This is a genomic window from Deinococcus peraridilitoris DSM 19664, assembly GCF_000317835.1.
GTDB classification, from domain to species: domain Bacteria; phylum Deinococcota; class Deinococci; order Deinococcales; family Deinococcaceae; genus Deinococcus_A; species Deinococcus_A peraridilitoris.
Genome location: NC_019793.1, coordinates 1 through 115,343, shown reverse-complemented (window position 1 = coordinate 115,343; position 115,343 = coordinate 1). Strand labels below are relative to the sequence as shown.

88 protein-coding genes, 1 tRNA gene, 1 pseudogene and 1 riboswitch (1 of these 91 running past the window's edge) are annotated in these 115,343 nt (G+C 64.2%); of the genes and pseudogenes, 37 read left to right on the top strand and 53 right to left on the bottom strand.

Annotated features, from left to right (window positions below; translation table 11 throughout):
* The 12 genes from DEIPE_RS00440 to DEIPE_RS00385 form a co-directional block, all read right to left on the bottom strand.
* Nucleotides 1-357 carry the beginning of a dipeptide/oligopeptide/nickel ABC transporter permease/ATP-binding protein gene (locus DEIPE_RS00440; RefSeq protein ID WP_015234010.1) on the bottom strand. The gene continues 1,557 nt to the left of window position 1, outside the view, so only the first 357 of its 1,914 coding nucleotides appear in the window; the start codon lies at nucleotides 355-357; the stop codon falls past the left edge of the window.
* The gene (locus tag DEIPE_RS00435) at nucleotides 354-1,340 is read right to left on the bottom strand and encodes an ABC transporter permease (RefSeq protein ID WP_015234009.1); all 987 of its coding nucleotides are present in this window, start codon (nucleotides 1,338-1,340) and stop codon (nucleotides 354-356) included. Before DEIPE_RS00435 ends, DEIPE_RS00440 begins: the two co-directional genes overlap by 4 nt.
* A gap of 55 nt (nucleotides 1,341-1,395) precedes the next feature.
* Complete coding sequence (locus tag DEIPE_RS00430; RefSeq protein ID WP_015234008.1) at nucleotides 1,396-3,036, bottom strand: ABC transporter substrate-binding protein; 1,641 nt, start codon at nucleotides 3,034-3,036, stop codon at nucleotides 1,396-1,398.
* Between the two features lie 148 nt (nucleotides 3,037-3,184).
* Nucleotides 3,185-4,147, bottom strand: coding sequence for a LacI family DNA-binding transcriptional regulator (locus DEIPE_RS00425; RefSeq protein ID WP_157448714.1), 963 nt, complete (start codon nucleotides 4,145-4,147; stop codon nucleotides 3,185-3,187).
* A 282-nt stretch (nucleotides 4,148-4,429) separates the two neighbouring features.
* Nucleotides 4,430-5,242: an AIM24 family protein gene (locus DEIPE_RS00420; protein WP_015234006.1), complete on the bottom strand. Its 813-nt coding sequence runs from the start codon at nucleotides 5,240-5,242 to the stop codon at nucleotides 4,430-4,432.
* A 135-nt stretch (nucleotides 5,243-5,377) separates the two neighbouring features.
* On the bottom strand, nucleotides 5,378-6,526 hold the full coding sequence (locus tag DEIPE_RS00415; protein ID WP_015234005.1) for a BMP family ABC transporter substrate-binding protein: 1,149 nt from the start codon (nucleotides 6,524-6,526) through the stop codon (nucleotides 5,378-5,380).
* A 70-nt stretch (nucleotides 6,527-6,596) separates the two neighbouring features.
* Nucleotides 6,597-7,463: an ABC transporter permease gene (locus DEIPE_RS00410; protein ID WP_015234004.1), complete on the bottom strand. Its 867-nt coding sequence runs from the start codon at nucleotides 7,461-7,463 to the stop codon at nucleotides 6,597-6,599.
* A 10-nt stretch (nucleotides 7,464-7,473) separates the two neighbouring features.
* Nucleotides 7,474-8,532 carry an ABC transporter permease gene (locus DEIPE_RS00405; RefSeq protein WP_015234003.1) on the bottom strand — a complete coding sequence of 353 codons (1,059 nt, stop codon included), beginning with the start codon at nucleotides 8,530-8,532 and terminating at the stop codon, nucleotides 7,474-7,476.
* Nucleotides 8,532-10,067: an ABC transporter ATP-binding protein gene (locus DEIPE_RS00400; RefSeq protein WP_015234002.1), complete on the bottom strand. Its 1,536-nt coding sequence runs from the start codon at nucleotides 10,065-10,067 to the stop codon at nucleotides 8,532-8,534. Before DEIPE_RS00400 ends, DEIPE_RS00405 begins: the two co-directional genes overlap by 1 nt.
* Nucleotides 10,060-10,887 carry a xanthine dehydrogenase accessory protein XdhC gene (gene xdhC, locus DEIPE_RS00395; protein WP_015234001.1) on the bottom strand — a complete coding sequence of 276 codons (828 nt, stop codon included), beginning with the start codon at nucleotides 10,885-10,887 and terminating at the stop codon, nucleotides 10,060-10,062. The genes DEIPE_RS00400 and xdhC overlap by 8 nt, the downstream gene beginning before the upstream one ends.
* 1 nt (nucleotide 10,888) lies before the next feature.
* The gene (gene xdhB, locus DEIPE_RS00390) at nucleotides 10,889-13,213 is read right to left on the bottom strand and encodes a xanthine dehydrogenase molybdopterin binding subunit (protein ID WP_015234000.1); all 2,325 of its coding nucleotides are present in this window, start codon (nucleotides 13,211-13,213) and stop codon (nucleotides 10,889-10,891) included.
* Complete coding sequence (locus DEIPE_RS00385; RefSeq protein ID WP_015233999.1) at nucleotides 13,210-14,616, bottom strand: xanthine dehydrogenase small subunit; 1,407 nt, start codon at nucleotides 14,614-14,616, stop codon at nucleotides 13,210-13,212. Before DEIPE_RS00385 ends, xdhB begins: the two co-directional genes overlap by 4 nt.
* Nucleotides 14,617-14,753: 137 nt before the next feature.
* Here DEIPE_RS00385 and uraD point away from each other — a divergent pair, with 137 nt between their 5' ends.
* The 3 genes from uraD to uraH are packed head-to-tail and all read left to right on the top strand — an operon-like array spanning nucleotide 14,754 to nucleotide 16,524.
* Entirely contained in the window at nucleotides 14,754-15,290 is a 537-nt protein-coding gene (gene uraD / locus DEIPE_RS24790) for a 2-oxo-4-hydroxy-4-carboxy-5-ureidoimidazoline decarboxylase (protein WP_015233998.1), read from the top strand.
* Nucleotides 15,287-16,159: a factor-independent urate hydroxylase gene (gene pucL / locus DEIPE_RS24785; protein ID WP_015233997.1), complete on the top strand. Its 873-nt coding sequence runs from the start codon at nucleotides 15,287-15,289 to the stop codon at nucleotides 16,157-16,159. Before uraD ends, pucL begins: the two co-directional genes overlap by 4 nt.
* A gap of 26 nt (nucleotides 16,160-16,185) precedes the next feature.
* A complete protein-coding gene (gene uraH, locus DEIPE_RS00370) occupies nucleotides 16,186-16,524 on the top strand; it encodes a hydroxyisourate hydrolase (protein WP_245557569.1) in 339 nt (112 codons plus the stop codon).
* A gap of 51 nt (nucleotides 16,525-16,575) precedes the next feature.
* Here uraH and DEIPE_RS00365 read toward each other — a convergent pair whose 3' ends face one another.
* Nucleotides 16,576-16,902, bottom strand: a complete 327-nt coding sequence (locus tag DEIPE_RS00365; protein ID WP_015233995.1) for a PadR family transcriptional regulator — start codon at nucleotides 16,900-16,902, stop codon at nucleotides 16,576-16,578.
* Between the two features lie 9 nt (nucleotides 16,903-16,911).
* Nucleotides 16,912-16,986, bottom strand: a riboswitch (cyclic di-GMP riboswitch).
* 569 nt (nucleotides 16,987-17,555) lie between these two features.
* Between DEIPE_RS00365 and DEIPE_RS00360 the strand changes: the two genes are divergently transcribed.
* Nucleotides 17,556-18,641 carry a type IV pilus twitching motility protein PilT gene (locus tag DEIPE_RS00360; RefSeq protein ID WP_015233994.1) on the top strand — a complete coding sequence of 362 codons (1,086 nt, stop codon included), beginning with the start codon at nucleotides 17,556-17,558 and terminating at the stop codon, nucleotides 18,639-18,641.
* Between the two features lie 127 nt (nucleotides 18,642-18,768).
* Here the strand turns inward: DEIPE_RS00360 and DEIPE_RS00355 are convergent, their stop codons facing one another.
* The 3 genes from DEIPE_RS00355 to DEIPE_RS00345 form a co-directional block, all read right to left on the bottom strand.
* On the bottom strand, nucleotides 18,769-19,764 hold the full coding sequence (locus DEIPE_RS00355; protein WP_015233993.1) for a Gfo/Idh/MocA family protein: 996 nt from the start codon (nucleotides 19,762-19,764) through the stop codon (nucleotides 18,769-18,771).
* A gap of 139 nt (nucleotides 19,765-19,903) precedes the next feature.
* Nucleotides 19,904-21,370 (bottom strand): glutamate synthase subunit beta, encoded by a 1,467-nt coding sequence (locus DEIPE_RS00350; protein WP_015233992.1) that lies wholly within the window; start codon nucleotides 21,368-21,370, stop codon nucleotides 19,904-19,906.
* A gap of 38 nt (nucleotides 21,371-21,408) precedes the next feature.
* Nucleotides 21,409-26,136 (bottom strand): glutamate synthase-related protein, encoded by a 4,728-nt coding sequence (locus DEIPE_RS00345; protein WP_015233991.1) that lies wholly within the window; start codon nucleotides 26,134-26,136, stop codon nucleotides 21,409-21,411.
* 896 nt (nucleotides 26,137-27,032) lie between these two features.
* Between DEIPE_RS00345 and DEIPE_RS00340 the strand changes: the two genes are divergently transcribed.
* Nucleotides 27,033-27,359 (top strand): hypothetical protein, encoded by a 327-nt coding sequence (locus DEIPE_RS00340; RefSeq protein ID WP_015233990.1) that lies wholly within the window; start codon nucleotides 27,033-27,035, stop codon nucleotides 27,357-27,359.
* Between the two features lie 14 nt (nucleotides 27,360-27,373).
* Here the strand turns inward: DEIPE_RS00340 and DEIPE_RS00335 are convergent, their stop codons facing one another.
* Both DEIPE_RS00335 and DEIPE_RS00330 read right to left on the bottom strand, forming a co-directional pair.
* Nucleotides 27,374-27,715, bottom strand: coding sequence for a P-loop NTPase family protein (locus DEIPE_RS00335; RefSeq protein WP_157448713.1), 342 nt, complete (start codon nucleotides 27,713-27,715; stop codon nucleotides 27,374-27,376).
* A complete protein-coding gene (locus DEIPE_RS00330) occupies nucleotides 27,712-28,176 on the bottom strand; it encodes a response regulator (RefSeq protein WP_015233988.1) in 465 nt (154 codons plus the stop codon). Before DEIPE_RS00330 ends, DEIPE_RS00335 begins: the two co-directional genes overlap by 4 nt.
* 180 nt (nucleotides 28,177-28,356) lie before the next feature.
* Here DEIPE_RS00330 and DEIPE_RS00325 point away from each other — a divergent pair, with 180 nt between their 5' ends.
* Nucleotides 28,357-28,785 carry a response regulator gene (locus DEIPE_RS00325; RefSeq protein WP_015233987.1) on the top strand — a complete coding sequence of 143 codons (429 nt, stop codon included), beginning with the start codon at nucleotides 28,357-28,359 and terminating at the stop codon, nucleotides 28,783-28,785.
* A gap of 235 nt (nucleotides 28,786-29,020) precedes the next feature.
* Nucleotides 29,021-29,971, top strand: coding sequence for a DUF808 domain-containing protein (locus DEIPE_RS00320; protein WP_015233986.1), 951 nt, complete (start codon nucleotides 29,021-29,023; stop codon nucleotides 29,969-29,971).
* Nucleotides 29,972-29,993: 22 nt separating this feature from the next.
* Here DEIPE_RS00320 and otnC read toward each other — a convergent pair whose 3' ends face one another.
* The 3 genes from otnC to DEIPE_RS00305 all read right to left on the bottom strand — a co-directional run bounded on the left by otnC (nucleotide 29,994) and on the right by DEIPE_RS00305 (nucleotide 34,545).
* On the bottom strand, nucleotides 29,994-30,650 hold the full coding sequence (otnC, locus tag DEIPE_RS00315) for a 3-oxo-tetronate 4-phosphate decarboxylase (RefSeq protein ID WP_015233985.1): 657 nt from the start codon (nucleotides 30,648-30,650) through the stop codon (nucleotides 29,994-29,996).
* Complete coding sequence (gene otnK, locus DEIPE_RS00310) at nucleotides 30,647-31,900, bottom strand: 3-oxo-tetronate kinase (RefSeq protein ID WP_015233984.1); 1,254 nt, start codon at nucleotides 31,898-31,900, stop codon at nucleotides 30,647-30,649. Before otnK ends, otnC begins: the two co-directional genes overlap by 4 nt.
* A 74-nt stretch (nucleotides 31,901-31,974) precedes the next feature.
* A complete protein-coding gene (locus tag DEIPE_RS00305; RefSeq protein ID WP_015233983.1) occupies nucleotides 31,975-34,545 on the bottom strand; it encodes an alpha-mannosidase in 2,571 nt (856 codons plus the stop codon).
* Between the two features lie 152 nt (nucleotides 34,546-34,697).
* On the opposite strand from DEIPE_RS00305, the gene DEIPE_RS00300 reads away from it, so the two are divergent.
* The 5 genes from DEIPE_RS00300 (at nucleotide 34,698) to DEIPE_RS00280 (ending at nucleotide 43,814) form a co-directional block, all read left to right on the top strand.
* A complete protein-coding gene (locus DEIPE_RS00300) occupies nucleotides 34,698-37,235 on the top strand; it encodes a glycoside hydrolase family 2 protein (protein WP_015233982.1) in 2,538 nt (845 codons plus the stop codon).
* On the top strand, nucleotides 37,228-39,258 hold the full coding sequence (locus DEIPE_RS00295; protein ID WP_015233981.1) for a YyaL domain-containing protein: 2,031 nt from the start codon (nucleotides 37,228-37,230) through the stop codon (nucleotides 39,256-39,258). Before DEIPE_RS00300 ends, DEIPE_RS00295 begins: the two co-directional genes overlap by 8 nt.
* Before the next feature lie 638 nt (nucleotides 39,259-39,896).
* Nucleotides 39,897-41,930 (top strand): PAS domain-containing sensor histidine kinase, encoded by a 2,034-nt coding sequence (locus DEIPE_RS21815; protein WP_015233980.1) that lies wholly within the window; start codon nucleotides 39,897-39,899, stop codon nucleotides 41,928-41,930.
* Nucleotides 41,923-42,411, top strand: coding sequence for a response regulator (locus DEIPE_RS00285; protein ID WP_015233979.1), 489 nt, complete (start codon nucleotides 41,923-41,925; stop codon nucleotides 42,409-42,411). The genes DEIPE_RS21815 and DEIPE_RS00285 overlap by 8 nt, the downstream gene beginning before the upstream one ends.
* Nucleotides 42,412-42,413: 2 nt before the next feature.
* On the top strand, nucleotides 42,414-43,814 hold the full coding sequence (locus tag DEIPE_RS00280) for a diguanylate cyclase domain-containing protein (protein WP_015233978.1): 1,401 nt from the start codon (nucleotides 42,414-42,416) through the stop codon (nucleotides 43,812-43,814).
* A 139-nt stretch (nucleotides 43,815-43,953) separates the two neighbouring features.
* Here DEIPE_RS00280 and betC read toward each other — a convergent pair whose 3' ends face one another.
* Nucleotides 43,954-45,414, bottom strand: a complete 1,461-nt coding sequence (gene betC, locus DEIPE_RS00275) for a choline-sulfatase (RefSeq protein ID WP_015233977.1) — start codon at nucleotides 45,412-45,414, stop codon at nucleotides 43,954-43,956.
* Nucleotides 45,415-45,665: 251 nt separating this feature from the next.
* Between betC and nagA the strand changes: the two genes are divergently transcribed.
* Nucleotides 45,666-46,853, top strand: coding sequence for an N-acetylglucosamine-6-phosphate deacetylase (nagA, locus tag DEIPE_RS00270; protein WP_052326599.1), 1,188 nt, complete (start codon nucleotides 45,666-45,668; stop codon nucleotides 46,851-46,853).
* A gap of 166 nt (nucleotides 46,854-47,019) precedes the next feature.
* Nucleotides 47,020-47,571 carry an SMI1/KNR4 family protein gene (locus tag DEIPE_RS23670; RefSeq protein WP_015233974.1) on the top strand — a complete coding sequence of 184 codons (552 nt, stop codon included), beginning with the start codon at nucleotides 47,020-47,022 and terminating at the stop codon, nucleotides 47,569-47,571.
* Between the two features lie 233 nt (nucleotides 47,572-47,804).
* On the opposite strand, the gene DEIPE_RS00265 is transcribed toward DEIPE_RS23670, so the two are convergent.
* From DEIPE_RS00265 to DEIPE_RS00255, 3 genes are all read right to left on the bottom strand, one after another.
* Nucleotides 47,805-49,289: a sulfatase family protein gene (locus DEIPE_RS00265; RefSeq protein ID WP_015233973.1), complete on the bottom strand. Its 1,485-nt coding sequence runs from the start codon at nucleotides 49,287-49,289 to the stop codon at nucleotides 47,805-47,807.
* A 100-nt stretch (nucleotides 49,290-49,389) separates the two neighbouring features.
* Entirely contained in the window at nucleotides 49,390-50,901 is a 1,512-nt protein-coding gene (locus DEIPE_RS00260; protein WP_015233972.1) for a sulfatase, read from the bottom strand.
* 81 nt (nucleotides 50,902-50,982) lie between these two features.
* Nucleotides 50,983-52,251 carry an ABC transporter substrate-binding protein gene (locus DEIPE_RS00255; RefSeq protein ID WP_015233971.1) on the bottom strand — a complete coding sequence of 423 codons (1,269 nt, stop codon included), beginning with the start codon at nucleotides 52,249-52,251 and terminating at the stop codon, nucleotides 50,983-50,985.
* Nucleotides 52,252-52,591: 340 nt separating this feature from the next.
* On the opposite strand from DEIPE_RS00255, the gene DEIPE_RS00250 reads away from it, so the two are divergent.
* Nucleotides 52,592-53,551, top strand: a complete 960-nt coding sequence (locus DEIPE_RS00250) for a glycosyltransferase (protein ID WP_015233970.1) — start codon at nucleotides 52,592-52,594, stop codon at nucleotides 53,549-53,551.
* Nucleotides 53,552-53,638: 87 nt separating this feature from the next.
* Here the strand turns inward: DEIPE_RS00250 and DEIPE_RS00245 are convergent, their stop codons facing one another.
* Genes DEIPE_RS00245 through DEIPE_RS00230 form a run of 4 tightly spaced genes read right to left on the bottom strand, consistent with a single transcriptional unit; the run spans nucleotide 53,639 to nucleotide 58,926 of the window.
* Nucleotides 53,639-54,898 carry an MFS transporter gene (locus tag DEIPE_RS00245; protein ID WP_245557568.1) on the bottom strand — a complete coding sequence of 420 codons (1,260 nt, stop codon included), beginning with the start codon at nucleotides 54,896-54,898 and terminating at the stop codon, nucleotides 53,639-53,641.
* Nucleotides 54,899-54,920: 22 nt separating this feature from the next.
* On the bottom strand, nucleotides 54,921-57,359 hold the full coding sequence (locus tag DEIPE_RS00240; protein ID WP_015233968.1) for an alpha-mannosidase: 2,439 nt from the start codon (nucleotides 57,357-57,359) through the stop codon (nucleotides 54,921-54,923).
* On the bottom strand, nucleotides 57,356-57,940 hold the full coding sequence (gene gmhA / locus DEIPE_RS00235) for a D-sedoheptulose 7-phosphate isomerase (RefSeq protein ID WP_015233967.1): 585 nt from the start codon (nucleotides 57,938-57,940) through the stop codon (nucleotides 57,356-57,358). Before gmhA ends, DEIPE_RS00240 begins: the two co-directional genes overlap by 4 nt.
* Nucleotides 57,937-58,926 carry an ROK family protein gene (locus DEIPE_RS00230; RefSeq protein ID WP_015233966.1) on the bottom strand — a complete coding sequence of 330 codons (990 nt, stop codon included), beginning with the start codon at nucleotides 58,924-58,926 and terminating at the stop codon, nucleotides 57,937-57,939. Before DEIPE_RS00230 ends, gmhA begins: the two co-directional genes overlap by 4 nt.
* Before the next feature lie 222 nt (nucleotides 58,927-59,148).
* Here DEIPE_RS00230 and DEIPE_RS00225 point away from each other — a divergent pair, with 222 nt between their 5' ends.
* A complete protein-coding gene (locus DEIPE_RS00225; protein ID WP_015233965.1) occupies nucleotides 59,149-60,060 on the top strand; it encodes a carbohydrate ABC transporter permease in 912 nt (303 codons plus the stop codon).
* Complete coding sequence (locus DEIPE_RS00220) at nucleotides 60,060-60,962, top strand: carbohydrate ABC transporter permease (protein WP_015233964.1); 903 nt, start codon at nucleotides 60,060-60,062, stop codon at nucleotides 60,960-60,962. Before DEIPE_RS00225 ends, DEIPE_RS00220 begins: the two co-directional genes overlap by 1 nt.
* Before the next feature lie 88 nt (nucleotides 60,963-61,050).
* On the opposite strand, the gene DEIPE_RS00215 is transcribed toward DEIPE_RS00220, so the two are convergent.
* The 3 genes from DEIPE_RS00215 to DEIPE_RS00205 form a co-directional block, all read right to left on the bottom strand.
* Nucleotides 61,051-62,292: an ROK family protein gene (locus tag DEIPE_RS00215; RefSeq protein WP_015233963.1), complete on the bottom strand. Its 1,242-nt coding sequence runs from the start codon at nucleotides 62,290-62,292 to the stop codon at nucleotides 61,051-61,053.
* A gap of 85 nt (nucleotides 62,293-62,377) precedes the next feature.
* Nucleotides 62,378-63,730, bottom strand: coding sequence for a family 4 glycosyl hydrolase (locus DEIPE_RS00210; protein ID WP_041231005.1), 1,353 nt, complete (start codon nucleotides 63,728-63,730; stop codon nucleotides 62,378-62,380).
* A 36-nt stretch (nucleotides 63,731-63,766) separates the two neighbouring features.
* A complete protein-coding gene (locus DEIPE_RS00205; RefSeq protein WP_015233961.1) occupies nucleotides 63,767-66,274 on the bottom strand; it encodes an alpha-mannosidase in 2,508 nt (835 codons plus the stop codon).
* A gap of 80 nt (nucleotides 66,275-66,354) precedes the next feature.
* On the opposite strand from DEIPE_RS00205, the gene DEIPE_RS00200 reads away from it, so the two are divergent.
* The 15 genes from DEIPE_RS00200 (at nucleotide 66,355) to DEIPE_RS00130 (ending at nucleotide 87,006) form a co-directional block, all read left to right on the top strand.
* Complete coding sequence (locus DEIPE_RS00200; RefSeq protein ID WP_015233960.1) at nucleotides 66,355-68,169, top strand: alpha-amylase family protein; 1,815 nt, start codon at nucleotides 66,355-66,357, stop codon at nucleotides 68,167-68,169.
* A complete protein-coding gene (locus DEIPE_RS00195) occupies nucleotides 68,166-71,030 on the top strand; it encodes an alpha-mannosidase (RefSeq protein WP_015233959.1) in 2,865 nt (954 codons plus the stop codon). Before DEIPE_RS00200 ends, DEIPE_RS00195 begins: the two co-directional genes overlap by 4 nt.
* Complete coding sequence (locus DEIPE_RS00190) at nucleotides 71,027-71,677, top strand: aspartate/glutamate racemase family protein (RefSeq protein ID WP_015233958.1); 651 nt, start codon at nucleotides 71,027-71,029, stop codon at nucleotides 71,675-71,677. The genes DEIPE_RS00195 and DEIPE_RS00190 overlap by 4 nt, the downstream gene beginning before the upstream one ends.
* Nucleotides 71,674-72,594 (top strand): class II fructose-bisphosphate aldolase, encoded by a 921-nt coding sequence (locus DEIPE_RS00185; RefSeq protein ID WP_015233957.1) that lies wholly within the window; start codon nucleotides 71,674-71,676, stop codon nucleotides 72,592-72,594. Before DEIPE_RS00190 ends, DEIPE_RS00185 begins: the two co-directional genes overlap by 4 nt.
* Nucleotides 72,595-72,598: 4 nt before the next feature.
* Nucleotides 72,599-75,130, top strand: a complete 2,532-nt coding sequence (locus DEIPE_RS00180; RefSeq protein WP_015233956.1) for a beta-mannosidase — start codon at nucleotides 72,599-72,601, stop codon at nucleotides 75,128-75,130.
* Nucleotides 75,127-75,768, top strand: coding sequence for a YesL family protein (locus DEIPE_RS00175; RefSeq protein WP_015233955.1), 642 nt, complete (start codon nucleotides 75,127-75,129; stop codon nucleotides 75,766-75,768). The genes DEIPE_RS00180 and DEIPE_RS00175 overlap by 4 nt, the downstream gene beginning before the upstream one ends.
* Before the next feature lie 60 nt (nucleotides 75,769-75,828).
* The gene (locus tag DEIPE_RS00170) at nucleotides 75,829-79,236 is read left to right on the top strand and encodes a glycoside hydrolase family 38 N-terminal domain-containing protein (protein WP_015233954.1); all 3,408 of its coding nucleotides are present in this window, start codon (nucleotides 75,829-75,831) and stop codon (nucleotides 79,234-79,236) included.
* A gap of 53 nt (nucleotides 79,237-79,289) precedes the next feature.
* A complete protein-coding gene (locus DEIPE_RS00165; RefSeq protein WP_157448712.1) occupies nucleotides 79,290-81,035 on the top strand; it encodes an MBL fold metallo-hydrolase in 1,746 nt (581 codons plus the stop codon).
* The gene (locus DEIPE_RS00160; RefSeq protein ID WP_015233952.1) at nucleotides 81,032-82,405 is read left to right on the top strand and encodes a beta-N-acetylglucosaminidase domain-containing protein; all 1,374 of its coding nucleotides are present in this window, start codon (nucleotides 81,032-81,034) and stop codon (nucleotides 82,403-82,405) included. Before DEIPE_RS00165 ends, DEIPE_RS00160 begins: the two co-directional genes overlap by 4 nt.
* Nucleotides 82,402-83,718, top strand: coding sequence for an amylo-alpha-1,6-glucosidase (locus DEIPE_RS00155; protein WP_015233951.1), 1,317 nt, complete (start codon nucleotides 82,402-82,404; stop codon nucleotides 83,716-83,718). The genes DEIPE_RS00160 and DEIPE_RS00155 overlap by 4 nt, the downstream gene beginning before the upstream one ends.
* 118 nt (nucleotides 83,719-83,836) lie before the next feature.
* Complete coding sequence (locus tag DEIPE_RS00150; protein WP_015233950.1) at nucleotides 83,837-84,745, top strand: carbohydrate kinase family protein; 909 nt, start codon at nucleotides 83,837-83,839, stop codon at nucleotides 84,743-84,745.
* The gene (locus DEIPE_RS00145; protein WP_015233949.1) at nucleotides 84,742-85,407 is read left to right on the top strand and encodes a ThuA domain-containing protein; all 666 of its coding nucleotides are present in this window, start codon (nucleotides 84,742-84,744) and stop codon (nucleotides 85,405-85,407) included. The genes DEIPE_RS00150 and DEIPE_RS00145 overlap by 4 nt, the downstream gene beginning before the upstream one ends.
* A 240-nt stretch (nucleotides 85,408-85,647) precedes the next feature.
* The gene (locus tag DEIPE_RS00140; RefSeq protein ID WP_083865678.1) at nucleotides 85,648-86,355 is read left to right on the top strand and encodes a Gfo/Idh/MocA family protein; all 708 of its coding nucleotides are present in this window, start codon (nucleotides 85,648-85,650) and stop codon (nucleotides 86,353-86,355) included.
* Nucleotides 86,356-86,390: 35 nt separating this feature from the next.
* Nucleotides 86,391-86,633 (top strand): hypothetical protein, encoded by a 243-nt coding sequence (locus tag DEIPE_RS00135; protein ID WP_041230602.1) that lies wholly within the window; start codon nucleotides 86,391-86,393, stop codon nucleotides 86,631-86,633.
* A gap of 112 nt (nucleotides 86,634-86,745) precedes the next feature.
* Entirely contained in the window at nucleotides 86,746-87,006 is a 261-nt protein-coding gene (locus DEIPE_RS00130; RefSeq protein ID WP_015233947.1) for a hypothetical protein, read from the top strand.
* Nucleotides 87,007-87,101: 95 nt separating this feature from the next.
* On the opposite strand, the gene DEIPE_RS21810 is transcribed toward DEIPE_RS00130, so the two are convergent.
* Entirely contained in the window at nucleotides 87,102-88,439 is a 1,338-nt protein-coding gene (locus tag DEIPE_RS21810) for a beta-N-acetylglucosaminidase domain-containing protein (RefSeq protein ID WP_015233946.1), read from the bottom strand.
* A 197-nt stretch (nucleotides 88,440-88,636) separates the two neighbouring features.
* Here DEIPE_RS21810 and DEIPE_RS00120 point away from each other — a divergent pair, with 197 nt between their 5' ends.
* Complete coding sequence (locus DEIPE_RS00120; protein ID WP_015233945.1) at nucleotides 88,637-89,584, top strand: glycoside hydrolase family 43 protein; 948 nt, start codon at nucleotides 88,637-88,639, stop codon at nucleotides 89,582-89,584.
* Nucleotides 89,585-89,884: 300 nt separating this feature from the next.
* Here the strand turns inward: DEIPE_RS00120 and DEIPE_RS00115 are convergent.
* Nucleotides 89,885-89,959, bottom strand: a tRNA-Ala gene (locus DEIPE_RS00115).
* Nucleotides 89,960-90,091: 132 nt separating this feature from the next.
* Here DEIPE_RS00115 and DEIPE_RS00110 point away from each other — a divergent pair.
* Together DEIPE_RS00110 and DEIPE_RS00105 are read left to right on the top strand one after the other, a co-directional pair.
* Nucleotides 90,092-91,399 carry a tRNA nucleotidyltransferase/poly(A) polymerase-related protein gene (locus tag DEIPE_RS00110; protein WP_015233944.1) on the top strand — a complete coding sequence of 436 codons (1,308 nt, stop codon included), beginning with the start codon at nucleotides 90,092-90,094 and terminating at the stop codon, nucleotides 91,397-91,399.
* A 28-nt stretch (nucleotides 91,400-91,427) separates the two neighbouring features.
* Entirely contained in the window at nucleotides 91,428-92,918 is a 1,491-nt protein-coding gene (locus DEIPE_RS00105; RefSeq protein WP_015233943.1) for a glycoside hydrolase family 13 protein, read from the top strand.
* A 13-nt stretch (nucleotides 92,919-92,931) separates the two neighbouring features.
* Here the strand turns inward: DEIPE_RS00105 and DEIPE_RS24780 are convergent, their stop codons facing one another.
* The 17 genes and pseudogenes from DEIPE_RS24780 to DEIPE_RS00030 form a co-directional block, all read right to left on the bottom strand.
* On the bottom strand, nucleotides 92,932-93,372 hold the full coding sequence (locus DEIPE_RS24780) for a hypothetical protein (RefSeq protein WP_245557654.1): 441 nt from the start codon (nucleotides 93,370-93,372) through the stop codon (nucleotides 92,932-92,934).
* Nucleotides 93,373-93,398: 26 nt separating this feature from the next.
* Nucleotides 93,399-93,608, bottom strand: a pseudogene (locus tag DEIPE_RS24775) (class I SAM-dependent methyltransferase); the annotation flags it as partial.
* Nucleotides 93,572-93,697: a hypothetical protein gene (locus DEIPE_RS25235; RefSeq protein WP_281167996.1), complete on the bottom strand. Its 126-nt coding sequence runs from the start codon at nucleotides 93,695-93,697 to the stop codon at nucleotides 93,572-93,574. The pseudogene DEIPE_RS24775 and the gene DEIPE_RS25235, both read right to left, overlap by 37 nt.
* Before the next feature lie 105 nt (nucleotides 93,698-93,802).
* A complete protein-coding gene (gene ilvD / locus DEIPE_RS00095; RefSeq protein ID WP_015233942.1) occupies nucleotides 93,803-95,494 on the bottom strand; it encodes a dihydroxy-acid dehydratase in 1,692 nt (563 codons plus the stop codon).
* Between the two features lie 21 nt (nucleotides 95,495-95,515).
* On the bottom strand, nucleotides 95,516-96,238 hold the full coding sequence (locus tag DEIPE_RS00090) for a metallophosphoesterase family protein (protein WP_015233941.1): 723 nt from the start codon (nucleotides 96,236-96,238) through the stop codon (nucleotides 95,516-95,518).
* A 1-nt stretch (nucleotide 96,239) separates the two neighbouring features.
* A complete protein-coding gene (locus DEIPE_RS00085; protein ID WP_015233940.1) occupies nucleotides 96,240-96,527 on the bottom strand; it encodes an antibiotic biosynthesis monooxygenase family protein in 288 nt (95 codons plus the stop codon).
* Nucleotides 96,524-98,086, bottom strand: a complete 1,563-nt coding sequence (locus DEIPE_RS00080; RefSeq protein ID WP_015233939.1) for a 2-isopropylmalate synthase — start codon at nucleotides 98,084-98,086, stop codon at nucleotides 96,524-96,526. The genes DEIPE_RS00085 and DEIPE_RS00080 overlap by 4 nt, the downstream gene beginning before the upstream one ends.
* A 124-nt stretch (nucleotides 98,087-98,210) precedes the next feature.
* Nucleotides 98,211-99,221 (bottom strand): ketol-acid reductoisomerase, encoded by a 1,011-nt coding sequence (ilvC, locus tag DEIPE_RS00075; RefSeq protein WP_015233938.1) that lies wholly within the window; start codon nucleotides 99,219-99,221, stop codon nucleotides 98,211-98,213.
* A gap of 88 nt (nucleotides 99,222-99,309) precedes the next feature.
* A complete protein-coding gene (ilvN, locus tag DEIPE_RS00070; RefSeq protein ID WP_015233937.1) occupies nucleotides 99,310-99,876 on the bottom strand; it encodes an acetolactate synthase small subunit in 567 nt (188 codons plus the stop codon).
* Entirely contained in the window at nucleotides 99,873-101,531 is a 1,659-nt protein-coding gene (gene ilvB, locus DEIPE_RS00065; RefSeq protein WP_015233936.1) for a biosynthetic-type acetolactate synthase large subunit, read from the bottom strand. The genes ilvN and ilvB overlap by 4 nt, the downstream gene beginning before the upstream one ends.
* A gap of 315 nt (nucleotides 101,532-101,846) precedes the next feature.
* On the bottom strand, nucleotides 101,847-102,908 hold the full coding sequence (gene leuB / locus DEIPE_RS00060; protein WP_015233935.1) for a 3-isopropylmalate dehydrogenase: 1,062 nt from the start codon (nucleotides 102,906-102,908) through the stop codon (nucleotides 101,847-101,849).
* Nucleotides 102,905-103,417: a 3-isopropylmalate dehydratase small subunit gene (locus tag DEIPE_RS00055; RefSeq protein ID WP_015233934.1), complete on the bottom strand. Its 513-nt coding sequence runs from the start codon at nucleotides 103,415-103,417 to the stop codon at nucleotides 102,905-102,907. Before DEIPE_RS00055 ends, leuB begins: the two co-directional genes overlap by 4 nt.
* A gap of 77 nt (nucleotides 103,418-103,494) precedes the next feature.
* The gene (locus tag DEIPE_RS00050) at nucleotides 103,495-104,778 is read right to left on the bottom strand and encodes a 3-isopropylmalate dehydratase large subunit (protein ID WP_015233933.1); all 1,284 of its coding nucleotides are present in this window, start codon (nucleotides 104,776-104,778) and stop codon (nucleotides 103,495-103,497) included.
* Between the two features lie 244 nt (nucleotides 104,779-105,022).
* Complete coding sequence (locus DEIPE_RS00045; protein ID WP_015233932.1) at nucleotides 105,023-106,804, bottom strand: M3 family oligoendopeptidase; 1,782 nt, start codon at nucleotides 106,802-106,804, stop codon at nucleotides 105,023-105,025.
* Nucleotides 106,805-106,845: 41 nt separating this feature from the next.
* A complete protein-coding gene (locus DEIPE_RS00040; RefSeq protein ID WP_015233931.1) occupies nucleotides 106,846-107,877 on the bottom strand; it encodes a PIN/TRAM domain-containing protein in 1,032 nt (343 codons plus the stop codon).
* Nucleotides 107,878-107,935: 58 nt separating this feature from the next.
* Entirely contained in the window at nucleotides 107,936-109,273 is a 1,338-nt protein-coding gene (gene radA / locus DEIPE_RS00035) for a DNA repair protein RadA (RefSeq protein WP_015233930.1), read from the bottom strand.
* A 131-nt stretch (nucleotides 109,274-109,404) separates the two neighbouring features.
* Nucleotides 109,405-111,636, bottom strand: a complete 2,232-nt coding sequence (locus DEIPE_RS00030; protein WP_015233929.1) for an ATP-dependent Clp protease ATP-binding subunit — start codon at nucleotides 111,634-111,636, stop codon at nucleotides 109,405-109,407.
* Between the two features lie 637 nt (nucleotides 111,637-112,273).
* Here DEIPE_RS00030 and DEIPE_RS00025 point away from each other — a divergent pair.
* Nucleotides 112,274-112,525 carry an NAD(P)H-dependent oxidoreductase subunit E gene (locus DEIPE_RS00025; RefSeq protein WP_041230600.1) on the top strand — a complete coding sequence of 84 codons (252 nt, stop codon included), beginning with the start codon at nucleotides 112,274-112,276 and terminating at the stop codon, nucleotides 112,523-112,525.
* 343 nt (nucleotides 112,526-112,868) lie between these two features.
* Here the strand turns inward: DEIPE_RS00025 and DEIPE_RS00020 are convergent, their stop codons facing one another.
* Nucleotides 112,869-113,426, bottom strand: coding sequence for an NUDIX hydrolase (locus DEIPE_RS00020; RefSeq protein WP_015233928.1), 558 nt, complete (start codon nucleotides 113,424-113,426; stop codon nucleotides 112,869-112,871).
* Entirely contained in the window at nucleotides 113,423-114,034 is a 612-nt protein-coding gene (locus DEIPE_RS00015; RefSeq protein ID WP_015233927.1) for a MazG family protein, read from the bottom strand. The genes DEIPE_RS00020 and DEIPE_RS00015 overlap by 4 nt, the downstream gene beginning before the upstream one ends.
* 106 nt (nucleotides 114,035-114,140) lie before the next feature.
* Between DEIPE_RS00015 and DEIPE_RS00010 the strand changes: the two genes are divergently transcribed.
* On the top strand, nucleotides 114,141-114,875 hold the full coding sequence (locus tag DEIPE_RS00010; RefSeq protein WP_015233926.1) for an SDR family oxidoreductase: 735 nt from the start codon (nucleotides 114,141-114,143) through the stop codon (nucleotides 114,873-114,875).
* Nucleotides 114,876-115,343 lie beyond the last annotated feature (468 nt).

Below are 115,343 nucleotides of genomic sequence, written 5' to 3'. Positions count from 1 at the left end.
CAGCACCAGAAACACGTTCAGCAGCACGTTGATGGCTTCGTCAGTTTTGCCGCCGAAATAGGCAGCGGCCAGGCCCATGGCGGTCGCAATGGCGGTGGCGACCAGACCGACAGCGAAACCGATCAGCAGCGTCAGCCGCGCGCCGTACAGCAACTGTGCCCAGATGTCTTGTCCCAGCGCGGTGGTGCCCAGCAGGTGTGCGCCGCCCGGCTTCAGCCAGGTGCCGTATGCCTGTGAGGTGGGGCTGTGCGCTGTGAAGGCGGGCGCCAGCAAGGCCAGCAGCACCAGGGTGACCAGGATGCCCAGGCCCAGCGAGGCGCGTGGTGAACGCCTCAGAATCGTGATGACGCCGTTCATGCCGTCTTTCCATCACGCACGCGCGGATCAAGCACCGCGTACAAGGCGTCCACGAAGAAGTTGGCGATCAATACCGCCAGTGCGATGAATAGAAAAATCGCCTGCATCAAGGGATAGTCGAGCGTGGTGACGGCGTTGAACAATTGCAAGCCCAATCCGGGGTAGGAAAACACCACCTCGGTGAGAATCGAGCCGCCCACCACAAAACCGAGCGCCATGCCGAAGGCCGTGAAGCTGGGCAGCAAGGCGTTGCGCAGGACGTAACGGTTCAGCAGCCTGCTCTCGCTGAGCCCCTTGGCCCGCGCAAAGGCGATGTAGTCCTCGCTCATCACGCTCATCACGTTGTTGCGCATGGTGATCAGCCAGCCCCCCGCTGCCGTCACGATGATGGTGAGCGCCGGCAGCACCGCGTGGCGCAGCAGCGAGGACCACCACTCGGCGCTGTACGGCGTCAGAAAGGGATCGAGACTGCCGCTGAGGGGAAAGAAGCTGTACTTGAAGGCCAGCAGGTACAGCAGCAGCAGTGCAAACCAGAAGTAGGGCATGCTGTTCAGAAACAGCGCGAGCGGCGGTAGGGCGTCAGCCAGCCTGCTGCCCCGGCGCCAGGCGCTGTAGAGCCCCAGGGCGCTGCCCAGCAAAAAGGACAGCACCGTGCAGACCCCGATCAGTCCGATGGTCCAGGGTGCTGCCTGCGCCACGATGTCCCACACCGGCGTGGGGAACTGCCCGATAGAGCGCCCGAAGTCGCCGCGCACGGTCTTGCCCAGGTACGTGAAGTACTGGCTGACCACGCTGCCCTGGTCGTTGAGGCCGTAGGCGATCTTGAGGGCGTCCACGGCGCTGGGATCGAGCCTGCCCTGATACTTGGCGAGCATGGCACCGATCGGGTCGCCGGGCACCAGGCGCGGCAGAATGAAATTGAGGGTCACCGCCACCCACAGGGTAAACAGCAGAATCCCGAACTTGCGTAGAAGGTAGGGCATGATCACTCCAATACGTGGGGGAGAGCTCCGTCAGGAGCTCTCCCCCACGCAGGTATTACTGCTTGGGCTTGACGTTGAGGTACATCAGGCGTGCAGCGGCCACGTCGTCGGCCTCACCGGCGGTGTAGGGATTTTGCTTGGTGGGCATGCCGGTGAACTTCGCGGTGTTGTACAGCGAGAAGTTGAAGCGGTCGGTCAGCGGCAGCCAGGGCATGTCCTGCATGACCGTGGTGATGACGGTGCCCATCAGCTTCTTCTGCTGGGCGGTGTCGCTGGTGCCCTTGAACGCCGTGAGCGCCTTGGTGACGGCGGGATTGGTGTAGCGCGAGAGGTTCGAAGCCGCCGTTTTGCCGACCGGCGCGCTGTACTCGGGCGCGAAGGTCTGGTTGTACAGGTAATACGGGTTAGGACCGCCGCCCCAACCCCAGCTGATGCCCATGTCGTACGTGCCGGTCTGCAGACCACCCGCGTACGAGCTCCACGCTTGCTGGTCGATCTGGGTGTTCACGCCGACCTTCTTGAGGTCTTCACCGATGACCTGCGCCATGGTGATGAAGTCGGTCCAGCCGGCACCCACCAGGATCTTGAAGGAAGGCAGCACCTTGCCGTCCTTGCCCAGGCGGCGGCCCTGAGCGTTCTTCTTGTAGCCCGCCTTGGTGAGGGCAGTGTCGGCGGCTACGGCGTCGAACTTCACTTCCAGATTCTTGGCGCTGGCGGGCAGCCACTGCTGTTGCTGCGCCGGGATGACCCCGCTGCTGTGGGCCGCGTCGGCCACACCCGCGTAGGCTTTCTCGGCCACGTTCTTGGTATTGATGGCCTGGGAGATGGCGCGGCGGAAGGCGGGATCGTTGAAGGGTGCCTTGGCGGTGTTGAAGTACAGGTAGTTGTCCCCCGTCACCGGCCAGTAGTAGCTGAGGTTCTCGCCTTTCTTGGCGTACTGGCCTTCGGGGTCGGACACGCCCACGTAGCCGTAGTCCGCTTCGCCCTTGAGCAGTTTGAGCAGCGCCGCGTCGTTGCCGTTGGTGGCGTACCACACGACGGCGTCCACATAGGGCTGTCCCTTCATCCAGTAGTTGGGATTCTTGAGGACACGCAGCGCCTGCTGGCTGTAGCTGTCGAAGGTGAAGGGACCGGTGGCGACGGGCTTGGTATTGGTCTCGGTCACCGGATCCTTGATTGCGCTCCACACGTGCTCGGGCACGATCATCTGCCCGGCCAGGTACTGGAAGATGGGCGTGTTGGGCTTGTCGAAGGCGAAGGTGAGGGTGTTGCTACCCGTGGCCTTCACGCTGGTGAGGCCATTCTTCCAGATGCCCGAGGTGTCCAGGGCCGGGAACTGCTTGAGGTAATTGAAGGTGAAGGCCGCGTCGCCCGCGCTGAAGGGCTTGCCGTCGTTCCATTTCACGCCGTCGCGGGTGGTGATGGTGAGGGTCTTGTTGTCCTTGCTCCAGTTGTACTTGGTGCCCAGGACCGGCGTGGCCTTGCCGTCAAGCGGGTTGACATAAAATAGCGACTCGTAGATGGCGCTGTTGGTGGGCGGCAGGTGCTGGTCGCCGGGCGCGAAGGGATTGAGGTTCTGGGCGCCCCACTGGCTGGAGCGAACGACAGTGAAGACGTTCTTGGGTTGCTGCGCGACAGCCGTGGCGGTCAGGGTGGCGGTCAGCAGGGTCATGACGGACAAAGCGGTTCGTTTCATGGGTTTACCTCTGAAAGTCCGGCGCTTGCCGGAGCGGATGCTGCGCGTTGGCCGGCGCGGGCTTCTTGCGTAAGCAAGACGCACCGTCGTGTGGGCCGAGGTGGACAGTACGGGCGAGTTACTGGGTTGGGCCGACCGGCCGCGGGATTCAGGGGCTCACGCGGACCTCCTGGTGCGCTCTGGGCACGGCCGTCGATTGACGGACGACCAGGCTGGCAGGGAAGAGGACGTGCTGTTCGACGCCGGTTTCGCCGCGCATCAAATCGATCAGTACGCGAGCGGCTTTTTCCCCCATCTGCTGCAGGGGCTGACGCACGGTGGTGAGCGGTGGATCGGTGTAGGCCGCAGCATGAATATCATCGAAACCAACGACCGAAAGGTCGTGCGGAACCCGTAATCCCAGCTGTGCGGCGGCCTCCATCACCCCGATGGCCGAGCGGTCATTGGCCGCGAAGATGGCCGTAGGTGCGTCCGGCAGGGTCAGCAGGGCGTGAGCAGCACGCCGGCCGCCTTCTTCGGAGAACTCGCCGTCCTGCAGGTAGCCCGGGAGAACGTCCAGTCCAGCTTCCTCAAGCGCGCTGACAAAGCCTTGTTCGCGTTCTGCAGCGTCGCGCAAATCGTTGTGCTGTCCGTGGACGTGAGCGATGCGGGTGTGGCCGAGCTCGATCAGGTGCCGCACGGCCAGACGGGCTCCTTCGAAGTTGTCGACCTTGACGGTACGCTCGCCGTACGCGCCGAGTGTCACGACAGGCACGACATTGCCGAACACCTGATGTTCGTCGGCGGAAGGAATGACCAGCAGCACGCCGTCTGCGAGCGTCCGCAGCAACATGGCCCGTTCGCGCTCCAGGGTCGGGTTGGAAGCGGTGGTGAAAATCGCCAGGTTGAGCCCCTCGGCTTCGGCGACGGTGCTGGCGCTCTGGAGAATTTCGGTGACGAACGGCCAGTTGAGGCGCGGGGTCAGAACCCCGATCATGTTGGCGCGCTTGCCGGTCAGCAGGCGCGCCGCAGCATTCGACACGTACCCGGTGGCTTCGATGGCACGCTGCACCCGAAGGCGGGTTTCTTCGGACATGCCGGGTTTGTTGTTGATGACATTGGACACGGTCATTTTTGAGACACCCGCGCTGCGGGCGACGTCAGCCAGAGTCACCGGGGTAGGAAGGCTCGTCACAGGGAATCCTTTCAGCGGGTACTTTAGCGGTAAATGTATTTACCGCTAAAGTACCCGCTGCAGGAGCATTCTGTCAAGAGTGGCGCACGACGATCCTCGACCCATTCGGTGCCGGGACTACGCCGGGCGTTATTGTCTGGCGTACATCAGCATGAGGATGGCGCAATCGGTATCGGGCCGGTGCAAGTAGGAGAAGGTGCCGCACGAAGGGCCGAAGGCTCAGCGGGTGGTCGGATTGGTCACGAAGACATTCTGAACGGGACTTTCGAAGCGCTGGGCCAGTCCCATGGTCGGCATGACCCAGACCTGTCCGGTGCCACGGAACACGTGGACCAGGCCTTCTCCGCTGCGGTGCGTGTTGAGCACGCCACGCTGGGATTTTTCGATGCGGAATTCCAGTGATGCGCTGAAGGCAAGGGCCAGGTCGCCGTCGAGAATCAGCTGGTCGTTGTGCAGATCGATGATGTCAAGTTCGCTTGCTGGAACTGGACTTTCCAGCACGAACGCTCCCTGCCCACTGATTTTCGGCTGAATCAGGCCTTCGCCGCCGAGCATTCCCTGCGCGATGTTGCGGTTGACGTGCGCTTCGACCTTGATGCTGTCCTCAGCGGCGTAGAAAGCGCGGTCGTCGAGCAGCAGGGCGTCGGCGGGGCTGTCCAGCGTGGCCACCACCAGGTGCTGAAAGGTCGGCTCGGTCCAGATCGTTCCGTGCCCGCTGAAACGGTTGCGAAACGAGCTTTCACCGGTTCCGGCGCTGGTGACTGCCCGCCGCAGGAATCCACCCACGCCGCCTCCACCGCCCACGGTTTCCATCTGAACCGCACCCCTGACGTATTGCATGGCGCCGGGCTGCAACTGCACTGCACCTCCCGAGAGCTCAATGGCCAGCTGGTACAGAACCATGCCCGTTTCGCGGGCGTAGTGCACGTTTTTTGCGCCGCCCAGGGTGTTGGCGGCGATGCGCTCGTAGGCGTACACATCAAACTGCATTCCCTGCCCTGGCTGCGACTGATCAAGCTTTCTGAATTCCATGTGAACCCATCGTGCCACAGCGCACCGAGTTTGCCGCGCCAAGTGCGCGGGCCGGGCCGTTCGCCGTTGGAAAGACAGAAAAGACCTTCGCGTCAGGCGCGAAGGTCTTTGGAGGAAGCTGAATTCCTGATTCTGTTATTTGGGTTCGTCGGCCACCTGGCCGGTCACGCCCGGTACGACCCACTGCATGTTGTTCAGTTCGGCCGGAGTCATCACCTTGCCGGCAGGGACGCGGGTAACGCCGTTGCGGTCCTTGATCGGACCGGTGAACGGATCAAAGGTGGGTTTGGCGCTCGTGAGGTTCTTGCTCAGTTCCATCACGTGGTCGTAGACGCTGACGGTCTTGCCGTTCACCTTCATCTTTGCGGCCTTGAGTTGCGGTACCCACTTGGGGTTGATGGCCATGCCGTTTTGCGTTCCGAGCTCCACGGCGCCTTCCTTCATCAGCCACCAGTAGTCGACGTTCTGCAGATTTTTGGTGGTGTACTCACCGCTCTTGACCTTTTTCAGGAAGTCCACGTAGATCTTGTCCCAATGGACCAGTTGGCCTGAGACGACGTAGTCGGGGGCAAATTTGTACATGGGCGAGTAGTGCGCGAAGCTGGGCACCTTGCGCCGCGCCGCTGTCTGGACCACCGTGGCGGTGTCTTCAGTGAAGGCCAGCACGTCGTTCTTCTGCGCGATGAGCGCTTCGCTTGCTTCACGCGCCTTGGCCGGGTCGAACCAGGCGTTGATCCATTTGACGTTGACCTTGGCGTTGGGGTTCGCGGCGCGTGCGCCGAGGGCGAACGCGCTGATGTGGCGCTTGAGTTCGGGAATGGGGAAGGCGGCGACGTAACCGATGTTGCCGGTCTTGGTGAGGGCGCCGGCCATCAGGCCGTTGAGGTAGTACACCTGGTAAAAGTCGGCCATGTACGTGGCCATGTTCGGCGCGCGTTTGAAGCCCGACGCGTGCGCGAAAATAACGTTCGGATATTTCTTGGCTGCTTCGAGGGTCTGGTCCATGAAGCCGAAGCTGGTCGTGAAGATGACCTTGCAGTTCTCGGCGACCAGGCGGTCGATGACCGGTGTGGCGTTGCCTTCCGGAACGGATTCCACGTATTTGGTTTCGAGCCAGGGAAGCTGTTTCTCGGCAGCGCGGCGCGCTTCGTCGTGCGCGTATGTCCAGCCGATGTCGCCGACGGGCCCAACGTAGATGAAGCAGGCTTTGAGCTTGTCGCTCTGTGCGCCGGCCATGCTCGCGGTAAGCGCCAGCGTCGTGGCCAACCAGGTCATTTTCTTCATAGCTTCCTCCTGCACTGCTATCAGAAAGATAAAGGATTTGATAAGGCCGTGGTGAAGTCCTGTATGTGTATTACCGCTCGCCACGGGTGTAGGGTCGCCCCAGCGCTTCGGGCGCTGCTCCCTGCTGTCCGCGCAGTCCGGCAAAGGCCAGCACCACCACCACCAGGACGTACGGCATGGCCGCGAACACCTCGGTCGGAATGGGCGAGTTGCCCTGCAGGCTGAATTGCAGGTAGAAGAGCAGCCCGAAGAACACCGCGCCGAACACGGCGCGCAGCGGATTCCATCCGACAAAGATCACCAGCGCCACCGCGATCCAGCCGAGCCCGGCGGACATGTTGTCGGTCCAGGTCTGCCGGTAGACCAGTGACAGGTACGCGCCGCCCATGCCGGCGAGCGCGCCGCCAAACGCCACGGCGAGGTAGCGGACCCGGGCGACACTCAAGCCCAGCACGTCGGCCGAGGCCGGATTTTCGCCCACCGAACGCAGCACCAGCCCTGGGCGGGTCATGTGCAAAAACACCGACAGCAGCACGGCAAGCGCGATGGCGAACAGCGTAAAGGGCCACTCGCGCGGCTCGGGATCCAGAAAGAGCGGCATGCCCTCGAACCGTTTTCCCAGCAGTCCGGCCATGCCGACTCCCACCATGGTGAGCGCCAGCCCCGAAACGAACTGGTTGGCGCGCAAGGTGATCGTCACGAAGGCGTGGAGCAGGGACGCCAGCGCGCCCGCCAGCATCCCGGCGCCCACCGCGGTCCAGAGATTGGCACCGTCGTACGCCACGGCGAATCCGGCCAGCGCGCCCAGCGCGAGCATGCCTTCGACGCCGAGGTTCACGACGCCCGCACGCTCGTTGATGACCGCGCCCAGGCTGGCGAGCAGCAGGGGAGTGCCAAACGACAAGGCACGCAGCAGCGCGCCGAGAATTTCTTCCACTATTTCCCCCTCACGACTTGCCCCACCGGACGCGGTGACGCACGAAGATTTCCGACGCGATCAGGCAGAACAGCATCACGCCGCTGAAGACATCCACGATCCGGAAGGGCAGGTTCAGGCTGATCTTCAGGACGTCGCCACCTGCCAGGATGATGCCCATCAGGGGCGCCGTCACGAGACACAGTGCGGGATTTCCCCGCGCCAGCCAGGCCACGATGACTGCCGTGAAGCCGTATCCCAGGCTGATCTGCGCGGGTTCCAGCAGGCGGTGGTGGATGCCGGCCACCTCGCCCGCGCCCGCGAGCCCGGCCGCACCCCCGGTGATCAGGGCCATCAGCAGCACTGTCTTCGTCACGCTGATTCCCGCGTAGCGTGCCGCGCCGGGGTTCTCGCCAACCACACGCAATTCGAATCCGCGCGTCGAGCGTGTCAGCAGAAACTGCAGTGCGACTGCTGCCGCCACTCCCAGCAGCAGGGTCGGCCAGTGCACCAGGGTGCCGGGCAGGACCGCCGTCGACGCTGCCGGGGGAAACGTGTCGGTGTAGATGAAGCCCCGCACATCCCGGCCCTTCCACGGACCGGCGATCAGGTAGATCAGCATGTACGCCGCGACGTAGTTGAGCATCAAGGTGCTGAGAATTTCGTTGACGCTGAGCCGCAGGCGCAGCCAGCCTGCCAGCAGCGCCCACAGGCCGCCTCCCAGCGCCCCGGCCAGAAACATCGTGGGCAGCAGCAGTGGGCCGGGAATCGGCACGAACAGTGCCACGCCGCCCGCGAAGATCGCGCCGATCAACAGTTGCCCTTCTGCGCCGATGTTGAAGAACTGCGCCCGGAATGCCAAAGTCAGGCCCACGCCGATCAGCAGCAGCGGAATGGTGCGCCTGAGCACTTCGGCCCAGCCGCGCGCGTCGGTGATGGTTCCGCGCAGCATCGTGCCGTACGCTTCAAGCGGATTCACACCGGAAAACGCGATCACCACGCCGCTGATGAGGAGTGCCAGCAGAACCGCCGCAAGCGTCACCAGGACCGTCCGGGCAGGAGCGGGGGCCAGCAGCGGAACAAAGCGCATCACACGTGGCTCCTGCTTGGAACGTGCGGAGGTTCACTCAGGGTTCCTCCGGCCATCAGCAGACCAAGCTCTTCCCGGGTAACCGAGCGGGCGTCGAATGGCCCACGCAATTCTCCGTGGTAAAGCACGGCAATGCGGTCCGAGAGCGACATCAGCTCATCGAGGTCCTCACTGACGAGCAGCACGGCGGCGCCCCCGTAGGTGCGCTGCAACAAGACGTTGTGCACCTGCTCCGTCGCGCCGATGTCCAGCCCGTAGGTGGGATGCGAGGCCAGAATCAATCGGGCATTTTCGGACAGTTCGCGGGCCAGGATCACCTTCTGAATGTTTCCGCCTGACAGCAGCCGCGAGGGTGTATCCACACCCGGCGTGGCGATCTGGAAGGTGCTGATCATCTCACGTGCACGCTGCCCGTACGCACTGACGTTACGAACGAAGCCGCGGGCCAGTGGCGTCTTTTCATATTCGCGCAAGGCGAGATTCTCGGAGACACTCATGCTCGGGACGGTGCCCATGTGAATGCGGTCTTCGGGAATGTGCGCAACCCCGGCCTCAAAGAGGCGCTTGGGGCCGCCGCTCAGGGGCCGCCCGGCCAGCGTGATTTCGCCACCCTCAGCCGGACGCAAGCCGGACAGCACCTCGACCAGCTCACTCTGCCCGTTGCCCGCGACGCCCGCAATTCCCATGACCTCGCCGGCGCGCAACTGCACGCTGACGCTCCTCAGGGCCGGCAGTCCACGGCTTGACCGGGCGCTCAGGTTGCGAACGTCCAGCAGGACCTCGCCCAGCCTTGGTTCCTGACGTTTGCGGGTGAACGAGACGGCGCGTCCCACCATCATCTCTGCCAGGCTCGCCTTCGACACCTCGGCAATGGGTGCCTCGCCGACCATTTTTCCTTTGCGCAGCACCGCCACGCGGTTGCTGATGGCCAGCACCTCGTCGAGCTTGTGGGAAATGAAGATCAGCGATTTTCCGTCCACACGCAGCTCACGCATCACCTCAAACAGCGACTCGGCTTCCTGCGGGGTGAGGACGCTGGTCGGTTCATCGAGAATCAGAATGTTCGCGCCGCGCATGAGGGCACGCACGATCTCCACCCGCTGCTTTTCGCCGGGCGAGAGGGTGTTCACCCGCGCGTTCGGGTCGAGGGCCAGGCCGTACCGGCGTTCGGTGTCGCGAATCACGTGTGATACCCGCCGCGCCGGCTGCAGAAAGCTCGAAGCGCCCAGGGCCAGGTTCTCGGCGACCGTGTGCCGACCTACCAGCACCGGGTGCTGCGGCACCAGGCCGATGCCGAGTTTCAGGGCGTGCGCGGGCGAGGCAATGGCGACACGCCGACCTTGCAGGCGCACTTCGCCATCGTCGGGTTGGTACAGGCCGTACAGAATGCTGATCAGGGTGCTTTTTCCGGCGCCGTTTTCGCCCAGCAGTGCCAGGACTTCGCCGGGGTAGACGTCGAGGTTCACGTCATCGTTCGCCGTGACTCCTGGGAATCGTTTGGTGATGTGCAGTAACTGCAACGCGGGCTCAGGCATGGGTGACCTCTTGAAGACTTGGTTGCGCTTCGAGCAGCTGCAGAAGCTGGGCTGCCACGGCAATGGCGATCACCTCGGGTGACTTTCCACGAATTCCGGGAACGCCGATCGGCGAAGTCACCCTGCTGAGGCTTTCTTCCGTGTGCCCCGCCGTCCGAAGTTGCTGCTGAAAACGCAACCACTTCACTTTAGAGCCGATCAGGCCGATGTATCCCAGGTCCGCCCGGTACAGCGCGGCGTCCATCAGCATCAGGTCTTCGGCATGGTCGTGCGTCATGACCAGCACCAGGGAATTGGCAGGCAATCCGCGCAGCACCACCTCGGGAAGAGGGGCATGGTGAAGCGTGAGGCGTGCGTTCTCACCCTGGAGGTATTCGAAGCGCGCGTCCTCGGCGTGCGCCGCGCGCGAATCGACCAGGTGCAGATTGACCGGCAGGGGCGCGAGCGCCCGCGCGATGGCGGCGCCGACGTGACCCAAGCCGAAGATGGCGATGGTACGCTGCTGCGGATAGAACGGTTCGAGCAGCAGCGTGATTTCACCGCCGCAACACTGACGCGCGAACTCGACCGGCGCGCTGTCGGTCAGGCGCAGTTCCAGCAGGGCCGCTTCAGGTTCGCGCCGTTCCAGGATCGTGCGGGCGCGCCGGATGGCGGTGATCTCCAGGTTGCCGCCGCCGACCGAGCCAGACGTGCCTTGTGCGGTCACGATCATCTTGGCGCCTGGTTCGCGGGGCGCGTGCCCCCGGACGCGCAGCAGCGTCACGACCACCGCGGGCACACCCTGTTCGGTGAGCCGCTGCAGTTCGGAAAGCCAGCGCATGTCAATCGGCGGCCACCGGCGCGGGCGTGCGGGCGCGCTCGATGGCCCAGAAGACGGCCTCCGGGGTGGCGGGTGAAGCGAGGAGCGTCACGCCGTTGGCCTGCCCAAAGGCCCGCACGGCGTCACGCAACGCTTCGCGGGCGCTGATCGCCAGCATCAGCGGCGGTTCGCCGACGGCCTTGCTGCCGTAAATCACGCCCGTTTCGGTGGCTTTTTTCATCAAGCGGACATTGAAGACGTCGGGCATCTCCGAGAAACTGGGCAGCTTGTACGTCGAGGCGCTGCGCGTGGCCAGCCGCCCCTGAACGTCCCACCGCAGGTCCTCGAGCGTCAGCCACCCCAGGCCCTGCACGAAGCCACCTTCGATCTGCCCGATGTCGATCAAGGGTGAGAGCGAGTCTCCCACGTCATGCAGGATGTCGACCCGTGGAAAGCGGTAGGCGCCCGTGAAACCGTCCACTTCCACTTCCGTCACGGCCGCGCCGTACGAGAAGTACTTGAAGGGCTCGCCCTGCATGCGCTCGCGGTCCCAGTGGAGGCCCGGGGTGCGGTAAAAGCCGCTGGCCCACAAGGCGGTGCGGGCGTGGTAGGCGTCGTGGACGAGCTCCTGAAATGAGATGCCGCGCTCGGCGTGACCGATGGGAAACACCCGGCCTGCCTCGAAGCGCACGTCGTCCGGGTGAAGGTTGCTGCCGAAGCGACCGGCGGCCACCGCAGCGAGGCGCGCCTTGATCTGGTCGCAGGCGTCCTTGATCGCGGCGCCGTTGAGGTCCGCGCCACTCGATGCGGCAGTGGCCGACGTGTTGGGGACCTTGTCGGTGCGGGTGGGTGCGAGACGGACACAGCCCAGCGGAACGCCGAGCGCTGAGGCGGCCACCTGCAGCATCTTGGTGTGCAGTCCCTGGCCCATCTCGGTGCCCCCGTGGTTGACCAGCACCGAGCCGTCCCGGTAGACGTGCACCAGGGCGCCTGCCTGGTTGTAGGCGGTGAAGTTGAATGAGATACCGAACTTCACGGGCGTGATGGCCAGCCCGCGTTTGGTGTGGCGTTGCGCGGCGTTGAAGGCGGCCACTTCAGCCCGGCGGGCGTGAAAGTCACTGTGGGCCAGCAGGTCCGCCCAGATCTGCCCGATGCGTCCGGCATCCTTGACGCCCTGGCCATACGGCGTGCTCTGCCCAGACTGGTAGAAATTCCGGGCGCGCAGTTCCTCGGGAGTGAGGCCCAACAAAGGTGCGACACGGCCCAGGATGTCCTCGATCACCAGCATCCCCTGGGGTCCACCGAAGCCGCGAAAGGCCGTCTGGGAAGTCTTGTTGGTCTTGCACACCCGGCCCATCACGTCTACGTGAGGAATATGGTAGGCGTTGTCGATGTGGCACAGGGCGCGCGCCATGACCGGCTCGCTGAGGTCAAGGCTCCAGCCACCGTCCGAGTACAGTTCGGCAGCCAGCGCGCACAGGGTGCCGTCGTGGTGAAAGCCGACTTTCCAGCGGGCCAGGAAGGGATGGCGCTTGCCGGTAATGGTCATGTCCTGCGTGCGGTTCAGCCGCAGCCTGACCGGACGTCCGGTCAGGGTCGCCCCGAGGGCCGCGACTGCCGCGAAGCCATGCGGCTGCATTTCCTTGCCTCCGAAGGCGCCGCCCATGCGCAGGCTCTGCACGGTCACCTGATGACTCGCGATACCCAGCACGTGCGCGACGATCTCCTGGGTTTCGGTGGGGTGCTGGGTGCTCGACTGCACGAACAGCTGACCGCCCTCGTCGATGTACGCCAACGAGACGTGCGTTTCGAGGTAGAAGTGTTCCTGACCGCCCATCTCCAGCTCACCCTCGAAAACATGGGCCGCTTCCATGAATGCCGCCTGCACGTCACCGCGTCTGAGGTGCAGCGCCGTGCCCTGAAAGGACTGTTGCTCGACTGCATCCTGCAGCGTCAGCACCGCGCCCAACGCTTCGTATTCGACCCGCACCAGGTTCGCGCCGTGCCGCGCCGCGTCAAGGGTTTCACCCAGCACCCAGCAGACCGGGTGGCCCCAGTACTGCACTTCATCCGGAAAGAGCGGCTCGTCGTGCTTGACTCCCGCGTCGTTTACGCCCGGCACGTCCTGCGCGCTCAGCACCCGCACCACGCCGGGCACCTCATAAGCGGGCGTCGGATCAAGCCGCACGATACGCGCGCGTGCATACAGCGACTGCACCGGCCAGGCGTGCAGGGTTCCCGCGTGCCGGATGCCGAGGTCATCGGTGTAGAGTGCCTGCCCGGTAACGTGCAGCTCGGCGCTTTCGTGCACCAGTGCCGCCCCGACGCCACTCGGCCTGCCGCTCACCCCTCCACCTCCACCCGTTGATCGGTCGTCTGCTCGTAGAATTTCAGCAGAAGCTGCTCCAACATGGCTTTGCGGTATGCCTCGCTGGCCCGCAGGTCTCCCAGCGGGGTGCCTTCGCAGCTCATCAGACGCGCGGCGTCACGGACCGTCTGCTCGTTCCAGGGTTGGCCGTTCAGGAAAGCTTCGGTGGCTGCCGCGCGCAGCGGTGTGGCTGCCACGCCGCCCAAACCGATCCGGATGCGGCGCACCGCCCCGCCGTCGAGGTCGAGCGCGAAGGCCGCCGCGACGCTGCTGATGTCGTCGAGCCGCCGCTTGGTGACTTTGTAGAACCGCGCGTGCATCGGGTGGGGAAGGGGAACGCGCACCGCGCGAATCAGCTCACCGTGTTGCAGCACCGTCTCGCGGTAGCGCACGAAGAAGTCCTTCAGCGCCACCGTGCGTTCTCGCGCAGCACTCTGCAGGACCACCGAGGCGTTCAGGGCCAGCAGCACCGGAGCGCTGTCTCCGATGGGGGAGGCCGTACCCAGATTGCCGCCCAGGGTGGCTCGGTTTCGAATCAGGCGCGAGGCGAACTGCGGTGTCCAGTCGTGCAGCAGGGGAAGCCTGCCGTTCAGCTGGCTTTCGATTTCTGAGAGCGTCAGGGCTGCTCCGATCTCGACGTACTCTGGAGTCCAGTGCACGGCCCGCAGTTCCTCGTGGTGGTCGATCGCCAGGGTCAGCGGAGCGCGCGCGTGGCGCAGGTTGACATCGACACTCCAGTCGGTTCCTCCGGCGAGCAGTTTCGCGCTTGGGTTCTCGGCCAGCACGGCGAGGGTCTGCGGCAACGTCTCACAGCGGCGCAGTTCACCGTGTTCGCTTGTCAGCACCGTGGGACACGTGAGAGGAGCGCCTTGTGCCAACCGGAGGGACCATTGGTCGTGCTCGTCAGGCTGGCCCAGCGCCCGTGCCGCGTCGCGGATGGGCCGGTAGCCGGTGCAGCGGCACAGGTTGCCGCTCAGTGCCTCCAGATCGAAGGCTGAGCGCTCATCACGGTAGTACTCGGCAGCCATGCTCATGACAAAACCCGGGGTGCAGTAGCCGCACTGCGAGCCGCCCCGCTCAGCGAGGCTCTTCTGTACCGGGTGCAGCCTTCCTGGAGTGCCCAAGCCCTCGACGGTGACGACTTCCTGCCCGTTCAAGGCGCCGACGAGCAGCAGGCAGCTGTTGGTCGCCACGTACTGTGCCTGGCCCCGAGCGTCCGCGCGGACCAGCAGCACGGCACACGCGCCGCACTCGCCTTCCGCGCAGCCTTCCTTGCTGCCGGTAAGTCCTTCCAGGCGCAACCATTCGAGTAGGGTGGTGTGTGCGTGAACCTGGCCCACCTCGCGGTGCTGGCCGTTCAGGGTGAGGGTAAGTCTTTCCACGTCGTCCTCCCGCAGGTATCGAGCGCAACCGTGTCTGGCCGGTTTTGTGGTCCTGATACTCTACAGTCAAGTGCTTTCCATGTGCGAACGCAAGTCCACCCACCGTGGGCACTTCAGTTCAGAACGGAGCTTCGTCGATGCAGCTGCCTGACCTCAATGCCCTGGACCGCGCCGAGTTTGTGGCGTATTTCGGTCGCGTACTCGAACATTCCCCGCGCTACGCCGAGCGTGTCTGGCAGGCGCGGCCTTTCCATAGGCTGGAGTCTTTGCAAGACGCCTTCAAAGAGGCCATCGTGCAAAGTGACCCTGGTGAGCAGCTGGCCCTGATCCGCGCGCACCCGGACCTGGCCGGCAAGGTCGCCCTGGCCGGTCAATTGACTGCAGAATCGAGCCGCGAGCAATCTTCGGTCGGGCTCGACCGGCTCACACCCGAGGAGTACGCGCGCTTCGAGCGCGTCAACACGGCGTATCACGAGAAGTTCGCGATGCCCTTTGTCATCTGCGTGCGCGAGCACACCAAGGAGTCGATTCTCGACGCGGCCGAGCGGCGGCTGCATCACCTGCCTCACGAGGAAATCGCAGAGGCCCTCGTCGAAATTTCCAAGATTGCCGGCTTGCGACTGGCAGATCTCGTTCAGGCCACGGCGGAAGTCACCGTGGGGAGGAAAGTGTGACCGAGTCAAGCACCGGCGTCAGAACCAGAATCGTTTTGGGACAGAACAATTACGGCAAGTCCGACGTGCGGCTCTTCAAGGTTTTTCGGGAAGGTGAGCGGCACGACATCCGGGACGTTCGTGTGGACGTCGCGCTTACCGGCGACTTCGAAGCGGCGCACACGCGCGGGGATAACAGTGCGCTGCTGGCGACGGACACCATGCGAAATACGGTCTACGCCCTGGCAAAAGAGCAGTTGACGGGCAGCGTCGAGGAGTTTGGAAAGCGTTTGGTTCGTCATTTCGTCAAGGCGGGTCCGACCGTTGCTTCTGCCCGCATCACCTTCACCCAGCATTGCTGGGAGCGCATCAAGGTGCAGGGGCAGGAGCACGGCCACGCGTTCTCACGACAGGTCCCCAAGCACACGGCGGTCGTCGAGGGAGATGGACGGCAGTTCAAGGTCACCTCGGGTATCGATGAGCTGTACGTGCTGAAAACCACCCGTTCCGGCTGGGAAGGTTTTCTGCGCGAGCAGTTCACGGCACTGCCCGAAACGAACGACCGCATCATGGCGACCGTGGTCACTGCCCGGTGGGAATACAACACCGACGAGCTTGATTACGACGCCGTGTGGAGCGAAGTCTATCAGCAGATTCTGGAGACCTTCACCGATCATTACAGCCCGTCCGTGCAGTTCACGCTGCACCAGATGGGACAGGCAGTACTGACGCGCTGCCCGGTCATCGAGCGCATCCATTTTTCTTTTCCCAACAAACACCACGTCCCGTACAACCTCGAACGCTTCGGAATACAGAATGACAACGAGATCTTTCACGTGGATCCCGAGCCTTACGGCCTCATCGAGGGCTGGGTGGAGCGCGCACGGTGAGCGGAGCGGGCAGACTCACCACCCACGTGCTCGATACTGCCCGGGGCGTGCCGGCCGCTGGGGTCAAAATCGAACTGTATGCCGTGATCGATGAGCAGCGTTCCTGGCTCAAAACCGTCGTGACCAATGCGGACGGCCGCACCGACGAACCGCTGATTTTCGGGGGATCGCTGGAAACGGGACAGTACGAACTGGTGTTTCACGTGGGCGACTATTTTGGTGAACAGGGCGGGTTGGCCGGTCGCACCACGGTGCCCTTTCTGAATCAGGTGCCGGTGCGTTTTGGCGTCGCTGACCAGTCGGGGCATTACCACGTACCGCTTCTCGTCTCACCCTGGTCGTACAGCACCTACCGGGGAAGCTGAGCGCGTCGCTCCGCTGCACGAAGCAGGATCACCGATCCTGCCGGGACCAATTCAGGCACTCTCGAGGGCGAGTTTTCCTTGGTGGGTCAGGTGGTACTTCGCCCGTTCGATGCCGCCTGGCAGACGGCAGACACGCTTCAGGATCAGCCCGGCGTCGACCATTGCGCACAGGATGGGGAACAGGTCCCCGCGTTTGAACCTGAACTGGGGGCCAAGCTGGCGTTGCAGGTACTCGATGCTGGTCAGCAGCTCGAGCCCGGTCAGGGCGTCGTGACCGAGCAACTCCAGGACGGCGAACTCGACGTCCCCTATGACCACTGTGGTTCCAGTGTGCACAGCAGGAATGACCGGCGTGACAGGAGCAGGGTAGTGGAACATGCTTATCCTTTCGGCGGCCCAGCCAGCCACGTGGGCTCTGGAGCTTTGCGTCACCACTTCACAGTGGTTTTGCCATGGTCGATCTGAGACAGCGCTTGTCCGAGCCTGAGCGTACATGAAGTTGTATGTGAGTGCGATTAAATTCTTCACGGTGTCACGGGCCGTTGCTTATGACGGGCCGACAGAATTCTGTAAGGGCCGGTGTGGCAGCGTGACGCATGGCACTGACCAACGAAGAGCGACGGAAAGTCCGCGAGCTGGTGTGGCTTCTGGCCCACGAGGGCCGCTTGACAGACGGCAGGCTTTTCCGGTGCAGGCCGGCCACAGAGCAGTCGAGGTCTGCTCACAATGCTGCTGCGTACGCGCGTTCTTCAGCACCTCGCATCTGCAACTGACGCGCGTTAAGTCAATGACACCCGAGGTCGGGAAGCCATCGGGTGCAGCGCCATGAACGCGTCCGGGTGGCCGTAAGACTTCTGTGAGGTGCGTTGCGCTAGCAAAGAGAAGCCGCGCGGCGTGCCGGACATCAAGGTTTCACTTTTCGCGGTCGGCGCAAAGAGCAGCGGTTGAGGCTCTGTATCGCTCCGGAGCCCGGCCACCACCGTTCGGCACTATCATCCCTGTTTCGCGAGCCCTTCGCCCGGAGATCTTACATGGCCAGTTTCGACGATCTGCTCACTTACTTTGTCAACATCAAAGCCAGCGACATCCACCTGCGGGCGGGCGCGCCGCCCATGGGCCGCATCAACGGTGAAATCAAACGCATCGGCAGCAAAATGCTGTCTCCGGCCGACCTCGAAAAAATGTGCCGTGCCATCATGAAACGCCCCGGAATGTTCGAGGAATTTGCTGCGCGACGCGAAGCTGACTTCGCATATGGCCTGCCCGAAGTGGCCCGCTTTCGGGTCAATGCCATGTACCAGCGTGACTCGATTGCACTGATCATGCGAATTCAGGAACACCGGCCCAATCTGCCCACCTTTGAAGACCTCGGCCTGCCCAGTGGGATTTTCGGAGAGCTTTCCAGCAAGGAGCGGGGTCTGATCCTCGTAACAGGGCCGACGGGCAGCGGAAAGACGACGACGCTCGCTTCGATGCTCGACCATATCAACGCCACTTCGGCCAGTACGGTCGTCACCATCGAAGATCCCATCGAGATTCTTCACAAGGACAAGCAGGCGACCTTTTACCAGCGTGAGATTGGCACGGACACCCTGGACTTCAAGTTGGCCTTGCGCGCCGCGATGCGCCAGGATCCGGATGTCATTTTGATCGGTGAGATGCGCGACAAGGAAACCGTCGAGGCGGCCCTCAGTGCCGCGCAGACCGGTCACCTGGTGTTTTCGACCCTGCACACGCTGGACGCGCCGCGCACCGTGACGCGAATCCTGGATTTTTTCGCACCGCACGAGCGCGACCAGATTCGCAAGGGCCTCTCGGAATCACTGGTGGGCGTCATTAGCCAGCGGCTGCTGCCACGCAAAGGGGGAGGCCGCGTGCTGGGCCTGGAACTCATGATCGGCACCGCCACCGTGCGTGACTGCATTGCCGACGAGGACAAGTTCGCCAACCTCAAGGAAGCCATTCAGGACGGCTTTGAACAGTACGGTATGCACACCTTCGACCAGCACCTCGCCCGCCTGGTCAAAGAGGACGCGATGACCCCTGAAGACGCCATTCAGGCCGCGACCACCCCCACGGATCTCAAGATGATGCTGATGCGAAACGCCGTGTACTGAGCGCCCAGTGCGCGTGGGGCGCCGACGTCGATACGACGTCGGCGCTTTTGCTGTTTTCGGCGGCTCAGTCGGGTGGACCTCTGCCTGGTGGACTGAGCGCGCACTGACTTGACCGCGGCGAGCGGGTTTACTCCGGACCGACCACGATCCAGCTGCCTGTGGCAGAAGCCTGCTCCCAGGCTTCCTGCAGGCACTGCAAGCGCAGGCCCACCCCGAACCCGGGAAGGTCGGCTTCGCGGCCATGAATGGCCGCCGCCAGGTGATCGAGCAGCTTGCCCTGGGTCGTGTCGGCTTCGAGGGCCAGCGCCTTCGGGATGTCCTGGTCCGCCGAGTACACCGGCTGGGTCCAGCGTTCCAGGCCCAGCGTGCCGTTGGCTCCGTACACCGTCAGTGCCACGGTCTCGGGCCGCTGAACATGACACAGCAAACTCACGCCTACCCGCAGTCCCGATTCGAGCTCCAGCACGCCGTGCGCGCTTTCCTCGCTGCTCACGCCGTCGACGGGGTAGACCACGTCGGCACGCAGACGCGCGACCCGCCCGAGGCTGCGTTCGATCACCTCGAACAGGTGGGGCGTGCACTCACGGATCGGGCCGCCCTGCTCGCGCCGACCGATCCAGGGATTCATCTGCCATGCGCGAGGCCATTCGGGAAACACCAGGGTGAGGTCCGCGCGGCGCAGATCACCGAGGGTGCCGCTGTGCAGACGCTCGGCGAAGACGCGCACGCCGGGCGAATGGTAGAGCGGAAGCTGCATGGCGTGCACCCTGCCTGCCGCGCGCGCTGCGCCCAGCATGGCCCGCGCTTCCTCGGTGCTCACCGCCAGCGGCTTTTCGCACAGCACGTGCTTGCCGCTTTTCAGGGCGGCCAGGGTCAGGTCGAAGTGCGCGCTCGGCGGTACGGCGATGTACACCAGATCGACGTCTGAGGCGAGCAGCTCCGTCGAAGTCGCGCAGGCCACCGCGCCTGTCTCGCGCGCTGCTTCCTCGCTTCGTGCGGCGTCCGAGTCGTGCAGGTGCGTGACCTGAAAAGCGTCATGAGCCTGAAATTCGCGCAACAGGCGCCCGCCGATGGCGCCGAGTCCGATGATGCCAACGCGAATAGTAGAGTCAGTGTGGTTCATGTACTCCGCACAATACCGGACGCCCGCACCAAGACGCGGATACGTCTTTGTCGTACGGAAGCGTCAGGCTGTCCGCCGCTTCCCCAAGAGAAAGGGGAGACCAGCGGTCTCCCCCGAAAACGCCTGCCCCAGGCCGTCTTCAGTTCGGCAGCTGGCTCGCGCCCAGCAAAAAGGTGTCGATGGCCCGCGCGGCCTGCCGACCCTCGCGGATCGCCCACACCACCAGTGACTGCCCCCGGCGCACGTCACCCGCCGCAAACACCCGTGGGTTGCTCGTGCGGTAACCGTCGGTCACGTCAGTGCTTGCTCGCGCGTTGCCCCGCGAGTCCTTTTCCACCTTGAAGGCGTCGAGCAGCGCGGCGATGGGGCTCACGAAGCCCATCGCCAGCAGCACCAGATCGGCTTTCATGATCTGCTCGCTGCCGGGGACCTCGGTCATGGTGCCGCCCTGCCACTCCAGACGCACCGTCTTGATGGCCGTGACCCTGCCGCTTTCGCCCAGGAATTCCTTGGTGCCAATGGCAAACTCGCGCTCGGCGCCTTCCTCGTGGCTGGTGGAGGTGCGCAGCTTGTGCGGCCAGTAAGGCCAGACGAGCGGCTTGTTCTCCTGCTCGGGCGGCATGGGAAGCAGCTCGAACTGGTGTACGCTCGCAGCGCCGTGGCGGTTGCTGGTGCCCACGCAGTCGGAACCGGTGTCGCCCCCACCGATGACGATCACGTGCTTGCCGTCGGCGCGCAGCTGGTCTTTGACCTGATCGCCCGCGTTGACTCGGTTCTGCTGGGGCAGAAACTCCATCGCGAAGTGCACGCCACGCAGGTCGCGCCCGGGAACGGGCAGGTCACGCGGCTGCTCGGCCCCGCCGGCCAGCAGCACCGCGTCGAAGTCTTCCATCAGCTTCTCGGCGGAGAGGGTTTCCCGCGACAGGTTGGTTACCTTCGATCCACGCGGCAGCTTGCCGATCAGGACGCCTGTACGGAAGGTCACCCCCTCGGCTTCCATCTGCTGCACCCGGCGGTCGATCAGGTGCTTTTCCATCTTGAAGTCGGGAATGCCGTAGCGCAGCAGACCGCCCACCCGATCGTTTTTCTCGAACACCGTGACGTCATGGCCCGCGCGGGCCAGCTGCTGCGCGGCAGCCAGACCCGCCGGACCGGAGCCCACGACGGCGACCCGTTTACCGCTCTTGTGCGTGGGCGGTTGGGGCGCGACCCAGCCTTCTTTCCAGGCCCGGTCGATGATGGCGCGTTCGATGGACTTGATCCCCACGGCCTCATCGGTGAGGTTGAGGGTGCAGGCCGCTTCGCAGGGCGCGGGACAGATGCGGCCCGTGAACTCGGGGAAATTGTTGGTCGCGTGCAGTACGTCAATCGCGGCACGCCACTCGTTGTTGTAGATCAGGTCGTTGAAGTCGGGAATGATGTTGTTGACCGGGCAGCCGTTGTTGCAGAAGGGAACGCCGCAGTCCATGCAGCGCGCGGCCTGAACCTGCGCCTGCTCGACCTTGAGTTCGACCACGAACTCCTTGTAGTGCCTGAGGCGCGCGTCGATCGGCTCAGCGCTTTCTTTGACGCGCTGATACTCCAGGAAACCGGTGACTTTACCCATGTTGACTCCGTAGAACCTGTGGTGATGACTGTTGAAGATCAGCGGCCATGCGTGGCTCCCTTGAGTTCTCGCTCGGCGGCAACGCTGTTTCGCTTGCCGTTCAGTTCACCCAGGGCGCGCTCGTACTCGCGCGGGAACACCTTGACGAACTTCGGCAGCGAGGCCGCCCAGTTATCGAGAATTTCGCGTGCGCGCAGCGAGCCGGTCCACTGGTGGTGATCCTCGATGAGCTTGCGCAGCAGCTCCTCGTCACGCTGACCCTGATGCCAGTAGGCCTTGTCGGTGATGGCTTCCTGCTCGCCTGCCGTCAGCACCCGGTCGAGGGTGACCATGGCGGTGTTGCAACGGCGCGCGAACTGGCCGTCCTCGTCGTACACGTAGGCGATGCCGCCCGACATACCGGCGGCAAAATTACGCCCCGTCTGTCCGAGCACTACTACCGTGCCGCCGGTCATGTACTCGCAGCCGTGATCCCCGGTGCCCTCCACCACTGCCGTGGCCCCCGACAGGCGCACGCCGAAGCGCTCGCCCGCCACCCCGCGGAAAAAGGCCTCACCTTCGGTCGCGCCGTACAGCACGGTGTTGCCGACGATGATGTTCTTGGTCGAGTCGCCGCGGAAGTCGATGCTGGGCCGCACGACTACCCTCCCGCCTGATAGGCCCTTGCCGGTGTAGTCGTTGGCGTCGCCGATCAGGTAGAGCGTGATGCCTTTGGCCAGAAAGGCGCCGAAGCTCTGACCGCCCGTGCCTTCCATCTGAATGAAGATGGTCTGGTCGGGCAGACCCTCGGGGCGCTGCTTGACCAGCTCGCCCGAGAGCATCGCACCGACGCTGCGGTTGACGTTGCGCGCCACTTCGAGCAGTTTGACCTTCTTGCCGCGTTCGATGGCGGGCAGGCACTTGGCGATCAGCTCGACGTCGAGCGCGTTCTGAAGCCCGTGGTCCTGGGCATTGACGTGCGAGCGCGCCAGGCCCTGCTGGGCCACCTGGTAAAAGACCCGGCTGAAGTCCAGCCCGCGGGCCTTCCAGTGCTCGACACCCGCGCGGGTGTCGAGCAGGTCGCTGCGGCCGATCAGTTCCTCGAAGGTGCGCAGGCCCAGCTGGGCCATCAGCTCGCGCACTTCCTCGGCAACAAAGAAAAAGTAGTTGATGACGTGCTCGGGCTTGCCCTGGAATTTGGCGCGCAGCTCGGGGTCCTGGGTGGCCACGCCCACCGGGCAGGTGTTCAGGTGGCACTTGCGCATCATAATGCAGCCCTCCGCCACCAGGGGCGCGGTCGCGAAGCCGAACTCGTCGGCGCCCAGCAGCGCGCCGATGACCACGTCACGCCCGGTCTTCATCTGACCGTCGGCCTGCACCCGGATGCGGTCACGCAGGCGGTTGAGCACCAGGGTCTGCTGTGTTTCGGCGAGACCCAGTTCCCAGGGGGTGCCCGCGTGCTTGATCGAAGACCAGGGCGAGGCGCCCGTGCCGCCGTCGTGCCCGGCGATGACCACGTGATCGGCCTTGGCCTTGGCCACACCCGCCGCGATGGTGCCGACGCCCACTTCCGAGACCAGCTTGACCGAGACATCGGCGGCCGGGTTGACGTTCTTGAGGTCGTGAATCAGCTGTGCCAGGTCCTCGATCGAGTAGATGTCGTGGTGCGGTGGGGGAGAGATCAGGCCCACGCCCGGCACCGAGTGGCGGAGCATGCCGATGTACTCCGAGACCTTGCTGCCGGGGAGTTGCCCGCCCTCGCCGGGCTTGGCGCCCTGGGCCATCTTGATCTGAATCTGGTCCGCGGACACCAGGTACTCGGTGGTGACCCCGAAGCGACCTGAGGCGACCTGCTTGATCTTCGAGCGCAGGCTGTCGTTCTCGGCGAGCTCGTAGTCGGCGGCGATGCGGCCCGACCCCAGAATGTCGCTGAGTTTCGTTCCGGCCTTGACGCTGACACCGCGCAGCTCGTCCCGGTAACGCGCCGGGTCCTCGCCGCCCTCGCCGGTATTGGACTTGCCGCCAATACGGTTCATGGCGAGCGCCAGGGTGGTGTGCGCCTCGGTGCTGATCGACCCGAGCGACATGGCCCCCGTCGCAAAGCGTTTGACGATCTCGGCGGCGCTCTCGACTTCCTCGAGCGCAATGGCTTTTTCAGGATCGATCTTGAAGTCGAACAGACCACGCAGGGTCATGTGGCGCCGCGACTGGTCGTTGATGATCTGCGCGTACTCCCGGTACGTCTCGATACGCCCGGAGCGGGCCGCGTGCTGCAGCTTGGCAATGGCGTCGGGCGTCCACATGTGCTCCTCGCCGCGCGCACGCCAGGCGTACTCGCCGCCGGTTTCGAGCATGTTCAGCAGCAGGAGATCCTCGCTGAAGGCCGCGCGGTGCGTGCGGATGGCTTCCTCGGCCACCTCGAACACGCCGATGCCGCCCACCTGGGTGGAGGTGCCGCGAAAGTACTTCTCGATGATCTCGGCGTTCAGGCCGATCGCCTCGAAGATCTGGGCGCCGCAGTACGACATGTAGGTGCTGATGCCCATCTTGGACATGATCTTCGAGAGACCCTTGCCGATTCCCTTGACGTAGTTGTAGATGGCCTTCTCGGGCGTCACGTTGCCGGGGCGGACCCGGTGCAGTTCCGCGATGGTCTCCATGGCGAGGTAGGGGTGAATCGCTTCGGCGCCGTAACCGGCCAGCACCGCGAAGTGGTGTACCTCGCGCGCCGAGCCCGTCTCGACGACCAGCCCGGCCGTGGTGCGCAGGCCACGCTGGACCAGATGTTGGTGGATGGCCGAGAGGGCCAGCAACGCCGGAATCGCGACCCGGTCACGGTCCACACAGCGGTCGCTGATGATCAGGATGTTGTGACCGCTCTTGATGGCGTCCACGGCCTCGGCGCGCAGTGACGCGAGGCGCGCCTCGACGCCCTCGCTGCCCCACTCCAGGGGGTAGCAGATGTCGATCTCGTAGGGCTTGAACTTGCCGCCGGTGTGCTGCTCGATCGCGCGCAGCCGGGCCATGTCGTCGAAATCCAGAATCGGCTGGCTGACCTCGAGGCGCATGGGTGGGTTCACCGCGTTGATATCGAGCAGGTTGGGCTTGGGACCGATAAAGGACGCCAGCGACATCACGATCGATTCCCGGATCGGGTCGATGGGCGGGTTGGTGACCTGCGCGAACAGCTGGCGGAAGTAGTTGTACAGCGGCTTGTTCTTGTTGGACAGCACCGCGAGCGGCGAGTCGTTGCCCATCGAGCCGATGGCTTCCTCGCCCGCAGCGGCCATGGGGCTCAGCAGGAACTTGACGTCTTCCTGCGTGAAGCCAAACGCCTGCTGGCGGTCGAGCAGCGACTCGCGGTACGTCTGGGGCTGCGCCTCTACCTTGACGGCGTCGAGCCGGATGCGGACGTTCTCGATCCACTGGCGGTACGGCTTGGCAAAGGCCACCTGTGCCTTGAGTTCCTCGTCGTTCACGATCCGGCCCTGGTCGAGGTCGATCAGGAACATGCGCCCGGGCTGCAGGCGCCACTTCTTGACGATCCGGTTCTCGGGAATGGGCAGCACACCTGTCTCGGAGGCCATGACCACCAGGTCGTCGTTGGTGACGATGTAGCGCGCCGGGCGCAAACCGTTGCGGTCAAGGGTCGCGCCGATCTGGCGCCCGTCGGTGAAGACCATCGCAGCGGGACCGTCCCAGGGTTCCATCATCGCGGCGTGATACTCGTAAAAGGCGCCCCGGCGGTCATCCATCATGCTGTGCTGTTCCCAGGCTTCCGGGATCAGCATCATCGCGGCGTGCGCGAGCGGATAGCCGGCCATGGTGAGCAGTTCGAGCGCGTTGTCGAAGGTGGCCGTGTCCGACTGGCCCTCGAAGCTGATGGGGTAGAGCTTGGGCAGGTCGTCGCCCAGCACAGGAGACTTCATGACGCCTTCGCGGGCGCGCATCCAGTTGAAGTTGCCCTTGACGGTGTTGATCTCGCCGTTGTGCGCGACCATCCGGTAAGGGTGCGCGAGCGGCCACTCCGGAAAGGTGTTGGTCGAAAAGCGCTGGTGAACGAGGGCGAGCGCCGACACCAGACGGGGGTCCTGGAGATCCTTGTAGTAGGTGCCCACCTGGGTCGCGAGCAGCAGCCCCTTGTAGATCACCGTGCGGCACGACATGCTGGGCACGTAATACTCGCCGCTGTGCGTGAGCTTGAGGGCCTGGATGGCGCTCGACGCGGTCTTGCGGATCACGTAGAGCTTGCGCTCCAGCGCGTCTGGCACGATCAGGTCCGGTCCGCGGCCGATGAAGACCTGACGGATGACCGGTTCCTTGGCGCGGACCGCGGGTGACATCGGCATTTCACGGTCCACCGGAACGTCACGCCAGCCCAGCAGCACCTGCCCTTCGGCGCGAATGGCGCGCTCCAGTTCCTGTTCGCACGCCAGGCGCGAGGCGTGCTCTTTGGGCAAAAAGATCATCCCGACGCCGTATTCGCCGGGCGGGGGCAGCGTCACACCCAGCGCGGCCATTTCGGCACGGTAGAACTCATCGGGAATCTGTATTAATATTCCCGCTCCATCGCCCATCAGCTCATCGGCACCAACGGCGCCCCGGTGATCGAGGTTTTCCAGAATTTTGAGTCCCTGCGCGACGATGTCATGCGATTTGTTGCCTTTGATATGGGCGACGAAGCCCACCCCGCAGGCGTCATGCTCGTTTTCGCGGCGATACAGACCGTGCTGGCCGACGGATGCAACTTCTTGTGGTGTGGGCCCAGAGATTCGATTTCGGTCCATATGGGTACTCCTGTCTCGAAACTACGCGGGTAGCGTATCCTGAGAGCATACAGACGAAGCCTCACCTTCTGGCGATGTTGTCCATGCATTGCCGCCGTGAAATGTTGCGCATCGGTGAATAACTTTGAGCGTTCGCGCGTATCGGTACGTGCCGACGAAGCGGAGAGACACTGAGTGCAGTGCTCCACCAGTGCTCCACGGTGGCGCAGTCGCCGGTCGCAGCGGAGGACTCGGGCTTAAAGCGGTTGTCAAAGACATGGATCGGTTTTTGATCAATGTTTTTGACCGAGCGGAGAGCGCGCAGTGCCCGAAACCGCTTTTGGGCACGCTGTCAGCGCGGGGAGCAAGTGACCTTGACCAGGAGCGTTTGGAAGCGGGCAGGCGTCCTCATGGGCGTCCGTTCTGCCCAAGAAGCGGGCAGGCGTCCTGAAGGGCGTCCGTTCTGGCCAAGAAGCGGGCAGGCGTCCTCATGGGCGTCCGTTCTGCCCAAGCGGCCAGGCTTGCTCATGCGAGTCCGTTCTGGCCAAGACGCGGCCAGGCTTGCTCGTGCGAGTCCGTTCTGGCCAAGAAGACGCGGGCCGGCGTCCTTCAGGGCGTCTTGCGCAGGACAGCCCTCAAAGCGGTTTGAGGGCTTGCGCGCGTCCGTTCTGTTCTGCCCAAGACAATGGAATTGATGGCGTGTCTTCCTCCAAGGGTGGAATGGACAAACGCTTTACGGGTCTCCCGAACGTTCTGGGTGCCACGTTCAAGGCTGACGCGGGCAGCGCTGGCGAGGTGTCATGGGCGGGGCGATCACGACCGTGCGGTTTTGTCAGGTGGGACGCGAAGTGTTGACATACGGTTGGCTGAGGCTCACACCAACGCGAGCAAGCGAAGGTACAGTATGAGCGACTCTCATGCCTAACCTCGCCGTCGCCTACTATCAGACGTATTCCTCAACACACGTGGGCAAAACGTCCATGGAGGTTCGCAAAGCTGCGCTGGAATCGTTTGCCGAACATCACGGCCTGACCATTTTCCGAAGCTTTGAAGGCCCATCAGGAAGCGACGTCTTCACGCAGGCTGTGTCACTGTCGAGTGAGATTGACGGACTGCTGCTGGTCACCAACGATTCCACTGACGAGGACGATGTCCGTCTGATGGTGAACTTGACGGCGCAGGGCATTCGCTTCATCGCCGTGAATCTGTTCGGGACCGGAAAAAACTCGTTGCGCGAGAATTGATGAGGCCAGGGTCTTCAGACCGGTTTGCCAAAACTGAACAACGCCTGGTTTGCGGATTGTGCTGATACGAAATTGACTCCTTCGGCCACCAGTTGATCGATGGTTTCTTTCAGGTCATCCACGTGGTTCAGCAGCACGAACGCTCCGCGCGTTTTCGCCTCTCTGGCCGCTTCGTGGAGCTGCTCGAAGCTTTCTTCGGTGATTTCGAGATAGCGCGCGACCTCACGGATGTCGTGGCGTGCCATAAAGCCAAGGATGTGCTCCTGCTGCTGCTCCAGCGATGCCATTGCCTGCCGGGCACTTGTTTGCGTACTGCGTAGATACACGACAGCCTCACGCGGACTGAATGACGTCATAGCCACCACTTCGTGTTTTGTGGGGAGGTGGGTGTCGCGGTTCTGTTGAAGGACAGCCAGAACGATTTGAGGCTCAGCACCACCTCCTGAAAGTCACTGAATCGGGATGGTTTGACAACGTAACCGTTGGCGCCATGCCGGTAGCAGGCCTCGATGTCGCTGCTGGCACTGGAAGTCGTGAGCATCACTACGGGAGTCAGGGAAAACAGCGGGTCACTCTTGATGTGTCTGAGCAGATCGAGTCCGCTGCCACCGGGCATATTCAGATCGAGCAGAATCAGTGTCGGGTCAGCGGTCCGGCGCTCGGAATGGCGACCTCGGCGCTGCAGATACTCAAGCGCTTCCTCCAGTGAATGTGCCGTGTCGAGCAGTGTGATTCCAGCCAGTCCGAATGCCTGCGCGGCAATTTCGAGGTCGGCCGGATTATCGTCCACCAGCAGGATGCGTTTACGTATCGGCATGAAATTCTGTCACTCTCCTCAGCTCTCTCAGATTAACGTGGTCTTGAGGTTGGCAGCATTAAGACTTGGCCGACGGTCCGCCGCTCCAGCCTCAAGGGAAGATGAGTCTCGACTCCAGATGTGATGTGAGAGACGACGCCGATACGTCAGGTTTACTCGCTACACTCCCCAAAGAACGCCATGCCGAAAGACACATTGGCAATTCTTCTGATCGACGACAGCAGCGAAGATTGTTTCCTGATCGCCCAGGCTTTCAAGGAGCTGGGTCTGCCGCACTCACTGAATGCGGTGCATGACGGTGTCGAGGCGCTTTCCTATCTGCATACCCGACCGGTGCCGGATTTGATTCTGCTCGACCTCCACATGCCGCGCATGGGCGGTCTGGAAGTGCTGCGCAGCATCAGAAATCATCAGGACTGGCGTACCATTCCTGTCATCGTCCTGACGATCTCGAACGCGGAGCATGACATCCGGGAGAGTTACCGTCGTCAGGCCAACGCGTACATCCGTAAGCCCTCGTCGCCGGACGAATTCGTGAATCGACTGCGTCACCTTCAGGCGTTCTGGACTGTTGTGGCGCTCGTGGCATCAAAGTCGCCGTTCCGGTGAAACGGCGCGGTGATCACCTGCCCGCTTCCCTCATTCGATGATGTACAACACTGCTCCAGCTTCAGGCCGGGCCTGCAAATCAGGCCGCAAACATGAAGGCATGGTCGGCCTGGCCTTTGACGACCTCAGCAAGTCGCCCTTTCGCGTGTAATACCCTGGATTCAATGTTCATTCCTCATAAGATTTCCGTGACCGGCCATCACGTCCCGTCGAACCCGCTGGAGCGTTTTGCGTCATGAGTGGCGGCCTCGTCGCTTTACTCGATGACGTTGCTTTGATCGCCCGGCTCGCCGCTGCCTCGGTGGATGACATTGGTGCCGCCGCCGGCAGGGCAGGCGTGAAAGCCATTGGGGTGGTCGTCGACGACACGGCCGTGACGCCCCGGTACGTGACCGGATTCACGCCGCAACGGGAGCTGCCCGTCATCTGGCGCATCGCCCGGGGATCGCTGCGCAACAAAGTCGTATTCATCTTGCCGGCAGCGCTGCTGATCAGCCAATTCGTGCCGTGGGCCATGGCCCCCCTGTTGATGCTCGGTGGTGCTTACCTGTGCTTTGAAGGAGCCGAAAAGATCTACGAAGCCTTCGCCGGTCATGCACACACCCCTCGTGACGACGCAGAGAAACTCGGTACTGCCGTTCACGAACAGCAAATGATCGCCGGGGCAGTGCGCACGGATTTCATTCTCTCGGCGGAAATCATGGCGATCTCTCTGGCCGAAGTCGCGGGTGAACCCTTCTTTTCCCGCGCATTGATTCTGCTGGTCGTCGCGCTGGCGATCACTGCACTCGTGTACGGACTGGTGGCTCTGATTGTCAAGGCGGACGACCTCGGATTGAAACTTGCCAGCTCCCGCTCACCGATGCTGCAGACGCTGGGTCGTGGCCTGGTGAAAGGGATGCCGGGTGTGCTGTCCGTGCTGGGAGTGGTGGGCATCGTCGCGATGCTCTGGGTGGGAGGCCACATCATCCTCGACGGGCTTGCACAATTTGGCCTGGCCGGGCCTGCCCACGCGTTACATGACCTCGCATTGGGCATTGGGCACGCCGTTCCGTTCGCGCAGCACTTCCTGGAGTGGCTGACCGAAACGCTGGGGTCCGCTCTGGCTGGGCTGCTGATTGGCGGCGTGATCGTGTTGGCGTTGCACGCACGAGCTGGCCGGAGTAGTGCGAGCGGCGGGCACTGAGAAAAAAACTTGCAGCGTACCGTCAGGCCTCGGGGTTCCAGCGCGCTCCAAAGGTCCGCTGGAGTTCCTCGATCTGATGCGCGTCCAGCGTGCGGATCGGGTGTCCCTGCAATGCCAGGAAGATGCGTGCGGTTTCTTCGAGTTCTTCGGCTGCGCTGACAGCGTCCTCGAGGCTCGGGGCGGACACCACCGGTCCGTGATTGGCCAGCAACACCGCCGAATGGGTGGGCGCGAGCCGGGCCACCTCGTCGCCAAGGCGTTGGTCGCCCGGCCGGTGGTACGGCACGAGTGGTAGATTTCCGATGCGCATCACGAAGTACGGCGTGAGCGGCGGCAGACAACTGTGAGGATTCAAGTGGGCCAGGCAGGATAGTGCCACCGCGAAGGTGGAGTGCAGATGCACGACAGCGTGGGTTTCTGGCCGGAAGCGATAGTAGGCGAGATGCAGAAACGATTCCTTGCTGGGCGGTGAGCCGCCCAGTAAAGTTCCGTCCCAGTCGAGGTGACTGATGTTGTCTGCGGTGAGCTCGCCGAGGCAGGAGTTGGTCGGGGTAAGCAGCCATCCGGCGTTCCCTTCCAGCCGGACGCTGAGATTCCCGCTCGTGCCAGGGCTGAGCCCCCGCTCATAGAGGCGCCGGCCCAACCGAACAAGTTGATGACGTTCACGCGTTGGAATCATGCGATCAGCTCCCAGGCGGCGGTGAACAGGTCCACCGGTCCGAAGTTGCCGGATTTCAGTACCAGGTGCAGCGCCCGTTTGGGGCTGTAAGTCCAGGGCACCCCGGGTGACACTTCGGGGCCGATGCGCAGGACCTGAACACCGAGTGCCTGGGTCACCGCGCCCGAGGTTTCGCCGCCCGCGATGATCAGCTGACGCGCGCCGAGTTCCGTGAGCCGCACGGCGAGTTGTGCGAGCGCGCCTTCGATCAGGGCTCCGGAATGCTCCCGGCCAAGCTGTTCTTGCACGGTGTGTATCTCTTCGGGCGTGCCACTGGCGTAAATCAAAATGGGTGTCACCCCCAGGTACGGGCGGGCCCACTGCACCACTTGCTGGAGCGCGCGGTCGTACGCCGAGGTCAGCTCGAAGGCATCGAGCTTCAAGGTCGGCAGGAAGGCGCGGGCGTGTTCGATCTGCGCGTGGGTTGCGCGGGAGGCACTGCCCGCCAGAACGACCTGCGCACCGCGGGCGCGGGGGAGTTGGCTGGTCGTCAAGGACGTGTCACCTGCCGGGGCAGGCAAGCCGAGCGCGAGGCCGGATCCTCCCGTGATGAGGATGTCGTCGCGTGTGGCGAGCGCCAGGGTGCGCAGATGATCGTTGTCGAGCGTGTCACACAGCACCAGTTGATGTCCGGTGGACTGCAAGGCGTGCAGCTGCTCGCGGGTGGCCGTGGGCCCTTGTTGGAGGTGATGGTAGGACAGCAGGCCCACGCGCGAAGGAGTCTGGGCCTGCAGGACCCGCACGAGATTCGGATCGCGCATGGGCGTGAGCGGATGGTGCTGCATGCCGCTTTCGCTCAGCAGGGCGTCATGCACGAACAGGTGACCACGATAGACGGTGCGGCCTCCATCCGGGAAGGCGGGGCAGAGGATGGTGCCGTGCGCGTTCAGTGCCTTCACCAGTGCGTCTGTCACGGGTCCGATGTTGCCGTGCGCGGTAGAGTCGAACGTGGAGCAGTACTTGAAGTAAAAGCGCCTGCAGGACAGTTCCTGCAGGTAACGCAGCGCGGCGAGGGACTGGTGCACGGCCTGAGGAGCAGAAACGGTGCGGGACTTGAGGGCGATGACGACCGCGTCGACTTCATCCAAGGCCACCTGGGAGTGGCTGGGGAGGCCAAGGATCAGGGTGGTCCGGAAACCCTGACGGGTCAGGTTGTTCGCGAGGTCCGCGGCTCCGGTGTAATCATCGGCAATACAACCAAGCGTGGGCATTCATCCTCCGGCGCACAGATGCTGGCGAGTGGGAACCGGCCATGCCGTCATGGCGTGCGCCAAGTCAGGGCACTTCACGCGAAGTCTTCCTCGAGGAAATTGACTTCACGAAACGTGCCGCTTTGAGTTACGCGCAAGGTTTTGATTTCGTGCGGCCTGACGGTAACGGACAGCGTGGTGTGGATGAGCGGCAGTGTGACACACACGTGTGCGGTGCGGTGATGGGGTTCGTAGAGTCGGAGAATCAGGTCGTCGCCTTCTTCTGCGTTTTTGAGGGCGGTGACGATCACCGCCCCCGGAGGTTCGACGTTCAGGTACGACTGCACGGGCGGCAGATCTCCGGCATGCGCGTACTCCCGAACGAAGCTGAGTGGTTCGTTGAAGTCCTGCGCGGCCTGCACGACCATGTGCTCCTGCCAGCCACCCTGGTGTGGTATGAGAGCCCAGCGGGTGCGGGTCACGCCCTGATCGAGGTACTCATCGACGGGCCGGGGACGTTCGGGACGGTCGCCGCCCCCGTAAATCGGGCTGCGCACAATGGACAGCCGCAGTTCACCACCCTGTACGTCCGCGCCGTACTTGCCGTCATTCAGCAGCGCCACACCGTAGGGTAGGGCGGACGCAGGTGCGTCCTGCATGGACGCCGTTTCATCGCCGAGCTGGTGCACGTTTGCCTGGGTGTGGCGGCCCATATCGGCGAGACTCCCCTTCACGTTCAGCCAGGCCTGCGAGGGTTCTTCCTGTCCACCGGCGGGACGCTCGGTATGCCCGAACGGCACGGAAAAGGTCGCTTGAGCATTTTCCAGTGCGAACGGAAAGGCGAGTTTCACCATGCGGTACTCTTCGTGCCAGTCGAGCTGCAGACGGCCGTGAATGGCAGGAATGTCGCGGTAGAGGGTGAAGTCATGCTGCGCTGTAGACTGGCCCCAGCGGGTCGTGACGCGGATGGTCGCGCGGACAGGTCCGCTTTCGAGCAGGCTCAGCTCGGGCTGGCCAAACACGCCCGCGAGGTGGCGGAAGTACGCGCCCTTGCCCCAGGGATTGCTGGGGTCTTCGATGACGAGCAGCTGCGCGCCTGCACCCGAGAGCAGTTCACGGCCCAGCTGCTGGTCGCGCAGGCTGCGCAGGGCGCCCGTGCGGGCGTCGAACTCCAGCCGCCACCAGGAGTTCTCGAGGACCGTGGGCGCGACATTCAGCGGCCTGGCGTCCGGGCCAGGTTGGTGTGGGGGCTCATCGGTGACGCGGTACAACCGGTAACCCAGCGGAGGCACTTCGGCGAGAAACGCCACACGCTTGCGGGGCGGTCCTGCTTCACCGTGCGCAAATTGATGCACGACGGGTCGCTGTTGTTCGTCCTGAACGCGCAGGTCCATGATGTGCCAGTCATTGAGTTCCACATCGATGACTTCACGCCGTGGGCAGGGGCTGGAATTGAAGACCACCACCGGTACGCCGTCGCCCAGATCGGCGACCGCGTTACCCGCTCCCGTGCGCACGCGCCGCATGGTTTCCTCGATCGTCACCTCCGGACTGCTGCGCGTGTCGATGCGCTGGGCGATGACCTGCTGCGCCGCGTGCGTGACCCGTCGCGCGGTGCCGATGGCTTCGCTCATCTCGAAGCGGACGTCGTCGTACGCGCGGGGAATGCTGGTGCCGCAGATGATGTCGTGAAACTGGTTGAAGAGCAGGTGCTTCCAGGCACGCTCGAGTGCCTCCGTCGGATACGGCTGACCGTAGACCCGCGCGATGGTGGACCATTTCTCAGCCATGGCGAGGATGTGTTCCGCCTGGCGGTTGAGCTGCTTCACCTGGCTGTGAGAGGTATAACAGCCTCGGAAGGTGTGCTGCAGCGCCGCGTCGAAGGTGGGATGGTCGCGCGTGCGGGCGCGTTCGAAGAAGCCCTCCAGGGTACCGAGCTGCAAGGTGGGCCAGTCGGGTGAGGTCATCAGGTCACGCAGGTGGGAGAGGGCTTTTCTGGTGGGGCCGCCGCCGTGATTGCCAACACCGTACACGACCAGCCATTCCGGACTGTCCACTGGACGCCAGGGAATGGCGGCGTTCAGGGAGTCGGTGAGGTCGCGCGGATTGGAGTTGTAGCTTTCCAGGCGGGCACTGAGGATGCGCGAGCCGTCGCGTCCCTGCCACCAGAAGAGGTTGGAGGGAAGCTCGACTTCGTGCGGGTGGGGACGCCAGAAGACAAAGGATGTCAGGGCGCAGTGCCTGAGGATCTGTGGGAGGGTGTGTGGATGTCCGAAGGAGTCCGGGAGGAAGGCGACGCTGCAGTGTTGGCCGAACGCCTGCCGAAAGAAGCGCTGACCGTAGAGGCCCTGCCGGGCAAGGGCTTCACCGGAAGGGATGTTCACGTCCGGTTCCACCCAGAATCCCCCGCTGAGTTCCCACTGGCCACGCCGGACAGCGTCACGGATCTCATCCATCAGCTGCGGGTGAATCTGCATCCAGGCGTACTGGGCGGCGGAGGTGTGCGTAAAGACCAGATCGGGGTTTTCCTTGATGCGGTCAAGCGCGCTGCGAAAGGTGGCCTTGACCGTTTCGATGCCTTCCTGCTGGTCCCACAGCCAGACAGGATCGAGGTGGGCGTGTCCGGTCAGGGTGAAGGTCAGGTCCTTGTGGCGTGGGTTGGTCATGAAACCTCCGAACGCGGGTTATTTAAAATCTTTAAAAAACAGGGTAGTGTGTCAGGTACAGCCTGACAAGACGTTCGCGCCTCGCCGGGGACGCGGCCTCTTCAGGCTGCACGGCACACGCCCGATCCTGACCTTTGCCAACTACCACGATCATGAAAATCACCCTGAGCGGCAGCGACTGGCAGTTCAAACACTACCTGGGAGACGACTGGGTATGGCGTCACGCGGAAAAACCCACTTCCCGCGACGTCCTGCACTGGCATCCGGCCAACGTGCCGGGCAGCGTGCACCACGACCTGCTGCGGGCGGGGCTCATTTCCGATCCGTACAGCGATCAGCAGAGTTTGCAGGCGGAATGGGCCGCACAACGCACCTGGATTTACAAGAAGACCTTCCCTGCACCCGAGCTCACGCCCGGAGAGCGCCTGACGCTGCACTTCGAAGGCATCGACTATGCAGCAGAAATCTACCTGAACGGCGAATTGCTCGGCCGGCACCAGAGCATGTTTACCCCAGCCGAGTTCGATGTCACCCGGCGTGTCACGCCCGGCCAGGACAGTCTGCTGGCCGTCGTCCTTCACCGCGCGCCCGACGAAGAGTCCCAGGTCGGCCGCTCGGAGCGCGTACGGACCCACAAGAGCCGCATGACGTACGGCTGGGACTTCTGTCCGCGCCTCATCCACCTGGGCCTCTGGGACGACGTGTACCTCGAGCGGACGGGCTCTGTGCGCGTCACGGACCTGCACGCTCGGGCGCGGTTGAGTTCGGATTTTACCCAGGCCGACCTGCAGGTGACCGGTACGTTTGACGCCAGCGTGCCCGCCGACGTGCAGCTGGACCTGACCATTCGCGGGAACGACGGTGTGATCGCGAAGGAGCGCATAAGCTGCGCGCTCGCGGCCGGTGAGTCAGCGCAGACGTTCTGCGTGCGGATCGAACGACCGCACTTGTGGTGGCCCAATGGGCATGGCGAGCAGCCGCTTTACGAAGCGATCTTGGACGTTGTCTGTTCGGACGGGTTGTCCTGCCAGCGTCAGGTGGAGTTCGGAATCCGGCAGATCGACGCGCGGCGCAACGAAGGTGCAGGCGAGGACGCCCTGCCTTATACCCTCGTCGTGAACGGCAGGCGGGAGTACCTGAACGGCTGGAACTGGGTGCCTCTCGACGTGATGTACGGCGTCGAGCGCTCGGCCAAGCTCGAGCGGCTGATACAGCTCGCCGTGCAGGCCAACGTCAACCTGCTGCGCGTATGGGGCGGCGGGCTGATCGAGAAAGAAGCCTTCTACCGACTGTGTGACCGCCACGGCCTGATGGTCTGGCAGGAATTCAACCAGTCGAGTTCGGGCATCAGCAATACGCCCCCCGATGACGGGGCATTCACTCAGATGATGACGCGCGAGGCCGAAGGAATCATTCCACAAAGGCGCAACCATCCGTCCCTGGTGATCTGGTGCGGTGGGAATGAACTGATGCATGAAGGCAATGTGCCCCTCACGGGTGACGAAGGGGTGCTCCGTGCCCTGCGGAGCGTCGTGAAGCGTCTGGACCCCGACCGGCACTGGCTGCCGACTTCTCCCTCCGGACCCGCCGCGAGCAACTCACTGAGCGTCATCGGCAACAACCCCGCCGGTCAGCACGACGTGCACGGCCCCTGGGAACACCAGGGCCTGCAGGCGCAATACACGCTCTACAACAGCGCCACCTCGATGCTGCACAGTGAGTTCGGCGCCGAGGGCCTCTCCAATCTGCCTTTGCTGCGGGGCACCATCTCCCAGGAGCACCGCTGGCCCGCCGGTCGTGACAACCCGATGTACGCTCACCGGGGCGCCTGGTGGATCAACGAACCTCTTGTGCAGGAGCTGTTCGGGGGTGTTCACGATCTCGACACGCTGTCGCGTGCCAGTCAGCTCTTGCAGCACGAAGCGCTCCGTTACGCCCTGGAAGCCAACCGGCGACGGCAATGGCACAACAGCGGCTCAATTCCCTGGCAGTTCAACGAAAGCTTCCCAAACGCCTGGAGCACCAGCGCCGTCGATTACGACGCCGAAACCAAGAGCGGGTACTGGGCCGTCCGGAAGGCCTATGACGCTTTGGCCGTCACGGCCCGCTTTGCCGCGCAGATGCTGAGTCAACGCACGCATTTCGAAGCAGAGGTGTTCGTGGCCCATCAGCACGCACGGCCATTGGGTGAATTCAGCGTGCAGGTGAGTGTCATCGGCGCCTCGGGAAAGGTGGCCCTGAGCCGCACGCGCGCCATCATGTTGCCGGGCAACGACGCCGTACGCGTGGATGAGGTCTGCCTGTCACGCGCCGCGATCACGGACGAGGTGTTCTTTCTCGACCTGAAAATTCTCGATGCCGCAACGGCAATTGTCGCGGAAAATCGCTACCTGTTCGTGAAAGGAGAAACGCTTCGTCCCGTACTGCACTCTCTCTGCACTACCCTGCGCGTTGATGTCCCGCGACCCGGGGTACTGCAAATCACCAACGGCGGCAGTTTCGTCGCGCTTGACGTGCGTCTGGAACCTCAGCGTGAACGGGGAGCGCCCGGTTGGGCGTATTTCAGCAGCAATCATTTTCACCTGCTGCCCGGTGAACGACGTGAGGTGCACGTCAGCTGGTCGCCTGAAGCCGAAGATCGGCGGGTACGAATTCAAGCCATCAATTCAGAGGTGACCCTTTGTGAATGACCTCGAAGTGCACGGCGGTGAACTGCGGATCGGAACGCACCTGCGCAGCCGGGCGCTGGTCGAACTGCTGTTCCCGGGAGCGCAGGGTGACGTGGTGCGGACGGTGCCCATCGATGTCTCCCAACGGCTCGATGACGGCGGCTGGCGTCTGCGGGGCGCCGCGCATGACTTTGAGGTCACGGCCACCTGGGCGCTTCAACAGGGCCAGCACTGTGCGTACACGAACGTCGAGCTGGTGGTGCGGAGCACCGCAGCGTCCGTGCAGGCCTGCGCCGTGCGGGTGCGCTTCGAACTGACCGGTATGGGCACACCCACCTGGCTGATTCCCGGCGCGTTCTACAAGGAAAACCGTCTGGCGCACTGCACCAGAATTTACCCACGGTACGACCCTGAGGGTGGTGACGCGCAGCAGCTGGTGTCCGCTTCGTGGTCGTTTCGCTCTGACCGCGCGGCATTACCGGCCGTGTTCGCCTGGACCACCGAAGGGTGCGCGGCGCTTGCCACCACCGAGGAGTCTGCGGTGGGCATGACCGGCGTGGGCTTTGCCGGAAGCGCGAACGAACGGGCCATCTGGCTGAACTTCCCATACCGTGAGGAACCGGTGGTCTTCCTCGCTCCGGATACGCCCGGCCCGCCGGAACGTCCTGTCTTTCACTTCCAAAGGGACGCGCCCATGACGCTGCATTTCCGGGTCTACCTCGCCGGACCGGACCTGCACGCCTACAATCCACTGGTGCGGGAACTGTACGAACTGGAGCGCCACGATCATCCGCTCAATCCCTGGATGAACACCCGCGAAGCCGCGGAGCTGACCGCGCACGGACTGTTCACCTGGCATTACCATCCCGAAGAGGCGCTGCTCTACGAAACAGCCGCTTTCGACCGGGAAGGCGGTAAAGCCGACCGTCCCAACATGCACGTCGGCTGGGTGAGTGGGGCGCCCTACGCGCACGCGCTGCTCACGTACGGGCGAGCGCACAACCGGCCTGAATACACGCAGGCTGCCATCAGCGTGCTCGACAAGATCAGCACGGGCGTCGCGCCTGCTGGGATGTTCTGGGGTGAATGGCGCCACGACCGAGGATGGAGTCACGGCTGGACACCCCACAAAGGCTGGATTCAGGCACGGACCATCTCTGAATGCACCCTGTTCATGCTGCACGCCCTGGCAGCCGAAAAAAACCTCGGGGTTCAGCATGACCACTGGCGTTGGGCGGTGCAGTCCAACCTCGATTACGTGCTGTCGATTCAGCGCGCGGACGGTTCGTTCGGGCAGTACTACGCGGCAGAGAGCGGTGAGGTGATGGAATGGGAAGGCGCGGGCGGCCTGCTGTGGATCAGCGCGCTCCTGCACGCCGCGCGCTCGTTTGATGTTCCCTCCTACCGCGCGGCTGCCGTTCGTGCGGGTGAGTACTATCGCGCGTTCGTCGAGGACGAATTCATCTACGGCGCTCCTGAGGACGTGCACCTCTGTCCGACCTCGGAGGACGGTTACAACGCCGTGATGGCGTTCGTGCACCTCTACGAGGACACGAGGGATGAACGGTGGCTGAAACTCGCGTGTCGCGCGGCCGACTGGACCATGACTTTCCGCTGGACGTACAACCTGCGCTTTCCGGAGCGCTCGTTCCTCAAGCAGTTCGCCTTCGCTTCCAGGGGTGCCGATCAGGCCTCACCCTCAAATCAGCACCTGCACAACTACGGCCTGATCTGCCTGCCCGAGATGCTGAGGCTCTGGACGCACACCAAGGACGCCTATTACCTGGAGCGCACCCGCGACAACCTCGCGTGTTTCCTGCAGTTCGTCGCGCGCGAGGACGGCGACTTCAACGCGTACAAGGGTATGGTGACCGAGCGCTACTACAACACCAACTGCTTTCAGTCCAAGGGCATGCTGCTCACGCAATCCCACGCCTGGAGTGTCGGGGCGGTGCTGTACGCCTGCCAAGCAGTGGAGGGGTGGCCCGGGACGTCTACGCCTGACGACCTCAAGGTCATTGCCCGCGCAGGGGAAAGCGTGTGACGCTGCGCTTGGCTGGCTGGAGTGGAGTGTGACGTCCGCGGCGCCGAGTTGTCGGGCAGGAATGCGCTGGATTTCCGGAGGCGAATTCCGGATGGGATGCTCGCTGACCACCCGCAGGAACGTCCAGAGCGCACAGTGCGTGTGAAAGACTTCCGGATAATTATCGAGCCCGTGACGAGCGCAGCTTTTCAGTTGTTCACCCAGGCGACCGGGCGCAGCAGGTTCGCCAAACGGCCTCCTGATCCGGCCGGTTACCCGCCGATTCCGCGTCACCTTCTGAAGGCAGGCTCGCTGGTCTTTCAACCTGCACGGAAACCGGTTTCCGTGCAGGATCACGCGCTGGTAGGGGTACCTCTCCGGTCGGTGCTGGCATCAACCGGAAGGCCTCACCAGCAGCATTTCGGGTCGAGCACGCCGAAAAACTTTCATGGGCAACACGGACACGGCTGTTAAGCTGGAGGCCAGTGAGCCGTTTTAGTGTGCGTGTGCTGAACACGTACAGCTGCCCAGGCGGACTGAACGCGCCATATGGACCGCCTGGCCTACCATGCCCGGACCGTGCATCCTTCAGGGCTGCTCTTTCATGGTTTCTGGCTATCGCCAAACTTCTTTGCCGCTATTCCCCAAGGTGAAACTGCATGACCCATCCTGATGCTCTGCTTGCTGCGTCGCAGCCCTTCCCAATTCTTCCGGACACTGCCACCCTGATGGAGGTGCTGCCGCACATCGTCTGGATCAGTGACTCGGATGGCTGGCCGACTTACTTCAACCGCCCGTGGTACGACTACACCGGTCTGAGCGTTGAGGCCACGCAAGGGCGTGGCTGGGAGGTGGTGTTGCATCCCGAGGACCGCGAGCGGTACCTGGCCCGGCGCCTGGAAGCGGTCAGGACCGGCGAGCCGTACGTCATTGAAACCCGCTTCCGGGCGGCGGACTTCAGCTACCGCTGGCACCTGGGCCGCGCCGGACCTGTCCGGTCGCCGGAAGGCCAGATTATTCACTGGGTCGGCACCTGCACGGACATCCATGAGCAGAAGCGGGCCACCATCGAGGCTGATGAAGGCGAACTGCGCTTCAAGTCCCTGGCATCCAACGTGCCCGGCGTGGTGTACCGCTGCGCACTCGATGAGCACTGGACCATGGTGTTCATTTCGGAGCGCGTTCTTGAACTGACCGGTTACCCGGCCGGGGATTTCATGGGGACCACTCCCCGCAGTTACGCCAGCCTGATTCACCCTGAGGACGCCGAGGACGTCGAGCGGAACGTGATTCGCGCGGTGCAGTCCGACGAGACGTTCGAACTCGAATACCGGGTCATTCACATGAACGGCGAGGTGCGCTGGGTGCATGAGCGTGGCCAAGCGGTCAAGTCCTCGAGGGGAACAGTGGAATGGCTGGACGGCGTGATCCTGGACATCACCCACCGCCACCAGGCGCAGCAGGAGCGCGCGGCGCTGCTCGAGCAGGTGCAGGCCGAGCGGACGCTGCTGTTCAATGTCCTCGAGCAAATGCCGAGCGCCGTCTGGCTCGCCGAAGCGCCTTCCGGGCGTCTGTTGCTCGGCAATGAGGGTGTGCGGCGCTTGTGGGGTCACGGCTTTCTGCCTGCGGCAGAAATAAAGGAATACGCCTACTACAAAGGATTTCATCCGGACGGCCGGGCGGTCGAGGCGCACGAGTGGCCGCTCGCGCGCGCCGTCAAGGATGGTGAAGTCGTTCATGAGCAGGAAATTGATGTGCTGCGTGCGGATGGGAGTTTGCGGCGTGCTACCTTTTCTGCCGCGCCCATTCACAACGCGGAAGGGGCGCGGGTCGCGGCGGTCGTGACGGGTACCGACATCAGTGAGCGCAAGCGTGCGGAGCAGGCGATTCGCGCGTTGAATGCCGACCTCGAACATCGGGTCGAAGCGCGCACGCGCAGCCTGAAGGAAAGCCAGTCGGCCCTGCAGGCGTTCGCGCGGCAGCTGGAGTTCAGCAACCGTGAACTGCAGGATTTCGCGTCGGTCGCCTCGCACGACCTGCAAGAACCACTGCGCAAGGTGCAGGCGTTCGCCGACCGGCTCAAAAGCCGTTATGCTGCTGAGCTTGGCGATGATGGCCGTGATTACCTGGATCGTATGCAAGCCGCCGCGTTCCGTATGCAGGCGCTGATCAACGATTTGCTGAGCTTGTCGCGCGTCACGTCACGTGCCCAGCCGTTCGGGCCGGTCGACCTCGCGGACATCGTGCAGGCCGTTGTGTGTGACCTGGAGGTGACCATTGAACGTCAGGGGGCGCAACTTCGCGTGGGCGCGCTTCCGGTGCTGCCAGGAGACGCCACGCAACTGCGGCAGCTGATGCAGAACCTCATCGGCAACGCCTTGAAGTACCACCGTGACACTCCTCAGGTGATCGAGGTCCGCGCTGAGGTGAACGGCGACAGCTGCGTGATCGAGGTGCAGGATCAGGGGCTGGGGTTCGACGAGAAATACCTCGACCGGATCTTCACGCCATTCCAGCGTCTGCACGGTCGAGGCAAGTACGAAGGAACCGGAATGGGACTGGCCATCGTGCGCAAGATCGTGGAGCGTCATGGTGGGACCATTACCGCCCGCAGCACGCCCGGGGAGGGTTCGACGTTTATAGTGAGCCTGCCCATGACGTATCAGACAGGACCAGGAGAAAGGCATGACTAACAAGCACGACGCCAGGCTGGAGAAGCAGACGCGTCAGCTCATCACCATCCTGATGGCCGACGATGACGAGGATGACCGGATGTTTGCGCAGGACGCCTTGGTGGAAAGCCGGGTGTTGAATAACTTTCGATGCGTCCAAGATGGTGAGGAACTGCTCGATTACCTTAAACGGCGCGGGAAGTACGCCGCGCCGGGCAGCGCCCCCCGACCTGGCCTGATCCTGCTGGATCTGAACATGCCTCGCAAGGACGGCCGTGAAGCGCTCGCGGAAATCAAGAGTGACCCGGCGCTGCGCTCTATTCCGGTGATCGTGCTGACCACCTCCGCAGCGCAGGAGGACATCGTGCGAAGTTACGATCTGGGCGTCAATTCCTTTGTGACGAAACCGGTCACCTTTGCAGCGCTGGTGGACGTGATGCGTGACCTCGGCCGCTACTGGATCGAAATCGTGCAGCTGCCCGATCCGCCCGCAGAAAGCTGATCATGGCGGAAACGACGCTGAGGGTGTTGATCGTCGACGACGACGAAGATGATTTCGTCTTGTCACGCGAACTGCTGCGTGAGCTTCAAGGGTGGACCTGCCAGGTGCGTTGGGTTCAGAGTGTGGAAGCGGCCAAAGCTGAGATGGCTTTCGCGGAGTATGACCTGTATCTCGTGGATTACCGGCTGGGTGGCCAGAGCGGTCTCGACGTTCTCGAATGGCTGCGCCAGCATGATCGGGCGACACCGGCGCTGCTGCTGACAGGCGTGAATGACCGTGAAGTTGACGAAGCCGCCATGCGCCTGGGTGCTGCAGATTACCTTGTTAAAAGCGAATTGAGTGCCGTGTTACTCGAGCGGGCATTGCGTTACGCCCTGGAGCGCGCTCGCCTGCTGTTCGAAGTCGAGCAGGGACGCCGGGAGGTGGAAGTGCTCTACCGGCTGTCCTCAGCGTTGGAGCAGTCCGGCGACGCGCACGACATCATGCGTGATGCCATGACGTTGCTGGCGGAACTGACGGGCGTGAGTTCCTTGCTGCTGTGGGAACTTCGCTCGGACGTGGCGTACCTCCGGCACGTACAGGGTGCCTTGCAGGCGAGTATCCTGCAGGGCTTTCAGGACGGTTTACCCCGCTCAGCAGCGCCTCTCTGGCAGGCTCAGGCGCAGCACGTGCCCGTGTACATCGAGGATGCCATGAGTCATTCCGGGGTGCTGACGGTGTTCAAGCTGCATGGTTGCCGCAGTCTCGCGCACATTCCGCTGGATGTCAGCGGCACAACGTTCGTGCTGTCGTCCCTGCGGACACAAGCGGTGGGTTGGACACCACGCGACCGTCGGCTGCTGGAAGCCGGCGCCCGGAGCGTCAGTGTAGCCCTGGAACGACAACGTCACCTCGAACTGCTGGCGGCGGCGGCCTTGACCGATACCCTCACGGGTCTCGGGAACCGCCGGGCCTTTGACGCTGCGTTGGATGAAGCCCTCAACAGCGCGCGGCGCCACGCGTATCCCGTCAGTGTGGTGTCATTTGACCTCGATGGATTGAAGTCGGTCAATGACGGTGAAGGGCACGCGCGAGGCGACGAGTTTCTGCAAGAATTCGCTCAGCAGATGAAGAAGACCTTGCGGCAGGAAGATCAGCTCTTCCGGTTGGGTGGAGATGAATTCGCGGCCATCCTGCGGCACACCGGCATACCCGGATTCAAGGTGCTGCACGAGCGCGTGAGGTTCGCCGTCGCCAACCTGCGCGCTGCTGGATTTTCCGAAGCTGACGTGAGTACGGGCATCGCCGCCTTTCCGGACGAAGCCCGCAGCTCCGGTGACCTGATGCGCCTGAGTGACGAACGGATGTACCAGGAGAAGCTACGGCACCGTCAGGAGCGTCTCGTAGACCCTGCGGACGTGTAACGCTTCTGATCAGGCACGAAGGCGGCGCCTTTCGCAGCGTGTCGGTCTTTGCCGAAGGGTACTCTGGCCCCGGGTATCTGCCTTCGCCGAAGGGCAGTTCACCCGGAATCGCAGCGCCGAAGCACCAAACACAAGCCGCTCAGGACATGGCGCGGGGGTACAGCCGCGAGGCGTCACGAACTGACTGGTACTTCCAGGCATTCGGGGCTCGCGTGGCCGCTACGATCAGCAGCCGTTCCTGCTGACTGCGCAGAATGCGCTCACGCAAGGCGTTCACGTCAAGTCCGGCCAGCAGCTCGTCTTGCAGTGCCGTGACCACGGGCTGGTACTGCTCCTGAAAAGCGACGTCGTGCAGCTCGAGCGGGTCGTGTTGAAGATCGAACAGCAGGGGAGGATACTGGTGCACGTACACGAACTTGTAGCGTTCGGTGCGCAGCAGCAGCATCGGTTCGACTGTGCCTTCCGAGTAGTACTCCGAAATCACGCGCTGACTCCAGGCTCCGTCCGCCGTTTCCAGCAGGGGCCGCAGGCTGTTTCCGGCCAGGCGCTCGATGTGCGCGTGAGCGTCGGGAACATCGCCGTATTCGAGCAGGGTCGCCGTGAGGTCCACCAGTGACACGGCTTCGGGACGGATGACATTCTGGCGCACGCTGGGGTGCGAGATGATCAGTGGAACCTTCACGGCGCCGTCGTAGAAGGTGCGCTTGAACCACATGCCGTGCTCACCGAGCATTTCACCGTGATCGCTGGTAAAGATGACCATGGTGTCATCGAGGTCCAGGCGGGACAGTTCGGCGAGCAGCTGCCCCACGAGTTCATCGACGTAGGTGACCGCCGCGTAATAGGCTCGCCGGGCCTGAAGGGTCTCTGCGGGGGAGAGGGGAAAGCGGTCGATTTCGTGGTGTTTCTGAATCCACTGGCTGTAGGGATGCAGTGACCCCGGGTCCTCAGCAGGTGTGCTCGGCAGCGGGATGTCACGCTGCGCGTAAGCGTCCCAGTAGGACTGGGGCACCAGAAAGGGGTCGTGTGGATGGCTGAACGACACGCACATGAAAAATGGCGGTGTTTCCTCGCGCAGCTGGCGCAGGCGTACGAGCGCGCTGTGCAGGACCTCGTCATCGTAGGAGAGCTGCAGACTCCAGGGCCGAACTGGTGGGTAGCGCAGGCGGTTGACACTGGTTCCTTCGTTCGCCACAGGCCCCTGAGTCCAGTCGGGCGTCAGTTCGAAGCCGCAAGGCGAGATGTCCGCCGTGAGCCTTTCCTGAAAGCCGTGCAGCTGGTCCGGGCCGACAAAGTGCATCTTGCCCGACAGGATGGTGGTGTACCCCGCGCGGTTGAGGTGATGGGCGAAGGTCGGAATGCTCGCCGGGAACTCCGAGCCGTTGTCAAAGGCGCCGTTGTCCCGGACGAGCAGGCCGGTCATCAGCGCGGTCCGTGACGATACGCAGATGGGTGAGTTGCAATGGGCGCTGGTGAAGGTGACTCCGCGGGTGACGAGCGCGTTGAGGTGTGGAGTGAGCACAGCTGGGTGACCGAGCCGCGCGATCACGTCGTGCGCCATCTGATCGACCACGATGAGCAGGATGTTCGGTCTGATCATGTTTTCCTTTCCGGCAGAGAGAAGCGCGAGGTGAGACGTGTCTGTATTGACGGCGCGGATCGTGAGCTTCGGAAAACAGCAGATCCGCGAATTGCTCTATTATTTTAAGCTATTAAATAATAGAGTACTCTTAATTTACTGGCGGACAGCCGCTCCACATGCCGTTCTGAAGACGCCCGCGTCGCAAGGATGGGCCCTGGCAACCAACCTGGCCAAGGCTGGTCCGCACGACCTCATCACCTTTCCCTGCCATGAGGACCATAAGCGAAACACAGGAGGAACTCGTGGACGCGTTCTGGATTGAAAATGTCCGTGTCGTGACGGAAGCAGGCCTGCTCGAAGACGCCTCCCTGCAGCTGAGGGAAGGTCGCGTCGCTCAGCTGCAAGAGGGACGCGCACCCGCAACTGAACGGATGCACGTGCTCGACGGCGAACGTCACCTGCTGATTCCTGGCATGATCGACGTCCACATACATGGCGCCAGCGGGCACGACATGATGGACGGCACCCGCGAAAGCATCGAACAGGTTTCACGCGCGTGCGCCGCGACCGGATGCACTTCCTTTCTGGTCACGTCCGTCAGCTCGGCCCTCGAACCGTTGCTGCACCTGATCGACCGCGTGCGGGAAACCATCGGTGTCGAGCCCGGAGCGCTCATCGCTGGAATTCACGCCGAAGGACCGTACCTGAACGCCAAACGCAAGGGCATGCAGAACGAAGCGTCCCTGCGGCATCCTGATCTGCAGGAGATGCAGCTGATCCTCGAACGGGCGGGCCCGTTGCTGAAGATGGTTACGCTGGCACCAGAGCTGCCGGGCGGGCTGGAGCTGACCCGCTTTCTGCGCGAGCGAGGTGTGATCGTCGCGGTCGCTCACTCGGACGCGACGTACGAGGAAGCACTCGCAGCCTTCCGGCATGGTGCGACGCACATCACCCACTGCTTCAACGGGATGCGCCCCATCCACCACCGCGACCCCGGCCTGATCGTCGCGGCGTTCGAGCAGCCGCAGGTCAGCGTGCAGGCGATCGTGGATCACGTGCACCTGCACCCGGCCATCGTGCGGCTGATGCACAAACTGAAAGGCCCTCAGGGCATGGTGCTGATCACTGACGCGCTCCAGGCAATGGGGCTTGGCGACGGGGTATACCAATTCGGCGGTCATACCGTCACAGTAGAGGCTGGCGTCGCGCGCCTGACCGACGGGACCCTGGCGTCGAGCACCGTCACCATGAACGAGGCCCTGCGCAACACGGTCGAGCTGGGTATCTCGCTCACCGACGCCGTCACCATGGCCGCCACCACGCCTGCTACGCTGCTCGGACTGCCGAACAAGGGCAGGATCGCTGTTGGAGCGGACGCCGATCTGGTGCTGCTCGATCGCAACTTCAGCGTCATCTGGACCATGATCAGGGGACGCAAAGTCTTCTCCGCAGCATGAAAGAACAATTTCCAACTCGGACTGAACCGCGCGAGCAGGTCAAGCGGCGGGCCACTGGACCTGGCCGGGCCGACTGAGAGGATCGATCGGGGCTTTGCAGGGCTGAGAACCTGCTCTTCCCGGCTGCTTGCCATTTCACCCAGTGCGGCACCACTCTGAAGAGGTCATGACGAACGTGCAGCACTTGCATCTGCTTCTTGAAGCCGTCGAACGCCTCATCCCAGGAACACACCCGCGCCTGAACGGCCCCGCTGCCCAGCACGACCTGATTCAGCTTGAAGAACTGATCGGCGCTCCCTTGCCTGCTGATGTTCGCGCAATCTACGAAGTGAACGACGGTGAAGCCGACAACTTCGTTCCAGGCATTATCTTCAACCTCAAGTTCCTGCCTGTTCGTGAAGTTCAGCGGCTCGTGCGTGAATTCCGGGAATTACGCAAATCGGGGATCCACCCGACAGAGGACGTCCCTGACGATCAACGATTGAAGACACAATTTCCGAGTGTCACCTTGGCGTCTGGGTACCGAATGAAGAAGCGGAAATTCAGTACTGGTGGAGTCAGCCCGTCCGGCAGATCACCACGGACCGTCCGGACCTCGCAATACAAGCCCAGCACTTCCTGGGCAATACCGAGAGCGTCATGTAAACCCTGCGTCAGGAATGACAGGCGCTGGACGATGATCACCCGACACGTGAACTCGGGTGCGGAAGGTCACTGACGACGAACATGCCGGGCACGCCTGCTCAGCATGCCCGGGGTTGATCCTGGGCTCGCGATGGCGCTGCCCGCCATGCTCCCAGGGTTGGGCCGCGTGTGACGTCGGCAAGCGGGGCACGAGTCGGTGTCGCGCCGGTGAATGTGGAGGGCGTGAAACCATGGCGGACTGAGCATCAGGAGTTGGGGATGATCGCTCCGGGCTCCGAGCCATCGTTTCTCTTCAGCTTCAGCAACTTACACCCGGCTTGGCCGTTCGCTGGCCGGTTCGGAGCGTTCGAGATCCTCGAGCAGTTGGGTCAGCAGCTGGGCCTTGATCGCCGAGAAGTCCGGATCGTGGAAGCGGTTGCTGTGCTCGTGCGGATCACGGTTCAGGTCGTACAGTTCGCCAAAGGACTCACCAGGGTAGACCACCAGCTTGTAATGCGTGGTGATCCAGGCCTTATACCGCAAGCGGTCGGGTTCTTCCTTGTATTCGACGCGTACGCCTGGGCGGGAAGGCGCAGGGCCGCCGTGCAGATAAGACCGTAGGTCGATGCCGTCGACACGTGGGCATGGCACACCCGCATACCCCAGCAGTGTCGGATACACATCGACCAGCGACACCGGATGCTCAAGGGCACGCAACTCGACGTGGCCGGGGTAGCGCAGGAGCAGGGGAACGCGCAGGACGCTTTCGTACGCCAGGGGTCCTTTCTGGCCGATGTCATGGTCTCCCAGCATGTCCCCGTGATCGGAGGTGAAGACCACGATGGTGTCACGCTCGTATTCCAAGGCCTTTAAGGCGTTCAGGATGATCCCGAGTTGCTGATCGATCAGGTTGACGAGCGAGTAGTAATGCGCCCGCGTGGCGCGCTCGCGCGCCGGATCGGAGAAGTACGCCTGCCAGTCGTGGGTACCGCTATTCCCGGCAATCTCGAAGGGCCCGCGGTAACGGCTGCTGTTGATGTGGCCCGAGCGCAGCAGCTGTACCGGCTCTGGTACGTCCGTGTCCGTCTCGCTGGAGATGGTGCCTGGCAGCTGATCCTGGTCGACCCTTGCTTCGAAGTCAAACGGTACGGCGTGCGGGTGGTGAGGATCCTGAAAGCCAAGGTTCAGGAAGAATGGTTGCCTGTGGTCGTGACGCTCCAGAAAATCGGTGGTGCGTTCGGCGATCCAGGCGCTACTGTGGTTTGCACTCGGCATTCCCCAAGTGCCGGTTTCGTTGGGATCCTGCGCGAACAGGGGCGTGATCTGGTTGAGTTCACGGCGTGGAATGCCTCGTCGTTCAAGCCAGCGGGCGTAATGTCCTGTGACGCCCCAGGTCACGTGCCCGGTGGTCAGTTCGGCTGTGTCAAAGCCCACGAAGTCTCGCCACGGTGTGCCGTGCTCGTCGACGGGCGCTTTTTCCGGGCTGCTGTCGTTCCAGGGGTGCCAGTGGGCTTTGCCAATATGGTGCGTGCGGTACCCGGCGGCGCGCAGCATGACGCTCAGAAACCGTGTTTTGTCGATTGCCGTGCAGCCGATGTTGTAGCCGCCGTGCCGGGAAAGGAACGTTCCGGTCATCAACGACAGCCGCGAAGGAGTACAGACGGCGTTGGGGCAGTACGTACGTTGAAACGTCACGCCTTCGTGGGCGAGCGAGTCGAGGTGCGGGGTGGTGAGGAAAGGGCTGCCGTGAGCACCGACGGCGTCGTAGCGTTGTTGATCGGAAGTGATCAGCAGGATGTTCGGTCGGGTCACGAAGCCTTTCTGGCCCCTCGGCCCCGATCAAGGTCGAGGGGCGTCTTGCAGGAGAGTAGTCCATCCGATCGCTCAGGGGTGCTGCCAAAGGCAGCACCCCTCACAAGCGGAGCCGTGCAAACTGTTCTTCGGGCACACCGAGCGCGTTCATATGCGTCCGCAGGCGCTCTTCGAGCGAGCGAAGCTGTGCAGGGTGGGTGTCGCTCAGGTCATGCTGCTGCTCCAGGTCACTGGCCCGGTACAGCAGGTCCGCCCGGGGCGCGTGCAGGTTTCGGATCTCGCCGGAACGGGCGGGCATCCGCCAGTGGGGCGTCGCGACGCCCGGGATAAAATGCCCTGGGGTGAGTTCGGGATACGATGTGGGTCGTTCGTAGCGGGCGGGGTAACTGCGGGTGTCGAGCTGTCCGACCTGCAGTGAGTACCAGTGCGCGGGGCCGCACTGTGGGTCGTGGTCGCGCAGCAGCGTCCACTGACCGTCGGTCACGCCGACGCGAGCACTCGCGTACCCGTAAACGGCCAGCTCACGGTGCGTGTTGGTGTTGCCCAGCAGCACGGGTAGAAAGCTGCACGAGTGTGTGGCTGCTGACGGCAGGCCCAGCAGGTTGAGCACCGTGGCATGCAGGTCCACGGTTTGTGTGATGGCCTGGACACGCCGCGCGGCCTGGCCGGGATGCCACACCAGCAACGGAATGTGGGTGAGGGTGTTCCACAGAGGACTGGCGGGTTTGCCGATGCGGCCGTGCTCGCCGAGATAATGCCCGTGGTCGGTGGTGATGATGACCGTCGTGCCCTGCCACAGGTCGTGTTTCGTGAGGGTGTCGAAGACGCGCCCGAGCCAGGTGTCGACCATGCTGAGCTTGCCGGCGAACTGGGCGCGCACCCATTGCAGTTCGCGCTGAGTGAGCGCGAGGTCGCCTTCGTCGCTGCGGCCGTAGCGGGGCCAGGGATTGAATTCATCCGGGTCTTCATCGGTGTACTGATGCAGGTAGGGTTCGGGAACGTGAAAAGGTTCGTGGACGTCGAAGCTGTCGATGTGCAGGAAAAAACGCTCATGGGTGTGGTTGCGCTCGATCCATTCGGCGGCGGCGCGCATTACCTTCGGCGCGAAGTAGTCCTCCTCCCGCTTGAAGGCCGCGACGTTGCGCAGGTAGATTCGTGCGGACTCGCCGTGTTCGCTCACCATCCGCCTGGCCCAGGGGGGCACCTGTAGCAGCGGCGCGGTGACGCGGTTGTCGTGCTCGTGACCGCGAATGAATTCGTACCCGGCGAAGTCATGATGGTAGCTGTGCGCGCCCCACTCGAAAAAGTGGTAGTGATCGGTGATCAGCTGCGTGATGATCCCGGCGCGGTTGGCGTGATAGGCGATGGGTTCGTCCCAGGGTTCCAGCGGTCCCCAGGGGCGCCACCAGAATTCCTCAGTCCCGGCCCAGATTTCCCGGCGGGCGGGCATGCAGGGAAGGGAACCGGTGAAATGCTGCTCGAACACGATGGCCCGTTCGGCGAAGGCGTCAAGGTTGGGGGTATTCACCCAGGAGTTGCCGTACGTTCTCAGAAAGTGCCGGTTGAGTGAATCGATTTGAATCAGGATGACATTTCGGGGCATCGCGGTCATGTTGGCCACCAAAACAGAGAAGCGGCGGTGGGCCGCAACCCACCACCGCTTCTCTGTTCGCTTGACTGGAGCGTGATTCGTTTAGCGGGTCGCGTCGCGTTTGCCGTCGGCGACCAGTTTCTCCACCGCGGCCTGCGCTTCGTCGAGGGCCGGTTTGACGGCCTGGCCACGCAGCAGCACGTCGTCGACGGCCTTGGCGACAGCCCGGTCGTAGTTCGGAGCAAAGACGGGCGAGACGCTGATGAAGGTGTGTTTCAGGTTGTTGGCCTGCTTCAGGAACTCCGGGTTTTTGTTGGCCAGACGGGCGACCTGGTACCCAGGCAGGTCGTTTTGTTCGGCTGCCCAGACTTTGGCGCCTTCTGTGGCGAGGTACTTCGCGAAGGCGAAGGCTTCTTTGGGGTGCTTGGTGCCGGCGGGAATTTCGATGTTGAAGCCGCCGCCCCAGGACGTCGATTCGTGTTGCTTGCCGTCTTCGGTGGGTACGGGAACAAAGCCGTACTGGAGGTCCGGGGCATTGCGTTTGAGGGTCGTGAGGTAGTTACCGTTCTTGACGACCATGGGCACTTTGCCGGACATGAACTCGTCCTGCGCGCCGCCACCGAAGGACGCCCGGAAGCTGGCGACGTTGTTCGCGCCGTACTTGTCGGTCCACTTCTTGATCCAGTCGAGGGCCTTGACGGCGTCAGGGCTGTTCACGCGGGGATTTTCGTAGTTCTTGTCCCACAGCGACCCACCGGTGTTGGTCACCCAGCCTTCGTATCCAAAGTCACCGAACATCGGGTGGAAGCCCATGCGGCTGAAGCGGTTGCCGTCTTTCTTGTCAAGTTTCTCGGCGTAGCTCCAGAGCTCGGCCCAGGTCTTGGGGGGCTTGTTCGGATCGAGACCGACTTCCTTGAAGGCGGCTTTGCTGTAGAACAGCAGGCGGGTGTCGGTCACGAAGGGCAGGGCGTACTGTTTGCCGTTGTAGGTGCCGGTTTCCCAGAGGTTGGGGAAGAAGCCGCTCTTGAGCTGGTCGGCACCCAGGGCGCTCATGTTGACGTTCTGGTTTTTTGCGGCGCGTTGCTTGGCCGTGCGGATATCGATGACGACGACGTCGGGTGCGTTGCCTGCGGCCACACCGGCGACGGTTTTGGTGATGATCTGATCGAACGGCACGCCGATGTACTCAACCTGAATGTTGGGGTTTCGTTTGTTCCAGGTCTCGACGATGCTGTTGATGGTGGGTCGCCGCTGCTCACTGAGCCAGTGAGCGGAGAACTTGAGATTGACCTTCTGCTGGGCAGCCGCAGGAGCGCTGAGCGCGTTCAGGCCAAGCAGCATGCCGGTGACAATGAGGACCTTTCGTTTCATACTTCCTCCTGGATCGCACTCAAGCGATTTATTGCGTTTTATTTTCTTTATTTTATTAAGAAATTCATGCTCCGTCAACCCCTGAGAATGAGAGCCGGGCTACATCCGCAGGCGTTGCCCGACTGCCACGCGCGCTCACAGGCCGCGTGCACCGAACGTCAACCAAGACGGCTCAGGCGAGCCACGTGAGTCCACCAGGGAATCGATCAGCCTCAGTGGCACATCCCGCTCGCCGGCCACATCGCCTGAAGGCCCGGCAGCCACAAGCAAAAGACACCCAGTTTGCGCCTCAGGCCGCTGTGCCGGTAGGCTGCGCGTTGACGCGATCGAAGGAGACTCTATGCGGCGACTTCGAATCCTGACCTGGCCGGTTCACGGCAGCTGCATGTACTACGTGTCGCACGCACCTGATGACTGCTATCTGCCGGTGAGCGAGGACGAATCCGGTGGGAGCGGCGGGCGCGGCACCAACTTCTGGTTGGATGACAATGTGCACGACATTCCCCTGGAAGAGGTAGGGTGCACAACGTTTGACGTCATCCTCTTTCAGGCGCGCCGACCGTACGAAGCCGACCAGCATCGGATTCTCAGCGAGGCGCAGCGCTCCATACCGCGCATCTACCTCGAGCACGACCCGCCACGCGAATCACCCACCGACACGCAGCACCCGGTCGATGATGCCACCATGCTGTTGGTGCACGTCACGCACTTCAACGACCTCATGTGGGATTCTGGCCGCACACCCACCCGGGTGATCGAGCACGGCGTGACCGTACCCCATGAGGCACACGACACCGGCGAACTCGAGCGAGGCCTGGTGGTGATCAACAACATCCATCAGCGCGGAAGACGCCTGGGGGCTGACGTCTTCGAGCGGACCCGCCGGGAGTTGCCCCTTGACCTGGCCGGCATGGACGCCGAACGCTACGGCGGCTGGTCGCTGGGCCTGGAAGAGCTGCACCTGATGCAGGGCCGCGACCGCTTTTTATTCAACCCCATTCGTTACACCAGCCTGGGCGTGGCCATCTGCGAAGCCATGATGATCGGCATGCCGGTCGTCGGGCTCGCCATAACCGAAATGGTCAGCACCATCCGAAACAGCACGAACGGTTTTGTCGGGACTGACCTTCGCAAAGTCATCGGGTACGCCTCGCACCTGCTTCGTAACCCAGGCCTTGCCCGCGAGCTCGGTGCGGGGGGGCGCCGCACGGCCTGCGAGCGCTTCGGAATCGAACGCTTCGCCCGCGACTGGAGTGAAACTTTCCTCGACCTCGCCGGACGTGGCGCTGCCCACCGGTAGGGCAGCGCCACACGAACCGGCACTCACAGCTGGAGTTCTCGCGGTGGTTGACCGGCCGGCGAAGCCCGCGCCGTCGCGGTCCGGGCGTCAGTCCGTGCGGCTGAGCTTGTGCACGAAAAACCACGACAGCCCCAACGCCGTGAGCGCCAGCGAAAATACCACCGGGAAGCCCACCTGGTCAGCGACGCCTCCCCCCAGGATCGGCATGAAAGAGAGCAGCCCGAGCGTGGTGTTGACCACCCCGATATACCGGGGCCGGTCGTGTGCCGGTGCAAAATTGAGCAGGTAATTGGTGTAGCCGATGTTGATGCCCGGACCTGCCAGGGCGCTCGCGGCGAACACCAAGGCGAACCAGGTGCCTGCGCCGGCGGGCAAGGAGAGGGCCAGCACCGGTGGAAGCAAGGCGATGAAAGTGGCGAGCCGGATCACCCGGCGTGAACCGTACGTCTGCGCAACGCGGGTCCATACGAGGTTGCTGAAGGGCGACACGACCGTGGTGACCATCAGGAATACACCCAGCATGCTGGGTGGTAATCCCAGGACGCCGATAGCGTACACCGCGTAGAAAGGATCGGCGACGCCCGCGAAGGCCAGCAGCGCTCGTGGTACCAGGAAGCGCCGCATCGTCGGATTGCGCAGTGTGCCCGGCAGCGCCCGCAGTTCTGCGCGCACGCCCGATGGGCCCTCGGGTGTTTCTTCATCGGGCGGTTCGTGAATGCGGGTGAACAGCGCGTACGCCACGCTGAAGGCGACCGCGCCGACCGAGAGGATGATCGTGTAGTTGTAAGGAAAGCGTACGTTCGACGCGAGCATGTCCCGTACGAACAGCCCGGTCAGCAGGGCCAGCAGGCCGCCGTAGAGCTGGCGCACGCCAAAAAACGCCGGTCGGCGCTCGGCCGGGACGACTTTGGCGACCACCGTGAGAAACGGCAAGCCGGCCACCCCGTTCGCGAAGGCGCTCAGGCCCAGCGTGACGAGGAGGGCGCCCAGAAGCAGCTGAGGCCGGTCGGCGAACAGCACGCTCGAGGCAATGAGCAGCAGGTATGCCGTGGTGCGTACCCAGGCGCTGCCTGTGTAGATCGGCAGCTTGTAAGCCCGCGTGCGCACTTTGCCGGCGACGAACAGCTGCGGGAGAGTGTAGCCGAACCCCATCAGTGCGGGAATGAGCCCCACGACGACGTATGGAGCCCCCAGCTGACTCGCGAAAGGCACCAGGACGATGCCGGCATTGAGGCAGGTGTCGCCCACCGCGCCAAACCAGCCGTTGACGACGCCCAGGCGGTAATTGCGTTCCTGCATGGCCTGCAGGAACGCCTTCGAGGAGCGCCACACGCGACTCGCCCTCACAGAACTCCATTCCGTACGGCGCTCAGGCGGGCTTCAGCGTCTCCAGTTCGGTCAGGTTCAGGGTGACAATTTCGCCTCCGTCATCGGGCACCAGCAAGGTTAGAATTTCATAAGCTCCCATGCTGAAGCTGGTTTCCCGTTTCAGGAATGGGAGCGACAGCTGTGCCCGTGCGGTCAGGCCGTGCGTTTCCACCAGGCGCAGCACGTAACCGTGATCCTCTTCGGCGCGCTTGACAACCGTCACCTGCACGTTGGCCGGTTCGACGCTCAGCCACGACGCTGCAGCGGGCAGCGGGCCCTCGTGATACGTCTCGGGAATCACCACGGGGTGCTCGGTGAGGGTGGCCGCTGCACGGGGAATGCCCGCCTCGCGCCAGGTGCCTTCGTGCGGAACGATCCAGTAGGTGAAGCTCTGTTCGCCCTGGTCCATGAAGCGGTAATCGCCGTCTTCGCTGGGCACGTAAGGATCGTGGTGCGCGATGATCGGCGAGCGCAGCACGGTCAGGCCAAGTGTCGAGCCGAGGGCGTGGTAACTGTACTTGGCGTCGTTGATGAGGCTCAGACCGCGGATCACGCCGGTCGGACGGTAGACGCCGCTGAGGTCCGCCCAGCGCTGCCCGGGTTCCTCGTCTCCGTCGGTCGGGCGGGTCGTGACACCGTACGGGGCTTCGTAGGTGGCTTGTGGAAAGTGCAGGTGGGTCGGGAAGTGCAGCTTCAGCACCCGGTGACGTTCGTGCCAGTCCATCCGCACGCGGACCTCCACGTACGGCAGATCGGCGAACAGCGAGAACTCCTGCGTGAGGGTGCTGCTGGCGTAGCGGCTGATGGTGCGGATGGTGCTCTTCACCGGGCCGTGGTCGAGCAGGACCGAGGTGGCGTCGGCGAAACGGCCGACCAGGTCGTGATAACCGAAGACGCCGTGACTCCAGGTGTCGCTGTCGTCGCGGATCACGTGGCCCACGGCGGCAGTGTCCTGAAAGACATCCGAGCCGCTGCGTTTGTCGAGCAGACGGGCGAGGCCGCCCGTCTGCTCGTCGATGTCCAGCCGGAACAGGCCATTTTCCAGGTGTGTGGCGCTCGCTTCGCACGGCGCGAAGTCCTGTGGGGCCTGCGCCACGATGGTGTACCTGCGGTGCCCGAAGGGCGGAAGTTCCACCAGCCAGCTGAGGCGCTTGCGCCAGCCGGTGACGGTGGCTTCCGAGCGCACGCGCTGAGCGGGCACTTCTTCGCCCCGCTCGTCTCTGACGGCGAACTCGTTCGGGACCCCGCCCGTTTCGTGTTCGATGGGAATCCGCACGGGCCACGGGTGCGGATTGAAGACCACGTAAGGTCTGCTGCCTTCCACGGGAGGCACCGTGACGCGCCAGCTGAGACGCTGGATGGCGGCGTTCGTGACGTGTTGCGCGGTGGCGAGCGCTTCGCCGTACTCATTGCGTGCGTCTTCATAGGCGCTCTCGATCGAGGTGCCGGCCAGGATGTCATGAAACTGGTTGAACAGCACCCGTTTCCAGGCTCGCTCGAGATCCGCCCGGGGGTAGGGGAGGCCCGTCAGGGCGGTGGCGAGGCTCGCGAACTTCTCGGCCCGCACCAGCGCGAGTTCGGCAGCGCGGTTCCAGCGTTTTACGCCGGAATGCACCGCGTAACAGCCGACCGCGTGAATCTGCAGCTCACCGCTCCACTCGGGCACCTGCGCATGCTGCACGGCGTCGAAGTACCGGCTGGGGTCGCTCAGGCGCAGCTCTGGCAGTTCTGCGGTGCCATTCAGCCGGGTGATCGAGGCGAGGTTCTCGTTGGTGGGCCCGCCGCCGTGGTTGCCGACGCCGTAAAAGCACATCAGTTCGCCCAGCTGCCCGCTCAGCTCGGTGGTGCATTTGCGGACATGGGGTTCGAGGTCTTTGCCCCAGGTGCAGTACTCGTAGGGAATGCGGAAGGTCAGCACACGCGAGCCGTCCGGTCCCTGCCACCAGAAGAGGCGGCTCGGCAGCGCCTGCTCGTGGGGTCCGGGCCGCATGAAGGTGTAGCGCGTCAGGCCGCTTTTCAGCAGGATCTGCGGCAGCGTCCCGGCATGCCCGAAGGAGTCCGGGTTGTAGCCGGTGTCGGCGACGCGACCAAAGCGCGACTGAAAGAAGCGCTGTCCGTACAGGCCCTGCCGCACGAAGCTTTCACCGCTCGGCAAATTGCAGTCGGGCTGCACCCACCAGCCGCCCACCAGGGCCCAGCGTCCTTCCTGTACGCGCGCGCGGATTTCCTCGAACATCTCGGGCTCATTTGCCTCGATCCAGGCGAGGTGCGCAGCCGACGAGCAGGTGAAGATGAAGTCCGGATGCTCCTGCAGGCGGTCGAGGGCGGAGCGGTAGGTCGCTTTGATTTCCTGATAGCCTTCCTGCCAGTTCCAGAGCCATACCGGGTCGATGTGGGCGTTGCCGATCATGTGAAATACCGCGTCTTTGCTCGTTGTCATGCGGGTGTGGCCTCCACGAAGGTGTCGTCGATGGTTTCGCACAGCACGTGAATCATCAGGATGTGCATCTCCTGGATGTGGGCGGTGCGGTCGCTGGGCGCCCTCAGGGTGATGTCGGCGTGGTTGGCGGCCTGTCCACCGCCCTCGCCGGTCAGGGCGATGGTGATGGCCCCTTGTTCACGCCCGGCTTGCAGTGCCCGGACGACGTTGGCGCTGTTGCCGCTGGTGGTGATGCCGATCAAGACGTCACCCTGCTGAACGAGCGCTCGGACCTGCCGGGCGAACACGTCCTCGAAGGCATAGTCGTTGCCGATGCAGGTGAGGGCGCTGGAATCGGTCGTGAGCGCCAGGGCCGGCAGGGGGCGCCGTTCACGGCGGTAGCGGCCGGTCAGCTCGGCGGCAAAGTGCTGAGCGTCGGCGGCGCTGCCGCCGTTGCCGCAGGTCAAGAGCTTTCCGCCGCCTCTGAGCGCTTCGATACAGGCCCGCGCGGCGGCGCTGATTTCAGGTTCGAGGGTGATCAGCTGTTCGAGGGCTCGGCGGTGACCGTCGATGTACGTCTTGAGGTTGTGACCGGCGGTCATGCGAGGACTTCCTGTGGTTCGTGCAGCGCGATGGCGGCCGCGCCGAAGACGCCGACGTTGTCGGCAAACTCAGCGGGGCGGATCTCGACGCCGCCCATGAGAGCGGGCATGCTGCGCTGCTGCACGCGCTCGCGCAGTCCGTCGAACAGCAGCGGCCCGAAGTTGCTGACCCCACCCCCGATCACGATGCGCTCGGGGTCGAAGGTGTGTACGATGCTGGCCACTCCGGCGGCGAGCAGATCGAGGGTGTCATTCCACAGGTCCCACGCGACGGCGTCACCCGCCTGCAGGGCCATCAGGACACTCTGGGCGGTGATGTCGTGCAGTGAGGCAGCAGAACGCGCGAGCAGCGACTCCGGGTGGCGCGCGGCGAGTTCGCGGGCCCGGCGGGCGATGTTGGTCCCCGAAGCGTAGTGTTCCAGGCAGCCGCGCCCGCCGCAGTTGCACGTCTCGCCGTCGTACTTCACCTGCAGGTGCCCAAGTTCCCCGGCGTTACCGTGCTTGCCGCGGTACAGCTCTCCGTTGAGAATCAGGCCGCTGCCGATGCCGGTGGAGAGGGTGAGGTACACCATGTGGCGGGTGCCGCGCCCGGCGCCGAAGTGGTACTCGGCGAGTGCGGCGGCGTTCGCGTCGTTGTCGAGCACCACCGGCAGTTTCAGGGCGTCGTGAAGGTGGCGCACCAGCGGAAAGTCGATCCAGCCGGGCAGGTTGGGAGGATTCTGGATGACGCCCAGGGTGGTGTCGAGTGGCCCGCCGCAGCCGACGCCGACGCGCGCCACCGGGACGACGTTACGGCGCAGCAGGGACCGGCTCAGGTCGAGGATGCGCTCCACCACCTTTTCCGGTCCTTCGTCGGCGTGGGTGGGCGTACGGTCGGTGTCGATCAAGGCTCCGGTGTCACTGACGATTCCGGCAGCGAGTTTCGTGCCGCCGATGTCGATCGCCAGAACATGACGCGTTGTAGCCTCCAGCGGACTCGTGGGCATGGGAGCTCCTCTACAGTTGAGCTATCAGGATGAGATGAGGGGATTGGCCTTGAGGTCAAGCATATACCAAAAGCGGCAATTTTTTTATATATTTAAGCAACTCGAACCAACGTCGAATGCCGCTGCGAGTCCTTCACCAGCACGCTGAGGAGGTTTTATGCACCGAGGTCAGCCATCGCCTCATCCACATAAGCATCAACCCGGACACACCTTGAGGTCGCGATGGCTGGTATGAGCCGCGCCAGGCGTAGTGAAGCCATCATGGGCTACCTGTTCATCGCGCCCTGGCTGCTGGGCTTTCTGATTTTTATTGCCGGTCCGATGCTGTGGTCCCTGTACGCCAGCTTCACCAACTACGACGTCACGACGCGTGCCCGCTGGGTCGGCCTCGACAACTACCGGCGGCTCTTTTTTGATGACGACATCTTCTGGACCTCGCTGTACAACACCGGCTTCTACGTGGTGTTCGCCGTGCCCCTCAGCGTCGTCACCGGTGTGCTGATCGCCATCCTGCTCAACCAGCAGATACCCGGGCAGCGAATTTTCCGCACCATTTTCTTCCTGCCCAAGGTCCTCACGGGTGTAGCCGTGCTGCTGCTGTGGCTGTGGGTCTTCAACCCGGACTTCGGCCCCATCAACGTGTTCCTGCGCGCCATTGGCATCCAGAACCCGCCCTTGTGGTTCGCCGATCCCACCTGGGCCAAGCCGGCGCTGATCATCATGAGCATGTGGGGCGCCGCCGGCGGATACATCATCTATCTTGCCGGTCTGCAGGGCATTCCCAAACACCTATACGAAGCGGCGATGCTCGATGGCGCGACGCCCGTCCAGCAGTTCTGGAACGTCACGGTTCCCATGATGTCGCCCACCATCTTCTTCAAGCTCATCACCGGAATCGCCGCAGCCTTTCAGTTCTGGGAGACGTCGCTGATCATCTCGGAAGGCGGAAAAGGCGGACCCTCCTACTCCACTCTGTTTTACGGCCTCTACATGTGGCAGAAGGCTTTCGGTGAGTTCGAGATGGGCTACGCCAGTGCCATGGCCTGGATTCTGCTGGTCATCATCCTGATCCTGACCGGCCTGCAGTTCTTCATCTCCCGGCGCTGGGTGTACTACGAAGGCGAGGCCCGCTGATGACCGTTCAGCAGAACAATCCGTCCCCCAGCACACCGCTGCTGCAGCACCGTCGGCGTCCCAGCATTCACAACGCCCGCAATCTCTTCTGGAAAGTCGCCGCCTTCGTCCTGCTGTGTGCCATCAGTGCCGCCGTGCTGTTCCCGGCGCTCTGGATGCTCTCGACCGCCCTGAAACCCGACACGCAGGTCTACGCCAATCCGCCCGTCTGGATTCCGGACCCGCTGCGGTTTGATAACTTTACCAAAGCCTGGTCGCTCGCTCCCTTCACGCGCTACGCGATCAATACCTCCCTCTACGCGGTGGCAGTGGTGTTCGGCACGGTGCTGTCGTCGTCGCTGGCCGCGTACGGCTTCGCGAAACTGCGCTTTCCCGGGCGCAACTTCCTCTTCGCGATCCTGCTCTCCACCATGATGATTCCCGGCATGGTGACCCTGATTCCCCAGTACATCCTGTTCTCGAAGTTGCAGTGGGTGGGCACCTATTTGCCGCTTGTCGTTCCAAGCTTTTTCGCGGGCGCGTTCTTCACCTTTTTGCTCAGGCAGTTCTTCATGGGCATTCCCAACGAGTTTTCCGAAGCCGCCCGGGTAGACGGCGCCAGTGACCTGTGGATCTGGAGCCGCGTGATCATGCCTCTTTCCAAACCGGCGCTCGCGACCGTGGCGATCTTTACCTTCGAAGGCGCCTGGGACAGCTACGTCGGACCGCTGCTCTACCTGAACGACGAACGTCTGTACACCCTGCAGGTCGGACTGCAGTTTTTCCGCACCGCCAGCCAGGTGCAGTGGCAGTACCTGATGGCCGCCGCGCTGCTGGTGATGCTGCCGGTGATCATCGTGTTCTACTCCTTCCAGAAGTACTTCGTGGAGGGGGCGTCCGTCACCGGGGGCGTCAAGGGCTGAGCGAGGAAGAACTGCGAGGACCGGAACACACGAAGTGTTCCGGTCCTCGTACTTGTGGGCGCTCCGCGTGCAGGCGTCATGACACGCTTTACGGCGCAGCGGGAGCTAGGACCGCGGAAGCCGGGCCGGGCGCAGCTACGCCGGTCAGCACAGCCCGGGGATCGCGCAGGATGTGGTGAATGGCAATCGCCACGGCGCCCAGCGTGGTGGCATCCTCGCCCAGCAGGCTCTCCACAATCCGCACGTCTTTCGAGAGGTAACCGAACGAGCGGCCCTTGACCCGCTCGGCCAGTTCGGTGGTCAATTCCGGCCAGGAGCGCACCAGCTGCCCACCCAGCACGATCAGGGCCGGATCGTAGTGGTTCACGGCGTTCACCAGCGCTGCCGACAGGTAAGTGAAGACCCGGTCCTTGATGTTCAGCGCGCGCAGGTCGCCTTCTGCTGACAGACGCTGCAGATCAGCCGGGTTTTCAGCGCTCAGCCCCAGCCGGCGCGCTTCCTGCATGATCGCCGGTACGCTGACCAGGGTTTCGAGGCAGCCGCGGTTTCCGCATTCACAGATCGGGCCGTCCACGTGGATGGTCGTGTGACCGATCTCGCCCGCGAGTTCGTGCGCGCCCCGGTACACCCGGTCGCCGACGATCAGGCCCGCCCCGACCCCGGAGCGCAGCGAGATGTAGAGTAGCGTCTCCTCGCTGCGGCCCGCGCCATACCAGCGTTCACCGAAGGCGGCGGCCTTGGCGTCGTCGTCCAGCCAGCACGGCACGCCGAACTGTTCGCTGAGGTAGGCCGTGAGTTCGACGTTGCGCCAGCCGCCGAAGTTGGGCGGTCCCAGAACGATGCCCTTGTCGCTGTTGACGGGGCCGGGTACGCCCACCCCAATTCCCAGCAGTGGCAGACGCCCGTCGATGACGTCCCCGATCACTTCCTGCAGAAGCGACAGTCCTTTCCTGACCGACGACGTTGGCTGGAAAGGCCGCTCGACACGAGCGAGAATGCGTCCGCTGAAATCAGAACGGATGGCGCGCACCTGCGAGCGCGAGACTTCCACGCCGATCACCTGACCGCGGTCGTGGTTGAAGGTCAGCAAGGTCGGACGGCGCCCCACCTGACGTTCGCTGGACGGTGTTTCGATCAGCAGGTCAAGGGAACCGAGCTCATCGACCATGTGGGTGATCGTCGCTGCCGTGAGTCCGGTGGCGTCGGCCAGTCCGCTGCGTGAGATGGGCTGGAGCTTCTGAAGGGCTTCGAGAACAACGCTCAGGTTGTCTGCACGGACTTCGGGAAGATTGCGGCCTTGCCGGATACTTCGGGGTTTGCCCTGTTTCATTGCTGTCCTTGTGAACGGGCGTCAGTGTTTCTTGACGCCTTCAAATAATTGTGCGTGAAAATCACGCTGTGCGCAGCAAGCCGCGTCACAAGCGGGCTTGGGTGCGCAACCACGAGGGCAGCCACGTTGCCTGCGCCGCCAGCAGCTCACTGGCCAGGCGCCGGATGGCGGGCAGTTCCACCAGACTTGCCGTGAGCGGATCGAGCGCGAAGGCGCCGATCAGCGCGGCGCAGTCGCGCCTGATGACCGCTTCGACCGCGGCAGTCTGCAAGGCGATCCCTGTCAGGTTCAGGCCGGCACACCCGCCCGGCAGGCGGCCCACCACCGTCGGGTGCACGCCGGCCTCGTTCACCAGCGCGGACACCTCCACGCAGGCGTCCCCCGGCAGGTTGGCGATCCAGCCGTCGTTGCGCACGTTCACATAAACATTCGCCGCCGGGCCGCCCACCAGCGCGGCGATGACGCGCATGCCGAACTCGCCTGAGCATTCCAGTCGTGCGCGCAGCCGTGCCACCGTGGCGCTGACCAGAGCGTCCTCCTGCCCGGCGACGTTCAGCGAGCCGCGCAGGTAATCCCAGCGGCGAGGCAGATGCGCCTTGACGCTTTCTGGAGAGCGCCGGAAGAACGGCACGTACTCCGAGGCGTGATGACTCGACTCGCTCAAAAAGTACCCGAAGGTCTCCAGCAGCTCCGCCCGGACGCGCTCCTGCCCTCCCTGGTAGGCGAGGTCCCCTTCCGTCCATGGTGTCGTGCCCCCATACTCGGGCAGGAAGCGCGCCCGCAGCACGTCACGCAGGTCATCACGGAGATCCTTCCCTGCCGCCTCCACCGTCAGAAACCAGGCCTGGTGATTGATGCCCGCTGCGACGTACCGGAGTTTTCCCGCATCCAGCCCAAGCAGTTCCTCGATCACCCGAGCGGAAGTGGGGACGCTGTGGCACAACCCCACGACCCGGAGCCCCAGATGCTGCAGGTAAAGGCAGTTCATCGCCATGGGGTTGGTGTAGTTCAGCACCAGCGCCTCAGGGCACAGCTCGAGCACGTCACGCGCCAGGTCCTCGAAGGCGGGCGCGCTGCGCACGAAGCGCATGATCCCGCCGGGGCCCAGGGTATCCCCGGCAACACAGTCGACGCCGTAGCGGCGCGGAATCTCGGTGTCCGAGCGGTAGGCAGCGAGCCCGCCGACCTGAAAGGTGAGCAGCAGGTGCGTCGCGCCCCGCAGCGCTTCGCGCCGGTCGGTCGTGACGACCAGCTGCAAGGGTCGCGCGTGAGCGTCTGCAACGGCTTGAGCGGCGCGCGCGGTCCTGGCGGCCCGTTCCAGGCTGAGGTCGTGCAGGACTACTTCTGCGCCCTGCAATTCGGGCATGGTGAGCAGGTCGGCGATGAGCGTGAGCGGGAAGGTCATGCCGCCCGCGCCAGTGATGACGATGCGTGTCACCTTGCTGCTCGCCGATTCAGCGCGCACTGGCGGCGCTCAGCCATGCGCTTCCTCCAGGAAGTTCACGACACGCGCTTCTCCGCCGGGCGTGATCCGCAAACTCAGGACCTGCTGCGGACGAAGCTCCACCTCGATGGCGTGCGCGCCCAGGTGCACGGTGCCGCTCACCGCCTGGCCACCCCATTCGTGCAGGCGCACGATCAGGTCGTCATCGTCCTCGGCCTGCTTCAGGGCACTGACCGTCACCGTCGCGAGGCCCGTCAGACGCAGCGCGCTGTGGCTGCCCGGTGCCGCGCCGTCGTGAACGTACTCGCGGGTGAACACCACCGGCTGGTTGAGCTGCTCGGCCAGTGCGGGAACACGCGCGGCACGCCAGTCACCATCGTGCGGCACCAGCGACCAGCGGACGCGCTGCGGGCCCTGATCGAGATGTTCGTACGTCACGGCGGGGTCCAGGGTGGCCGGGTCGTGGTGCGCGTACACCGGGCTGCGGGCGAGCGTCAGGCGAATCTCACCGCCCAGCACGCTCGCGGAGTACTTGCTGTCGTTCAGCAGGGCCAGGCCCGCCGGGCGTGAGACGCCACGCCGGTCACGGGCGAAGCCGCTGACGTCCAGCCAGGACTGCACGGGTTCCTCTTCACCATCGGCGGGCCGGGTGGTAAAGCCGTACGGCACCTCATAAGTGGCGCTCACGTCGCTCAGCGCAGCCGGGAAGACCAGTTGCGCGGCGTGATGCGTTTCGCGCCAGTCGAGGCTGAGGCGCGCGGTGATTTCCGGTGAGTTGGCGTACAGCGTGAAGTCCTGCACCGCCGTCGACGAGCGGAAGCGGGTGGTGGCGCGCACGGTGGCGCGCACCTCACCGAGTTCCAGCACTTCCAGTTTCGCGTCGCCGAACACGCCGACCAGCTGCCGGTAGGCGTGCGCGCCGTGACCCCAGGTGTCGCTGTCGTCACGGACGACCTGCAGCTGCGCGCCCGTGCCGGCAAGCAGGTTCACGCCGCTGAACTTGTTGATCAGGGCACGCAGCGCGCCGGTGTCGCTTTCGAACTGCAAGGACCAGTAGGCATTCTCGATGCCCCCTGTGCTGGCGCTCAGGGGAGGCGAGAGGACCTGACCACTGGATTGCTCGTCCAGCACCCGGTACAGGCGGTACCCGCACGCGGGCAGGTGGGCGCGGAACACGAAGCGTGGCCGGCCTTGCCCGTTCACGCTTTCCGGGCGCAGGCGCTGGTGCGCGACTTCTCGTCCGGTGTCGTCGATCAGGCGCAGGTGTTCGGTGTGCCAGTCGTTCAGTTCGATTTCGACGGCCTCGTCACGCTCGGCACTGGAGGGGTTGAACACCAGGACCGGGACACCGTCGCCGTAGTCGGTGACCCAGCTGGGGCCGTCCCAGCGCACGCTGCGGATGACCTCGTCGACATTGCGTCCACCCCGGCGAGTATCCACGCTGTCCGCGATGGCCTGGGAAGCGGCGAAGGTGACGCGTCCGGCGATGCTGAGCACTTCCCCGAGCTGATGGTAGGCGTCCTGAAAGGCGCTCGGAATCGAGCTGCCGGCCAGGATGTCGTGAAACTGGTTGAAGAGCAGGCCCTGCCAGGCGCGCGTGAGGGACTCGTGCGGGTAGGAGAAGTTCGCGCTGCGGGCCATGACGGCGAGCTTCTCGGCGCGCAGCAGGGCGTGTTCAGCCTGGCGGTTGAGGCGTTTGATGTCACTGACGGCGGCGTAGCAGCCGCGCGCGTGGTGTTGCAGTTCACCGGCGTACACCGGGACGTCCTCGTGCCGCACACTGTCAAAAAAGCCCCTGAGGGAGTTGAGGCGCAGGGTGGGCCAGTCGGGCTGCTCGGCCAGTTCACGCAGATTGGCGATGGCGCGCCGGGTGGGGCCTCCACCGTGATTGCCGACCCCGAACAGCCCCACCCAATGCTGCAGCGCCTCGGGGCGCCAGGCGAGATTGCGTTCCAGGCTGGTCTGAATCTGGTTGGGGCTGCTGTTGTAGCACTCGACGTGCGCGCTGAGGATGCGCGTGCCGTCCACACCTTCCCAGTGAAACAGCCGCGAGGGCAGATCGATCTCACCAGCGCTGGGGCGCATGAAGACAAAGGAGTCCAGACCGGACTGCACGAGCAGCTGCGGCAGTGTGCCCGGATGCCCGAAGGAGTCGGGCAGAAACCCGACCCGGGCACGGCGGCCGAGCAGACGCCCGAAGGTGCGCTGTCCCAGCAGGGCCTGGCGCGCGAGGGCTTCACCGTGGGCGAGGTTGACGTCCGGCTCGACCCACCAGCCGCCGACGGGTTCCCACTGTCCGCGCTCGACCGCCGCGCGGACTTCCGCGAGCAGCACCGGGTGACTTTCCATCCAGGCGTACTGCGCGGCGCTGGAATGCACGAAGACCATGTCGGGGTTTTCATGCAGGCGGTCAAGCGCGCTGCGAAAGGTGGCTTTGACCGTTTCGTGCCCTTCGCGCCAGTCCCACAGCCAGACGGGGTCGATGTGGGCGTGGCCGACGAGGTGGAAGGTCAGGTCTTTGCTGCGGGGATGGATCATCGCTTCTCCTGGCGCGCGTGTTATTTAAAATATTTAAGAAATAGGGTAGTGTTTGAACGAAGCCAACACAAGAGGTCCCCATGCACACCACCTCCACTTCAGCGCCCATGCACGTCGAGCACCAGGGGCACGGTCTGCAGATCCACTCGCCCCACTACCAGCTCAGCTACCACCACGAGCGACCTTACGCGCGGCTCAGCGATTCCGCAGGGAGGCTCTACAGCGAACTCTTCCTGGCGCCCAGCCTCCACACCACCGCAGGACTCGACCGCACCGCGCGCCTGCGGCCTCCTGAAATCGAGCACGACGGCCAGACCGTCACCGTGCGCTTCTCTCTCGAAGGCGGGATCTGGCAGCACAAAACGCTGGTGCTGCGCTGTGACCCGGGCGGCATCGACACGTTCGTCGAGGTTTCCGGCTCGGCCTGGCTGACCGACGTTCACCTCTTCGGCGGGTACTACAGCGGCCATCAGCGCTGGGGCAGCGGCTTTTTTTCCAGTGGCGCCGGCTTCACGCACGCCTTCAATCCCGAGCCCTACGCCCGCGAGCAGCGCCTTGTTCCCGCCGGGCAGTCCAGCGCCATCGACGTGATGGGAACCAGCCTGCCCGGCAAAGGGCACTGGTTCTTCACCCCCGCGCCGCTCGTCTACGCTTTTTCGCAGCAACACCCTGCAGGCCAGCTCGCCCTCGGCGCCGATCAGGGTGGAAGCCCGGACGAAGACGGCGCCGAGGGGCAGCCGCTGTCTTCGCGCTGGCTGGGCGCTTCTATCGTCGCGCCCGTCGAGGAGCTCAACTTCACCGCTTTTCATTACGACGCCTTGGAGGGCGCTTTCAGCTTCCGCCTCAGCTACGAAGGACAGACTGAGGTCGACGGGCACTTCCGCAGCCCCACCCTGCGCCTGACGTTCAGCGACGATCCGTATGAAGCTATCGCGCAAAACAGTGCCCGGCACGCCGAACTGCACATCACGGCGCACGCGCCGCAACCCCAGCCCGAATGGTGGTCCACCCCGATCCAGTGTGGCTGGGGCGCCCAGTGTCACCTGGCGCGCGAGCACGGCGGGCGCGCTCCCGACCACTGCACCCAGCAGAATTACGACGCCTTTCTGGACACCCTCGACGCGCACGACCTGCAGCCGGGCATCCTGGTGCTCGACGACAAATGGTGCGCCTCGTATGGAACGAGCGAAGTCGACCGTCACAAATGGCCTGACCTGGAAGGCTGGATCGCACGTGCCCACCGGCGCGGGCAGCGGGTGCTGCTGTGGTGGAAAGCCTGGGACGCCGAGGGTCTGCCGGACGACGCCTGTATCCTCGACGACCTCGGTGAACGCGTCACCGCCGATCCCACCAGTCCCAGCTACGAAGCCATCCTGCGCGGCGCCGTTCGGCGCATGCTGCTCGAATACGGAGCCGACGGCTTCAAAGTCGATTTCAGCGCCCGCACGCCCAGCGGACCCGGTCTCAGACGCGCCGGAAGCGCCTGGGGCCTGCACCTGCTGCACCGGCTGCTGTGGATCCTGCACGACGAAGCCAAACGCTGCAAAAGCGACGCGCTCGTCATGACCCACACGCCCCACCCGGTCTTCGGGAACGTCACCGACATGATCCGCCTGAACGACGTCAACACCGGCGCTGACGTCAACGAACAGATGACGCACCGCGCGCGCGTGACCCGCGCTGCCCTGCCACGTCACCTGATCGACACGGACAACTGGCCCATGCCGAGCCTCACCGCCTGGCGTGCGTACACCCGCCTGCAGCCCGAACTGGGCATTCCCAGTCTCTACTTTGTCACGCACACCGACGGTGACGGTCAGGCGTTCACTGCTGCAGACTACGACCTCGTGCGCGACACCTGGCAACGCTACGCGCAGGCAAAGAGGAAACCGTGACCCGCCCTGCCACGCCACGCACGGTGCACCTCTACCACCACACCCACTGGGACCGGGAATGGTGGGCGACCCGCGAACGCTTCCGCTTCCGCCTCGTGCACACCATCGATGCGGTCCTCGACGCACTCGGCGCCGACGAGAAACTGAGCTGCTTCGTGCTGGACGGCCAGACTATCGTCCTGAAAGACTACCTGCACATCCGACCGGAACGTCAGGCGGAACTGGGCGCCCTCATTCGCGCCGAGCGGCTGTTCGTGGGGCCCTGGCACATCCTGCCGGACGAATTTCTGGTGAGCGGCGAAGCCACCATCCGCAACCTCTGGCTGGGCGAACGCACCGCGCGTGCGCTGGGCGTGCCACTCAGCCGCGTCGGATACCTGCCCGACCAGTTCGGGCACATCGCGCAGATGCCGCAGCTCCTGGCCGGTTTCGGCATTGACAGCGCCGTCGTGTGGCGTGGTTTCGGTGGGCCACCGGTCGGCGGGAATTCCGGGGAAGCGGAAGTCAGCCGGAACTGCTACCTGTACCCCCGGGCGCGTGACGAACGCTTTCCCGCCGAGGTGCAAAGCGAATTCTGGTGGGAAGCCCTGAACGGCAGCCGCGTGCTCGGTGTCTTCCTTCCGCTGGAGTATTACCGCAGTCATTTCACCCTGTCAGGAGATCCTACGTCCACTGATCAGACGGTGGGCCGGGCCCGGCGCGCCAGCCGTTACCTCGCCAGCTACGCCGCCACGGACGCGTTGCTCGAACCGCTGGGCGGCGACCACCTGAACGTCGATCCGAATTTGCCCACGGTCCTGACCTCGATCAACGAGGTCCTCGCGCAGGAAGGCGTGCATTACCAGATCAGCTCACTCGACGCCTTCGTACGTGACGTCCGTCGCCAGCAGGAACGCGTGCAGGTCGTCTGGCAGGGCGAAGGGCGGGCGTTCGGGCGCAAGGCGCACCTGCTGCCCGGCGTGCTGAGCGCCCGGCTGTACCTCAAGCAGCGCAACGTCCGCGCGCAAAGCGCCCTCGAGCGTTTTGCCGAACCCCTGCAGGCCCTGCACTGGCTGCTGGGAGAAGCCTACGAACACCAGTACCTCTGGAACGCCTGGGAACGCCTCATCGAAAACCATCCGCATGACAGCATCTGCGGCTGCTCGATCGATCAGGTGCACCGCGAGATGCTCACCCGTTTCGACGAAGCCCAGCAGATGGCTGACCTCCTCAGCGAAGACGCGCACGCTTCCATCACCAGCCGGGTCGATGCGAGTTTTGCCCCGGACGGGCACGTTTTTACGGTCTTCAATCCGCTCAACTGGGCGCGCACCGACGAAGTCCGCCTGCTGATGAACGTTTTTCTGGACATTCACCCGGAGGGCTGGGAACTCATCGATCATGAGGGCCAGACCCTGCCGTTTCAGGTGCGCACGGTTCGCAGTTCGACCGAAAAAGCCGAAGCCTTCAGTTGGCTGGGCGTCAGCGGCCACGGCGCGCACGACGAGGACCAGTTTTGCGAAGTGGGCTTCGTCGCAAGGGACGTACCCGGAATCGGATACCGCGCGTACGCCCTGCGGCCCCGCTCCTCGCCCGCCCGGCATGACCTCGCCGTGCCTTACCAGGTGCTCGGAAACGTCGCGCTGAACAAAGGTGACCTGGCAGTCAGCGACCTCGCCGTCGGTCCCGGCGTTCTCGAGAACGCCTTGTTGCGCGTTACGGTCGGGACCAACGGTAGTTTGGAGCTGCTCGACAAAACCACCCTTCTGACCTACCCGAATCTCAACAGCTTTGACGACGGGGGTGACAACGGTGACAGCTACAACTACGCCTGGCCGCTCGGGGATCAGGTGTTCAGCACCGAGTGCCTGGAAGCCCGGCATGCCTGGCAGGAGGTCGGTCCCGCGCGCGCGACCCTGCGTGTCACCTGGGCGTGGAGTCTGCCCGAAGGGCTCAGCGACGACCGCCAGAGTCGCAGTGCCCGGCACGTGCCGTTCACGCTGCACAGCGACATCACTCTGCACGCCGGCGTGAAGCGCGTGGACATCCGCACCCACTTCGACAATCCCGCCCGTGATCACCGCCTGCGCGCCCGATTTCCGCTGGGCGCCCCCATCACGCATTCGAGTGCCGAGACCCAGTACGGCGTCGTCGAGCGCCCCGTGCGGCTGCCAGACGACCAGCGTGGCAGCAGCGAGCCGGCCGTACACGAACACCCTCAGCTGCACTTTGTGAGCGTCACGGACGGCGCGCGCGGCCTGAGTGTCCTCAACCGTGGCTTGCCGGAATTCAGCGCCCGCGAGGACGGCTCCCTCTGCCTGACCGTGCTGCGCGCCGTGGGCTGGCTTTCGCGCGCGGACTTCCTGACGCGTGTCGGGGGTGCCGGACCCACCATCGCCACCCCGGAAGCCCAGATGCTCGGCCCGGTTGAGGCCGAGTACAGCCTTGTGCCGCATGCTGGCAGTTGGGACCAGGCCGACGTGTGGCGTGACGCACATGACTTCAACGCGCCACTGCACGCCGCGACGCGCACGAGCCAGGTGGTGCCGCTGCGCAACCGCCACCGGACGCTCAGCGCTTCCCTCCCGCCGCTGGGTCAGCTCGTGCGCGTCACGGGTCGTGTGCTGGTCACCGCCATCAAGCGCGCGGAAGACCATGGGCGCCTGATCATCCGTTTCGTGAACCAGACGCCCCAGCCACAGGACGTCAGTGTACGGATTGCCCGCCAGGTCACCCTTGCCGAACGCGTGAACCTGCGCGAGGAGCACCTCTCGCCCCTGGACGTCGAGAATGACACCGCGAGCCTCAGGGTACAGCCCTGGGAAATCGTCACGCTTGCCTTTCGCGTGACTCCCGCTGACCATCAGGAAGGAACGACATGAAAACGCTGGCGCTCATTCACACCACACCCGTCACCGTCACGTCGATGAAAGCCCTCACGAATCAACTCGCTCCGGGGGTACGCGTCATCAATGTGCTCGACGACAGCCTGCTGCCCGACGTGATGCAGGCCGGTCACCCTACGCCGCAAGTCACCGAGCGCCTGCGCAGCTACGCGGGGGCGGCCGTCCAGGCCGGCGCGGACGCGGTGATGTGCTGTTGCTCCTCGGTGGGCGAGAGTGTCGAAACGCTGCGCGCTGAGCTGGGCGTGCCGTTTCTGCGCATCGACGAGCCGATGGCGCAGGACGCCGTACGGAGGGGAGAGCGTATCGGGGTGATCGCCACGGTCGGGAGCACCCTCGAACCCACCGCGCGGCTCATCGAACGCGCCGCTGCACACGCCGCTCGCGCCGTGCACCTCGAACGAAGGCTGGTGGACGGCGCTTACGACGCCCTGCTGCAAGGCCACGGCGAACAGCATGACCGGCTGGTCACCGAGGCCCTGCGTGACCTTGCGGAACGCTCGGATGTGGTGGTACTCGCTCAGGCCAGCATGGCCCGCCTGATTCCCGGTCTGGGCAACATTCGCACGCCCATTCTCAGCAGCCCGGAAAGCGGTCTCGCCCGCGCCCTGGAGGTCTTGTCATGAAACTCCCTCAGGCCCTTACGCTCACTGAACTTTTGCTACCCGCACAGCGCCACGGGTACGCCGTCGCGGCCTTCAGCGCCCGTTACCGTGCGTGCGTCAAACCGGTCCTGCAGGCCGCGGTGGAACTGCGCAGTCCGGTCATCGTCGAAATCAGCCAGCGGGAACTCGGCTGGTTCGGCCTGAGCCCACGTGATTTTCGTGACGCCGTCGAAGAAGCCGCGCGCGAACTCCGCTCCGACGTGCCCTTGTGCCTGCATCTCGACCACAGCTGGGACTTCGAGGTGATCCGCGCCGCCATCGAGGCGGGGTTCTCGAGCGTCATGATCGACGCGAGCGCGCAGGACTTCGAAGAAAACATCCGGCAGACCCGCCGGGTGGTTGAATTCGCGCACGCCCACAACGTCAGTGTCGAAGCCGAACTCGGCAAGCTCACGACCACCGACCAGATGGAAACCGACGGCGACGAAGCGCTCTATACCGTTCCCGAAGAAGCCCAGGAGTTCGTCGAGCGTTCTGGTTGTGACGTCCTGGCCGTGTCGATCGGCACCGCCCACGGTGTGTATCCCGTCCAGAATCCCAAAATCGATTTCGAACGCCTCGCGGCCATCCGCCGCCTGCTGCCCGAGACCCCGCTCGTCCTGCACGGCGGGAGCGGTCTGCCTGCCGAAACCGTCCACCGCGCCATAGAACTGCCCGGCGGGGGTATCAGCAAGATGAACATCGCCACGGACCTCGAAAACGCCATGCTCAGCGCCATGGGAGGCCTGAAACGCATGACCAGCGCGGACCTCGACCAGCTGGAGCCGGATTTGCTGGCGGCAGGACTGAACGCCGTGAAAGACGAAGCGCGCGACAAGATTCAGAACTTCGTGCGTTCGGCGGGCCGCGCGCAAGCCTGCCCACCCGCCCGCACGTAACCCCATGCCTCACCACGACCCGGCCCGAGTCAACCGCAGCGCGCCGAGCCCTTACCGGCAGGACCTCGGGGGCGCGTGGCAACTCACGTCCTCCGTCAGCGAAGCGTGGCGTTTCCGGCGTCTGCACGCCGAACTGCAGCAGGAGATCGGCGCTTTCGCCCGCACCTCGTGGATCGAGGCGCGCGTGCCGGGGAGCGTTCATGACGATCTGATCCGTGCCGGGCTGGTGCGCGACCCCAACGAAGGCCTCGCGAGCCTCAGCGCCGAATGGGTGAGCGAGCGGCAATGGGTGTACCGGCGGACGTTTCGGGTCAGCGTGCCGCCCTGCGCGCGGCTGCGGTTATGCTTTGATGGAGCGGATCACGGCGGTGAGGTGTACCTCAACGGTGAGCACCTCGGTCCGCTCGGCGGTACGCACACGCCCGTGCGGTTTGACGTGAGCAGCCTTGAGCGCAACGAAACCCACCTGCTGGTGGTGGTCCTGCCCGAGGCGCCACGAGAAGCAGGACAACTCGGCCGCACCAGTCTGACGTCCACCCTGAAGGCCCGCTACGGATACTGGTGGGACTTCGCGACCCGGCTGGTGCACGTCGGTTTGTGGCGTGACGTCTCCCTCGAAGGAGACGCAGGAAGCGCCCTCACCGACGTGTTCGCATGGGCAGAACTCGACGCGGGGTACAGGCACGCCGTGGTGCACATCGAACTCGAGTCGGACAGTGACTCAAGCGCGCCCATGACAGTAGAGCTGCACCACCCGGATGGCCGCAGCGAAGTGACGCGCACCCTGAAGCGCGCCGTGCAGTTCGAACTGACGCACCCGCAGCTCTGGTGGCCTGCCGGACTCGGCGCGCAACCCCTCTACACGCTGCGTGCCAGCCTGCCCGGAAGCGCCGGTGTCGCGCGGCGCTTCGGCGTTCGGCACATCCGCCTCGTGCACAACCCTGCGTCGCGGGCTCGGGGAGCGCGCCCTTACACCCTGCAAGTCAACGGACGCGCCCTGTACGCTCGGGGTTTCAACGTGGTTCCCACAGACCTGATTCCCGGACGCGCCCACACCACGCTGCGCGAACGCGCCCTGATAAGCTACGCTGCCGGCGCGCACGCCAACCTGCTGCGCTTCAACGGCGTCGGCCCGGTCGCGCCGCGCAGCGTGCTCGACGCCTGCGATGAGGCTGGCCTGCTGATCTGGCAGGACATGCCCCTGACGTCCAGCGGCACCGACAACGTCCCTCCGCGTAATCCGGCCTTCCTGGCCGCGCTCGAACGGGACCTTCCGCCCTTGATCCGCACTTTGCGCAACCATCCCTGCGTGGCCCTGTACACGGCCGGCAACGAACTCACCGACCAGAACCGCAGTCCCGCCAGCGAAGCGGACCCCACCATCGCGCGCATCAGGGAGCTCATCGGCACCCTCGATCCAACGCGTCCTTTTCTGCCCACCTCACCCAGCGGACCGCAGTACGACCTGCGTGAAGACGTCGCGCTGACCCACCCGGAGGAACTGCATGACGTGCACGGCCCATGGCATTACCGGGGCGTACTCGACAGTTTCCGGCCTCACACGCTCAACCGCGCTCTGGCGCACAGTGAATTTGGCTGTCAGGCCGCTTCGCGCGAAGCTACCCTGCAGCGCTACCTGACCGACGGTCCCGTCTGGCCGATGGACGACCGCAATCCACAGGTGGTGCATCACGGAGAGTGGTGGCTGATGCGTCACCGCATCGAAGAAGTCTTCGGGAGGGTCGATGACCTGGGCCGGTACGTGCGGCTCACGCAGGCGGCGCAGGCTGACGTGCTGCGTCACGCGCTCCTCTGGAACCGGGCCCGCCGCGGCGAGTGCAGCCTCGCACTCGTCTGGCAGCTCAACGAACCCTGGCCGAACGCGCATAATACCAGCGTCATCGATTACGACCTGAAACCCAAACTGGCGTACTACCGCTGCCGTGAAGCGAACGCACCGCTAACCATCCACTTGGGCCTGAGCGCTCCGGTCGCGCGCGGGCACTTCGCGTTGCGGCCACAAATCCTCGCGGATCAGGACGGCGAGGGCCAGTTGAGCGTGACGCTGTTCAGCCTGGACGGCACAGGGTCGCAGCGCGAGTGCCGCAGGGTGCGCTGGGGACAAGGAGCGTATGACCTCAATGTTCGCGTGCCCGGGGAGCCCGCGCTGCTGCGCGCCGAACTGCGCAGTTTGGATGGTTCGCTCCTGGCCCGCAGCGAGCAGTGGATCGCTCCGGATCAGAACACACCGTTCGCCGCTTTGCTGCACCTGCCCCCCGTTACGCTGCACGCCGAGCAGGACGGTTCGTGCCTGCTGATTCGCAACGCGGGAGCGCACGTCGCACCGTGGGTGACCCTCGAAGCGCCCGCTGACGTGAGCGAGACCTTCGGTGACAACGGTTTTTCACTGTTGCCCGGCGAGACACGTGCCGTCGACGTGTCGCTCACGACACTGCGGGGTGCTGCAGTTTCTTCCGAGCTCACGGTGAGCGCCTTGAACGCCACACGCAGCGCGTGTTCCTGGGAGGCGCCATGACAATGCTGCCGCGCGCGTACCGGGAAGGTGGGCTGTTGGTCTGGCGTCACCTGCTCACCCTCGTGTGGCTGAATCTGATCTGGCTGGTACTGTCCTGGACGCTCATTCTGGCCGGACCGGTCACACTGGCGGTGTACGCCCTGATCGCCACCAGCATGCGCCAGGACCGCGACCCTGAGTTACGCGCCCTGCCGGTCCTGCTGCGCCGGAATCTGCTGCCCGGAGTGCTGTGGCTCCTGACCGTGGTGCTGTTCGTGTTTCTGCTGTACACCAACGTCACGTTCTGGCCGGGCGTGCTCGGACCGTTCGGGGGTGTGCTGGTCGTGCTCCTGTCGGCGTACCTGATCTGGCTGTTCGTCGCCTTGCAGCCTTACCTGCTCGAAGCCCTCAGCGTTACGCGCCTCCCGTTCCTGGCCGCCTGGCGCGCCGCGTTTCTGGGGCTCGCGCGTGACCCGGTCGCGGCGCACCTGTACGTGCTGATTCCCATCGCCGTGATCATCCTCAGCGTCCTCTTCCGGACCTTCGCGATGAGCATTCTCGTGAGCGTCGCGCTGACCTTTGCCGCCGTGCAGGTCAAGCCTTTCGAAGAGCAGACAGAACCCCCCGACGAGTGGCCCGATGAACCTCCCAGACCCTGAAGCACCGCGTGCCGGGCGCTGGCTTGACTGCGCCTCCCGTTCTTTTGTTCCGGAGAAATCATGACGCAAACCATCTGGCAGATCGGTCGGAAAGACGGCCCCAGCCCTGACTTCCCGGACAATTACAAGACACCACTCGACTTCGGGGACGTCACCTGGACCGTTGGCGCTTCCGAAAACGTCTGGCCGCTCTACCAGCCGAGTGAAGCCGATCCGGAAGCGAACTACCTGCCACACCCTCGCCGGGTGGTTTTCGAACTGCCGCGCGTAGACGCAGTCGCGTACGAGCTCATCATCGATTACCTGATCATCGCGCCTCGCGTGCCGCACCTGAAACTGAACCTCAACGGCCAAGAGGGCGAAGTGTACCTCCGTCCGCGCGCGTCTACGAGTGGTGAAATCCGGCTGCTGTCCGGACTGCACACCACCCTGTACGCGGATGGCCATGCCCGCGTCACGCTGCCCGCCGCCTTGCTGCGTGAAGGCACCAACGAGCTCACCCTGACGGCCGTGGACGCGGGTGACGTGCTGATGGTTCACCATCCCGAGCGCATCAAACGACTTGACCGCATGGCGAACGGAGCCGGAATCATCTATCAGTACCTCGCGCTGAGGAGCCTGGATGAACAGCCCGCGCCGCGTCTGACGATCGACTCGTCGGTCCTGTACCGCCGCCACGGTGGACAACTGCAAAATCGAGTGGACATCGTCCTGCACGGCCCTGACCGCGACGAACTGAATCTCAGGCTGTCCGGCGAGCCTTTCGCCCTTGGCGCGAGGCGGCTTCCCTTCGGTGACTCGCGCTTCAGTGTCTGGATTCCCGACGGACCTGCCGACATCCCGTATGACGCCCGGCACGGCGCCAGCGCATGGAGTGGCACGCTGACCCGCAAACGCAAATGGACGGTGTACGTCGCCGCCCATTCCCACGTAGACATCGGGTACACCCACCGGCAGGAGGAAGTGGCCGAGCGGCACAACCGCAATCTCGACACGGCCATTCATTTCCTGGAAACCGGACACCCGAACTTCACCTATCATCTCGACTGCAGCTGGCCACTGGAGGATTACCTCAAAACCCGTTCCGCACCGCAGCTGCACCAACTGAGGCACTGGGTCAAGGCTGGGCGCATCAACATCGTCAGCGGCTACGCGGACGTGCTGACCCAGTTCGCCGCGCTCGAGGACCTGATCCGCAATGCCCACTTCAGCGATGATTTCCTTCGGCCCCTTGCCCGGCGCGCGGAGCTGGCCGCGGTCGTGGATGTCGCTTCGATCACCGCGAGCTATCCGGACCTGCTGGCAGGTGCGGGCGTGAAGTACCTCGTGCATGCCAACAACCAGGACCGCGGGCCTTTCCGCGTGAACGGCAACCTGCACCGCCAAAGTCCCTTCTGGTGGGAAGGTCAGGCGGGCGGGCGGGTCCTGACATGGCTCGCCAAAATGTACTGTGAGCTGCGCAAAGTCTGCGGCAGTCCGCCCACGCTCAGCAGTGCAGAAAGAGGCCTGAGCGTCTGGCTGGCAGAGTACGACCGTGCGGATTACGCTCCGGACTGTGTCCTGCTCTACGGACAGGAAGCGGACAACACCGACCTCGATCCGCAGCCAAACGAGTTCATCGAGCAGTGGAACAGCAGCTACGCCTATCCACGCCTGGTCGCCGCGGATCCCCGTGAATTCTTCGCACAGGTCGAGCGTTTTGCCGATCAGCTGCCCACCTTGCGAGGTGACGGCGGCGCCTACTGGGAAGATGGTGCACTCACCAGCCTGCAAGAAACCCTGCTGGCCCGCGAAGCGCAGGCCCGCCTGCCCGCTGCGGAAACCCTCGGTACGCTTGCGGCCATTCACGACCCGAAACTGCGGGCGGACGAGGGACAACTGCAGGACGCCTGGCGCGACTTGCTGCTGTACGACGAGCACACCTGGGGTGCCTTTCTGAGCGTCAGTGACCCGAATTCCCAGCTCGCCCACGACCAGTGGGACGTCAAGGCCAGCTGCGCGAGACGCGTCCGCCTCGCGGCCCGTCAGGCATTGCACGCCGCAGCGTGCCGCCACAGCCTGCAATGGAACACCGCCGGTCGTGAGGTGGTGGTGTTCAATCCGCACAACTGGGAAGTCAGTGCTTCCTGCCACGCCGAAGTGGCGCGAGGAGAAGCGCCACACGATCCCCGTACGGGCGAACAACTGCCGTACCGCGTTGTGAATGAGCATGCCACCCAGCGCCTGCTGGCCTTCCAGGCGACCGTGCCCGGGCTGTCCTACCGGCGATTCCCCTTGAAGTTCAGCCCTGAGCGCCCACCGGGTGTTTCGCGGGAGGTCACGGAGCACGCCACCGTGCAGTTGCGCAGCCCCCACTACCGCCTGATCTTTGACCTGAAGCTCGGCCGGATCACTTCACTCACCGACCTCGACGGCGATCACGAACTGCTCGGAGAAGGAGGCGCCGGAGCGCTGGTGTACGTTCGGGGTGGTGAAGGCAGCCGCATTCTCAGCAATCAGGCAGACCTGCCACTCGCACAGCTCGAGCAGGACGAGCAGTTCGACCTCCTTTACGCCGAGCTCGTGCAGGACGCGCTGGGTGAAACCCTTCGCCTGCACGCGACCGTACCGCAAGGTCAGTTGCAGCTCAGCGTGCACCTGAGCGCACACCACAAACGCCTGGACCTCGCCTACACCTATGACAAGCAGGCCACCAGCGCGCGCGAAGCGGCCTATGTCCGCTTTGACCTGAACGTGCCCGACGCCCGCGTGCTGTCCGACTCGCAGCTGGGATGGGTGGACTGGAATGCCAACCGCCTGCCGGGCGCCTGCGTGGAGTGGCTGCCCCTGCAAAGCGGCGTGCTGCTCGACAGTGCGCGAACGAAGGTGTTCATCGCGAGCCCGGATGTGCCGCTTTTTACTTCCGGTGACATCGTGCGCGGCACCTGGCCGAAAAGCAAAGTCATCCGCGGTGGGCGAATCTACAGTTACCTGCTCAACAACTACTGGCACACCAACTACCAGGCCCGGCAGGGCGGAGCGCTGCACTTTCGTTACTCCCTCACGAGCGACGCTACCCTGCCCCGGCAGGACGCCTCCCGCGTGGGACGCGAAGCGCGCCTGGGCCTGTACACCCAGCGCATCAGTTACCAGGACTTTCGGGAGGCGCACGCTCCATACGGGGATCCGCACGGCGGGTGCCTGGCGCAGGTCAGCGACAACGTCGCCCTGAGCGTGCTCAAGCCCGCCCGTGACGGTCGCGGCGTCATTTTACGCGTCCAGGATCTGCAAGGGGAGAGGCAACAGGCGAGTGTGCAGTTCATGGGTCGGCACATCACCGAGGTGGCGCAGTGCGATCTGCTGGAATACGACCTCTCGCTGCTGAAAGCTGACGCTGAACGCGTGGAGTTCAGCGTCCCCGCCTGGGGCCTGGCGACCATCCGGGTTGTTTTTGCCCCAGGGGAAAGCCAAGGAGCCGGTCATGGGTGAGGTACGGAGTCGCGGGTTCGGGTACCTCAGCGCCCTTTGGCGTGGGGGAAAAGATGCTTGAAGTGTGTCCGGGAGTGTACCGGCACACGGACAGCGCGCACGTGTACCTGATTCGTGACGCGGAGAACGCCGTACTGATCAACATCGGTGATGGCAGCGCCCTGGATCACCTGCCGCCGGGCATTGAGCAGGTTCGCGCAGTGCTCTTGACGCATCATCACCGCGACGTGGCCGCCGGGGCCGCGCGGGCCGCTGCCCACGGCATTGCGGTGTACGCGCCGGAAGGGGAATGCGGCAGCCTGCAGGGGGCGCCGCGGCTACTGAATCACGCGGATGCCCGCAACAACTACGACGGCAGACCGCGCGTGTGGAGCGTTCCGCAGGCCATCCACGCACGAGCGCTCCGTGACTACCGCACCTACCATTTCGGCTCGCTGAGCGTCGGCGTCCGGCCCACGCCCGGCGTGACGCCCGGCGCGGTCAGCCTGCTGTACCAGGGGCCGGACTTCAGCGCCGCTTTTACGGGCGATCTGCTCTTCGCACCCGGCCAGACCGCACGACTTACAGCGTCGCAATGGTCGTACAACGGCGGGGAAGGACTCGCAGCAAGCGTCCTGTCCTTGCTCGACCTCGCCGATCAGGAACTCACCCACGTGCTGCCCGCCCACGGCGATGTCATGAACGCTGAAGCGCTGAGCGTGACGGCCGAGGCGTTGTGGCCATTGCTGCAGCTGCGGCGGCACAATCCCCGCCTGCTGCAGCTGCGCGAGCAACCCTACCAGGAGCTGCGCCCCTGGCTGCTGATGAACCGCACCAGCCTCGCCAACGCTTACGTGCTGCGTTCACGCTCCGGGCGCGCACTCATGATCGACTTCGGGTACGATTTCTGCTTCGGCCAGGCGGGCAGCACCGAACGCGAAGCGCGCCGTCCGTGGCTCTACACCATTCCCTCGCTGCTGCGAAAGTACGGCGTGACCGGCATTGACGCGGTCATTCCCACGCACTATCACGACGATCACGTGGCGGGTATTGGGCTGCTGCGCGAGACCTACGGCGCGCAACTCTGGACAGCCGAGAACATCACGGACGTTCTCGCCAGGCCGGAGGACTACCGGCTGCCGTGCCTCTGGTTCGAAGGCATGTCTTCCGACCGTACCCTCAGGCTCGGCGAAAGCGTCGCTTGGCAGGAGTTTCGCATCACACCCCACGAGCTCACCGGTCACGCGCGCTACGCCTGTGCGCTGCTGGTTGAAGGCTATGGTGAACGCGTGCTGTTCGGCGGTGATCAGTACTCGGACGCGGACGGTCTGGGGCTGAATTACACTTACCCCAACTTGTTTCGCGAGGACGATTACCTGCGCAGTGCCCACCTGTACACGCAACTCCAGCCGGACCTGGTTCTCAGTGGCCACGCGGGCCCGCTCGTACCCTCCGGGGCATACTTGGAAGCCCTGCTGGCGCGAGGAGCGGCGCTGCAGGCGCTGCACGCCTCCCTTCAGCCGCTTGTCTCGCGTCTGCTGATGCGGGTCGAGCCCATTCGCGCGCCCTCAGGATCGACGATCACCCTCACCATCGAAAACCCCACGGGCAAAGCGTTTCAGGGCGAGCTGCGCGTGCAGGAAGCCAACAAGACGCCCGCTTGTCTTCGTGTCGACCTGTCCGCCAAGAGTGCGCAAACCTGGGACTTCTGCCTCACCGCAGACGAAGGGACGCGTGTGCACTTCGAACTGCGTGGTCAGCCCGGCGAACCGGCCCAGTACACCCACGCTTCCATCGGGAATGAAGGGCCCTCGGCATGACCTTTGGATGCCGAGGAATTCTCGAAGCGTTCTACGGCCGACCATGGTCCTGGGAAGAACGCCACACCATGCTGGACTTCATGCACGAGGAGGGCCTGGGAGCGTACCTGTATGCACCCAAGAACGACCCGATTCACCGCAACCGCTGGCAGGAACCGTACACAGACGAGGAGTGGATGCAGTTTCAACGCTTGAACGGCCACGCCCGTGACCTGGGCATCGAATTGATCTTCGGCCTGAGCGCTCTGGCCTTCCGGTACACCGAAAAGGCCCATCTGGGCGTTCTGCAGGGAAAAATCCGCGCGGCCCGTCAGAGGGGCCTGCGTTCGTTCGCGCTGCTGCTCGATGACCTGCCGGATCGATTCGAGCACGGCGATGACCGTCAGCGCTTCCCGGACCTTGCGCACGCGCAGGCGTGGCTCGTGAACGAACTGTTCCAGGAAGTGGCGCCCGACGGTCAGTTCTACTTCTGCCCCACCGAGTATCACGGTCCAGGCACGTCCGACTACCTGCGAACGCTTGGGGCGCGCCTGCCCGCCCGAGCGCAGGTCTTCTGGACCGGCAGCCAGATCTGCAGCCCGCGCCTCACCGAAGAAGAACTGCGTCGGGTTTCCGATGTGCTGCAGCGCCCCGTTGTCGTGTGGGACAACTTCCCGGTCAACGACCTCGATATGCAGTACGACCTTCATGTCGCGCCGCTCCGTCACCGCGCACCAGGTCTGGCCCGCGCGGCTGCGGGTTACTTCGCAGCTGCCGGTCCGCGCGTCTCTACCAGCCAGCTCGCCTTGCGCACCACGGCGGCGTATCTGCGTAATCCACACGGCTATCAGCCTGAGCCTGAATTCATGAAGGCAGTCCGTCGCGCTACCAGCAGCGAAAGCGAAGCTGCGGCGGTCGCGTTTCTGGCAGACCTCGCGCGGCGTCATCCACTCACAGACCGCAACGAAGTGCTGCATCACGCCCTGTGGCCAGACATCGATGCCTTCTGGGCCGCGCGGGGCGGTTCCGGAAAGCGGGCCGGGCCGGAGCTGCCCGGCCGACCCGTGCCAACACCGGTCACGCCGGACGAAGCGCCCTTGCGAAGCGCCGTGCAGGAGATGGAGCGGCACGCCTTCACCCTTGCGCACCTGCACGATCCTGCCTTGCGCCGGGACCTGGCACCCTGGACGGCCAAGCTCGCCGGCTGGGCGCGTGTCATGAAGTACGCGCTGGGCGCGCTCGATCATCCGCACGACGCCCGCACTCGCGAGTACGTCCTCGAGGAACTCGCGCTTGTGCGGGAGAATTTTCACTGGGTGGCGGGCGACACCTTTGATCACTTCGCGCGTCGCTGTCTCCGGGCAGCAGGCGAAACCGAGGAGCTCGCATGACAGGATCACCAGACCTCACCAGCGCGGCCCGCCAACTTGCCGAAGGAATCGTCATCGGAAACGGCAGCAGTATTGGTCTGCTCGGCTCCAGCACGGCCTACAAGCAAGTCTGGGCGCGTGACAGCATGATCTGCACCCTCGGCCTGATGCTGTGCGCTGACCCGGAAGGCAGCGAAATTTCGCGCCGCTCGATCCGCACGCTCGCCGCCTACCAGTCGCGTCTGGGAAACATTCCGCACAACGTCGGCTTCACCGGTATTCCCGATCCTGCCCTCGTCGCGCACGGTGGTGCGCTGCACGTTGGTGACGACGAAGCGAAAGTGGTGGTGGACACCGCGCATGCCGGCTGCATCGATAACAGCCTGTGGTTCATCCTGGGCAACGACTACGTCCACCGCACAGACCAGGACACCGAACGTCTGCGCCAGGTCTGGCCGCACATCGAGCGGGCGTACACCTGGCTCGAGTACCAGGACAGCAACGAGTGCGGTTTGCTGGAAGTGCACGAAGCGATGGACTGGGCGGATTTGTTCGCCAACCGCTACAACAGCCTGTGGCCGAACGTCCTGTGGTTTGCGGTGCAGCGCAGCATGGCCGCCATGAGTGACGCGCTCGGGCAGGACGGAGGGCCGTACCGTGAGCGTGCGCGCGACATCCGCTTCAAAATCAACACCTTATTGTGGGTCGGCGTGGAAGTCGAAAAAGACCTGGATTGGGTGGAGCGTCACCGCAAGGAATGGCTCTATCCCATTCGCCTCAGCACCACCGTGTTGCAGGAACGCCCGTATTACCTGCCTTACATGGCGTTTCGCGAGTACGAGGACCGCTTCGACACCTTCGGAAACCTCACCGCTATCCTGTTTGGTGTGGCGAACGAAGCCCAGACGCACCGGATTCTCGACTACATCGAATCTGCCGGTATCAACCAACCCTGGCCCGTCAAGGCGGTTTATCCCGCCGTGCAACCCGGCCAGAAAGACTGGCGCGAATACTACCGGCTGCGCAACCTGAATTTGCCCGACCAGTACCACAATGGCGGCCTGTGGCCCTTCATCGGAGGGTTTTACGTCGCGGCACTTGTGAAGGCCGGACGGCTGAGCGAAGCAGCGCGGCAACTCGAACGCCTCGCGCAGATGAACCGGATGTCGCGACTTCCGCAGGGGGAGTGGGACTTCAACGAATGGCACCACGGCCAGAGTGGTCGGCCGAGCGGCTTTCGTGGTCAGAGCTGGTCTGCGGCGATGTACATTTTCGCGCACGAAAGCGTCCGGCGAGGGGTGTGTCCGATCTTCAACCCCGACGGAGGATGGTGATGCACTGCGACACGCCGTACCCGGGAAGCGCATCTCGGCGAGGGAAGCAGTGGAGGCGTGACTCCAAGGAGCGCGGACCGCGCGGAATACATGCCCGGACCCGCAAGCTGCGGGAGTCATGGGGGCGTCCTTGAAACAGGTGCTCGCGTTTGGCGGGGTGGTCATGGACTTCGTGCAAGACGGCAGGGGAGGCTGGTCTGTTCGTGAGGGCGGAAGCGCCTGGAACGTCGCGCGCGCCCTCAGGGCCCTTGGTGTCAGGACCGCATTTATCGGCGCGCTGGGTGAGGACCCGTTCGCCGCTCAACTGCGCCGACAAGGCCACGCGCACGGGCTCGATCTGCAGTACTCGCAGACCGTGCGGGCCAACACCGCCTTGTCAGTGATTCACCGCACGCACCCCCCGCAGTACGTGTTCTACGCCGAGCACGCCGCCGATTCACAGTTCTCGCAGATGCCAGAGGCCGCCTGGCAGGACGTGAGCGCCGTCTACTTCGGTGGCATCACCCTGGTGCGTCAACCGGCGCGCGCGGCGTTCCTGCGGTATGCCCACGAGGCGCGGTCACGTGGACTCACGGTCGTGTACGACCCCAACTTCCGGGCGCCCGAGGCTGTCGCGTACCAGGAGACGTTCGAGGCCTACCTGCAACTCGCCGACCTCGTCAAGGTCTCCCACGAAGACCTCGCGGGGCTGCTGCCTCACCTTTCGCCTGACGAGGCCCTCGCGCATCTTCGTGCGCGGCGGCCCGACGCGACCATCCTGTTGACGCTCGGCGAGCATGGCGCGCGACTCATTACCCGCGACGCAGACCTGCATCACGGCGGCTACGAAGTCCGCGTTGCCGACACCGTGGGTGCCGGAGACGCCAGCATCGCAGGGCTGCTGTACGCGGTCCTGAAAACCGACCGTTCACCTCCCGACCGGCTGGCCTTCGCGCTCGCCTGTGGCGCGGCCGCCTGCACCCAAAGCGGGGCACATGCCCCCTCTCTTTCCGAAATTCACGGCATCTTGCAAGGAGCAACCCCATGACTCAGCCTCAACTGCGCGCCCTCATCATCTCCGGAGGCTGGCCCGGCCACCAGCCTCAGCAATTCGCCCAGCTCATCTCCCGGATGCTGCGGGAGGACAACGTGGACGTGACCGCCTCGGACACGCTGGACGTGCTGGGGGACACCGACGCACTCCAGGGGTACCAGTTGATCGTTCCGAACTGGACGATGGGAACACTCAGCGCAGAGCACAGCAGCAATCTGCGCGACGTCGTCCGTGGCGGCACAGGTTTCGCCGGGTTTCACGGTGGCATGGGTGACGCGTTCCGGACGGACACCGACTACCAGTTCATGACCGGTGGGCAATTCGTCGCGCATCCCGGCAATATTCGCGATTACCACGTCGACATTCACGACACATCGCATCCCATCACCCGGGGGCTGAGCGGTTTTGATTTGCGCAGCGAGCAGTATTACATGCACGTCGACCCGTCCAACACGGTGCTGGCTACCACCACCTTCGATGATGCGCACGCTCCCTGGATCGCGGGTACCGTCATGCCGCTCGCCTGGGTGCGCCGTTACGGTGAGGGGAGGGTGTTTTACTCGTCCATCGGACACGCTCCTGAGGAATTCGAGCATCCGACCGTTGCCGTGCTGCATCGGCGTGGTCTGCGGTGGGCAGCCAGGAACCTGGTATGAAGCACATCGGAGTCATCGGTGCGAGCAACACACACGGAATCTGCCTGCGCAACGCCGCCGGACTCACGCCTTTCCCGGCTTCCCTGATCGGACCCATTACAAGGGCGTACCGATTTCCTCACGACGCATGCCCGGCAGCCCGACCCCCTTCTTCGCGGGCGCCGGGGGCGGCTGAGCGACAACACCGGATGTGCGGGTGACGCCGGGTGGTTCCCGCGTCACGCTCCGCTCGGAGGAATCATGAAATCAGTTTTGCGATGGGGGTTTCTGGGTGCTTCACGCATCGGTCATGCGCTCGCGGGCGCCATGAGGTCTGCCGGGCACACCTTGCACGGCGTTGCGGTGCGCGATACGCAACGCGCTGCCAGTTACGCTGATAAACACGGCTTTGCCCGCACCTACGCCAGCTACGACGAGCTGCTGGACGATCCTCAGGTGGACGCCGTCTACAACCCGCTTGCCAATCACCTGCATTTTCCCTGGAGTGAGCGCGCGTTGCAGGCCGGAAAACACCTGCTGTGCGAAAAGCCGTTCATGCTCAGCGCCCACGAGGTGTCGCAGCTGAACCGGGTGGCGCGCCCGGCCCGTCTGGTTATCGCTGAAGCGTTCATGCACCGTCACCATCCACAGTACGCCGACGCGCTGGCGCTCATAGGGCAAGGTGAGCTGGGCGAACTGCGCAGCGCCAGCGCGTCACACCGCTTCACCTTGACCAATCCCACGGATTACCGCTGGCACGCCGAGTTCGGCGGTGGCGCCCTGTACGACGTGGGGTGTTACTGCGTCAGCGCCTTGCGTCTGCTGCTCGGCCGCGAACCTCAACGCGTCAGCGCCAGCCAGCACCTTCACGGCGATATCGACGCGACCCTGACCGGATGGCTTGATTTCGGATCGGGTTTCACCGCGCATTTCGATTGCAGCCTTGAAGCCCAGGGGGGCAGCACCTGACGCTGGCGGGTTCGGCCGGCAACCTGACGTTCGATGTGCCTTTCGGACCCTACAAACGCATTTCGACTGTGCAGGTGGGTGCCCGGACCATCACGTACGACGCGCAGGATCCTTATCAACGCATGATAGAGGACTTCGCTGACGCCGCCACCGGACAAAGCGCGCTTCGCTGGGGATTGCCGGACGCTTTTCTGCAGGCGCAGGTTCTGGATGCGCTCTTGCTCAGTGCCCGTTCGGGACAGACGGTCTCTCTTTCGCACGAAGCCCTGGAGGCCTGATGGGCGGTATCCGGGTGTCGGGGCCGGCCGCGCGTGGCCGGGAACAATTTCGCATGAAGGGCAACCGTGAAGACCTTTACCTGTCCCACGACCGTTCCCGCTACGATGAAGCATGAGTGACGAACACCAGCGCCTGGAGGAAAGCGAGCCGCTCGGGAAGTCGGTCGAGGACGTCGAGCGTGACAGCCAGAACCGCGTGAATCCCAGCGTTCCCCTGGAGCGGTTTCAGGATGGCGGAGGTCCGGTGGCGGCCGTTCCCCCGGTGAATGCCACCGGAAGCTGGCCCGGCACGACCGGCGTCGGCGCCACGCCTCCCGAAGTGCCCATCGGTCCACCCGTGCGCTCCTCGGAGGATGACGAAAAAACCCGCTGACGCTCACGGCCGGTGAACGTCAGCGTGCTTCCGGCGCCCGCGACGCCGCAGTCGGATCTGCATGCTGGTGACCTTTGGGGCCAGGCACCAAAGGGTCACCCGAGCCGAGTCAGTTGCTCGGCCAGCGCCCCAGCGAAGTGAACACCGTTCGGTTCGGTGTCCGTGCGTCCTTCGATGCGCCGGCGGAGACGACCGAGCTCTTCGAGCAGGTCGGTCAGGAAGGGATGAAGGTCGTACAGCAGTTCCCGGTGCGTGCCCGTCTCCAGTGCGTGCAGCACCCGCCGGAAGCGTTGCTGTGTTTCGTGCAGCAACGTTTCGTGCGGTAACGGGGCGTCCTGTGATCCGGGCGCCGCGTCCAGGATGGCCCGAAGGTCGCGCAGCAGGCGCAGCGCCCGCTCACCGGGGCCTTGCGGCAGGTACAGCACATCGGCGAGCCACGCGAGGTCCTCGATGGTGACCTGTGCGCCGGGGAATTGAAAGTATTCCGCATGCCAGGCGTTCAGGGCCCGTTGAAGCGAGGCCTCCGCCGACCAGTCCCCGTGGGCGTGTGCGTACTCGGCGAGGCTCATGAGCGGTACGTAGTTCAGTTCGTATTGATTGTTGGGGTTGCTGAGAATCCCGCGCAACTCGGCGCGCAGCTCCATCGGACGGCCACTGTACGGACCGAGGTGCGCGCGGCGCGGAGCGTAGTCGTTGGCGTGCAGGTTGTCCCATAAGACCGGGCGGCGTCGCAGCACCTCTGCCACTTCCCGAATGGACGCCGGAGAAATGTCCACCGACACCACTTCCGGACCCGTCCAGAGCAGTTCGATTTCGGGATCGAGCTGCTCCCCAAGGCGGCGCAGATACCTTGAGCGCGCCACGTCAGGTGCGGCCCGACGCGCACAGTATTCCGTGGGGCAAAAGAGAAACACTCCGGTCGTGCCTTGCTGCCGTAGATGACGCAGGGCCACATTGGCCGCGTCCGCCTGAAGTTCGGCCTGGGCGGCCCGGTCCGCGGCGTATGGAATGTCATCGAACAGCAGCGCGAAATGCCGGACGCCGAGCTGCGACACGCCGGTGAGTTTCGCCAGCAGGGCCTGCCGGTCGTGCGGATCGTCCCACTGCAGGTCGAGGCCGGGCGCCAGGGCGTACACGAACTGCACGCCCGCGTCCTGAGCGTTTTGCGCCAGCTTTGCCAGCACGGCGCTGTTCTCGGGAGGGTAAGGAGCACGCCAGCGCGCGCGGTGCCAGAGGTCGTCCTTGGGTGCATACATAAAGGTGTTCATGCCCCAGCGCGCCATGCGCTGAAACAGTGCGTGGCGTTGAGAGTCGTGCCAGGGCCGACCGTAAAAGCCTTCGATGACGCCCAACAGTTCCAGGGATTGCCGGAGACCTGAATTCGCCGTTGAGCCATCCTGCCCTTGCTGTGGGGCCGGTCGGGCATGGCTCATCGTGGGCTCCTGACGAAGCAACCGACGTGACCAAAGGCACGTCCGGCGGCCCGATGCTGTACACAGGTTGGCATTTGTTTAAAAGTATTAAACAACCTGCTGCATTTCAAGCGGTGCGGCGCAGTGAACGATCATCAGCGGGGCGGCACGGGCGGGCACGTGTCACTGCGCTGCGCCGTGCCTTGCTACGGTGAGGCATGAACACCCACGGCGTTGACCCAGGTGCAGGCTGGCTTTTCGCGTACTTTCGTGAAATTCACGGTGGCAGCGTGCTGGAAGAGTCCCTGCATTACGCTATCAGTCGTGACGGCCTCCACTTCACTGCCCTCAACGACAACCGGCCAGTGTGGAACGCCAGCATCGACAGCCAGCCCGTGGCCTTACGCGACCCGTTCATTGCCCGTGGCCTCGACGGTGATTACCGCCTGCTCGCCACGCACGCCGTTCCTACCCGCAGGCTGCCCGACGGCCACTACGAACGCCTTGACATCGGACTGGCGCCGCACACTGCCCCGGTCGACTTTCTGCATGCCCGCTCGACAGACCTGCTGACCTGGTATGACGTCCGCCTCATCCCGATTCTGCAGGACATACCAGGCGCGAAAAATCTCTGGGCACCCGAATTCGTGGTGGACCCCGTTGCGGGTGACCACCTGGTGATCTGGTCCACCTCGACCGGACCCAAAATGTGGTGGGACAAAGCCATCTGGTATGCACGCACGCGCGATTTCCTGACATTCACTGCTCCGCAGGTGCTGTTCGACCCGAAACTCAATATCATCGATGCCCACCTCCTGCCTTATGAGAACAGGTGGCACCTGTTCTACAAGCCTGACTCCAAGGACGATTCCAAACACATCCATATCGCCCACAGCGCATGCATCGACGGTCCGTACCACGATCTGGCCACCGGCATCACACCCACCATCACGGAGGGACCACACGTCGTCCGCCGCGACGACCTCGACGAATGGTGGCTGTACTACGATCATCCGTGGGAGAAGCACTACGGCCTGTCACGTTCCCGTGACCTGAAGCAGTGGACGGTCACCTCAGGCGCACAATTCCCTGAAGATGCCCGCCACGCCAGCATCATTCAATTGAGCGCCGAGGAGTGCACGCGTCTCCTTCGTGCGTTCGGCTGACCGAGAAAACACGGCGTGGCCCGAACAGCGAGTTCTGCAGTCTGGAGAGACGCCCGGCCGGTACGGGCAAAATTCTTTCCGGCGCCTGCATACCGGGAGAGGGACGCGTCCTGAAGAGCACACGACCTGTTGCGCGGTTGCCGCTCATGCAAGCGCCGCCGACTGACCGGGTCGCCCGAACAGGACAGTCAAAAATATTCACGAAAACTCTTGTAGCAGTACGAATGGCGGTCAACGCAGAAATCCGGAGACCCCGAGTGTCTCCGGATTCCTAATTTCGCGTGTTGCGCACGCTTTTCCTGGTGGAGGCAAAGAGATTCGAACTCTTGACCCTCCGCTTGCAAAGCGGATGCTCTCCCGCTGAGCTATGCCCCCGTTGCGGGTGTGTACCTCGCGCTGAAACCTGGTCCGGCCTGGTGGCCATCTCCCCAGCGCGGAACGTAGCTTAGCAACTCGTCTTTCCCATGTCCAGAGGTTGCACTCGATCTGGGCCGTTAGCATGAAAAAATGCTGCGCCGCTTGAGCCTTCCCGACTTTCCACCGGACTCCCTGCTCGTCGGGGGAGCGGCCCGCGATCTGCTGCGCGGGGCCACGCCGAAAGATTTCGACTGGATGGCGCGCGACCCGCAGGTGGCGGCGAACGCATGGGCCCTGCGGACCGCTGGCAGCGCCTTTGCGCTCGATGAAGAGCGGTGCTACTGGCGCGTGTCGGCCAGCGGTGAGCAGCATGACTTCGTGCCGATGCCGGCAGACATTCTGGCCGACCTGGGTCGGCGTGATTTCACCGTGAACGCCATGGCCATCCGGCAGGACGGGGTGGTGACCGATCCTCACGGCGGGCGCCGGGACCTGCGCCGCAGGCAGCTGCGCATGGTCTCGCGGGAGAATCTGCGGGCCGATCCGCTCCGCCTGCTGCGCGCGGTTCGCCTCAGTGTGTCGCTGGGCTTCGCGCTGGAGCGGTCGACACACGAGGCAGTGGGGCAGCTGGCCCGTGAAGGGCTGCCCCGACCCGCCGCGGAGCGGGTGCGTGACGAGCTCGCCTCCCTGCTGCTCGCACCGGACGCGGCGCGTGGTGTGCTGCTGCTGGCCGAGCTGAACCTGCTCGAGCAGTACCTGCCCGAGTTGGCCGAGGGTTACGGTGTCGAGCAGCAGGGCTTTCACCACCTCGACGTGTTTCACCACAACGTCGAGGCGCTGCACCAGCTCATCACGCGCTTTCCGCAGCCCGGCCAGGACGGCTCGGATCTCGCGCTGCGCTGGGCGACCCTGCTGCACGACGTTGGAAAGCCCCGCACGGCGACCCCCGACCCGGAGCGTGGCTACACCCGCTTCTATGGCCATGACCGTGTGGGGGCCGAACTCACGCGAATGATGCTGGCCCGGCTCCGCCTGCCGGCCTCGCAGGTTGACCGCGCCACGCAGCTGGTCAAGGCTCACATGGTGCCCTTGCCGGGAAGCGAGCGTGAAGCGAGGCGCTTCGTGCATCGCCGCCGGGAGCTGCTGCCCGACCTGCTCAAGCTGATGCTGGCCGACCGTGAGGCAGGGCGCGGGCCGATGTCAAACGAGCGGACCCGCCACGCCTACAAGGCGGCCATGAGCCTGGTGCTGGAAGCCATGGAAGAACGTCCCCAGCCACTGCCACCGCTTCTGCGTGGAACCGAGGTGATGGAGCTGCTGAATATCCCGGCAGGGCCGCAGGTCGGTGAAGCGCTGCGCGCGGTTTCCGAAGCGCAGGCACTGGGTGACATCCAGAGCCCGGAGCAGGCCCGCACCTTTTTGCTGGGGTGGGTCAAAAGCCGCCCAGGCGAAGATTAAGCCTGTTTCATCTTGGTACACTGCTGCGGTGAGCAGCCACAAAAGTGCCGGGTCGGCGAATGAAAAGAACGTAATCCGTACTCCCGATTGGGTCAAGGACGCGGTGTTCTACCAGATTTTCCCGGACCGCTTTGCCTTCAGCGAGCGTTTGCCAAAGCCCGCGCACCTGCAGGCCTGGGGCGACAAGCCTCATCCCCACAAGTATCAGGGAGGTGACCTGCTGGGCGTAATCGAACGCCTCGACCACCTGGTCGATCTCGGTGTGAACGCCATTTATTTCTGCCCGGTGTTTCGTTCTGCCTCCAACCACCGCTATCACACCCACGATTACTTTCAGGTCGATCCGATGCTGGGAGGCAACGAGGCCCTGCGGGAACTCATTGACGCGGCGCATGCCCGTGGCCTCAAGGTGGTGCTCGATGGGGTGTTCAATCACGCGTCGCGTGGCTTCTTTCAGTTCAATGACATCCTCGAAAACGGCGAGCACAGCGCCTACCTCGACTGGTTTCACATCGAGCGCTTTCCGCTGCATCCTTACGAGGGAGAGCGGCCCGGCAACTACCAGGCGTGGTGGGGTAACCGGGCGCTGCCCAAGTTCAACACCGACACGCCCGCCGTGCGCGAATTTCTGTGGAGTGTCGCGACGTACTGGACCGAGTTCGGTATCGACGGCTGGCGCCTGGACGTTCCCAACGAGATCGACGATGACGAGTTCTGGCGTGAGTTTCGCCGGCGCGTCAGGGCCGTCAACCCCGAGGCCTACATCGTCGGAGAGATCTGGCACGACGCGCACCGCTGGCTGAGTGGCGACCAGTTCGACGCGGTCATGAACTATCTGTTCACCCGTCCTTGCCTGGCATTTTTCGGCGCGCACACCCTCGACCAGACCATGAACGAGGTGAGCGGCACGGGCATCGTGCATCCCATGAACGCCGCCGCGTTTGCCGAGCGCATGACACGGGTGGCCGCCATGTACCCCGACGAGATCACGCTGGCGCAGCTCAACCTGCTCGACTCGCACGACACCGCGCGCTTTCTGAACGCCGTCGGTGGCGACCATGGCGCGTTCCGGCTCGCGACCGTCTTCCAGATGACCTATGTCGGGGCCCCCTGCATCTACTACGGCGATGAGATTGGCCTGCCGGGTGGACCCGACCCGGATTGTCGCCGAGCCTTTCCCTGGGACACGCCCGACAGCTGGGACCTGGACACCCTTGAACTCGTGCGGCGCCTGGTGCGGGCCCGGCGGGCCAGCAAGGTGCTCACCCGGGGCCCTTTCGAGGTGATCAGTGCCTACGGGGAGACCCTGGCCTACCGGCGGGTGCTTTCCGGTCAGGCCGTGTACGTTCTGCTCAACGCCGACCGCAAGCGGCAGGTGGTGTATCTGGCCAGCCTGGTTCCCGGCTGGTACCGCGAGGTGCTGAGCGGGGCCAGGATACACCTGGGTGAACACCACACCTTCAGCGTCGAGCCGCGGCAGGGCATGGTCCTGGTGCCCATCGAGGAATGTCAGGACTGAGTGTTCCGGAGGATCAAGCCTGCCCCAGGGTTTGACGGCTCCAGGGTTTGACGGCCAGGATTCTCAGGCCGACGTAGTCGGCCGTCCATGAGGCGTCGTGGTACAGGCGTGGCCGCAGCTGCCGCTCCGCAGATTCGACGACCCGTTCCTGGGCTTCTTCACTCAGTCCGTCCAGCAGGCCCGCGCCGAACATCTTCAGCCACAGCCGCAGACCCTCCTCGCCGGGCAGCGGGGTAGGCCGCTCGAACAGCTGCGCGCGCACGACGCGCAACCCGGCGCGCTCCAGCACGTGCGCGTACTCGGCAATGCTGGGAAAGTACCAGGGGTTTTCCACCTCGGGAACGCCCAGATCAGCGCGGGCCCGAGAGGTGGCCTGCAGGATGCTCTCGATGTTGCCTTTGCCGCCGAATTCCGCGACAAAGCGGCCCCGGGCAACAGCGCGGCGCTGACGCATGATGCGGCCCCCTGCGCGTTCTTGACCCAGTGCAGGGCCGCATCGGAGAAGACCGCGTGCACACTGTCCTCAACGGCGAAGGTCGACGCGTCGGCCACGTCGAACTCCACCTCGGGAAATTGACCCCGCGCCCCCGCGATCATCTCGGGTGAGGAGTCCAGGCCGATCACCCGCGCGCACGACTGCGCGATCCTGGCGCTCAGTTCCCCCGTGCCGCATCCCAGGTCGATCGCCATCTCGTGCGCTGGGGGTCAAGCCAGTTCAGAATTCCGGCCTGCCAGACGAAGGCGTGACGCTCACGGTACAGTTCTGCATTCCAGGTCATGACCCTCCGGTGCTTCAACGTTCGGACGCTCGACACCCTCTGTCCCCGTGTAAATGGGGCAGCGCGGAGGAAGTGTTTCATTTCCTCCGCGCCGCTTGGGGTGACTCAGTCGGTGACGGCTCCTTGCGCGGCGCTGGAGACCACCTTGGCGTACTTGGCCAGCACGCCGCGGGTGTAGCGTGGCGCGGGTGGCGTCCACTCGGCGCGGCGACGGGCCAGCTCCTCGTCGTCCACGTGCAGGGTCAGCTCGCGGCCTTCGGCGTCCAGCGTGATCAGGTCACCTTCCTGCACCAGCGCGATGGGGCCGCCCACGTAGGCCTCGGGGGCGACGTGGCCTACGACCAGGCCGTAGGTGCCGCCGGAAAAGCGGCCGTCGGTGATCAGGCCGACCGTGTCGCCCAGGCCCTTGCCGATGATGGCGCTGGTGGGGGAGAGCATCTCGCGCATGCCGGGGCCGCCCTTGGGGCCTTCGTAGCGGATGACCACGATGTCGCCGGGCAGAATGCGGCTCTCCATGATGGCGCGCATGCAGTCTTCCTCAGAGTCGAACACTCGCGCGGGGCCGTGCATCTTGATGACCTTGAGCCCGCTGATCTTGGCGACGCTGCCCTCCGGCGCGAGGTTGCCGCGCAGCACGGCCAGGTGACCCTGGGCGTAGATCGGCGTCTCGATGGGCCGGATCACGTCCTGACCGGCGTCGGGCTGGTCGGGCACGTCCGCGAGGTTCTCGGCGACCGTGCGGCCGGTGACGGTGAGGCACTGTCCGTGGAGCAGGCCGGCACCGAGCAGCATCTTCATCACGCGCGGAATGCCGCCCACCACGTGCAGATCGGTCGCCACGTACTTGCCGCTGGGCTTGAGGTCACAGAAGACCGGCGTCTTCTCGCGGATCCGCTCGAAGTCGTCCAGGGTGAGGTCCACGCCGATGGCGTGCGCGATGGCCATCAGGTGCAGCACCGCGTTGGTGCTGCCGCCCACTGCCATGATGACGGTGATGGCGTTCTCGAAGGCCTCTTTGGTCAGGATGTCCTTCGGGCGGATGTCACGCTCCAGCAGCTTCATCAGCGCGCGCCCGGAGTCGGCGGCACTTTCGGCTTTTTCCAGGTCCTCGGCGGCCATGGTGCTGGAGTACGGCAGGCTCATGCCGATGGCTTCAAAAGCGCTCGACATGGTGTTGGCGGTGTACATGCCGCCGCACGACCCGTTGCCGGGACAGGCCTTGCGCTCGATCTGCTCGAAGGTCTCCCGGTCGATCTTGCCCGCCCCGTAGGAACCCACCGCCTCGAAGACACTCACGATCGTGAGGTCCTGTCCGTCGTGATGGCCCGGCTTGATGGTGCCGCCGTACACGAAGATCGCCGGGATGTTCAGCCGTGAAATACCGATCATGGCCCCGGGCATGTTCTTGTCGCAGCCGCCCACCACCAGCACGCCGTCGTGCGACTGGCCACGGCAGACGGTCTCGATGCTGTCCGCGATCACTTCACGGCTGACGAGGGAGCACTTCATGCCCTCGGTGCCCATGCTGATGCCGTCGGAAACCGTGATGGTCCCGAACACCTGTGGCATGCCGCCCGAAGACTTCACCGCGTCGATGATGTGGTCCGCCAGCGCACCCAGACCGTTGTTGCAGGGGGTGATGTTGCTCTGCGCGTGCGCCACGCCGATGATTGGCTTGCCGAAGTCGGCGTCGGTGAAACCCACGGCGCGCAACATGGCACGGTTCGGCGCGCGCTCGTCACCTTGTGTGACCACCTTGGAATTCCAGTTGAGCGCTTTGGTCTTGGTGTCCGTCATGTTCTCCTCTGATTGGTGTTGTCAGGACAAGAGGCCGGTGCGCAGCTGTCTCGCTTCCGCCCCGCCTTCGGGGTAATGCTCTTCGATCCAGCGTGCGGCGCTGTCCCAGTCATACTGTAGGCGGCGAAATGAGACGTTCCAGAAGCCCGCACGTTTTTCGAGCAGCACCCAGCGGGCTGCCGGATCGCCGTGCATCTGCCGCGAGACACTGCCTGCGTTGATGAAGGTCACGCCGTGCTGTGAGCTGAGGTGCTCCCGGTGGGTATGACCGACGACCACGACCCGCGTGCCCGGAAAGGCTTGGGCGCGTGCGAGCAGCTCGTCCGGATTGGCAAGACGGGACGGCTTGCCGCCCATGCCTGCCGTGAACATGAGGGGCTCCCAGGCACTGGTCAGGCTGCCGTGTGCGAGCAGTACCTCCCCATCTGCCAGAGTCTGCGTCAGCGGCAGGCCCGAGAGGTAAGAAATCGATTCGGGTGGGAGTTGTCCACGCAGCCACTCGACCTGCGAGCGGGCGTTGTCAAGGTCGTTCAGGTCAGCGGTGTACATGTCTTCGGTGTTGCCGCGCACCTCGGTCGCCTTCAGTTCTCGCTGCAACGCGTACGCGCCCGCCGGGTCTGCGCTGCCGAAGACCTGATCGCCCAGATTGGCGATCAGGTCGGGCGACTGTGCACGCAAATCCTCCAGCACGGCCTCCAGCGCGAAGCGGTTGCCGTGCACGTCGCTGATGACCGCGATTCTCACGTCAGTACACCTGGGCAAAGTGCTCGACGTACGCGCCTTCCATCAGGTGCCCCCAGACTGCGCGCCAACGCGGAAAGCGGTCGGACTCCCGGAAGTTCACGTTGTGCGCCTCAACACTCTCCCACCACACGAACAACGTGAACACGTCGGGCCGCTCGATGCCGCGGTGCAGCTCGTGCCGGATATATCCCGGCGTGCTGGCCAGAACCGGGAAGGCGTCGGGCATCACGCGAACGTACTCGTCGGCGTTGCCGCTCCTCAGGGTGATGGTCGCGACTTCCAGGATCACGGCGTCTCCGCCACGAGTGCGTTTTTGGACCTGGCCTGCCCGGCGACGATCTGGTTGATGGCGTGCAGCCAGGCACGCGCGCTCGCCTCGACCACGTCGGTCGCCAGACCAATGCCGGCCACGCTGACCCCGCCGTAGCGCGCGCTGACGCTCACCTCGCCGAGCGCTTCGCTGCCACGGGTCACCGACTGGATGCGGTACGTCTCGAGGTTCAGGGTGATCTCGGTGGCCTGCGTGATGGCATTGAAGGCCGCGGCGACCGGACCGTCACCCGTCGCGGCGACCTCGCGCATGCCGTCGGGTGTGTTGAGCCGCACTGTCGCCACGGGCGTGACGTGCGTGCCGCTCAGCACCTGCAGGCTGTCGAGCGTAAAGGCCTGGGCAATGTCCGCTCCGGCGTCCACCAGGGCGCGCAGGTCGTCGGCGTAGATCTGGCCCTTGCGGTCGGCGAGTTCCTTGAAGCGCGTGAACAGCACGTTCAGCGCTTCCTCGTTGAGGCCGTGGTCGGCGGTGCCGCCTGTCACGTAGCCCAGGTCGGCGAGGGCCTTGCGAAAGGCGGCGCGCCCGCTGTGCTTGCCCATCACCATCACGGCCGCTTCGCGCCCCACGAGTTCGGCGTTCATGATCTCGTAGGTTTCCTTGTGCTTCAGCACGCCGTCCTGGTGGATGCCGCTTTCGTGCGCGAAGGCGTTGTCCCCCACGATGGCCTTGTTGGGCGGCACCGGCATGCCGGTCAGGCGCGACACCATGCGGCTCACCCGGTAGATCTCACGGGTATGGATGCCGGTTTCGGCCCTGTAGTGGTCACGGCGCGTATGAATCGCCATCACGACCTCTTCGAGCGAGGTATTTCCGGCGCGCTCACCAATGCCGTTGAGGGTGCACTCGATCTGCGTGGCCCCGTTCTCGACTGCCGCGAGCGAATTGGCGGTCGCCATGCCCAGGTCGTCGTGGCAGTGCGTCGAGATGGCCACGTTACGGCCCATCACGATCTCGTCGCGCACCCGCGCGATCAGCGCGCCGTACTCCTGCGGGGTGCCGTATCCCACCGTGTCGGGAATGTTGATGACGGTCGCGCCCGCCTCGATGGCCGCGCGGTAGAGCTGAATGACAAAGTCGAAGTCGGCGCGCATGACGTCCTGCCCACTGAACTCCACGTCGTCGGTGTACTGGCGGGCCAGCTTGACGGCGCGCACCGAGCTTTCCAGCACTTCCTCGGGCGTCTTGCGCAGCATGTGCTCGATCTGCACCTTGCTCGCCGAGGTGAAGACGTGAATGCGCGACCGGGGGGCGGTCTCGAGCGCCTGCGCCGCACGCTCGATGTCTGCGCGGGCAGTGCGCGCGAGCGCCGCGATGGTGGGGCCGCGCACCTCACGCGCGATGCGCGAGACGCACTCGAAGTCACCGTCGCTGGTGATGGGGAAGCCGGACTCGATGATGTCCACGCCCAGACGGGCCAGGGCGTGGGCGATCTCGATTTTCTGGGCGTGGTTGAGCGCCACGCCGGGGCTCTGTTCGCCGTCGCGCAGGGTGGTGTCGAAGATCTGTATTCGTCGCATGCGTGGAACTCCTGTCCAGTGGGCCTGTCCCGTGAGAAAGGGGCGTGGGTCGCGGGCCGCTTTCAGCGTGGAAGTCGTTCGGTGGTGAGGTTCAGGCGCCCGTCGCGCGTCCGTTGGTGATTCATCAGACTTCCAGTTCTTTTTTCTCGATGAACGGCATCATGTCGCGCAGCTGCTTGCCCACCACCTCGAGCGGATGCTCGTTCATCTCGCCGCGCCAGCGCTTCATGTTGGGATAACCCTCTTCGGTCTCGGACACGAAGTCACGGGCGAACTCACCGCTCTGGATGCGGGCGAGCACTTCGCGCATGGTGTCCTTGGTCTGCGCGGTGATGATCTTGGGGCCGGTCACGTAGTCACCGTACTCGGCGGTGTTGCTGATCGAGTGGCGCATGCCGGCGAAGCCCTTCTCGTAGATCAGGTCCACGATGAGCTTCACCTCGTGCAGCGTCTCGAAGTAAGCGATTTCGGGCTGATACCCGGCCTCGATCAGGGTCTCGAAGCCCGCCTGGATCAGGTGCGTCATGCCGCCGCACAGCACGCTCTGCTCGCCGAAGAGGTCGGTCTCGGTTTCTTCCTTGAAGGTGGTTTCCAGCACCCCGGCACGGGTGCCGCCGATGCCCTTGGCGTATGCCAGCGCCACGTCGCGGGCGTTGCCGCTGGCGTCCTGGTGGATCGCGAAGATGCTGGGCATCCCGGCGCCTTCCACGTAGACCCGGCGCAGCATGTGGCCGGGGCCTTTCGGGGCGACCAGGAACACGTCGACGTTCTCGGGCGGTGTGATGCGCCCGAAGTGCACGTTGAAGCCGTGACCAAAGGCCAGGGCCTTGCCCTCGCTGAGGTTCGGGGCAATGCTCTCCTCGTACACGCGCGGCTGGTGCTCGTCGGGAATCAGGATCATCACGACGTCGGCTTCACGGGTCGCGTCCTCGATGCTGGCGACGCGCAGCCCGGCGTGCAGCGCCTTGGGGCGGCTGGGGCTACCCTCGCGCAGGCCGACCACCACGTCGAGCCCGCTGTCGCGCAGGTTCTGCGCGTGCGCGTGGGCCTGCGAGCCGTATCCGATGATCGCGATGGTCTTCTCGGCGAGGGTGTGGAGGTTGACGTCGGCGTCGTAGTACATTTTTGCGGGCATGGTGGTTCCTTTCGAATTGCTGAGATGGGCAAGAGGCAATTTTGATTGCGCAAAGGGAGGGGAGAGTCCCTGCGCTGCCGGCTCACCGCTAACGGCGAGTCACAACCGGTTCCAGCGCCTGACTGGGCCCCTCGGAATACACATGGCCCGGGATGTCGGCGTTGCTGCCGCGGGTGAGGGCCACGCGTCCGGTGCGCATGGTCTCCAGGATGCCAAAGGGGCGCATCTGTTCGATGAAGGCGGTGATCTTGCCCTCGTCGCCGGTGACCTCGAACATCAGGGCGTGCCGGCCCACGTCGACGATGCGCGCGCGGAAGTCGTCGGCAATGTGACGCACCTCGACGCGGTCCTCGCTGGAGTTGATGCGGACCTTGACCAGCACCAGCTCGCGGTCCACGAACTTTTCCTGTGCGTGGTCCACCACCCGCAGCACGTCCTGCAGCTTTTCCAGCTGCCGGATGGCGTTCTCGACGACGCTGCGGTCTCCCTGCACCACCAGCGTCATGCGGCTCACGCCGGGCACCTCGGTCGTGCCGACGCTGAGGCTGCGAATGTTGTAGCCGCGCCGTCCGATCAGGCTGGCAACACGCGTCAGGACCCGTGGCTCGTCGCGCACGATCAGCGAGAGCAGAAACTCCGAAGCGGGCGCGGTCATTGCGACACGCCTTCCGGGGCTTTCTCGACCATCTCGTCGAGCGCCGCGCCCGACGGAACCATCGGAAAGACACCATGTTCCTGGGGCACCACGCACTCCAGCAGGGCGGGACCGTCAAAGTCGAGCCAGCTGTCGATGGCGCCGGGCAGTTCCTGCTCGTTCCCGGCGCGCCAGCCTTTGATGTTGTAGGCGTCCGCCAGCTTGATGAAGTCCGGGTTGCTTTCGCCGAGGTACACCTCGCTGTAGCGCTTGCCGTGAAACATCTCCTGCCACTGGCGCACCATGCCGAGGTAGTTGTTGTTGATGACCGCGATCTTGACCGGGATGTCGTAGCGGGTCAGGGTCGCCAGTTCCTGCGCGGTCATCTGAAAGCCGCCGTCTCCGGCAATCACGATCGAGCGGACCTGCGGCTCTGCGAGTGCCGCGCCCAGGGCTGCCGGAAAGCCAAAGCCCATGGTCCCCAGGCCGCCCGAGGTCAGCCAGCGGCGCGGCTTCTCGAAACGCGCGAGTTGCGCGGCGAGCATCTGGTGCTGCCCCACGTCGGTCGAGAGGATGTCGTCGGGACGCAGTCGGGCGCAAATGGCGTGAATGGCGTAACCGGCGCTCCAGCGGTCGTGCACGATGACACGCGCCTTCCACTCGCGCAGCTGCGCTTCCCACTCGGGGTGCGACAGGGGTTCGGCGCGTTCGGTCAGGCGGCGCGCGCTCGCGCCCGCGTCGCCGCGCACCGGCACGTGGGCGCGGATGATCTTGCTGATCTCGGCAGCGTCAATGTCGACGTGGATGATGTGGGCGCCCGGCGCGAAGCCCGCCACCCGGCCCGTCACCCGGTCGTCGAAGCGCAGGCCCATGGCGACCAGCACGTCGGCGTCCTGAATGGCGCGGTTGGCGGCCACGCTGCCGTGCATGCCGGGCATGCCCAGCCACAGGGGATCGGACGCCGGAAACACACCCAGACCCATCAGGGTGGTGATGGTCGGGATGTTCCAGGCCCGCGCGAAGGCGGTGATGTCCTCGGCCGACCCCTGCGCGCCGCCGCCTACCATCAGCACCGGCCTCTTGGCACCGCGCAGGGCGTCCAGGGCGGTCTCGATGGCCTGCGCCGAGGGTTCGGGGGCCAGAAAGTCGGCCTGCGGGCCCGGAATCTCGCCATGAAAGGCTTCGAGCTGCACGTCCTTGGGAATGTCGATCAGGACCGGTCCCGGCCTTCCGCCTTGTGCCATGCGAATGGCTTCGGCGACCACTCCGGGCAGTTCTGCCGCGCTGCGCACCAGGTAGTTGTGCTTGGTAATGGGCAGCGTGATCCCGGTGATGTCGGCTTCCTGAAACGCGTCCGTGCCGATCAGGTGGCGGGGCACCTGGCCGGTGATGGCCAGCACGGGTACGCTGTCGAGCATCGCGTCGGCGAGGCCGGTCACCAGATTCGTCGCGCCCGGCCCGCTGGTGGCGAGACACACGCCAAGGCGACCGGTCGCCTTGGCCCAGCCTTCGGCGGCGTGCGCGGCCCCCTGCTCGTGGCGGGTCAGGATGTGGCGGATGTCGGGGTAGGCGGTCAGGGCGTCATAGACCGGCATGATCGCGCCGCCCGGATATCCGAAGACCGTGGTGAGGTCGTGGGCCAGCAGGGTCGCCCAGAGGGCTTCGGCGCCGTTCATGGGCGCACCCGTGCGCCTGGCCGTAAAGCAGCGCGCCACTGGGCTTGACTGAGCCAGTGGCGCGTGAGGACGTAAAAGGACACCTGCGCCCGTTCGCCGTGTTGGTGTTGTGCTGCCCCTTGCCCCATATCAGTTCCTCCTGAAAGACGAACCCCGCAACCGGTGGTTGCGGGGGCTCGAGTTCACGCGTGCGCGCTTAGCGTCGAGGTCCCCCGCTGCTAAGTACAAGAACACGAATGTCGCGCACGTGAATCATTGCACCCACCTTATGCGCTCTCCAGAAAGACGGTCAAGGACCCGTGTAGACAGGACGCCTTACACCTCGACCGAGGTTCCCACCAGTGCTTCGAGCACGCGCGCGGTAAATTCCTCGGTGTTCGCGCTGCCGCCCAGGTCACGCGTGGGATTCGAGCGCAGGGCGGTGTTCACGGCATTGTCAATGCGGTTGGCGAGCCCCGGCCGCCCCAGGCTGTGGCGCAGCATCATGCCTGCCGAAAGGATCGCCGCCGCCGGGTTGGCCACGCCCTGGCCGGCAATGTCGGGCGCACTGCCGTGAATGGGCTCAAAGAGCCCCGGACCGTCACCCAGGCTGGCCGAGGGCATCAGGCCCAAAGAGCCCGGAATGACCGCCGCGAGGTCCGACAGGATGTCCCCGAAGAGGTTCTCGGTCACGATGACGTCGTAGCGCGCCGGGTCGGTGACGATCAGCATGGCGGCGCTGTCGACGTACTCGTGACGCAGGCCCACGTCACGGTAGTGCGCGCTCCGCACGCCCGTGACGGTCTCGCGCCACAGCTCGCTGACTTCCAGCACGTTGGCCTTGTCCACGCTGGTCACGTGCCCGCGCCGCTGCTGCGCGGCCCAGAACGCGACCTTGGCCACCCGCTCGATCTCCGCTTTCGAGTAGCGCATGGTGTTGAAGGCTTCCTCTTCGCGCTTCTCGCGGCCCCCGTCGAAGTAGATTCCACCGAGCAGCTCGCGCACGATCAGGATGTCCACGCCACGAGCGCGCTCCGGACGCAGCGGAGAGAGGTGCTCAAGGCCGCTCAGTACCCGCACGGGACGCAGATTGGCAAAGGCCCCGAGGCTTTTGCGCAGTGCCAGCAGGCCCATCTCGGGGCGCATGGCGCGCGGCAGGCCTTCCCATTTGGGTCCACCGACCGTGCCGAGCAGCACGGCGTCGCTGCGCTTCGCGGCCGCCTCGACCTCAGCAGGAAAAGGCGAGCCCGAGGCGTCCACCGCGGCGCCGCCGATGGGCAGCTCCTCGATACGAACGTCGGGCAGCACCTCGCGCAGCACCGTGACGGCGGCCTGGGTGACTTCGGGTCCGATGCCGTCGCCGGGCAGCACCACCACGTGGGGAACTTTGTTTATCATGCGCCTGCCTCCTGAAGTGCGTTACGTTGCTCCTGCTCGCGCATGTATTCTAACCAGCCTCCGGCTTTCTGTACGTCCAGCGCGAACTGCGGCACCGGCACAAAGGTCAGGGCCTCACCGGTGCGTTTGTTGGTGATGGTGCCTCCCTGAAGGTCGAGGTCGGCCTCGTCGCCGTCCTGAAAGGCTTGGGTGACGCGTTCGCATTCGAGCGCTAGAAAGCCGTTGTTGATGGCATTGCGGTAAAAGATCCGCGCGAAGTTCGGGGCGATCACCGCGCCCACGCCCGCACCTCGCAAGGCCCAGACGGCGTGTTCGCGTGAGGAGCCACATCCGAAGTCGGCGCCCGCCACGACGATGTCGCCACTCTCGACGCGCCGTACGAAATCCTTGTCGTAGTCTTCCATGGCAAATTTGGCCAGCTCGGCTTCCACGTCCGTGGTGAGGTGACGGGCCGGAATGATCTCGTCGGTGTTGATGTGGTCGCGTCCGAAGACATGTACCTTGGGCATTACCTTCCTCCTGAAGGGGGCGCGTCCACAGCAGGGCACGGCCAGGTGAAGCGCTGATGCGTGTTTCGCGTACAGGGTCAGTCGGCCGCGCCTGCCGCCAGGAAATCGCGCGGGTCGCTGATAAAGCCGTTCACGGCGCTCGCGGCCACTGTCGCGGGTGAAGCGAGGTAAATCTCGGCGCTGGGGTCACCCATACGGCCCACGAAGTTGCGGTTGCTGCTGGAGATGCACACGTCACCCGGCCCCAGCACGCCCGAGTGCATCCCCAGGCAGGCTCCACATGAGGGATAGCTGACACTCGCCCCGGCGTCCACGAAAATTTCCATCAGGCCTTCCTGGGCCGCCTGCTTCCAGATTGCCTGCGTGGCGGGCACGACGATCATCTGCACGCCGTCGGCAATTTTGCGGTCACGCAGGATGTTTGCCACTTCCCGCAGGTCGCTGATACGTCCGTTGGTGCAGCTACCCACATAAGCGTGTGTCACGGCGATCTTGTCGCTTCCGGCCACCCTGCCGTTGCTGGGAATGTGCGGGTAAGCGACGGTCGGCTCCACCTTCGAGGCGTCGACGTCGATTACGACCTTATAGTGCGCGTCGGGGTCGCTCGTGAACTCGGTGTATTGGTCCGGCGTGACTCCGCGCGCCGCGAGGTAATCGCGCGTCACGTCATCCACGGCCACGATGCCGGTCTTTCCCCCCGCTTCGATGGCCATGTTGGTCAGCGTGAAACGACCTTCCATGTCCATGCGGTCGATGGTGTCACCCACCCACTCCATCACCATGTAGTTCGCGCCGTCGGCGCCGATGCGCTTGATGACTTCCAGCACGATGTCCTTGGGCGTCGTGCCGGGCTGCATCTCGCCCGTGACGCGAATCAGCATCGTTTCCGGCACCTTGAACCACACTTTGCCCGCGTAGATCGCGCCCGCCAGGTCGGTGCTGCCGACGCCGGTAGCAAACGCCCCCAGCGCGCCCGCGTTGCAAGTGTGGCTGTCGCCGCTGACCAGCGTCTCACCGGGCTTGATCAAACCGGTGTTTTCCAGCACGACGTGCGCGATTCCCCCGCGGCCCACGTCGAAGAAATGCCGGATACCGTTTTCGTGCACCCAGCTTTTGAGCTTCTGGTACATCTTGGCCGCCTTGATGTTCATGGCAGGCACGCTGTGGTCGGGCACCGCGACGATCCGCTCGGGATCGAAGACCCGGTTCATACCGCGCTCTTCGAGCATGCGCAGGGCGGCGGGCGTGGTGATTTCGTGGCACAGCACCCAGCTGGTGCTGACTTCCAGCAGCTGACCCGGCACGACCGAATCGTGTCCGCTGTTGGCTGCCAGTATCTTTTCTGCGATGGTCATCCCCATAAAGCCTCCGGATTGTGGGCGAGTTCAGGTGATTATCAAGTCTTTCAAGTGAAAACCCCCGGACCTGTCTGGTTCGGGGGTCATGAAGCGAGGCTGGGTCAGCTCGCCGCCCCCAGCCAAAGAAGCACCGGCGCGCCGGTCTTCGAAGGGTGCAGGGTGTGGGGCATTGCGGCCATGCTAGACGTTGGCCGGAGGAGCGCGCAAGGAGCAAACGCTCGTTTGCGTAGGCAGGTGGCCTTGTGATTCAGACCGGCGCCCCCAGGGCGATGCGCTCGTATTCATCGATGTTGGCGCGAATGACGTTCAGGCTGCCGGTCCAGAACGCCTTACTGCGCGTGTCGATGCCGAATCGGGCAGCGAGCGTGGCTGCGTCGGCCAGGCCGGTCGCCGACAGCAGTTCGTCGTAGCCTTCACGGAACTGGTCCGGCCGCTGCTGGTACTGCGCGTAGAGTCCCAGCCCGAACAGGAGCCCGAACGTGTACGGATAGTTGTAGTAACTCAGACCACCGCTGTAGTAATGCCCCTTGACGGCCCACATGTACGGGTGCAGTTCGCCTGACAGCCCATCACCGTATGTGGCGCGCTGTGCCTGCAACATCAGCTCGCTGAGTTCCTGCGGCGCGAGGTCGCGTCCTTCACGCGCTTCGAAGACACTCCTCTCGAACAAAAAGCGCGAGTGGATGTCCACCACCACCTGTGCGTGACCCTGCAGCTGCGTTTCGAGGATGTAGAGTTTCTCTGCACCCCGCGCGCCTTGCAAAGCCGCATTGACGGCAATCGTTTCGCAGAAGATGCTGGCCGTTTCGGCGAGGGTCATCGGCGTGGATTTCTGCAGGGGAGTGCGCTCTTTCAGACACAGGTTGTGGTAGGCGTGACCCAGTTCGTGCGCCAGGGTACTGACCGAGTCGAGGTCGGGGCGGTAATTGAGCAGAATGCGGCTTTCACCGGGACGCCAGCCCATGCAGAAGGCGCCGTCGCGCTTGCCGCCGGCGGGCGGCACGTCCATCCAGTCCTCGCGAAAGGCACGCACCGCGAAGTCGGCCAGCTTGTCGCTGTACGAACGAAACTGCGACTCGATGAATTCCTGGGCTTCCTCGTAGCTCCAGCTTTTGCTGGTCTGGCCGACTGGCGCGAAGAGATCATAAAAGGCCAGTTCGGTGTTTCCCAGCAGGCGCGCTTTGGCACGAAAATACCGGCGGAAGTCGGGCAGGCTGGCCACCACCGCTGCTTGCATGGCGGAGAGGGTCTGGCGGTCAATGCTGTTTTGCAGCAGGGTCGGTTCAACCGAGTCGGGCCAGTTGCGACGCCGGTTGATCACGTTGACCTGTCCCTTGATGCCGTTGAGCGCTGCCGCGAGCGGAATCTCGACGCGCTCCCATGCGGCCAGTTCGGCGTTGTACGCCTCACGGCGCACTGCACGGTCCTCGCTGGACGCAAGATTGCGAATGGCCGACATGGGCAATTCTTCACCCCGAAACGGCACCGTCAGCTGGCTGGTGATGTTGCCGTGCAGCTTGGCCCAGGCAGTGGCGCCCGAGAGGTTGAGCAGGCTGGCGAGTTCCTCTTCACCCCCGCTCATCTGGTGTTGCGCGTAGGTCACCGCCTTGCGCAGCGGGAATTCGTGGGCGCGCGCCAGTTCGCTTTCTGCGAGGACGCTCTCGAGTCCTGCACCGAGGCTGCCCACCCAGGCCTGAAAACGGGTGTTGAGCTGTCCCAGCATCACCGTTTTGGTGGCCAGTTCGCTCTGGCGGGCCTGTGCCAGCGCATTTTTTGCGTCGGTGGTGACAAAGGCCTGAATGAACGCGCTCACGCCCTGCAAACGTTGCGAAAGCCCGTTCAGGTCGGTCAGCACCGTTTCCAGCGCGGCCCTGGGGTCTTGCACCTGCCCACCGGCGCGCACATCGAGTTCGTCGAACGTTCGGGCCAGCGCACTGATTTCTTCGATTACCGCGTCGAACGCCAGTTGAAATTCGGTGGACGAGAGGGAAGGAAAGAGCGAGCTGGTGTTCCAACGCGGAAGGGTCATTGGAGCAGTCTACCAGTGCCCCGGGTAGGTGAAATGACGTATCAGGAGGCGGTTTCGACTTCGGGCCGGGCAAAGATCATGCGCCCCACACTGGTCTGGACGTTGCTGAGCACCATCACCCGGATGCTTCTGCCCTTGAAGCGCAGACCGTCCTCGACAACGATCATGGTGCCGTCATCGAGGTAACCCACCCCTTGCCCCGACTGCTGACCGGACTTGGTGACGGTGATGTGGAGTGATTCACCCGGAGCGAGTTTGGGGCGCAGGGCCAGCGCGACCTCGTGAATGCTCAGCACCCGCAGGCCGTACAGACTGGCCACCTTGCTGAGGTTGGAATCGTTCGAAACCAGTTTGGCGCCAATCTCACGCGTAAAGCGGATCAGCTTGTCATCGACGCTGAGGCCCCCATCGACATCCCATTCATGTACGTGCAGCTGCGCCAGCCCACGCAGCTCTTCGAGAACGCCCAGCCCCCGCTTGCCCCGTGCCCGACGCTGAGGATCGGCGTGATCGGCGAGAAACTGCAACTCGCGCAGTACAAACGAAGGAACCAGCAGTTCGCCTTCCAGAAAGCCGCTGCGCGCCAGTTCCAGCACGCGTCCGTCGATGATGACGTTCGTGTCGAGGACTTTGGCGCCACTGCGGCGCTTCGGAGCGTCATTCCAGGAAAGGGCGCCGAAGGCTGCCGCGTTCTGCAGTGCAAAATACATGAAAAAGACTGCCAGGCCGATGGTGACCAGGATGTTGATGTACCACGAGTAAAACGGCGCACGCGCCAGCAGGTTGCTCAGCAGCACTCCCAGCAGCAGCGCAGTGACGAGGCCAGCGGTCGCGGCCGACACCCGCCGTGGATCGAGTCGGGTCAGCCAGGTGCTGAGCTCGCCGGTCCAGGCTCCCACCCGGCGTTCGATGCGGGGGCCGAGCAAAAAGGCCAGAAGAAGGCCAGCCACCATCAGAAAGATGGTGTTGGTCAGCGCGCTGGGGTCCGAGCCCAGGGCGAAGCGTGCCAGAAGCTGCCCTGCTCCATACCCCAGGAGCAGACCCACAAACAGGAACGACACGCGCAGCGACATCAGTCTCTGAGTTTACATGACCACGCGAGCCAGTTCCGCACAGGCTGCACGTGGTACCTCAAGCCGGGCTCCACAGGAACTTGAGGGCGTCCTCGACGCTGCTCACACCTCGTCCCTGAACACCGGGCGGCACGATCTGCCGGGAGTATCCGGCCCGGCTGGCTTCTTCGGCGCGGCGCAGGGCGCTCACAACCGTGCGGACCTCGCCCGCGAGGCCGACTTCCCCGAAGACTGCCACGTCGGCGGGCAGCGCCTTGCCGACCACGGCGCTGTAGACCGCCAGGGCCACGGCGAGGTCCAGACCAGGATCGGGAACCTTGAGGCCCCCTGCGAGGTTCACGAATACGTCCAGACCGCCCAGCGTCAGATCCAGGCGCCGCTCGAGCACGGCCAGCACCACGTCCACCCGGCGTGGGTCGAGACCGACCACCACCCGCCGGGGATTGGGAAAGGGCGTCTTGGCGCACAGCGCCTGCACTTCGAGCAGCAGCGGGCGGTGCCCGTCCATCGTGGCGGCCACCACGCTTCCGGGCGCACCCACGGGGCGCTCGGCCAGGAAAGCAGCAGAAGGATTGTCGACCGCTACCAGACCCGCTTCGCGCATTTCGAAGACGCCCAGCTCTCCGGCCTGTCCGAAGCGGTTCTTGACGCTGCGCAGCAGACGGTACTGCCCGACCGACTCCAGGAACACTGTGGTGTCGACGATATGCTCCATCACCTTGGGTCCGGCCACCGTGCCTTCTTTGGTGACGTGACCGACCAGCACGGTCGCCGTGCCGCTCTCCTTGGCCGCGCGCGTCAGCATCGACGTGGCCTCGCGTACCTGGGCGACACCGCCGGGAGCGCCGTCACCCTCGATCTGCACGGTCTGAATCGAATCCACGATGCACAGTGCCGGTTTATGCTCGGCCATCAAGGCGCTGACGTGCTCGGCGCGCGTGTCGCGGGTCAGCTGAATCTCGCCTTTCACCCCCAGCCGGTCGGCGCGCAGCCGAATCTGCTCCAGGCTCTCCTCGCCGGCGACGTACAGCACGCTCCGGCCACTCAGCGCGAGCGCGTCGGCCACCTGCAGCAGCAGCGTGGATTTCCCGATGCCTGGTTCGCCGCCGATCAGGATCACGCCTCCCGCGACCAGCCCGCCGCCCAGCACCCGGTCAAGCTCACCGATACCGCTGGAGATGCGTGGCTCCTCACGCCGCCCCACATTTGACAGTGCGGTGAGCTTGCCGCCCTTGACCCCGCCATAAGCGCCGCCCAGCGCCGCACCCTTGCCGGGCAGTGCCACGGCGACTTCCTCGAAGGAATTCCAGGCCTGGCAGTTCGGACAGCGGCCCAGTGGCTTGGCGGCCTGATAGCTGCAGGACGCGCACTCGTATTTGCTGAGAACTTTAGCCACGTCTGGACCGCGCGGCGCTGGGCGCCAGGAAGGAGGGAAAGGCCACGTTCATTCTGTCTGTATCATAACGCACGAGGCGAAAGGCAAGTGCCGGACCTGTCACGCTTGGGGTCCGGCACTTGCCGAGTTGTTCAGGCCAGAATTTGTGGTGGTGCCGCCTTGCCTCGCTCGAAGCGCAGCTTGTCCTGTCCGAGCAACACGCGCACCTCGGTGCCTTCGTGGCCGCTGACGAGTTCCAGCGCCAGCGGATCTTCGATTTCCTCGCGAACCAGCGTGCGCAACTGGCGGCTGGAGCCAATCGCGTGCTTGGCGCTGCGGGCACGCAGTTTGCCTACCAGCCATTTGGCGATGGCAGGGTCAAAGCTGACCTGCAGGTCACGGTGAGCGAGCTCGTCGCGCATTTCCTCGATCAGTTGCGCCGCGACCCGCACCAGCTCTTCCTCGCCGAGAGACTTGAAGCGGATCACGTCGTCAAGGCGGTCGAGGAATTCGGGCGTGAAGATCTGGCGCAGCGGCTGGGTGTCCTCGATTTGCACCGGGGAGAAGCCGAGGCCGGGGCCGGTGTTGAAGCCGGTGTTCGAGGTCATGATGAGAATGGTGCGGCGGAAATCCACTGTGCGCCCGAGTCCGTCGGTGAGGCGGCCGTCGTCGAGCACCTGCAGGAAGGTGTTGTACACGTCGGGGTGTGCCTTCTCGATTTCGTCGAGCAGGATCACGCTGAAAGGCTGACGGCGTACCGCTTCGGTCAGGCGGCCACCCTGTTCGTACCCGACGTAACCAGGAGGGCTCCCGATCAGCTTGGAAACACTGTGCGACTCCTGGAACTCGCTCATGTCGATGCGGATGAGGGCCCGCTCGGAACCGAACAGTGAACGCGCCAGCGCTTTGGCGAGGTGGGTCTTGCCAACCCCGCTGGGTCCCACGAACAGAAAGCTCGCAGAGACGCGGGTGCGGCCGCCCAGACCGACGCGCGCACGCCGCAGGGCGCTCGACAGTGCCTTGATGGCGTCGGGCTGCCCGTACACCTGATCGGTGAGCGAATCTTCGAGGTCACCCAGCTTCTCGGCGCTTTCCTCAGCGTAGATGCCGCCCATCGAGTTGATGACGCTTTCGATGTCATCGCGTGACACGAAGGGTTCGCCAGTGTCGTCCTCGGACACGGTCACGCCGAGGCTGAGGTTGAGCCGCACACGACTGGCCGCTTCGTCGATCAGGTCGATGGCCTTGTCGGGAAAATTGCGTCCGGGCAAGGCCCGCTCGCCGATGCGTACCGCCAGTTCCAGCGCCGCATCGGGGATCAGCACGCCGTGGTGCTCCTCGTAGCGTCCTCGCAGACCACGCAGAATCTGCAGTGTTTCACTGGGCGAAGGCTCCAGCACGATCACCGGCTGGAAGCGCCGCTCTAGCGCGGCGTCCTTTTCGATGTAGCGGTGGTACTCGCCCGTGGTCGTCGCACCGATGACCTGAATCTCGCCGCGTGAAAGGGCTGGCTTGAGGATGTTCGCGGCGTCGAGGGTGCCTTCGGCCCCGCCCGCCCCGACCAGAGTGTGCAGCTCGTCAATAAAGGCGATCACCTTGGCGTTGCGCAGCTCCTCGATGATCTGACGCAGGCGTTCCTCGAATTCACCACGGTACTTGGTACCGGCCACCACACCGGAAAGGTCCAGGCTGACCAGACGCGCGCCGTGCAGGTTGGGCGGCACGCGTTTCTCGTGAATGGCGAGCGCCAGACCCTCGACGATGGCGGTTTTTCCGACGCCGGGATCGCCGATCAAGACTGGGTTGTTCTTGGTGCGGCGTGAAAGGATCTGCGTGACACGCCGGATTTCCTCGGCGCGTCCGATGACCGGATCGAGCTTGCCTTCACGGGCCTGCTTGGTCAGGTCGCGCCCGTATTCATCCAGAAAAGGGGTGTGCACCGGTTTCTGCGATTTGGGGTCGCTGTGCGCCAGAATGCGCCAGCGGATGGTGTCCACGTCCTTGGTGAGGTCCTGCAGGATACGGTACGCCACGCCGTCGCCTTCGCGGATGATGCCCAGCAGGATGTGCTCGGTGCTGGTCACCTGGGCGCCCAGGCTGCGTGCCTCGGCGGACGCGAGCTCCATGACACGGCGTGCCCGTGGGGTGATGGCCGGCGCGTCGTTGAGGCGCGAGCCCTCGCCGCGGCCGATAATTTCCTCGACGCGTCGGCGCAGGCCTTCGAGCGTCGCTCCGAATTCGCCGAGAATCTGTGCTGCCGTACCCGCTTCACGCATCAATCCCAGCAGCAGGTGCTCCGGTCCGACCATGGCGTGGCCGAGGCGGTTTCCCTCTTCGCGGGCATAGTGAAACACGAGCCGTGCGCGGTCGTCGTATCGATTCATGAGGGCCTCCCGCACGGAAAAGTCCGGTTCTGCGGGGCGTGCGCCCCGGTGTCGGTCAAGAGATTCATCGGAAATTCCCGATACTGCACAAAGACGTTTGTTTCGAAAAGCGGCAGGCCGCTTGTGTCCACGCTGCTGTGACCATACGCAATCCCCCGAGTCGCTTCGCTTGACGCCCCGTAACGCTGCGCGAAAGGGCGAGGTGAGCACGGCGACAGTTCTGGAAGCCGAACAGGTTTGCAGAACGTTTGAACCGAGATGTCGCTCACTTCAGTGTACTCTACGCGTCCAAATGCCCACTCAGAGAGTGCGCAATTACGTTTTCTGCTTCCAGCAGAAAGTGCGACCCCCGGCGTGCGGCGCACGGATGGATCCTGGACGGTCGAGGAAGAAGTCGACACCATACTTCACGATCAGGCACCGGTCGTGACGGCCGATGAGCCGTGCATGAACGCATTAAGATGGCGAGGATGTCCGTGTCTGCCTTTCTTCTCGGTCACCCCCGCCAACACGACCAACACAGGGTTTGTCTCCCTGGCCGCTCTCCCATCACGCAACCTTGTGAGACACGTCTGCGCGAGCCCAGAATTCTCGAGGATCATTTTTCCATGAGTCTCGAACGCGGGAAGATCCGGGCGTGAGCGTTCACCGTATCGAGATCTGTACTGACGGCCTCGACCACGAAACCCGCGAGCAACTGCTCGAGGTGGTCTGGAGCGAACTGCGCATTTCTCCGGGCATGGTATCGGCGGACGGGAACTTCGAACTGCTGCTGTCGCGCTGTGCCGAAGGGCAGGAAGAAGCGCCGTTGGTCAAGCTCAACGGGGCACTTTTCGTGCGTGTCACGCCGGATCGGCTCGCCGACCTGATCCGCCGCCGTCGCCGCTGATGAACACTGCAAGTGAGCACTCGGGATGCGCCCTCGGCGGTGAGGGTATGGGAGGCCCAAGATTCAAAGGCCAGCACGACATTGTGGCTGATCCGCACGCGTTATTACACTGATTGCAGCGCGACTCGCCCGACCGCGTAGCACCCGGGGCACGCGGTCAGGTCTGGTGCGTTCGGGAAAAATCATGTACGGGTTCAAGGTAGATCACGTCGTTGGATTGCGTCGGTGTACTGATGTCAGCCGCCGGAGACCAGGCGATGGCCAAAGCCATTGCCCTTTTCGGACAGTGGGCTGCCGCTGACGGTTCAGGTCGCTCGAAACGGGCATTTTTATCGCCTGGATTTCAGGACACGCCGCTTTGCACGATGTCGTGCAGGATGCGCGCGGTCATTCCCCAGATGTCATGGCCCTGCCAAGGGTAGCGGTACAGGAGATGACGTTCGCCGGAAGGTAAAACCCGCTCTTCCTCGATGGGGATCAGGGCGCGCAGTTCGCTCAGTCTCGGCTCGAGGATGCGCGCCACTTCGCCGCTCGAACGGTAGGCGTAACCCGAGGGGATGCGCGCCAGAAACGGGGTGACGTGAAAGCCGATCGGGGTGAAGGCGTCGTCCAGCTGGCCCACGACCTCAACGTCGGCGGAGTGCAGTCCCACTTCTTCCCAGGCTTCGCGCAGGGCCGCGTCGAGTGGCGACTCACCCGTTTCAAGGCGGCCGCCCGGAAAACTGATCTGACCCCGGTGGGTGGGCAACTCCGAGGAGCGCACGGTCAGCAGTACCCGGGGATCGGTTTCTCGAGTCAGGGCGACCAGCACGGCGGCCTGCCGGTATTTTGGAAGCGAGAGCGATTGTCGTTCACGACTTCCCAGCCAGGCGCGCCACGGATCGGGCAGCACGTCGTTCACGGGAGCGCTCCGGCACGGTGGGCACGCAGGGCGACTTCGGCGTCGACACCACATGACCGCGCCCAGGACACGACCGACGCGAGCAGTTCACCGAACCCCGCTTCGGATTCCTCGATTCTTTCCACCAATCGGTGAAGCTCCGAGCGGCCCGCGGGCTCGCGCTGAGGCAAGGCGTTCTGCAGGGCAGTTTCTCGCGCCAGTGCGCCCAGGCTGGCGGGAATCTCCTCGTGGGGGAGGCGCTCTCGCCCCGAGCGCTCTTGGCGTTTGATTTCCTGCCAGTTGCGCATGACTTCCTCGGTTCCCTGAACCGGTACCCCCGCGAAGACGTGCGGATGACGACGAATCAGCTTCTGCACGATGGCGTCCTCGATATCGGCGTACTCAAAGCGTCCTTCCTCCTCGCCGATCACCGCGTGAAAGGCCACCTGAAGCAGGACATCTCCGAGTTCGCCGATGGTGTCCTCGTCGTTGTGGCGCGAAATCGCGTCGACCGCTTCGGCCGCTTCCTCCAGCAGGTACGGGCGCAGGCTGAGGTGCGTCTGCTCCCGGTCCCAGGGACAGCCGTCGGGAGCTCGCAGTTGCCGCAAGGTCTTCAAGAGCTGCTTCATGCGCTCATGGTAATGACCTGGGAGTCAGGACGGGAACGCGCCGCGTCACTTGAGCAAGCGTTGAGGGAAATGCTGCGCGTCGTGGCGCGCGTTTTAGCGTGGACGCATGCCAAACGAGGAAGCCGAGATGCAGAACCGCAATGCGCGAAGGAGCGCCTTTATCACCGGGGGGAGCAAGGGAATCGGCCTCGCCGTGGCGCAGGCACTCGTGCGCGAGGGGTACGGGGTGACCATCACCGCCCGCCACGCCGGTGAGGTGGAGGAAGCGGCGCGTGGTCTGGGCGAGGCCGCGCTGGGCATCCCGTGCGACGTGCGGGACTTTGAAGCCGTACAGGAGGCCGTCCGCAAGCACACCGAGCGTTTTGGAGGGCTGGATGTTCTGTTCGCCAACGCAGGACTGGGCCATTTTGCGCCGGTGCAGGATCTGAGCGTCGAACAGTGGCGCGACGTGATCGACACCAACCTGACCGGTGTGTTTTACAGCGTGAAAGCGTGCGTGGACGAACTGACCAAGACGAAGGGGTACATCATCACCCTGTCGAGCCTTGCCGGCAAGAATCCTTTCGCAGGCGGAGCGGCCTATAACGCCAGCAAATTCGGACTCAACGGCCTGAGTGAGGCCATGATGCTCGATGTGCGTCCGCTGGGCATCAAGGTCACGCAGATCATGCCAGGCTCAGTCGCGACCTATTTCAACGGGCACACCCCTGACCAGGATCAGGATGCCTGGAAGATTCAGCCCGAAGACCTGGCTCAGATTGTCGTGGACCTGTTGCAACTGCCAGCCCGGACTTTGCCGAGTCGGATCGAGGTCCGCCCGGCGCAGCCCAAACGTGGTTGAATCGCCTCCGTCCGCCGGGAGGCAACGCTCTTGATCGACCGTTCAGAGACCAAGAATCAGGCTAACCGAAAGAAAGAATGACTCATCGAAACGTGTCGAATACGCATGACGCTCATACGCTCGGAACGTAAACTGATCTTGGTTATGGACGACCTCAAGAAAGCCCTTTCCGCGTTGCGCGAAGCGCTTGAGCGTTTGCTCGGTGCCAAGCCGCAGCCTGTTCCGGTGCCCGTTCCGGTGCGCCGCCGCCGCTGATTCCCAGCCCTACCCGTATGGAACTTTGCGCTGGCCGAAAGGCCAGCGTTTTCGTGCGCCAGCGTTTTTTCGCAACGGACCAGGAGATCTTTGTTGGTCAGGTGGTGGGGGATTCTCCGCCCAGCAGGGTTGACCTCACCCTTACAAGGGCCGCGTTCGCCCGCGCCGTGCCTCCCGAGCGCAAGTGCGCTATCCTGTCCTGGTGCACGGTTT

Excerpts from the sequence above, each read along its gene's own strand:
- DEIPE_RS00435 (WP_015234009.1), bottom strand. The coding sequence starts at position 1,340 with ATGCCCTACCTTCTACGCAAGTTCGGGATTCTGCTGTTTACCCTGTGG.
- DEIPE_RS00430 (WP_015234008.1), bottom strand. The coding sequence starts at position 3,036 with ATGAAACGAACCGCTTTGTCCGTCATGACCCTGCTGACCGCCACCCTG.
- DEIPE_RS00425 (WP_157448714.1), bottom strand. The coding sequence starts at position 4,147 with ATGACCGTGTCCAATGTCATCAACAACAAACCCGGCATGTCCGAAGAA.
- DEIPE_RS00420 (WP_015234006.1), bottom strand. The coding sequence starts at position 5,242 with ATGGAATTCAGAAAGCTTGATCAGTCGCAGCCAGGGCAGGGAATGCAG.
- DEIPE_RS00415 (WP_015234005.1), bottom strand. The coding sequence starts at position 6,526 with ATGAAGAAAATGACCTGGTTGGCCACGACGCTGGCGCTTACCGCGAGC.
- DEIPE_RS00405 (WP_015234003.1), bottom strand. The coding sequence starts at position 8,532 with ATGCGCTTTGTTCCGCTGCTGGCCCCCGCTCCTGCCCGGACGGTCCTG.
- DEIPE_RS00400 (WP_015234002.1), bottom strand. The coding sequence starts at position 10,067 with ATGCCTGAGCCCGCGTTGCAGTTACTGCACATCACCAAACGATTCCCA.
- xdhC (WP_015234001.1), bottom strand. The coding sequence starts at position 10,887 with ATGCGCTGGCTTTCCGAACTGCAGCGGCTCACCGAACAGGGTGTGCCC.
- uraD (WP_015233998.1), top strand. The coding sequence starts at position 14,754 with ATGCAGCTGCCTGACCTCAATGCCCTGGACCGCGCCGAGTTTGTGGCG.
- DEIPE_RS00365 (WP_015233995.1), bottom strand. The coding sequence starts at position 16,902 with ATGTTCCACTACCCTGCTCCTGTCACGCCGGTCATTCCTGCTGTGCAC.
- DEIPE_RS00360 (WP_015233994.1), top strand. The coding sequence starts at position 17,556 with ATGGCCAGTTTCGACGATCTGCTCACTTACTTTGTCAACATCAAAGCC.
- DEIPE_RS00355 (WP_015233993.1), bottom strand. The coding sequence starts at position 19,764 with ATGAACCACACTGACTCTACTATTCGCGTTGGCATCATCGGACTCGGC.
- DEIPE_RS00350 (WP_015233992.1), bottom strand. The coding sequence starts at position 21,370 with ATGGGTAAAGTCACCGGTTTCCTGGAGTATCAGCGCGTCAAAGAAAGC.
- DEIPE_RS00345 (WP_015233991.1), bottom strand. The coding sequence starts at position 26,136 with ATGGACCGAAATCGAATCTCTGGGCCCACACCACAAGAAGTTGCATCC.
- DEIPE_RS00340 (WP_015233990.1), top strand. The coding sequence starts at position 27,033 with ATGCCTAACCTCGCCGTCGCCTACTATCAGACGTATTCCTCAACACAC.
- DEIPE_RS00335 (WP_157448713.1), bottom strand. The coding sequence starts at position 27,715 with ATGACGTCATTCAGTCCGCGTGAGGCTGTCGTGTATCTACGCAGTACG.
- DEIPE_RS00330 (WP_015233988.1), bottom strand. The coding sequence starts at position 28,176 with ATGCCGATACGTAAACGCATCCTGCTGGTGGACGATAATCCGGCCGAC.
- DEIPE_RS00325 (WP_015233987.1), top strand. The coding sequence starts at position 28,357 with ATGCCGAAAGACACATTGGCAATTCTTCTGATCGACGACAGCAGCGAA.
- DEIPE_RS00320 (WP_015233986.1), top strand. The coding sequence starts at position 29,021 with ATGAGTGGCGGCCTCGTCGCTTTACTCGATGACGTTGCTTTGATCGCC.
- otnC (WP_015233985.1), bottom strand. The coding sequence starts at position 30,650 with ATGATTCCAACGCGTGAACGTCATCAACTTGTTCGGTTGGGCCGGCGC.
- otnK (WP_015233984.1), bottom strand. The coding sequence starts at position 31,900 with ATGCCCACGCTTGGTTGTATTGCCGATGATTACACCGGAGCCGCGGAC.
- DEIPE_RS00305 (WP_015233983.1), bottom strand. The coding sequence starts at position 34,545 with ATGACCAACCCACGCCACAAGGACCTGACCTTCACCCTGACCGGACAC.
- DEIPE_RS00300 (WP_015233982.1), top strand. The coding sequence starts at position 34,698 with ATGAAAATCACCCTGAGCGGCAGCGACTGGCAGTTCAAACACTACCTG.
- DEIPE_RS21815 (WP_015233980.1), top strand. The coding sequence starts at position 39,897 with ATGACCCATCCTGATGCTCTGCTTGCTGCGTCGCAGCCCTTCCCAATT.
- DEIPE_RS00285 (WP_015233979.1), top strand. The coding sequence starts at position 41,923 with ATGACTAACAAGCACGACGCCAGGCTGGAGAAGCAGACGCGTCAGCTC.
- DEIPE_RS00280 (WP_015233978.1), top strand. The coding sequence starts at position 42,414 with ATGGCGGAAACGACGCTGAGGGTGTTGATCGTCGACGACGACGAAGAT.
- betC (WP_015233977.1), bottom strand. The coding sequence starts at position 45,414 with ATGATCAGACCGAACATCCTGCTCATCGTGGTCGATCAGATGGCGCAC.
- nagA (WP_052326599.1), top strand. The coding sequence starts at position 45,666 with ATGAGGACCATAAGCGAAACACAGGAGGAACTCGTGGACGCGTTCTGG.
- DEIPE_RS23670 (WP_015233974.1), top strand. The coding sequence starts at position 47,020 with ATGACGAACGTGCAGCACTTGCATCTGCTTCTTGAAGCCGTCGAACGC.
- DEIPE_RS00260 (WP_015233972.1), bottom strand. The coding sequence starts at position 50,901 with ATGACCGCGATGCCCCGAAATGTCATCCTGATTCAAATCGATTCACTC.
- DEIPE_RS00255 (WP_015233971.1), bottom strand. The coding sequence starts at position 52,251 with ATGAAACGAAAGGTCCTCATTGTCACCGGCATGCTGCTTGGCCTGAAC.
- DEIPE_RS00250 (WP_015233970.1), top strand. The coding sequence starts at position 52,592 with ATGCGGCGACTTCGAATCCTGACCTGGCCGGTTCACGGCAGCTGCATG.
- DEIPE_RS00240 (WP_015233968.1), bottom strand. The coding sequence starts at position 57,359 with ATGACAACGAGCAAAGACGCGGTATTTCACATGATCGGCAACGCCCAC.
- gmhA (WP_015233967.1), bottom strand. The coding sequence starts at position 57,940 with ATGACCGCCGGTCACAACCTCAAGACGTACATCGACGGTCACCGCCGA.
- DEIPE_RS00230 (WP_015233966.1), bottom strand. The coding sequence starts at position 58,926 with ATGCCCACGAGTCCGCTGGAGGCTACAACGCGTCATGTTCTGGCGATC.
- DEIPE_RS00225 (WP_015233965.1), top strand. The coding sequence starts at position 59,149 with ATGGCTGGTATGAGCCGCGCCAGGCGTAGTGAAGCCATCATGGGCTAC.
- DEIPE_RS00220 (WP_015233964.1), top strand. The coding sequence starts at position 60,060 with ATGACCGTTCAGCAGAACAATCCGTCCCCCAGCACACCGCTGCTGCAG.
- DEIPE_RS00215 (WP_015233963.1), bottom strand. The coding sequence starts at position 62,292 with ATGAAACAGGGCAAACCCCGAAGTATCCGGCAAGGCCGCAATCTTCCC.
- DEIPE_RS00205 (WP_015233961.1), bottom strand. The coding sequence starts at position 66,274 with ATGATCCATCCCCGCAGCAAAGACCTGACCTTCCACCTCGTCGGCCAC.
- DEIPE_RS00200 (WP_015233960.1), top strand. The coding sequence starts at position 66,355 with ATGCACACCACCTCCACTTCAGCGCCCATGCACGTCGAGCACCAGGGG.
- DEIPE_RS00190 (WP_015233958.1), top strand. The coding sequence starts at position 71,027 with ATGAAAACGCTGGCGCTCATTCACACCACACCCGTCACCGTCACGTCG.
- DEIPE_RS00185 (WP_015233957.1), top strand. The coding sequence starts at position 71,674 with ATGAAACTCCCTCAGGCCCTTACGCTCACTGAACTTTTGCTACCCGCA.
- DEIPE_RS00180 (WP_015233956.1), top strand. The coding sequence starts at position 72,599 with ATGCCTCACCACGACCCGGCCCGAGTCAACCGCAGCGCGCCGAGCCCT.
- DEIPE_RS00175 (WP_015233955.1), top strand. The coding sequence starts at position 75,127 with ATGACAATGCTGCCGCGCGCGTACCGGGAAGGTGGGCTGTTGGTCTGG.
- DEIPE_RS00170 (WP_015233954.1), top strand. The coding sequence starts at position 75,829 with ATGACGCAAACCATCTGGCAGATCGGTCGGAAAGACGGCCCCAGCCCT.
- DEIPE_RS00165 (WP_157448712.1), top strand. The coding sequence starts at position 79,290 with ATGCTTGAAGTGTGTCCGGGAGTGTACCGGCACACGGACAGCGCGCAC.
- DEIPE_RS00160 (WP_015233952.1), top strand. The coding sequence starts at position 81,032 with ATGACCTTTGGATGCCGAGGAATTCTCGAAGCGTTCTACGGCCGACCA.
- DEIPE_RS00155 (WP_015233951.1), top strand. The coding sequence starts at position 82,402 with ATGACAGGATCACCAGACCTCACCAGCGCGGCCCGCCAACTTGCCGAA.
- DEIPE_RS00150 (WP_015233950.1), top strand. The coding sequence starts at position 83,837 with ATGGGGGCGTCCTTGAAACAGGTGCTCGCGTTTGGCGGGGTGGTCATG.
- DEIPE_RS00145 (WP_015233949.1), top strand. The coding sequence starts at position 84,742 with ATGACTCAGCCTCAACTGCGCGCCCTCATCATCTCCGGAGGCTGGCCC.
- DEIPE_RS00140 (WP_083865678.1), top strand. The coding sequence starts at position 85,648 with ATGAAATCAGTTTTGCGATGGGGGTTTCTGGGTGCTTCACGCATCGGT.
- DEIPE_RS00130 (WP_015233947.1), top strand. The coding sequence starts at position 86,746 with ATGAGTGACGAACACCAGCGCCTGGAGGAAAGCGAGCCGCTCGGGAAG.
- DEIPE_RS21810 (WP_015233946.1), bottom strand. The coding sequence starts at position 88,439 with ATGAGCCATGCCCGACCGGCCCCACAGCAAGGGCAGGATGGCTCAACG.
- DEIPE_RS00120 (WP_015233945.1), top strand. The coding sequence starts at position 88,637 with ATGAACACCCACGGCGTTGACCCAGGTGCAGGCTGGCTTTTCGCGTAC.
- DEIPE_RS00110 (WP_015233944.1), top strand. The coding sequence starts at position 90,092 with ATGCTGCGCCGCTTGAGCCTTCCCGACTTTCCACCGGACTCCCTGCTC.
- DEIPE_RS24780 (WP_245557654.1), bottom strand. The coding sequence starts at position 93,372 with ATGCGTCAGCGCCGCGCTGTTGCCCGGGGCCGCTTTGTCGCGGAATTC.
- DEIPE_RS25235 (WP_281167996.1), bottom strand. The coding sequence starts at position 93,697 with ATGACCTGGAATGCAGAACTGTACCGTGAGCGTCACGCCTTCGTCTGG.
- ilvD (WP_015233942.1), bottom strand. The coding sequence starts at position 95,494 with ATGACGGACACCAAGACCAAAGCGCTCAACTGGAATTCCAAGGTGGTC.
- DEIPE_RS00080 (WP_015233939.1), bottom strand. The coding sequence starts at position 98,086 with ATGCGACGAATACAGATCTTCGACACCACCCTGCGCGACGGCGAACAG.
- ilvC (WP_015233938.1), bottom strand. The coding sequence starts at position 99,221 with ATGCCCGCAAAAATGTACTACGACGCCGACGTCAACCTCCACACCCTC.
- ilvN (WP_015233937.1), bottom strand. The coding sequence starts at position 99,876 with ATGACCGCGCCCGCTTCGGAGTTTCTGCTCTCGCTGATCGTGCGCGAC.
- ilvB (WP_015233936.1), bottom strand. The coding sequence starts at position 101,531 with ATGAACGGCGCCGAAGCCCTCTGGGCGACCCTGCTGGCCCACGACCTC.
- leuB (WP_015233935.1), bottom strand. The coding sequence starts at position 102,908 with ATGATAAACAAAGTTCCCCACGTGGTGGTGCTGCCCGGCGACGGCATC.
- DEIPE_RS00055 (WP_015233934.1), bottom strand. The coding sequence starts at position 103,417 with ATGCCCAAGGTACATGTCTTCGGACGCGACCACATCAACACCGACGAG.
- DEIPE_RS00050 (WP_015233933.1), bottom strand. The coding sequence starts at position 104,778 with ATGGGGATGACCATCGCAGAAAAGATACTGGCAGCCAACAGCGGACAC.
- DEIPE_RS00045 (WP_015233932.1), bottom strand. The coding sequence starts at position 106,804 with ATGACCCTTCCGCGTTGGAACACCAGCTCGCTCTTTCCTTCCCTCTCG.
- DEIPE_RS00040 (WP_015233931.1), bottom strand. The coding sequence starts at position 107,877 with ATGTCGCTGCGCGTGTCGTTCCTGTTTGTGGGTCTGCTCCTGGGGTAT.
- DEIPE_RS00030 (WP_015233929.1), bottom strand. The coding sequence starts at position 111,636 with ATGAATCGATACGACGACCGCGCACGGCTCGTGTTTCACTATGCCCGC.
- DEIPE_RS00015 (WP_015233927.1), bottom strand. The coding sequence starts at position 114,034 with ATGAAGCAGCTCTTGAAGACCTTGCGGCAACTGCGAGCTCCCGACGGC.
- DEIPE_RS00010 (WP_015233926.1), top strand. The coding sequence starts at position 114,141 with ATGCCAAACGAGGAAGCCGAGATGCAGAACCGCAATGCGCGAAGGAGC.